Origin of the sequence: Streptomyces sp. NPDC001832, assembly GCF_040297265.1 — a bacterium.
GTDB lineage: Bacteria > Actinomycetota > Actinomycetes > Streptomycetales > Streptomycetaceae > Streptomyces.
The window spans coordinates 1-94,495 of sequence record NZ_JBEOYU010000026.1 but is presented as its reverse complement, the minus strand read 5'-3'; the positions used below and the strand labels follow the sequence as shown (position 1 = coordinate 94,495).

88 protein-coding genes and 9 pseudogenes are annotated in these 94,495 nt (G+C 68.5%); 55 read left to right on the top strand and 42 right to left on the bottom strand.

Annotated features, from left to right (window positions below; genetic code table 11):
• Positions 1–91: 91 nt before the first annotated feature.
• Entirely contained in the window at positions 92–718 is a 627-nt protein-coding gene (locus tag ABT115_RS20725; RefSeq protein ID WP_351791736.1) for an isochorismatase family protein, read from the bottom strand.
• A gap of 128 nt (positions 719–846) precedes the next feature.
• On the opposite strand from ABT115_RS20725, the gene ABT115_RS20720 reads away from it, so the two are divergent.
• The 4 genes from ABT115_RS20720 to ABT115_RS20705 all read left to right on the top strand — a co-directional run bounded on the left by ABT115_RS20720 (position 847) and on the right by ABT115_RS20705 (position 7,776).
• Positions 847–1,776, top strand: coding sequence for an NmrA family NAD(P)-binding protein (locus tag ABT115_RS20720; protein WP_351791734.1), 930 nt, complete (start codon positions 847–849; stop codon positions 1,774–1,776).
• A 372-nt stretch (positions 1,777–2,148) separates the two neighbouring features.
• A complete protein-coding gene (locus tag ABT115_RS20715) occupies positions 2,149–4,215 on the top strand; it encodes a galactose-binding domain-containing protein (RefSeq protein WP_351791731.1) in 2,067 nt (688 codons plus the stop codon).
• Positions 4,216–4,450: 235 nt separating this feature from the next.
• Positions 4,451–6,517, top strand: a complete 2,067-nt coding sequence (locus ABT115_RS20710) for an alpha-galactosidase (RefSeq protein WP_502969135.1) — start codon at positions 4,451–4,453, stop codon at positions 6,515–6,517.
• A complete protein-coding gene (locus ABT115_RS20705) occupies positions 6,514–7,776 on the top strand; it encodes an MFS transporter (protein WP_351791725.1) in 1,263 nt (420 codons plus the stop codon). The genes ABT115_RS20710 and ABT115_RS20705 overlap by 4 nt, the downstream gene beginning before the upstream one ends.
• A 107-nt stretch (positions 7,777–7,883) precedes the next feature.
• On the opposite strand, the gene ABT115_RS20700 is transcribed toward ABT115_RS20705, so the two are convergent.
• The gene (locus tag ABT115_RS20700) at positions 7,884–8,519 is read right to left on the bottom strand and encodes a TetR/AcrR family transcriptional regulator (protein WP_351791723.1); all 636 of its coding nucleotides are present in this window, start codon (positions 8,517–8,519) and stop codon (positions 7,884–7,886) included.
• A 61-nt stretch (positions 8,520–8,580) separates the two neighbouring features.
• On the opposite strand from ABT115_RS20700, the gene ABT115_RS20695 reads away from it, so the two are divergent.
• Positions 8,581–9,915, top strand: a complete 1,335-nt coding sequence (locus ABT115_RS20695) for a GH1 family beta-glucosidase (protein WP_351791720.1) — start codon at positions 8,581–8,583, stop codon at positions 9,913–9,915.
• Positions 9,916–10,017: 102 nt separating this feature from the next.
• On the opposite strand, the gene ABT115_RS20690 is transcribed toward ABT115_RS20695, so the two are convergent.
• From ABT115_RS20690 to ABT115_RS20675, 4 genes are read right to left on the bottom strand one after another with little or no spacing between them, the layout of a single operon-like run.
• The gene (locus tag ABT115_RS20690; protein ID WP_351791717.1) at positions 10,018–10,851 is read right to left on the bottom strand and encodes an energy-coupling factor ABC transporter ATP-binding protein; all 834 of its coding nucleotides are present in this window, start codon (positions 10,849–10,851) and stop codon (positions 10,018–10,020) included.
• On the bottom strand, positions 10,848–11,717 hold the full coding sequence (locus ABT115_RS20685) for an energy-coupling factor ABC transporter ATP-binding protein (RefSeq protein WP_351791714.1): 870 nt from the start codon (positions 11,715–11,717) through the stop codon (positions 10,848–10,850). The genes ABT115_RS20690 and ABT115_RS20685 overlap by 4 nt, the downstream gene beginning before the upstream one ends.
• Positions 11,714–12,499 carry an energy-coupling factor transporter transmembrane component T family protein gene (locus ABT115_RS20680; RefSeq protein ID WP_351791711.1) on the bottom strand — a complete coding sequence of 262 codons (786 nt, stop codon included), beginning with the start codon at positions 12,497–12,499 and terminating at the stop codon, positions 11,714–11,716. The genes ABT115_RS20685 and ABT115_RS20680 overlap by 4 nt, the downstream gene beginning before the upstream one ends.
• Complete coding sequence (locus tag ABT115_RS20675; protein ID WP_351791709.1) at positions 12,496–13,236, bottom strand: hypothetical protein; 741 nt, start codon at positions 13,234–13,236, stop codon at positions 12,496–12,498. Before ABT115_RS20675 ends, ABT115_RS20680 begins: the two co-directional genes overlap by 4 nt.
• Positions 13,237–13,596: 360 nt before the next feature.
• Here ABT115_RS20675 and ABT115_RS20670 point away from each other — a divergent pair, with 360 nt between their 5' ends.
• Genes ABT115_RS20670 through ABT115_RS20640 form a run of 7 tightly spaced genes read left to right on the top strand, consistent with a single transcriptional unit; the run spans position 13,597 to position 20,946 of the window.
• Complete coding sequence (locus ABT115_RS20670; protein ID WP_351791706.1) at positions 13,597–14,589, top strand: thymidylate synthase; 993 nt, start codon at positions 13,597–13,599, stop codon at positions 14,587–14,589.
• A 24-nt stretch (positions 14,590–14,613) separates the two neighbouring features.
• A complete protein-coding gene (locus ABT115_RS20665) occupies positions 14,614–16,476 on the top strand; it encodes a B12-binding domain-containing radical SAM protein (protein WP_351791703.1) in 1,863 nt (620 codons plus the stop codon).
• Positions 16,473–17,195 carry a class I SAM-dependent methyltransferase gene (locus ABT115_RS20660; RefSeq protein ID WP_351791700.1) on the top strand — a complete coding sequence of 241 codons (723 nt, stop codon included), beginning with the start codon at positions 16,473–16,475 and terminating at the stop codon, positions 17,193–17,195. The genes ABT115_RS20665 and ABT115_RS20660 overlap by 4 nt, the downstream gene beginning before the upstream one ends.
• A complete protein-coding gene (locus ABT115_RS20655) occupies positions 17,192–18,004 on the top strand; it encodes an HAD family hydrolase (RefSeq protein ID WP_351791697.1) in 813 nt (270 codons plus the stop codon). The genes ABT115_RS20660 and ABT115_RS20655 overlap by 4 nt, the downstream gene beginning before the upstream one ends.
• A complete protein-coding gene (locus ABT115_RS20650; RefSeq protein ID WP_351791694.1) occupies positions 18,001–18,552 on the top strand; it encodes a P-loop NTPase family protein in 552 nt (183 codons plus the stop codon). The genes ABT115_RS20655 and ABT115_RS20650 overlap by 4 nt, the downstream gene beginning before the upstream one ends.
• A gap of 50 nt (positions 18,553–18,602) precedes the next feature.
• Positions 18,603–19,778: a GNAT family N-acetyltransferase gene (locus ABT115_RS20645; RefSeq protein ID WP_351791692.1), complete on the top strand. Its 1,176-nt coding sequence runs from the start codon at positions 18,603–18,605 to the stop codon at positions 19,776–19,778.
• A gap of 49 nt (positions 19,779–19,827) precedes the next feature.
• Positions 19,828–20,946: a GNAT family N-acetyltransferase gene (locus ABT115_RS20640; protein ID WP_351791689.1), complete on the top strand. Its 1,119-nt coding sequence runs from the start codon at positions 19,828–19,830 to the stop codon at positions 20,944–20,946.
• A gap of 70 nt (positions 20,947–21,016) precedes the next feature.
• On the opposite strand, the gene ABT115_RS20635 is transcribed toward ABT115_RS20640, so the two are convergent.
• Positions 21,017–21,898, bottom strand: coding sequence for a phytanoyl-CoA dioxygenase family protein (locus ABT115_RS20635; protein WP_351791686.1), 882 nt, complete (start codon positions 21,896–21,898; stop codon positions 21,017–21,019).
• A gap of 130 nt (positions 21,899–22,028) precedes the next feature.
• On the opposite strand from ABT115_RS20635, the gene ABT115_RS20630 reads away from it, so the two are divergent.
• A complete protein-coding gene (locus ABT115_RS20630; RefSeq protein WP_351791682.1) occupies positions 22,029–23,345 on the top strand; it encodes an MFS transporter in 1,317 nt (438 codons plus the stop codon).
• Positions 23,346–23,411: 66 nt separating this feature from the next.
• Positions 23,412–24,632, top strand: a complete 1,221-nt coding sequence (locus tag ABT115_RS20625; RefSeq protein ID WP_351791680.1) for an ATP-grasp domain-containing protein — start codon at positions 23,412–23,414, stop codon at positions 24,630–24,632.
• 262 nt (positions 24,633–24,894) lie between these two features.
• Here the strand turns inward: ABT115_RS20625 and exaC are convergent, their stop codons facing one another.
• From exaC to ABT115_RS20610, 3 genes are all read right to left on the bottom strand, one after another.
• Positions 24,895–26,418 carry an acetaldehyde dehydrogenase ExaC gene (gene exaC, locus ABT115_RS20620; protein WP_351791677.1) on the bottom strand — a complete coding sequence of 508 codons (1,524 nt, stop codon included), beginning with the start codon at positions 26,416–26,418 and terminating at the stop codon, positions 24,895–24,897.
• A gap of 105 nt (positions 26,419–26,523) precedes the next feature.
• Positions 26,524–27,774 carry a GAF domain-containing protein gene (locus tag ABT115_RS20615; protein WP_351791674.1) on the bottom strand — a complete coding sequence of 417 codons (1,251 nt, stop codon included), beginning with the start codon at positions 27,772–27,774 and terminating at the stop codon, positions 26,524–26,526.
• A 106-nt stretch (positions 27,775–27,880) separates the two neighbouring features.
• Positions 27,881–28,474 (bottom strand): N-acetylmuramoyl-L-alanine amidase, encoded by a 594-nt coding sequence (locus ABT115_RS20610; RefSeq protein ID WP_351791672.1) that lies wholly within the window; start codon positions 28,472–28,474, stop codon positions 27,881–27,883.
• Positions 28,475–28,776: 302 nt separating this feature from the next.
• Between ABT115_RS20610 and ABT115_RS20605 the strand changes: the two genes are divergently transcribed.
• The gene (locus ABT115_RS20605) at positions 28,777–28,959 is read left to right on the top strand and encodes a tail-anchor membrane protein (RefSeq protein WP_351791669.1); all 183 of its coding nucleotides are present in this window, start codon (positions 28,777–28,779) and stop codon (positions 28,957–28,959) included.
• A 27-nt stretch (positions 28,960–28,986) separates the two neighbouring features.
• Positions 28,987–29,529 (top strand): MOSC domain-containing protein, encoded by a 543-nt coding sequence (locus ABT115_RS20600; RefSeq protein ID WP_351791667.1) that lies wholly within the window; start codon positions 28,987–28,989, stop codon positions 29,527–29,529.
• 114 nt (positions 29,530–29,643) lie between these two features.
• On the opposite strand, the gene ABT115_RS20595 is transcribed toward ABT115_RS20600, so the two are convergent.
• Entirely contained in the window at positions 29,644–30,606 is a 963-nt protein-coding gene (locus ABT115_RS20595; RefSeq protein WP_351791664.1) for a hypothetical protein, read from the bottom strand.
• Between the two features lie 231 nt (positions 30,607–30,837).
• Between ABT115_RS20595 and ABT115_RS20590 the strand changes: the two genes are divergently transcribed.
• Positions 30,838–31,743, top strand: coding sequence for an oxygenase MpaB family protein (locus ABT115_RS20590; protein WP_351791661.1), 906 nt, complete (start codon positions 30,838–30,840; stop codon positions 31,741–31,743).
• A 24-nt stretch (positions 31,744–31,767) separates the two neighbouring features.
• On the opposite strand, the gene ABT115_RS20585 is transcribed toward ABT115_RS20590, so the two are convergent.
• The gene (locus tag ABT115_RS20585; RefSeq protein WP_502969133.1) at positions 31,768–31,914 is read right to left on the bottom strand and encodes a hypothetical protein; all 147 of its coding nucleotides are present in this window, start codon (positions 31,912–31,914) and stop codon (positions 31,768–31,770) included.
• Positions 31,915–32,020: 106 nt separating this feature from the next.
• On the opposite strand from ABT115_RS20585, the gene ABT115_RS20580 reads away from it, so the two are divergent.
• The 5 genes from ABT115_RS20580 (at position 32,021) to ABT115_RS20560 (ending at position 38,048) form a co-directional block, all read left to right on the top strand.
• Positions 32,021–32,896, top strand: a complete 876-nt coding sequence (locus ABT115_RS20580; protein ID WP_351791659.1) for an MHYT domain-containing protein — start codon at positions 32,021–32,023, stop codon at positions 32,894–32,896.
• A 64-nt stretch (positions 32,897–32,960) separates the two neighbouring features.
• Positions 32,961–35,504, top strand: coding sequence for a sensor histidine kinase (locus ABT115_RS20575; RefSeq protein ID WP_351791656.1), 2,544 nt, complete (start codon positions 32,961–32,963; stop codon positions 35,502–35,504).
• Positions 35,501–35,938 (top strand): roadblock/LC7 domain-containing protein, encoded by a 438-nt coding sequence (locus ABT115_RS20570; RefSeq protein WP_351791653.1) that lies wholly within the window; start codon positions 35,501–35,503, stop codon positions 35,936–35,938. Before ABT115_RS20575 ends, ABT115_RS20570 begins: the two co-directional genes overlap by 4 nt.
• A 22-nt stretch (positions 35,939–35,960) precedes the next feature.
• Positions 35,961–36,395 carry a DUF742 domain-containing protein gene (locus tag ABT115_RS20565; protein ID WP_351791751.1) on the top strand — a complete coding sequence of 145 codons (435 nt, stop codon included), beginning with the start codon at positions 35,961–35,963 and terminating at the stop codon, positions 36,393–36,395.
• 162 nt (positions 36,396–36,557) lie between these two features.
• Positions 36,558–38,048 (top strand): LCP family protein, encoded by a 1,491-nt coding sequence (locus tag ABT115_RS20560; RefSeq protein ID WP_502969132.1) that lies wholly within the window; start codon positions 36,558–36,560, stop codon positions 38,046–38,048.
• Positions 38,049–38,074: 26 nt separating this feature from the next.
• Here ABT115_RS20560 and ABT115_RS20555 read toward each other — a convergent pair whose 3' ends face one another.
• A complete protein-coding gene (locus ABT115_RS20555) occupies positions 38,075–38,224 on the bottom strand; it encodes a hypothetical protein (RefSeq protein ID WP_351791648.1) in 150 nt (49 codons plus the stop codon).
• A 334-nt stretch (positions 38,225–38,558) separates the two neighbouring features.
• On the opposite strand from ABT115_RS20555, the gene ABT115_RS20550 reads away from it, so the two are divergent.
• The 4 genes from ABT115_RS20550 to ABT115_RS20535 all read left to right on the top strand — a co-directional run bounded on the left by ABT115_RS20550 (position 38,559) and on the right by ABT115_RS20535 (position 41,622).
• Positions 38,559–39,185, top strand: a complete 627-nt coding sequence (locus ABT115_RS20550) for a GTP-binding protein (protein ID WP_351791645.1) — start codon at positions 38,559–38,561, stop codon at positions 39,183–39,185.
• Between the two features lie 144 nt (positions 39,186–39,329).
• Positions 39,330–39,743, top strand: a complete 414-nt coding sequence (locus ABT115_RS20545) for a roadblock/LC7 domain-containing protein (RefSeq protein WP_351791748.1) — start codon at positions 39,330–39,332, stop codon at positions 39,741–39,743.
• 92 nt (positions 39,744–39,835) lie between these two features.
• The gene (locus ABT115_RS20540; protein WP_351791642.1) at positions 39,836–40,324 is read left to right on the top strand and encodes a GNAT family N-acetyltransferase; all 489 of its coding nucleotides are present in this window, start codon (positions 39,836–39,838) and stop codon (positions 40,322–40,324) included.
• Positions 40,325–40,551: 227 nt separating this feature from the next.
• Positions 40,552–41,622: an enoyl-CoA hydratase/isomerase family protein gene (locus tag ABT115_RS20535; protein ID WP_351791639.1), complete on the top strand. Its 1,071-nt coding sequence runs from the start codon at positions 40,552–40,554 to the stop codon at positions 41,620–41,622.
• A 178-nt stretch (positions 41,623–41,800) separates the two neighbouring features.
• Here the strand turns inward: ABT115_RS20535 and ABT115_RS20530 are convergent, their stop codons facing one another.
• On the bottom strand, positions 41,801–42,028 hold the full coding sequence (locus ABT115_RS20530; RefSeq protein WP_351791636.1) for a hypothetical protein: 228 nt from the start codon (positions 42,026–42,028) through the stop codon (positions 41,801–41,803).
• A gap of 105 nt (positions 42,029–42,133) precedes the next feature.
• Positions 42,134–42,625 (bottom strand): hypothetical protein, encoded by a 492-nt coding sequence (locus ABT115_RS20525; RefSeq protein ID WP_351791633.1) that lies wholly within the window; start codon positions 42,623–42,625, stop codon positions 42,134–42,136.
• Between the two features lie 396 nt (positions 42,626–43,021).
• Between ABT115_RS20525 and ABT115_RS20520 the strand changes: the two genes are divergently transcribed.
• Positions 43,022–43,867, top strand: a complete 846-nt coding sequence (locus ABT115_RS20520; RefSeq protein ID WP_351791630.1) for a pentapeptide repeat-containing protein — start codon at positions 43,022–43,024, stop codon at positions 43,865–43,867.
• Positions 43,868–44,024: 157 nt separating this feature from the next.
• On the top strand, positions 44,025–45,389 hold the full coding sequence (locus ABT115_RS20515) for a radical SAM protein (RefSeq protein ID WP_351791626.1): 1,365 nt from the start codon (positions 44,025–44,027) through the stop codon (positions 45,387–45,389).
• A gap of 394 nt (positions 45,390–45,783) precedes the next feature.
• Here the strand turns inward: ABT115_RS20515 and ABT115_RS20510 are convergent, their stop codons facing one another.
• The 3 genes from ABT115_RS20510 to ABT115_RS20500 form a co-directional block, all read right to left on the bottom strand.
• Entirely contained in the window at positions 45,784–46,293 is a 510-nt protein-coding gene (locus ABT115_RS20510; protein WP_351791623.1) for a hypothetical protein, read from the bottom strand.
• 708 nt (positions 46,294–47,001) lie between these two features.
• Positions 47,002–47,163 (bottom strand): hypothetical protein, encoded by a 162-nt coding sequence (locus ABT115_RS20505; protein ID WP_351791620.1) that lies wholly within the window; start codon positions 47,161–47,163, stop codon positions 47,002–47,004.
• A 409-nt stretch (positions 47,164–47,572) separates the two neighbouring features.
• On the bottom strand, positions 47,573–49,357 hold the full coding sequence (locus tag ABT115_RS20500; RefSeq protein WP_351791617.1) for a helix-turn-helix domain-containing protein: 1,785 nt from the start codon (positions 49,355–49,357) through the stop codon (positions 47,573–47,575).
• Between the two features lie 194 nt (positions 49,358–49,551).
• On the opposite strand from ABT115_RS20500, the gene ABT115_RS20495 reads away from it, so the two are divergent.
• Together ABT115_RS20495 and ABT115_RS20490 are read left to right on the top strand one after the other, a co-directional pair.
• A complete protein-coding gene (locus ABT115_RS20495) occupies positions 49,552–50,568 on the top strand; it encodes an extracellular catalytic domain type 2 short-chain-length polyhydroxyalkanoate depolymerase (RefSeq protein ID WP_351791614.1) in 1,017 nt (338 codons plus the stop codon).
• 32 nt (positions 50,569–50,600) lie between these two features.
• Positions 50,601–50,738 carry a hypothetical protein gene (locus ABT115_RS20490; protein WP_351791611.1) on the top strand — a complete coding sequence of 46 codons (138 nt, stop codon included), beginning with the start codon at positions 50,601–50,603 and terminating at the stop codon, positions 50,736–50,738.
• Between the two features lie 17 nt (positions 50,739–50,755).
• On the opposite strand, the gene ABT115_RS20485 is transcribed toward ABT115_RS20490, so the two are convergent.
• Complete coding sequence (locus ABT115_RS20485; RefSeq protein ID WP_351791745.1) at positions 50,756–51,289, bottom strand: helix-turn-helix domain-containing protein; 534 nt, start codon at positions 51,287–51,289, stop codon at positions 50,756–50,758.
• A gap of 187 nt (positions 51,290–51,476) precedes the next feature.
• On the opposite strand from ABT115_RS20485, the gene ABT115_RS20480 reads away from it, so the two are divergent.
• The 5 genes from ABT115_RS20480 (at position 51,477) to ABT115_RS20460 (ending at position 56,924) form a co-directional block, all read left to right on the top strand.
• Positions 51,477–52,940, top strand: a complete 1,464-nt coding sequence (locus ABT115_RS20480) for a Na+/H+ antiporter NhaC family protein (RefSeq protein WP_351791608.1) — start codon at positions 51,477–51,479, stop codon at positions 52,938–52,940.
• A 97-nt stretch (positions 52,941–53,037) separates the two neighbouring features.
• Positions 53,038–53,976 carry a dihydrodipicolinate synthase family protein gene (locus tag ABT115_RS20475; protein WP_351791606.1) on the top strand — a complete coding sequence of 313 codons (939 nt, stop codon included), beginning with the start codon at positions 53,038–53,040 and terminating at the stop codon, positions 53,974–53,976.
• On the top strand, positions 53,969–55,171 hold the full coding sequence (locus ABT115_RS20470; protein ID WP_351791603.1) for an NAD(P)/FAD-dependent oxidoreductase: 1,203 nt from the start codon (positions 53,969–53,971) through the stop codon (positions 55,169–55,171). The genes ABT115_RS20475 and ABT115_RS20470 overlap by 8 nt, the downstream gene beginning before the upstream one ends.
• Positions 55,168–55,458 (top strand): 2Fe-2S iron-sulfur cluster-binding protein, encoded by a 291-nt coding sequence (locus tag ABT115_RS20465; protein ID WP_351791600.1) that lies wholly within the window; start codon positions 55,168–55,170, stop codon positions 55,456–55,458. Before ABT115_RS20470 ends, ABT115_RS20465 begins: the two co-directional genes overlap by 4 nt.
• Positions 55,458–56,924, top strand: a complete 1,467-nt coding sequence (locus ABT115_RS20460) for an FAD-dependent oxidoreductase (protein ID WP_351791597.1) — start codon at positions 55,458–55,460, stop codon at positions 56,922–56,924. The genes ABT115_RS20465 and ABT115_RS20460 overlap by 1 nt, the downstream gene beginning before the upstream one ends.
• A gap of 159 nt (positions 56,925–57,083) precedes the next feature.
• Here the strand turns inward: ABT115_RS20460 and ABT115_RS20455 are convergent, their stop codons facing one another.
• Complete coding sequence (locus ABT115_RS20455; protein ID WP_351791594.1) at positions 57,084–57,644, bottom strand: NUDIX hydrolase; 561 nt, start codon at positions 57,642–57,644, stop codon at positions 57,084–57,086.
• Positions 57,645–57,671: 27 nt separating this feature from the next.
• On the opposite strand from ABT115_RS20455, the gene ABT115_RS20450 reads away from it, so the two are divergent.
• Positions 57,672–57,959 (top strand): hypothetical protein, encoded by a 288-nt coding sequence (locus ABT115_RS20450; RefSeq protein WP_351791591.1) that lies wholly within the window; start codon positions 57,672–57,674, stop codon positions 57,957–57,959.
• A gap of 201 nt (positions 57,960–58,160) precedes the next feature.
• On the top strand, positions 58,161–58,400 hold the full coding sequence (locus ABT115_RS20445; RefSeq protein ID WP_351791589.1) for a carboxyvinyltransferase: 240 nt from the start codon (positions 58,161–58,163) through the stop codon (positions 58,398–58,400).
• Here ABT115_RS20445 and ABT115_RS20440 read toward each other — a convergent pair.
• Positions 58,381–60,618 carry a beta-N-acetylglucosaminidase domain-containing protein gene (locus ABT115_RS20440; RefSeq protein WP_351791587.1) on the bottom strand — a complete coding sequence of 746 codons (2,238 nt, stop codon included), beginning with the start codon at positions 60,616–60,618 and terminating at the stop codon, positions 58,381–58,383. The two genes, ABT115_RS20445 and ABT115_RS20440, sit on opposite strands and share 20 nt — an antisense overlap.
• A 299-nt stretch (positions 60,619–60,917) precedes the next feature.
• Between ABT115_RS20440 and ABT115_RS20435 the strand changes: the two are divergent.
• Both ABT115_RS20435 and ABT115_RS20430 read left to right on the top strand, forming a co-directional pair.
• Positions 60,918–61,094 (top strand): annotated as a pseudogene (locus ABT115_RS20435) (transposase); the annotation flags it as partial.
• Positions 61,095–61,158: 64 nt separating this feature from the next.
• Positions 61,159–61,964 (top strand): annotated as a pseudogene (locus ABT115_RS20430) (IS5 family transposase).
• Between the two features lie 22 nt (positions 61,965–61,986).
• Here ABT115_RS20430 and ABT115_RS20425 read toward each other — a convergent pair.
• Together ABT115_RS20425 and ABT115_RS20420 are read right to left on the bottom strand one after the other, a co-directional pair.
• The gene (locus tag ABT115_RS20425; RefSeq protein ID WP_351791585.1) at positions 61,987–62,958 is read right to left on the bottom strand and encodes an MFS transporter; all 972 of its coding nucleotides are present in this window, start codon (positions 62,956–62,958) and stop codon (positions 61,987–61,989) included.
• Between the two features lie 16 nt (positions 62,959–62,974).
• Positions 62,975–63,211 carry a hypothetical protein gene (locus ABT115_RS20420; protein ID WP_351791582.1) on the bottom strand — a complete coding sequence of 79 codons (237 nt, stop codon included), beginning with the start codon at positions 63,209–63,211 and terminating at the stop codon, positions 62,975–62,977.
• A gap of 163 nt (positions 63,212–63,374) precedes the next feature.
• On the opposite strand from ABT115_RS20420, the gene ABT115_RS20415 reads away from it, so the two are divergent.
• The 6 genes from ABT115_RS20415 to ABT115_RS20390 all read left to right on the top strand — a co-directional run bounded on the left by ABT115_RS20415 (position 63,375) and on the right by ABT115_RS20390 (position 67,208).
• Positions 63,375–63,986, top strand: a complete 612-nt coding sequence (locus tag ABT115_RS20415; protein WP_351791580.1) for a hypothetical protein — start codon at positions 63,375–63,377, stop codon at positions 63,984–63,986.
• A gap of 317 nt (positions 63,987–64,303) precedes the next feature.
• The gene (locus ABT115_RS20410) at positions 64,304–64,663 is read left to right on the top strand and encodes a cupredoxin domain-containing protein (RefSeq protein WP_351791577.1); all 360 of its coding nucleotides are present in this window, start codon (positions 64,304–64,306) and stop codon (positions 64,661–64,663) included.
• Positions 64,660–65,610, top strand: coding sequence for a metallophosphoesterase family protein (locus ABT115_RS20405; protein WP_351791574.1), 951 nt, complete (start codon positions 64,660–64,662; stop codon positions 65,608–65,610). Before ABT115_RS20410 ends, ABT115_RS20405 begins: the two co-directional genes overlap by 4 nt.
• Before the next feature lie 259 nt (positions 65,611–65,869).
• A complete protein-coding gene (locus ABT115_RS20400) occupies positions 65,870–66,064 on the top strand; it encodes a hypothetical protein (RefSeq protein ID WP_351791571.1) in 195 nt (64 codons plus the stop codon).
• A gap of 309 nt (positions 66,065–66,373) precedes the next feature.
• Complete coding sequence (locus ABT115_RS20395; protein WP_351791569.1) at positions 66,374–66,637, top strand: hypothetical protein; 264 nt, start codon at positions 66,374–66,376, stop codon at positions 66,635–66,637.
• 58 nt (positions 66,638–66,695) lie between these two features.
• Positions 66,696–67,208 carry a DUF6529 family protein gene (locus ABT115_RS20390; RefSeq protein WP_351791742.1) on the top strand — a complete coding sequence of 171 codons (513 nt, stop codon included), beginning with the start codon at positions 66,696–66,698 and terminating at the stop codon, positions 67,206–67,208.
• Positions 67,209–67,387: 179 nt separating this feature from the next.
• On the opposite strand, the gene ABT115_RS20385 is transcribed toward ABT115_RS20390, so the two are convergent.
• The gene (locus ABT115_RS20385; RefSeq protein WP_351791566.1) at positions 67,388–67,894 is read right to left on the bottom strand and encodes a hypothetical protein; all 507 of its coding nucleotides are present in this window, start codon (positions 67,892–67,894) and stop codon (positions 67,388–67,390) included.
• A gap of 170 nt (positions 67,895–68,064) precedes the next feature.
• Here ABT115_RS20385 and ABT115_RS20380 point away from each other — a divergent pair.
• Positions 68,065–68,268 (top strand): annotated as a pseudogene (locus ABT115_RS20380) (ISAzo13 family transposase); the annotation flags it as partial.
• A 188-nt stretch (positions 68,269–68,456) separates the two neighbouring features.
• Complete coding sequence (locus ABT115_RS20375; protein WP_351791564.1) at positions 68,457–68,831, top strand: hypothetical protein; 375 nt, start codon at positions 68,457–68,459, stop codon at positions 68,829–68,831.
• Positions 68,832–68,865: 34 nt separating this feature from the next.
• Here the strand turns inward: ABT115_RS20375 and ABT115_RS20370 are convergent.
• The 7 genes and pseudogenes from ABT115_RS20370 to ABT115_RS20340 form a co-directional block, all read right to left on the bottom strand.
• Positions 68,866–69,303 (bottom strand): annotated as a pseudogene (locus tag ABT115_RS20370) (ATP-binding protein); the annotation flags it as partial.
• 77 nt (positions 69,304–69,380) lie between these two features.
• The gene (locus ABT115_RS20365) at positions 69,381–69,830 is read right to left on the bottom strand and encodes a DUF6262 family protein (RefSeq protein ID WP_351791561.1); all 450 of its coding nucleotides are present in this window, start codon (positions 69,828–69,830) and stop codon (positions 69,381–69,383) included.
• The gene (locus ABT115_RS20360; protein ID WP_351791558.1) at positions 69,827–71,983 is read right to left on the bottom strand and encodes a tyrosine-type recombinase/integrase; all 2,157 of its coding nucleotides are present in this window, start codon (positions 71,981–71,983) and stop codon (positions 69,827–69,829) included. Before ABT115_RS20360 ends, ABT115_RS20365 begins: the two co-directional genes overlap by 4 nt.
• Positions 71,973–73,109 carry a tyrosine-type recombinase/integrase gene (locus tag ABT115_RS20355; protein WP_351791555.1) on the bottom strand — a complete coding sequence of 379 codons (1,137 nt, stop codon included), beginning with the start codon at positions 73,107–73,109 and terminating at the stop codon, positions 71,973–71,975. The genes ABT115_RS20360 and ABT115_RS20355 overlap by 11 nt, the downstream gene beginning before the upstream one ends.
• 170 nt (positions 73,110–73,279) lie before the next feature.
• A pseudogene (locus ABT115_RS20350) lies at positions 73,280–73,612 on the bottom strand (ATP-binding protein); the annotation flags it as partial.
• The gene (gene istA / locus ABT115_RS20345) at positions 73,609–75,027 is read right to left on the bottom strand and encodes an IS21 family transposase (RefSeq protein WP_351791552.1); all 1,419 of its coding nucleotides are present in this window, start codon (positions 75,025–75,027) and stop codon (positions 73,609–73,611) included. The gene istA and the pseudogene ABT115_RS20350, both read right to left, overlap by 4 nt.
• A 253-nt stretch (positions 75,028–75,280) precedes the next feature.
• Positions 75,281–75,658, bottom strand: a complete 378-nt coding sequence (locus tag ABT115_RS20340) for a VOC family protein (protein ID WP_351791549.1) — start codon at positions 75,656–75,658, stop codon at positions 75,281–75,283.
• Positions 75,659–76,316: 658 nt separating this feature from the next.
• On the opposite strand from ABT115_RS20340, the pseudogene ltrA reads away from it, so the two are divergent.
• From ltrA to ABT115_RS20325, 3 genes and pseudogenes are all read left to right on the top strand, one after another.
• Positions 76,317–77,180 (top strand): annotated as a pseudogene (gene ltrA / locus ABT115_RS20335) (group II intron reverse transcriptase/maturase); the annotation flags it as partial.
• A 45-nt stretch (positions 77,181–77,225) separates the two neighbouring features.
• A complete protein-coding gene (locus ABT115_RS20330) occupies positions 77,226–77,588 on the top strand; it encodes a group II intron maturase-specific domain-containing protein (RefSeq protein ID WP_351791739.1) in 363 nt (120 codons plus the stop codon).
• Positions 77,589–77,841: 253 nt separating this feature from the next.
• A complete protein-coding gene (locus ABT115_RS20325) occupies positions 77,842–78,120 on the top strand; it encodes a hypothetical protein (protein WP_351791546.1) in 279 nt (92 codons plus the stop codon).
• Between the two features lie 273 nt (positions 78,121–78,393).
• Here the strand turns inward: ABT115_RS20325 and ABT115_RS20320 are convergent, their stop codons facing one another.
• Genes ABT115_RS20320 through ABT115_RS20310 form a run of 3 tightly spaced genes read right to left on the bottom strand, consistent with a single transcriptional unit; the run spans position 78,394 to position 80,440 of the window.
• Positions 78,394–78,774, bottom strand: coding sequence for a hypothetical protein (locus ABT115_RS20320; RefSeq protein ID WP_351791543.1), 381 nt, complete (start codon positions 78,772–78,774; stop codon positions 78,394–78,396).
• Positions 78,771–78,983, bottom strand: a complete 213-nt coding sequence (locus ABT115_RS30925) for a DnaB-like helicase C-terminal domain-containing protein (RefSeq protein ID WP_502969134.1) — start codon at positions 78,981–78,983, stop codon at positions 78,771–78,773. The genes ABT115_RS20320 and ABT115_RS30925 overlap by 4 nt, the downstream gene beginning before the upstream one ends.
• A 47-nt stretch (positions 78,984–79,030) precedes the next feature.
• Complete coding sequence (locus ABT115_RS20310) at positions 79,031–80,440, bottom strand: hypothetical protein (RefSeq protein ID WP_351791540.1); 1,410 nt, start codon at positions 80,438–80,440, stop codon at positions 79,031–79,033.
• Positions 80,441–81,100: 660 nt separating this feature from the next.
• Here ABT115_RS20310 and ABT115_RS20305 point away from each other — a divergent pair.
• Positions 81,101–81,235 (top strand): hypothetical protein, encoded by a 135-nt coding sequence (locus ABT115_RS20305; RefSeq protein ID WP_351791538.1) that lies wholly within the window; start codon positions 81,101–81,103, stop codon positions 81,233–81,235.
• A 3-nt stretch (positions 81,236–81,238) separates the two neighbouring features.
• Positions 81,239–81,785 (top strand): annotated as a pseudogene (locus tag ABT115_RS20300) (IS6 family transposase); the annotation flags it as partial.
• 272 nt (positions 81,786–82,057) lie between these two features.
• Here ABT115_RS20300 and ABT115_RS20295 read toward each other — a convergent pair.
• Genes ABT115_RS20295 through ABT115_RS20285 form a run of 3 tightly spaced genes read right to left on the bottom strand, consistent with a single transcriptional unit; the run spans position 82,058 to position 85,966 of the window.
• Positions 82,058–84,124 (bottom strand): iron ABC transporter permease, encoded by a 2,067-nt coding sequence (locus ABT115_RS20295; RefSeq protein ID WP_351791535.1) that lies wholly within the window; start codon positions 84,122–84,124, stop codon positions 82,058–82,060.
• 4 nt (positions 84,125–84,128) lie between these two features.
• Entirely contained in the window at positions 84,129–85,109 is a 981-nt protein-coding gene (locus tag ABT115_RS20290; RefSeq protein ID WP_351791533.1) for an ABC transporter substrate-binding protein, read from the bottom strand.
• Entirely contained in the window at positions 85,106–85,966 is an 861-nt protein-coding gene (locus ABT115_RS20285) for an ABC transporter ATP-binding protein (RefSeq protein WP_351791531.1), read from the bottom strand. The genes ABT115_RS20290 and ABT115_RS20285 overlap by 4 nt, the downstream gene beginning before the upstream one ends.
• A gap of 177 nt (positions 85,967–86,143) precedes the next feature.
• On the opposite strand from ABT115_RS20285, the gene ABT115_RS20280 reads away from it, so the two are divergent.
• On the top strand, positions 86,144–86,296 hold the full coding sequence (locus ABT115_RS20280; RefSeq protein ID WP_351791528.1) for a hypothetical protein: 153 nt from the start codon (positions 86,144–86,146) through the stop codon (positions 86,294–86,296).
• A gap of 492 nt (positions 86,297–86,788) precedes the next feature.
• Positions 86,789–87,237: pseudogene (locus ABT115_RS30920) on the top strand (ISAzo13 family transposase); the annotation flags it as partial.
• 133 nt (positions 87,238–87,370) lie between these two features.
• Here ABT115_RS30920 and ABT115_RS20270 read toward each other — a convergent pair.
• The 5 genes and pseudogenes from ABT115_RS20270 to ABT115_RS20250 form a co-directional block, all read right to left on the bottom strand.
• Positions 87,371–88,681: an alpha-glucosidase/alpha-galactosidase gene (locus tag ABT115_RS20270; RefSeq protein WP_351791523.1), complete on the bottom strand. Its 1,311-nt coding sequence runs from the start codon at positions 88,679–88,681 to the stop codon at positions 87,371–87,373.
• A complete protein-coding gene (locus tag ABT115_RS20265; protein ID WP_351791520.1) occupies positions 88,678–89,634 on the bottom strand; it encodes a carbohydrate kinase family protein in 957 nt (318 codons plus the stop codon). Before ABT115_RS20265 ends, ABT115_RS20270 begins: the two co-directional genes overlap by 4 nt.
• Positions 89,635–89,679: 45 nt before the next feature.
• Complete coding sequence (locus ABT115_RS20260) at positions 89,680–90,723, bottom strand: carbohydrate ABC transporter permease (protein WP_351791518.1); 1,044 nt, start codon at positions 90,721–90,723, stop codon at positions 89,680–89,682.
• A 12-nt stretch (positions 90,724–90,735) separates the two neighbouring features.
• A pseudogene (locus ABT115_RS20255) lies at positions 90,736–92,066 on the bottom strand (ABC transporter substrate-binding protein).
• 897 nt (positions 92,067–92,963) lie between these two features.
• Positions 92,964–93,782, bottom strand: coding sequence for an endo alpha-1,4 polygalactosaminidase (locus ABT115_RS20250; protein WP_502969131.1), 819 nt, complete (start codon positions 93,780–93,782; stop codon positions 92,964–92,966).
• Here ABT115_RS20250 and ABT115_RS20245 point away from each other — a divergent pair.
• Positions 93,774–94,310 carry a group II intron maturase-specific domain-containing protein gene (locus ABT115_RS20245; protein WP_502969130.1) on the top strand — a complete coding sequence of 179 codons (537 nt, stop codon included), beginning with the start codon at positions 93,774–93,776 and terminating at the stop codon, positions 94,308–94,310. The genes ABT115_RS20250 and ABT115_RS20245 overlap by 9 nt on opposite strands.
• The last annotated feature ends 185 nt before the right edge of the window (positions 94,311–94,495 follow it).

The window sequence follows — 94,495 nt, the reverse complement described above, 5'->3', positions numbered from 1 at the left end:
TCCTCGTACTGGGCGTACGAGGACGATCCCGACAACGCGGCGAGCGTGCGTGCCAGGCGTCGCGGGGCAGGCGGGACTTTCGAAACACGCCCTAGACACGGTAGGCCGCAGAAATCTGGCCGACCAGGACGGCAAACGGCATGTCGAGGGCGGCGTAGAGGGCACCGGAGTCGGGGGCGGCGTTGTCGGCCAGGGCCTCGACCATGAGGGTGGCGTAGTCGCTGACGATGACGCCCGCCTGCTGCATGCGCAGCAGGCCCGTCTCGCGCTTGGCCTGGCTGAAGGTGCCGGAGGCGTCCACGGCGACGTACGCGTCGTGGCCGGCGGCTGTCGCGGAGATCGCGGGCAGCGCAGCGCACACTTCAAGCGACACCCCGGCGAAGATCAGCTTCTGTCGGCCGGTGGCCTCGATGGCTCCGCGGACCCGGTCGTCGTGCCAGGCGTTGACAGTGCTGCGGTCGATGATCTTCTGTCCGGCCGGCAGTGCCTGGACCAGTTCAGCGGCGGTCGGCCCCCACGTGCTGTCGGCCGCGGTCGTGGTCACGACCAGCGGGATGCCCAATACGGTTGCCGCGCGTGCCAGCGCCGCCACGTTGTGCTTCAGCTCGCCGAGCGAGATGTCCCGGACGCCGGACAGCAGGCCCACCTGGTGGTCTACCAGCACGACGGCAACGTTTTCGCGGGTGATCGGCTCCAGAAACTTGCTGCGCTCGCTCATATCCACTCCTTCAGTGGGTGAGCCACACTGACCACCGGCCGTCACTGGTAATCGCTTCCCAGGCTGTCAGCGCCGAGGTTCGTCGGGCTCCAGTTGCGCCGTAGTCGTGCGCGTCGCAGGCTGCGGCTATGAACCGCACCCGAGAAGTCGGCGCGCTGCCCATTCTCGTGACGGGCGCGGCGGGCAGTGTCGGCGCGGTCGGACGATCCGTGGTCGAAGGCCTTCGGCGACGGGGGCTGCCCGTCCGGGCCATGGTGCGTCGCGACGACGAGCGGGCGCAAGCGCTGCGCGCGACCGGCGCCGAGGTCGTCGTCGGAGACCTGACGCACGCGGGTGACATCGCCGATGCCCTGGACGGCTGTGCACGCATGTACTTCGGCATGGGTGTGTCGGCACAGTATCTGCAGGCTGCCGTGACGGTGGCAGCCGTCGCGCGTGCGTACGGGGGCCTGGAAGCATTCGTGAACATGTCACAGTTGACCGTCTCGGAGATGGACCTGACCAGCACCTCCGAGTCCGTGCAGCAGCGGCAGCAGTGGCTGGTGGAGCAGGTCCTCGACTGGTCGGGCCTGCCCGTTGTCCAGCTCAGGCCCACCGTATTCATGGAAAACCCTCTGTTCCGTGCCGGCTTTTCCTCGATCGCGAAGGACGGAACCATCAGACTGCCCTTCGGCCGTGCGAAGACCTCCCCGGTGGCGGCCGGTGACGTCGCCGCGGTCGTGGAGGAGATCCTGGCCGACCCGGCCCCGCACATCGGCAGGATCTATGAGCTGACCGGCCCGCGCTCGGAGGACGTCGCCGCCATGGCCGCGGAGATCTCCACAGCCCTGGGCCGACCAGTTCGGTACGCCGACATTCCCCTGCAGGAATGGATCGACGACGATCTCAGGCCGCTGGGCCTGCCCGACCACACGTTCCAGCACATCACCACCATGGCTCGCCTCCACGCCGAGAATCGATACGACCGCAAGGCAGAAGGGGTCGAGCAGGTCACCGGGCAACCTCCTTCAGAGGTGGCCGAATACGTCCGTAAGAATCCCAGCCTGTTCAGCCCCTGAAGCCGAGTCCTCGGCGTGCGTTGTGTCGAGAGTCGAAGCCGGTGCTCATCCTGATCGACAGGCGATCTCGACGGCGTGAACGGCGGCGACGGTCTGCCCGATGCGGTTAGTGCTGCAGCGGGCTTTGCGGAAGATCCTCCATTGTTTGAGGCGGGCGAAGACCCGTTCGCCCGGCGCCGTAGACGCGCGTGGTCCCGGTTGAACTGCGCTCCACCGGAATCGGCGCTCCCGGGTGCGCAAACATCCCGTCTTCGGTGGCGTGCTCTTCCCCGTTTCCCGGCGATAGCCCTCGTCGAGGGGTTGGCCTTGCGGGCTCGGGTGCCTAACGTATGAGCGGAACATGAGCCCAACTCACATTTAAGGATTCATGTGATGATCACGGTTCAACCTCCGCGCCACAGACTCAGATCCCACACGGTGGTGTTACTGCTCCTCACCGTGATGGCCCTGGCACTCGGTCCGATTCCCAGCTCCGCGGCGGAGCCCGGCTGGTGGAATCCGGCCGCGCGGCCCGCGCCCGACTCGCAGATCAACGTCACGGGCGAGCCCTTCAAGGGCACCGACGCCCAGGGGCGTGTCAGGGGCTTCGCCGACGTCCACGACCACATCATGTCCAACGAGGGCTTCGGCGGCCGGCTGATCTGCGGCAAGCCGTTTTCGGAGCAGGGTGTCGCCGACGCGCTCAAGGACTGCCCCGAGCACTACCCGGACGGCACGTTCGCCGTCTTCGACTTCATCACCAAGGGTGGCGACGGCAAGCACGATCCCAACGGGTGGCCCACATTCAAGGACTGGCCCGCTCACGACTCGCTGACCCACCAGCAGAACTACTACGCCTGGATCGAGCGCGCGTGGCGTGGTGGCCAGCGGGTGCTGGTCAACGACCTGGTCACCAACGGCGTGATCTGCTCGGTCTACTTCTTCAAGGACCGCGGCTGCGACGAGATGACCGCCATCCGTCTTGAGGCGCAGAAGTCGTACGACATGCAGGCCTTCATCGACAGGATGTACGGCGGCCCGGGCAAGGGCTGGTTCCGGATCGTCACCGACAGCGCGCAGGCTCGCGAGGTCATCGAGCAGGGCAAGCTGGCCGTTGTCCTGGGGGTCGAGACCTCCGAGCCGTTCGGCTGCAAGCAGATCCTGGACGTCGCGCAGTGCGGCAAGGAGGACATCGACCGCGGCCTGGACGAGCTGTACAAGTTGGGCGTGCGCAGCATGTTCCTGTGCCACAAGTTCGACAACGCCCTGTGCGGGGTGCGCTACGACTCCGGCGCACTCGGTACGGCCATCAACGCGGGCCAGTTCCTGTCGACCGGCACCTTCTGGAAGACGGAGACCTGCCGCGGCCCGCAGCACGACAACCCCATCGGTAACGCGGAGGCGCCTGAGGCGGAGAAGCGGCTTCCGGCGGGGGTGTCCGTCCCCACGTACGCCTCGGATGCGCAGTGCAACACCCGTGGGCTGACCGACCTGGGTGAGTACGCAGTGCGCGGCATGATGAAACGCAACATGATGCTGGAGATCGACCACATGAGCGTCAAGGCCGCGGGCCGGGCCTTGGACATCCTGGAATCCGAGTCGTACCCGGGCGTCATCTCCTCGCACAGCTGGATGGACCTGGGCTGGACCGAGCGGCTCTACAAGCTCGGCGGATTCGCCGGTCAGTACATGAGCGGCTCCGAGGCGTTCAGCGCAGGCGCCAGGCGCACGGACGCGCTGCGCGAGAAGTACGGGGTCGGCTACGGCTACGGCACCGACATGAACGGTGTCGGCGGCTGGCCGGCCCCGCGGGGCGGGGACACCCCGAACCCGGTGAAATACCCCTTCCGCAGCACGGACGGCGGCTCGCTGATCGGCAAGCAGACCACCGGCGAGCGCACGTGGGACTTCAACACCACTGGCGCCGCGCACTACGGCATGGTCCCGGACTGGATCGAGGACATCCGGATCGTCGGCGGCCAGGAGGTTGTGGACGACCTCTTCGCGGGCGCCGAGTCCTACCTCCGCACCTGGGGGAACTCCGAGAAGCACAAGTCCGCGGGGAACCTGGCCTCGGGCGCGGCAGCCTCGGCGTCCTCGTCGGAGTGGTGGAACCCGTTCGTCAGCTTCGCGCCCGGCCGGGCCGTGGACGGCGACACGGGCACCCGCTGGGCCAGCGAGTGGAGCAACGACCAGTGGCTGCGGATCGACCTCGGATCCACGAACCCGGTCAAGCGCGTCACCCTCGACTGGGAGGCGGCGTACGCGAAGTCGTACCGTGTCGAGCTGTCGGAAGACGGCACGAACTGGAAGACGGTGTGGTCCACGGCCGCCGGTGACGGTGGCCTGGACACAGCGCGGTTCGCCGGAACTCGCGCGCGCTATGTACGGATCCAAGGGCTGGAGCGCGGCACCCAGTGGGGCAACTCGCTCCGAGAGGTCGGCGTCTACAGCGACTGACGACACCAGTGCGGCGATGTCCAGGGCCGGGCCGACCGGATCAGCTCTCCTGATCCGGCCGGCTCCCTGGCGCGTTCACCGCCCGCGCCGCGCAGAGCGCAGGGAATCACGTGCCGCGAACTCTGTGCGAGGGCCCCGCTGGAGCGATCTGCGATAGCCCCCGTCAGAGGGTTGGCGTTGCGGGCTCGCTTGCCTAACGTATGAGCAGAACATGAGTCAAGCTCACATTTAAGGAATTTGTGTGATCACTCACCACTCCGAAGCCCGCCTCTGGCTCCTGAGTACTCCCGGCACCTCCTACGCCTTCCAGCTGGACGCCGACGACGTCCCCCGGCACGTGCACTGGGGCCGGCCGCTGACCCTGGAGCAGGCCGTTGTGATCGCGGCCGACCTGCCCGCCGAGGACCCCGGTAGCGACGATCCCGGCGGTGAGGAGTACGCGGTCGAGGGCGGCCTGCGCTTCGGGGCGCCGTCGCTGACTGTCCGGTTCGACGACGCCGTCCGCGGCTTCGAGTGGCGGTTCGTCTCGCACACGGTCGAGGACAACCGGCTCACACTCTCCTTCACCGACCGTGTCCGCTCCCTTGGTCTCGAACTGCACTACCGGATCCGGGACGGCCATGACCAGATCGAGCGCTGGGCCGTCCTCACCGCGGAAGAGCCGGTGGACGTCCTGCGGTTCGACTCCGCCGCCTGGACGCTACCCACCCGCGACGACTACCGGGTCAGCCATGTGGTGGGGGAATGGGGCCGGGAGTTCCAGCTCCAGCGCGACCGGGTGCCCGTCGGGGAGACCGTGTTCACCAGCCGACTCGGCATCACGGGACAGCACGCCGGACCCTGGCTGATGCTCGACGCGTATGACGCCGCCGAGGAGCACGGCGAGGTCTGGAGCGCGGCCCTGGCCTGGAGCGGCAGCCGCCGGATCACACTGCGCCGCGACCCTTACGGCCGCGCCTCCTGGACAGGCGGGTTCGGCCACGAGGGTCTGGTCTGGAAGCTGCTCCCCGGCGAGCGTCTGGAGACCCCCGTCTTCACCGGGCTGTATGCCCCCGACGGCTTCGGCGGCACCAGCCGCCGCTGGCACACCTACGTCGAAGACCAGGTGCTGCCCGCCCGGCCGGCCGAACGCCCACTGATCTTCAACTCGTGGGAGGCGACCGAGTTCGACATCACCGAGCAGCAGCAGACCGAGTTGGCCGAGCTGGCCGCGGGTCTCGGCGTCGAGGTCTTCGTCGTGGACGACGCCTGGTTCGGCGCCCGCACCAGCGACATGGCCGGGCTGGGCGACTGGTGGCCCAACCCCGACCGCTTCCCGGACGGCCTGGGCCCGCTCGCCGACCATGTCCGCGCGCTGGGCATGGGCTTCGGCCTGTGGGTCGAGCCCGAGGCGGTCAACCCCGACAGCGACCTCTTCCGTGCGCACCCTGACTGGATCCTCTGCCAGGACGGCCGTACCCGCACGCAGCGTCGCAACCAGCACGTGCTCAACTTCGCCCGCCGCGACGTCCGCGAATGGGCGGTCGAATGGCTGGTCAGGACCGTCACCGAGCTGGACGTCGTCTTCCTCAAATGGGACATGAACCGGCCCTTCAGTGAGGCAGGGCAGCCTGGGGCCGCCGATCCCGACCGGGTCTGGATCGGGCACACGCGAGGTGTCTACGAGGTGATGGACCAGGTGCGCGCCGCGCGTCCCGGCCTGTACCTGGAGTCGTGCGCGGGCGGCGGCGGCCGGGCCGACCTGGGCGTGCTGGCCTACGCGGACCAGGTCTGGACGTCCGACAACACCGACGCCGCCGACCGGGTCGCGATCCAGCACGGACACTGCCAGCTGCTGCCCGCCCGGACCATGGGTGCCTGGGTCACCGACGGCCCTAACAGCTTCACCGCCCGCCCGACCTCGGTCCGGTACCGCTTCCACGTCGCGATGGCCGGGGCGATGGGTATCGGCGGCGACCTGCGGAACTGGAGCGAGGAGGATCTGGCGTGGTCCCGGATGCTGGTCGAGCAGTACAAGCGGATCCGGCCCGTGGTGCACGGCGGCGTCCAGTACCGCTTGGAGCACCACGCGGTGCAGTACCTCACCGAGGTCGAGGTCGTCGTCTTCCAGTTCCAGCCGTCCGCGCTGACCCGCACGGCCGCCCGTACCCGCCTGAAGGGCCTTGACCCCGACGCCCGTTACCAGGACGTGGTGACCGGCGCCGTGCACGAGGGCGCCGTCCTGCTCAGCCACGGTCTCCCGCCGCTGCTGTCCTTCGACTGGACGAGCGAGCTCATCCACCTCAAGAGAGTGCCCCGATGACCCTCGCCCCCGAACGGCCCGAGGCCCTCGCCGAGCCGACCCGCAAGGTCGGCTCCGGCTGGATCGCCCTGTACGTCCTGGCCAACATCGGGATGTTCGTCCCGATGCAGGCGCCGACTACGTTCCTGATGCCCGCGCAGATCGCCCAGATCGACCCGGCGGGGAAGGTCGGCAGTTACGCCTGGGTCAGCATGATGGGCGCGATCTCGGGAATCGTCATCGCGCCGCTGGCCGGCGCGCTCAGCGACCGCACCACCAGCCGGTTCGGCCGCCGCCGACCGTGGCTGATCGCGGGCTCGCTGCTCTGCATGGTGGCGCTGGCCTGCATCGGCGTCCAGACGACGGTCGCCGGAGTCGCGCTCGGCTCTCTCGTGCTGTCCGCCTCCTTCATGGTCATCGGTGCCGGGCTCTCCCCGGTGGTGCCCGACCGGGTCCCGGTCGCACAGCGCGGTGTGGTGCTGGGCTGGGCCATGGCCCCGCAGGCCGGCAGCATGATCGCGGGCGGGCTACTGCTCGGGCTGGTTACGGGCTTCCCCGCGCAGTACCTGCTGATGGCCTCGTTGCCGCTACTGATACTGCTGTTCGCGACCGTCATGAAGGACCCGCCGCTTCCCCGCCGGCACCGCGAGCCGTTCTCGCTGCGTACCTTCCTGGACGGCTACCGGATCAGCCCGCGCGAGCACCCCGGCTTCGTCTGGGCGATGAGTTCCCGGTTCATCATGGGGCTGGGCTACGGCCTGGGCACGCTCTACATGCCGTACTTCCTGGACGACGTCCTGCACTACGAGCAGTTGTTCCCCGGCCAGTCCACCGAGGACGGCCTGCTCATCGTGATCGGCGTCAACTGCCTGGCCACGATCTCGACGGTCGTCCTCAGCGGCTGGCTGTCCGACAAGCTGGGCAAGCGCCGCATGCTGGTCTTCCTGGGCGGCGTCACGATGGCCGTCGCCGCGATCCCACTCGCGCTGTCGCCCACGTGGACCATGACGCTGGTCGCAGCCGTCATCCTGGGCTTGGGCTACGGCGTGTACCTGGCCGTTGACACCGCCCTGGTCACCGAGGTGCTCCCTGCCTCGGCGGACCGCGGCAAGGACATGGCCCTGGCCAACCTGATGACTTCCCTGCCATACGTTCTGGCTCCCCCGATAGCCTCGATCGTGCTCGGCAGTCTGGGGGGCTACCGCTCGCTCTTCCTCTGCTCCGCGGCCATGTCCGTGCTGGGTGCGGTATTGGTCTGGAAGGTCAAGAGCGTCCGTTAGCGCTCAGGAGGGCGGCGGCGTCCTGCGGCAGCACGTCGGTGATTCGCTCGACGTGACCACGACAGCGCCCGAGCGGCCCACTTGAACGTTGCCTGATGCGGCACTAGCTAGTTGCCAGGGGGCCGGATTCGATCGTGCAGATAGCTGTTAAGGACTCGTTTGCACTCGGCGATCAGCTGGGAGTCGCCCTGCGGATCGGTACGGAAGGCCAGTTTCAGCACGCTGTCCGCGCACTCCAGGGCCACCCGCACAGCGATCTCAAGTTCGGCGTTGCCCTGGACCCCGGTCAGGGTGGCGGTCAGTGCGCGCAGCCGTTCGGCGACCGCGGTGTTGTTGTCCAGGGCCGGCTCCAAGATGTGGTCCTGTCCCGCCGCGCCGAAGTCGACCACGCCGAAGCCGGTGATCGTCCGGCGCATGGTGACGAACTCGTCGACGGTCACATCCACGATGCCCGAGATGTCTTCTGGCTTCTCGTGCTCCAGCCGGGCCGCGACCCGATCCAAGAAGGTCTCCAGATTGCGGGCGGCGAGCGCGCCGATCAGCCCCTCCCTGTCGGAGAAGAACTGGTAAAGGGTGCCGATGGGCACCTCGGCTCTGCGGGCCACCTCCTTGGTGGTCAGCGCGGCATAGCCGACCTCGTCCAGGAGTTCGGCGCAGGCGTCCAGCAGCCGTTCGAAGCGTTCGGCGCTGCGCTTTTGGACTGGCAGCCGGCGCAGCGTCCCTGCGGTGCGATCTTGATTCACGCTTCCATCATCCCATCGGACGGACTAACATGAGCTCTACTCATGTTTCAGGAGGTTGGGCGTGACACTGGACCATCTGTCCGCGGACTTCATCTGGGGCGCCTCGACGGCGTCGTATCAGATCGAGGGCGCCACCAAGGAGGACGGCCGAGGAGCATCGGTATGGGACACCTTCACCGCCCGCCCCGGTACAGTCCGCGACGGGCACACCGGTGACGTGGCCTGCGACCACTACCACCGGTACGAGGAGGACCTCGCGCTGATGGCCGAGGCGGGCCTCACCGGCTACCGCTTCTCCATCGCCTGGCCCCGGATCCAGCCGACCGGTAACGGTGAGGTCAACCCCCAGGGCCTGGACTTCTATGACCGGCTGGTCGATGGCCTGCTCGCACGCGGCATCGAACCTGTCCCGACCCTGTTCCACTGGGACCTCCCACAGGGCCTCGAGGACGGCGGCGGCTGGCTGAACCGCGACACCACGCACCGCTTCGCCGAGTACGCCGCCATCATGGCCGACAAGCTGGGCGACCGCGTCCAGAAGTGGATCACACTCAACGAGCCGTTCATCCACATGGTCTGGGGCTACGGCCTCGGCACCCACGCGCCGGGTCGCACCCTGTTCCTGGACTGCCTGCCGGTCGCCCACCATCAGTTGCTCGGCCACGGCCTAGCGCTGAGAGAGCTGCGGGCACGCGGCCTCCAGGTGATGATCGCCAACAACTGCACCCCAGTCTGGCCCGCCTCGGACGCTCCCGCCGACCGCGCCGCAGCGCAGGCCTATGACAATCTGCACAACCGCCTGTTCAACGACCCGATCCTCACGGGCACCTACCCCGACCTGTCGGCCTTCGGCGCGGACACCACTCTCGGCGGCTCCGTCCGGGACGGCGATCTCGAACTGATCTCGGCCCCCCTGGACGCGCTCGGCATCAACTACTACAACCCGACCCGGATCCAGGCGCCGGCGTCCGAGGGGCTGCCGTTCGAAGAGGCCCCCATCGAGGGCTACCGCCGCACCGCCTTCGACTGGCCCGTCGTCCCCGACGGCCTACGGGAACTGCTCGTCGGCCTCAAGGAGCGCTACCCGGCACTCCCGCCGGTTTACATCACCGAGAACGGCTGCTCTGCCGAGGACGTCATCACCGCGGACGGCACCGTTCCCGACCTCGACCGCATCGACTACTTGGACACCCACCTCCAGGCCGTCGACGCCGCCGTGGCCCAAGGCGTGGACGTGCGCGGCTACTTCACCTGGACCCTGATGGACAACTTCGAATGGGCCGAGGGTTTCCACCAGCGCTTCGGTCTCGTCTACGTCGACCACGACACCCAGGTCCGCACTCCGAAGGCGTCCTTCGCGTGGTACCGCGACCTCATCCGCGCTCAGCGCGGTTGAGCCGCCCACCGAACTCGCACTGATTCCGTACGAGTACAGGACGGCGGTGACGCCGCCCCGGGCCAGGGAAGGGTGCGCGGCCCCTGGCCCGGGGAGCCGGGGTCAGGGAGCGACGGACGGTACCGGCGCGGGGTCGGCCTCAAGTGCAAGACGCTCCAGGAAGCCCGCCACGGTTGCCACCGAACCCTGCCATCCCAGCCGACGGCCGAGCCGCGTCATCTGGGGCAGTTCGAGGGGCTGGCCGACCGTGTCGACGACATCCGCCAGCCAGCGGGTGACCGGGCAGTCCCAGGAGATCACGCCGTTCTCCAGGACGATCACGCGGTCGAAGTGCTCCACGCAGAAGTCCATGTCATGGGTGATGGCGAGGACGGTCCGGCCGTCGGCGGCAAGGTCGTCGACCAGGTTCCCCAGCAGGACGACCGAGGCGTGGTCCTGGCCGGTCGTCGGCTCGTCGAGGACGACGACCGGGGTGTCCATGGCCAGGACCGAGGCGAGGGCGACCCGTTTGCGTTCGCCGAGCGACAGGTGGTGGGGGTGGGCGTCGCGCGACTCCGTCAGGCCCGTCCTCCGCAGGGCGGACTCGACCAGCGCCTTGCGGCGGGCGGGCGGGAAGCGGAGGTTGCGCGGCCCGAACCCCACCTCCTTGGCGACGCTCGCAGCGTGGAGTTGGTCGTCCGGGTTCTGGAAGACGAATCCCACGGTGCGGGCGAGTTCGGCGATGCTGAGCCCGTCGGTCCGCCGCCCGTTGATCTCGATGGTTCCGGAGGCCGGACGTTCGATGCCGACGAGGTGACGGGCGAGGGTGCTCTTGCCCGCACCGTTGGCACCGAGGATCGCCACCCGTTCACCGGGCTCGACGGAGAAGGACACCCCGTCCAGGGCCATGGTGCCGTTGGGGTAGCGGAACGTCAGGGAATCGATCCGTAAGATCATCGCCGGTCTCCTCGGTCGGGGTGGTCCACCGTCTCGCCGAATCCCGCGGCTGCGGCGTCGAGCGTCACCGGCAGCGGCTTTCGGGCCGGCCAGAGCCCCCGGGGCGCGGCACGGCGCGCGGCCACCGTGTAGCGCAGCGGTGCGACCCCCCACTCCTCCAGCCGTTCGTCCGCCAGTACCTCCCCGGGCGTGCCCTTCGCCACGATCGCCCCCCGGTCGAGTACGAGGACGCGGTCGGCCGCGCGGGCCAGGCGTTCCATTCGGTGTTCGATCAGCAGGACCGTCACGCCCTGCTCCTTGAGGGTGTCGAGCGCCTCGAAGACCAGCGCGTTCCCGGCCGCGTCCAGCTGCGAGGTCGGTTCGTCGAGCACCATGACGGCGGGCCGCATGACCAGAACCGATCCGATGGCCAGCAATTGCTGCTGCCCGCCCGACAGCTCGTAAGGCGACCGGTCACGCACCTTGGTGAGCCCGAGGTCGTGCAGGACGGTGTCGACCCGGGCCGCCATCTCGTCCCGTGGGACGCCGAGATTCTCCAGGCCGAAGGCGATCTCCTCACGTACGGAGAAGCGGGCGCCGGTAATCTGGTTGAACGGATTCTGCATGACCAGCCCGACCTCCCCCACCAGCCCTGACAGCGGGGTGTCGGCCAGGTTCCTGCCGTTGACCTGGACCAGCCCTTCCGCCGCGCCTCCGGTGAGATGGGGAACGGTGCCGCTCACCACGCCGGCCAAGGTGCTCTTGCCCGCGCCGCTGCTGCCCACCACCGCGCACAGTTCGCGGTGCCCGACCTCGAAATCGATGTCGGAGAGGGCCGGTCGGGAGCCGGTGGGATAGGTGAAGGAGAAATCCTTGACTTCGATCAACGCACTACTCCCCACACGTTCACGGTGATCGCGGCCACGGCGCAGAGCATCATGGCGGCGCGGAGGCATCGCTGCGCCCCGCTGTCCGGGACCGCGGTGAGACTCGTGGGGTAGCGGGTGGCGCCGAAGCCCCGGGTCTCCATGGCGGCGGCGCGTTCGCCCACATCGGTGAAGGCGCCGAGGATCAGTGGGCCCATCAGCGGCACCAGTGCCCGCACCCGGCCGCGCAGGCCGTGGATCACCTGGCCGCGTGCCTGCTGGGCGTGGAGGATGCGCGTGGCGCGGCGGTTGAGCGCCGGCACGATCTGCAGCGCCGCCGACACGATGTAGATGAGGCTCGGTGACACCTTGCGTTCGCTCAGGGCGCTCATGAAGACCCCCGCGTGGGTGGTGAGGAGCAGGAGAAAGAACCCGCTCATCAGCACCAGGATGTGCAGCGCCGTCAGAAGGGCGAAGGAGACCCCCTCGCTCTTCAGTTTCAGTGGGCCGAATTGGGCAATCACGTCATGGGCTTCGGGAAGGAAGAATCCTTGGACCACGAACAGGACCACGGCCACCGGAACCCAGAATGTGGTGAGCATGAGGAGGAGACGGCGTAAAACTCCCGCGCCGATCGCGGCCGGAAGGAGGAGGGCGCCGAAGAGCAGCAGGGGCCACCGGTAGTCCACCACGGCGAAAGCACAGACGGTCACGGTGACGGCGAAGGCCAGTTTCGTCAGGGGGTTCAGCCGATGAATCCCGGAAGCGCCGGTCGCGTGGGCGGTGTCCTGCACGGCGTTCACCCCGCCCTCACCAGGTCGGACCGCGACGCCAGGATGTGTTGGTCCCGGACGAACGGGAAGCGATGGAGGAATCCTGGTGGCAGGCCCTTGAGAATGGCCATCGCGAGCACCACCGTCAGCGCCTTGTCGAGAGGGTCCGCCACCAGCCCTTGCAGTGTGGCGGCCTTGAGCATGCCGTTTCCGAACGCCTGGAAGGTCGCAATCAGTGCGGACTGGCCCACCGATCCGCTGGCGTTGCCGAAGACGAAGGCGGTGATGGGGGCGGAGATGACGCCCGCCACCACGCCGATCAAGCCACCGGCGAGCACCGCGGTGGGGAGCCGTCGGAACAGCCCCGCGCGCGCCAGCATGCCCGCGGTGAAGCCGATCATGGCCGCCGTCACCGCGTAGGGCAGGGCGCCGGGTGTGATCGTCATGCCCACGATGACGCTGGCGAGCGCCCCGGTGGCGGCCCCGGCGGCCGGCCCCGCGACCACTCCCACCAGCACGGTCCCGATGGAGTCGAGCTGCAGGGGGAGGCCGCTGAAGTAGACGATCTTGCCCATCACGATGTTCACCGTGATGGCCACCGGCAGCAGAGCCACGGTGGTGGGAGGCAGCCGGGCCACGGCGCCGGAGACGATCAGCAGGGCTCCGAGCGTGTACCCCACCAGCGCCAGCAGCGCGATCGGGCCACCCACGCCGTGCTCCGAGGTAGGGCGGACGGCGATGAGCCCCGCGTAGGTCACGAGTACCACACCAGTGCCCCACCCGATACGCCATCGCTCATTCAGCCATGGCGGAGTGGAGCGACTGAAACCAGCCATTATTTGACCTCATTCCCCCGGCAGTGAGGTAACTACTTGAAATTTCAGCGCGCATGCTAGCAGTGTGTCTGCATTGCGTGTCAATGGCATTGACGGATTTTTTATTCCGGGCTCTCTGGGGTGGTGGCGGCGGCTGCAACTCGCCTATTTCAGGGGATGGTTGACAACGTTTGCGGGGCTGGTGTGGGATCACTCGGGCAGTGGCCAACAGGTCACTAATTTGTCCGAGTTGACGCGAAGTGAACTTTCGCCTATCCCTCGGGCGTTGTTCATGATTAAGGGGAACGCGGCATGGATGTTTTCCGTTGTTTTGCCAATTCATATACGTCCGGTCTCCAGGCGGTCCTCGACGAGGGGAGTGAAATCCCCTCCGTCCGCGACCCGCTCTCGAAGGCGTCCGATTTCGGCCGCAACGACCGCCCCTACCGCGAGCTCATCGCCCACCGCAGCACGATCGAGAACCCCACATCCTGCCTCGCGGTCACCCCGCACCTGCCGGTGAACCTCTCGTACTGCTTCGGGCTCCTCGCCTGGTCGCTCGATGGGCGCAACGACGTGGAGACCCCCGCGTACTACCGCCGGGGCGCCCACGAGTACTCGGACGACCAGCACACCCTCAGCGGCGCCTTCGGCCACCGGCTGATCACGGCCAACGGCAACCAGCTGGAGGAGGTCGTCGGCCGCATCGAGCGCGACCCCGCCCACCGCCGGGCCTTCGCCCTGGTCCTGGAGCCGCAGGACAACTTCCGGCAGTCGCGGGAGTACCCCTGCGCCGTGGGCGTGCACCTCTTCCTGCGAGACGGGGCCCTCGTCTGGCTCACCGTGATGCGCGCCCAGCAGGCGCTGACCGTCCTGCCCTACGACGCCTTCCTCTTCATGGGCCTGCAGCAGTACGCCGCCGGTCTGCTCGGCGTACCCGCCGGCCGGTACATACACCAGTCCGGCACGTTCCACTTCTACGACAACGAGACCGCGCTCGCCCGGAAGATCCTGGACGACCCGGCGGTCCCGGCCTCCCTGCCGGCCTTCCCCACCACTCCGGAAGGCGCCCGCGAAGCGGCGCGGGAACTCGTCGACCTCGAATCCCGGCTCCGCCTGGCCGCCCAGGCGCAGGACACCGTCACGGTGGACAAGATCGCCGCGACTCCGGCCGCCACCGACTTCGCGGACGTGGCCCGCGCCTGTCTGGCCACCCACGCCTACCGCAAGCTCGGCGACACCACATCCTTGGTGACCAGCCGGGCGGCCGAGCCCGCCGTGGCCGATCTGATCTCTGCGATCTGATCACCGTAAGCGCAGGGACCTCACGTGATACTGACGGTTCGTCCACCCCTGGAACCACGATGTCCCGACTCGGCCGCCCGGCAGGAGTTGGCCGACCGCCTCTCCCATCGACGCGAACTCTTCGAGCGGGCCGGTGACATCGCCCCCCACCCGGACCAGGACCCCTACCTCTTTCCGATCATGGCCGCCCTGGTCCCCGTCGCCACCAGCCGCGGCGGGGAGGTCGCCTACCCCGGCGACCCCATGTGCCTCTACTCGGCGCTCTCACTCACCATCGAACGGTCCGTCGCCCGCCTGGCGCGAGGGCTCGCGGTGCAGCCGTCGCTGGACGACGTCGCCCCCGACTGGGGCCGCTACCCGGATGCCGCCTATCGCCGCGCCGAGGGCGGACCTCGCTCCGGGCTCATCGCGGACAGCCGCACCACCGACGGCCACGTCTTCGACCCGCGGATCTGGGATGACGTGGCCTGCGAGGCATTCATCACCGAACTCCGGGCGCTGCGCCCCAAGGTGCTGCTGCTCAGCTCGGTGTCGGCCGGCCACCGCTACGCGCTGGAGATGGCCGAGCTGGCCAAGGAGCACGTGCCGGGCTGCCTGGTGGTCCTCGGGGGCAGGCACGCCGACGAAACAGTCCGCTACCAGCACGCCACCCGCACGGCCGACCTGTCCTGGAGCAGCACGGTAGAAGTCATCCGCGACGGCCGCGCCCGGCCCGTGGTCGACTTCGTGGTGGCGGGGGACGGCTCTCCCCTCCTCGACCTGCTGTTACGTGCGGTCGGGCTGGTCGCCACCCCCGGGTTTGGCCCCACCCCCGTCGAGGAGGTCCTCGACGCGCTGCCGCTCGTCGCCGCCCACGACGGAGTGACCAAGGGGGTCGGCTGCATCGTCGGCCTCACGGCGGACGAAGCCGTGCTCGTACCCGTGCTGGGGGAGCGTACCAACGCGGCGCAACTCCCCTCACCGTACGAAGCGTTCTCCGTACGGGCCCGGTTCGGGATCTTCACCCGTGCGGGCAGCTCTCCCCTGGGCAGTCGGACCGCCCACATGATGACGCTCGACGCCTGCCCCTTCAAGTGCACCTTTTGCTCCGAGAGCATCCAGGTGTCGCAGCGGCCCACGCGCTTCGCGCTGTCCGAGACCGAGCACGTGGCCCAGCGCATAGTGCAACTGGTCGACTGGGGAACGGAGGCGGCCTTCTTCGACGACCCGGTCTTCTGGGGCGGCAACTGGAAGGCGATCAATGACTTCTGCCACGATCTGGCGCGCCTCCGGGCCAGCCGGCCGGGTCTCCGGTCCTTCGAGTGGGGTGCGCAGCTCACCGTGGACGTCGTCCTCAACCGCGCCAAGGCGGAGGAGGTCCACGCGGCCCTCGACCTCATGAGCGAAACCGGCTGCACCTACGTCTACATCGGCATCGAGAGCATGGCCCAGCAGGTCATGCGGAACGTCGGCAAGAACCTGCTGCGCCGCAACCCCGAAGCCTGGGTGAGCAAGGTGCGGGAAGCCCTGACCACCATCAGGGACCACAAAATCCGCGTCGGCAGTTCCGTCCTCTTCGGACTCGACGGTGAGAACCGGGAGACCATCGAGGAGACGATCGAGGAGATAGGCCGCCTCATCGACGACGGACTGCTCGTCATGGCCAGCCCGAACATCCTCACCTATCACCCCGGCACCGCCATCACCGCGGCACACGGGCAGGACCGGCTCGACTACCACTCGCGCAAGAAGAACCGGCCGCCTTACACGTACTTCGAGGAGGCATACCCCGAGGTGGTCTCCCAGCTCCTGGACGAGGACGACATCTGGTTCATCCACGAGGCATCGGCCAAGCGATGGGGCAGCACCCGCAACAGCGCCGAGTCGGCGGCCTCCATAGGCGCATGACGCACACCAACGAAGGGATTCTCTTGAACGGCCATGTGCTGGACGTCGACGAGAAGAGCTACTGGGGGCCGTACTACTCGTACTTCCCCGCGCTCGCCCGCTACATCCCGCTGGGCGAGTACGCCCGCCGGGTTCGCCCGAGGGCCTGCGTGCTCGGTGCCTCGGACGGCAAGTTCGCCCTTCCCCTGCTCCGCGCCGGCTGGGAGGTCGTCGGTGTGGAGACCGACGTACTCTTCCTGAACGGGGGCGAGTTCGACCTCGTGGACGGTCACCATGAGGTCGTCGGCCTCCGGCAGAGGCTGGCTTCCGAGGGCCTCACCGAGGACTGCACCATCGTCGAGCAGGACTACATGACTCTCCCGGCCTCGGGCGACTTCCAGCTGGTGATGGGCAGCGGCCTGTGGTCGATGCCTCCCAACCGGGCCCACTCGCTGGAAGCGCTCATCCGTCACGCGATGGACATGGTCGCCCCGGGCGGCATCTTCTTCGGCGAGTACCTGATCGGACTCAACGACGAGGAGCGCCGGTGCGGCTACTACCCGCCCCGGGAGGAAATGAATCGCATCGTCGACCGCCCCGGCTGGCAGCTCTTCGAGAACGCCGACCTCGGCATCCGCGGCGAGAGCCACCTCGGCTACGAGGAGTGGCACTACCACCGGTACGCCGCCGCCATCGTGCACCGCATGCCGCTACCCGCCACCCCCGCACCAACCCCGTGAATTCCACGGACACCGCATGGACCGGCGGGCGCCCCCACCTCCCTGGAGGCGCCCGCCCGGCGGTCGTCGTCTCGGACTTGGACGGCACGCTGTTGAACGCGGACCGGAAGGTCGGTGAACGCACACGCAGGGCCCTCACCGCCGCCGTGGAGGGCGGCGTGCACCTGGTTCTCGCGACCGCCCGGCCCGCCTGGTCCGCTCGGCAGGTGCTGCTGCCGCTGCGCGGCCTTGGCGCGTCCCTCGTCTCCTCGAACGGCGCCGTCACCAGCGATCTGGACGACCCCCGGCCGCGGCGGGTCCGTGCCATGGCACCGGCCCGGGTGAGTGAGGCGCTCACCCTCCTCGGTCCAGTGCCCTGGGCGGTGGACCGCCCCTCCGGGCGGGCGCTCGGCCCCAACTGGCCGGACGTCCTCAGCAGCGGGGGTGCCGATGCACCGCGGGTCGAGGAGGTGCCGGACGACGAGGAGGTCCTCTGCCTGATGGCCCTCCGCACCTCCCCGCCCTCGCCCTCCTTCCTCGCCCCCGCCGGTCTCTGCTGGACCTCGTCGGACGCCGGGCTCGTCGAGGTCTCGGCGCCCGGGGCCGACAAGCGGTCCGCCGTTTCCTGGCTCCTCGACAGCCGGAATCTCGACTGGAGCGCCGTCGTCGCCTTCGGCGACGCGCCCAACGACATGAGCCTCCTCCGCTCGGCCGCCAGGGGAGTGGCAATGGCCAACGCCGTTTCTGACGTACGGTTTTCGGCGACGGAACTGACGGCCAGCCACGACGAGGACGGGGTGGCCATGTGGGTGGAGAGGAACCTGCTGTGAGTGAAGTGAACCCCCCCGGCGGCCCGCCGGCGGGGAAAGTATGGATAGTCGGCGGGCCGGGCTGCGGGAAGTCGACCCTCGCGGGACTGCTGAAGGAGCCCGACGCGCCCCCGGTCTGCCTGGACGCCCTGTTCTGGGGGCGGGGGTGGACGCCAGTGCCGGAAGACACGTTCCTCGCGGAGGTCGGAAAGGCACTGGAGGCCGAGCGCTGGGTGGTTGACGGCCAGTTCCCCGCCGCCGTCGCAGCCTACGCGCACACCGCCGACTGCGTGGTCTGGGTCGACCCGCCGCTGCGCGTCTCCTGGCCCCGGCTGCTGCGCCGCACCCTGCGCCGCTGGATACGCCGGGAGAAGCTGTGGGGCGGCACCCGGGAGACCCTGTGCACCGTCGTCGGCCCCCGGTCGATCCTCTGGTACGCCCTGAAGGTGCGGGCGGAACAGCAACAGGCCAACCTCGACCTGTTCGCACGCCTGGCGGAGACCGGCGTGCGCCTCATCCGGTTCCGCGGCGGCGACGTACGGAACCTTGTCGGCCGGATCGCGCGGTGATCCTCTCCAGGCCGATGGAACAACCCTCTTGTCAACGTCGGGAGTTACCCATGGATGTCCGCACCTATGACACAGTCGGTGCGCTGCCCACCGCCGACTGGGAGTCCCTCACGTCAGGGTCCACCATCTACTCGACCGCAGGCTTCCAGGGCGTACGGGAGGAAGAGCTTCCGCCGGGGGCACGGGCCCGTCGCATCACGGCCCACGATGCCGAGGGCACCGTGGCGGCCGGTCTGGAGGCGTACACGTTCACCCGCCCCCCTCACGCGCTCTACACGCCCGCCGATCTGCTCGCCGGACTCGTCGACGAGGAGCGCCACGCCTCCGTCGCCTCGCGCCCGCTGGCGATCGGGGCGGGCTGGTCCGAGTTCCGGGGCCAGGTCGTCCACCACCCGGACGCCAAGCCCGGGCAGCGGGCGGTGGCCGTCGAGGCCATGACCTCCGAGGCCCTGAACTTCGCCAAGCGGGCGGAGGCATCCGTTCTCGCCTACTACTACCTTCCCCGCGAGGACGCGCTCGACATTGCCCGCGCCCATGATCACGCGGGTGCCGTCGTCCTCTTCCACGACGTGGAGACGGTGCTCCCGGTCGGCCTCTGGGACGACCTGGACGACTACTACGCCTGGCTCCCCGCGAAGCGGCGTCCCCGTGCCCGGCGGGAGGTCCGGACCTTCCGCGAGAGCCGGCGAACCGTGCGCGAGGTGGCGCTGCCCGAGGTCGTCGATTGCATCGCCCCGCTCAACAGCGCGCTGATGCGCAAGCACGGCCACGACTACGGGGTCGCTCGGGCGGCGGAGGTCTACGGCCGGCAGGGACGGCACCTGGGCGATCGCAGCACCCTGCTGCTGGCCGAGGAGGGCGACAGCCCCGTCGGCTTCGCCCTGCGCTACCGCCACCAGGAAATGCTGTACGCCCGCGTGGCCGGATTCGACTACGACTTCGCCAACAAGGCGGACTACTTCAACCTGGTCTTCTACCACCCGATCGCCGAGGGGACGGGGCGGTCCACCCGCGCCATCCACCTCGGCCTGGGAACCTTCGAGGCCAAGCTGACCCGGGGTGCTCAGCCGGTCCCTCTGTACACGGTGCTCGTGGGCGTGGACCAGCCCCTCGCGGCCGACCCCGGCGCCGTGCGGGAACGCAACCGAAAGGAGACCGAGGCGTTCGGGGCCGCGTACGCGCGGCACGTGGTCGGCGGACTCGACACGAAGGACTGGCAGCTGTGAACACGCGCACCGCCCCGAGAACCAAATGGTGCGAGAGGAGGCCCCGGTCGTGACCGAGACCAAGCACCTGGCGTCGATCGGCGACATCGAACGCGGCACCTGGGACTCCCTGGTGCCGGCTCCCTGCTTCTACCAGAGCCACGGTTGGCTCGGCGGGCAGGAGCGCCCCGACTTCGCCACGGCCACCTACACCGTGGTGTCGTCGGGCAGCAGGCTGCTTGCCGCCACCCCGTCCTACGACTTCCCCGCAGAGAACGCCCCACCCCTTCCGGCGGTCGCCGCCGACCACGAGGCCCTGCGCGTCGGCACGCGCACGGGATACCACAACGAATTCCTGCTCGCCGGAACGGAGGAGGAACAGCGGGATGCCTTGGCCGAGTTGGTCGAGGGCCTGGCGGACCACGCCGCCCGCCTCGGCCGCGACGCCCTGCTCTTCGACTTCCTCACCACCGAGAGCCTGCGGCGGCTCGCCGGTCTGTTCCCGGTCCGGGCCCAGCTGCGCAGCGCCGAGGCCGTGGTCCACAACGAGGGGGGCACCTTCGAGTCGTACCGGCGGCTGCTCGGACGGAACGTCCGCAAGCGCGACTACGAGGTGCGCAAGTTTGAACAGGCTGGGCTGCGGCTTGAGACGGCGCCGCTGTCGGAGTGCGTGGACGAACTGGCGCCGCTGATCGGCCAGACCATGGACCGGTACGATGCCTCTCTGGACCTGGCGGAGATCCGGACGTTCCTCAAGGTCCAGGCCGAGCACCTCGACGACCTCAGCACGGTCTTCCGCATCGTCGACGAGGAAGGCGGCCTGGTCGGCGGGCACGTCGCCTTCGCCTGGCGGGAGATGCTCTACGCCAGGGTGGCCGGGTTCGACTACACCCGGACCCGGGACGCGTACGAGTACTTCAACGCCGTCTACTACGGCCCGCTGCGCCACATGGAGCAGCATGGGCTCGGCACCCTTCACCTGGGCCTGTCGGCGGTGCAGGCCAAGGTCAGGCGCGGGGCGCGGCTCCACCCGGTCTGGGCGGCGGTGCTGCCGCTGCCGCTGTTCCGGGGCGCCGGCCTGACCCGCGACGCCGCCGCCGACCAGGCCCTGGCCGACTTGGTGCGGGCCGAGGCGGGCGGCGGGATGGACGAGGGGGAGTGGGAGCTGAGCCGGATCACCCCGCTCTGACCCTGACGGCGGTCTCCGCGGGGTGCCGACCGACCGGCGGCACCCCGCGCAAGCCCCGGAGCGGGAGCCCTCACCCCTGGGCGGGCCAGAGGGCGGGGCAGAACTCCGGGTCGGCGTAGTCCGGCTCCCCGGACGGGGTCCGCCGCACCAAGGCGTCGTGCTTGTAGGGCTGCTGACGGCCCTCGGAGTTCCGGTAGTGCCGGTAGGTGTTGGAACCGTCCTGGAGGTGGAACGAGATCGCGCGACGGGGGTGAGGACTGCGGTTGGGGCCGCTGCCGTGGTACAGGAGGCAGTGGTGGAAGGTCATGTGACCCCGCGGGATGTGCACGGGGACCCGTTCGACGGTGGCGCCGTTGAGTTCGGCGTCCCTCTCCAGCAGGTACTCGCGGGCCACGTCCGCAGGATCGCCGACCGGTCGTTCGGCGCCGTGGCGCCGCTTCCACCGGTGGCTTCCCGGCACCATTGTGATGGTGCCCGCCTCCTCCGTGCAGTCATGGAAAGGGATGAAGGCGGTCAGCATGTTGTCGGACGAGCAGGTGGGCCAGAAGTATTTGTCGAAATGCCATGAAACGATGTTCGACTTTTCTTCCGGGGCTGCCGGCTTGTAAATGAGGGTAGCCTGGAAGGTGCGTATTTCCGGTGTTCTCGCCAATCGCGCCGCCACTGCGGCGACGACGGGTTTACGGAGAATTCCGGCAATCGCTTCATCCCGGTAATGAATGTAGTCGCTGTTGCGCTGGATCTCGCCATCGGCGGGGGACCAGTCGGCCAGCCGATCCGGTCGACTTGGCAGCTTGCGCCCTTGATGACCTGCGTAGAAGCGTTCGCTGGCCTGGGTCAGGGTCTCGGTCTCAGCGTCGCTGAGCAGCTTCTGCGAAAGGTACCAGCCGGTTTCCTCGTAGCGCAGGACATCCTCCTCCGACGGCAGCATCCGCAATTCTTCTTCTGTCAATACCGAATATTCCGACACCTTATCCTCATTTCTCTGAACGTCGGTCGAACCGTCGGGTTGGGACGCACCCTAGCGAACGGATGAGCCGTGTGCTAGGTTCATTTTCCAACTGGTCTGATCTGGGGGTGGGATGGCGATCCTAGACGAGGAAATCCGGGTTCTTCTCAAGAAGAACAAGGATTTTCGCAATGTATGGATAGGGGAGTCTGCCGCCCATTTCGGGACCCAGCTGACCAACTTCCTGTTGCCGCTGGTCGCGGTGACCGCCCTGCAGGCCAGCGGCACCGAGGTGGGCCTCATCTCCGCCGTGCAGTTCGTCCCGGTCGTCCTGCTGTCGCTGGTCGCCGGGATGGTGGTCGACCGCCACCCGCCCCGCCGCACACTGGTGATCACCAGCGTGGTCCGGGGTGCCGCGCTCGGGCTCCTCGGCCTCGCGCAGGCCACCGAGGGGCTGACGATCACTCATGTTCTGGCGGCTGCCGTGGTCATCGGCACGGCCACCGTCTTCTACGAGGTCGCCTACCAGTCCACCATCCCCAAGATCGTTTCTGTGGACTCCATCCCCTCGGCCAACGGACTGCACCAGGCCACCTACTCCGTCAGCCAGCTCGCCGGTCCCTCGGCGGCGGGCTTCCTCGTGGGCAAGATGGGGCTCTCGCCCACCTTCGCCGTCACCGCCGCCTTCTTCGTGGGTGCGGCTCTCAGCGGAGCGCTGCTCCGCGACGTCAAGGCACCCGGCGTGCCGCAGCAGTCGGCGCTGCGCACGATCGGATCGGGGCTGCGGTACACCTGGTCCCTACGAACCCTGCGCGACCTCTGCACGCAGGCGGGCCTGTCCAACCTGCACGAGCAGTGCTTCCTCACCATCTTCCTGGTCTTCGCCGTCCGCGAGCTGGGCCTCAGCGGCACAGCCGTCGGCGTGGTCATCGGCATCGGCAGCGTCGGCGCGCTGGTCGGCTCGCTGGTGGCCGCGCGCATCGGCGCCCGGATCACCGTGGGGAGGACGCTCACCGGGGGCGTGGTCCTGGCCGCCGCGGGTCTGCTCCTCGTCCCTCTCGTGGTCGTCTTCGACCTCGGCACCGTCGTCCTGGTGGCCCTCCTTGCCCTCGCCTTCGTCGTGAACGGCTTCGGAGTGGCGCTCTTCAACGTCTTCGCGGTGAGTCTCCGGCAGGCCATCCCGCCGGAGAACCAGTTGGGCGCGGTCACGGCGAGCTACCGGCTGGTGGCCCTCGGGACGCTGCCCCTCGGTGCCTTCGCCGGCGGGGCCCTCGCGGACGCCCTGGGGCCCGGTCGGGCCATCTGGATCGTCGGGGTCACGTACCTGTGCGTCTCCTTCTGGCTGATGTTCTCGCCGCTGCGCTCCGCCACCACCCTTGAACAGGCCCGTGCGCTGGGTTCACGGCCCAGGTCCCAAGACGCCGTCGGCGAGCAGACCTCTGCCCCCTGACCGGCCGCGCGCCCGGCCCGTACCACTGCCTGCCCCACTGCCCGGACACAGAAAGCGAGAAACGACGTGGCTGAAGAGCGAGACGTCCTGATCTACTCCAAGCGCTTCGAGGGCGGGGTGCGCCTCGTCTCGCGCATGCTCTCGGACATGGGGCGCCGCCCGGTCCTGGTCTCCGACGAGCCGGAGGACGTCAACCGCGACCACTGCGCGGCCCATGTCGTCGTCGACTGGGAGAAGGCGAGCCTGGAGGAGTTGGTGGCGGCGGTCGAGGCGGCGGGTGTGGTGCCGACCGCCGTCGTCAACTTCGTCGAGTCGCTGATCTCCTGGCAGGTGCGCACGGCGCGGCACTACGGGCTGGTGGGCGGGGAAGACGGTCGAGAGGTTCTGCTGAGCAAGGCCCGGGTGCGGGCGGCCATGGCGGGCCGGGGCCTGTCGTCGCTGCCGTTCGTCGCCGGAACCGCCGCCTCCCTCGACGTCGACGCGGTCACCTCGTACCCCATCATCGTCAAGCCCGACCAGGACTCGGGTGGTTCACGGCTCGTCCGTCGCGCCAAGGACGCCGCGGAGCTTCGCTCCTGCCTCAAGGAGCTGGCTGACTCTGTTAGCCCGGACACGGACGTCATCGTGGAGCAGTACATCGACGGCGTCGAGTTCTCGGTCGACGGTCCCGTGCTGGACGGCCGGTTCCACCCGCTCTTCGAGGTCGAGAAGACGGAGCATGACAATCTTCGGCACCACGACGCGGGACTCCTCATCTCGCCCCCGCCCTCCGCACACGTGCAACGGGCCGTGCGTGAGCTGTCGGAGAGGGTCGGAGCTCTGTACGCTTCCCTCGGCCTGGGGAACAGCTGGCTCCACGTCGAAGGGCGGGTGCGCGCGGACGGCACCTGCGAGCTGGTCGAGATCAACCCGCGTCCCGGCGGCCGCATGTACCGGGCGGCCACCCAGCGGGCCTGCGGTGTCGACCCCATCGACATGTCGGTACGCATGGCGCTCGGCGAGCGCCTGGACGGCGCCCTGGCCGAGGCGACCCGCGGTGGCACCGAACTGCTGGCCATGCTCCCCTTCGAGGCCGACCGCGTCGGCACCCTGGCGAGCGCCACCTCCGTCGAGGAGCTCAAGCGGATTCCCGGGGTGATAGACGGCTACCTGTTCGAAAACTTCCGCGTGGTGACGATGGAGCGGGAGAACTTCTTCGCCGAGGCCATGTTCACCGCCGACAGTGTCGCCGACCTCCACGGCATCGCCGAACAGGTTCGCTCGGTCTTCACCTTCACCTTCCAGTGATCCCGCGCGGACGGCGGCCGCCCGGCACTGCCTCTTCCGTGCGGTGCGGGGCGACCGAGCCCGCATCGCACGGAAGGGAGCCGGCTCGTCTCGTGCGTCCAAGGGCTGTCCCGTAATCCGTGGTGGATCAGTGCGCGGCGTCAGATGCGGTGCATCGCAAGGCGGAGGGACGTCCGCATACTGGATGTATGCGGGCGTTCCGACAACGCGGCGAGGTGCCGTAGCTGTCGTCGCGCGCCCGCCAGGGGTTACGGGACAGCCCTTAGAAGAAACCCAGCTTCTTCGGCGAGTACGACACCAGAAGATTCTTCGTCTGTTGATAGTGCTCCAGCATCATCTTGTGGTTCTCGCGGCCGATCCCCGACTGCTTGTATCCGCCGAAGGCGGCATGGGCCGGGTAAGCGTGGTAGCAGTTCGTCCAGACCCTGCCCGCCTGGATGGCACGGCCCGCCCGGTACGCGGTGTTGATGTCGCGGGTCCATACGCCCGCCCCGAGGCCGTACAGCGTGTCGTTCGCCGTTGCGATCGCGTCGTCGAAGTCCGAGAAGGACGCGACCGCCACTACCGGGCCGAAGATCTCCTCCTGGAAGACCCGCATCCGGTTGTCGCCCTCGAAGATGGTCGGCTGGACGTAGTAGCCACCCGCCAGTTCCCCGTCGTACTCGATCCTCTGGCCACCCGTGAGGACCTTCGCGCCTTCCTGCTGGCCGATGTCCAGGTACGAAAGAATCTTCTGCAGCTGGTCGTTGGAGGCTTGGGCACCGATCATCGTGTCGGTGTCCAGCGGGTGTCCCGGTACGATCTTTTCGGTGCGGGCGATGCCCGCCTCCAGGAATTCGCTGTAGTGCCCGCGCTGGATCAGTGCGCGCGACGGACAGGTGCAGACCTCGCCCTGGTTGAGGGCGAACATGGTGAAGCCTTCGAGGGCCTTGTCGCGGAAGTCGTCGTCCGCGTTCCACACGTCGTCGAAGAAGATGTTCGGCGACTTGCCGCCCAGTTCGAGCGTCACCGGCTTGATGTTCTCGGAGGCGTACTGCATGATCAGCCGTCCCGTGGTGGTCTCACCGGTGAAGGCGACCTTCGCGACGCGCGGGCTGGAAGCGAGGGGTTTGCCGGCCTCCGCGCCGAAGCCGTTGACGATGTTGACGACGCCGGGCGGAAGGAGGTCGGCCACCAGCTTCAGCCATACGTGGATGGAGGCCGGGGTCTGCTCGGCGGGTTTGAGGACCACCGCGTTGCCCGCCGCGAGCGCTGGGGCCAGCTTCCAGGTCGCCATCAGGACGGGGAAGTTCCACGGGATGATCTGCGCGACGACGCCCAGCGGCTCGTGGAAGTGGTATGCGACCGTGTCGTCGTCGATCTCGCTGAGCGAGCCCTCCTGGGCGCGCAGCGCACCGGCGAAATAGCGGAAGTGGTCAATGGCCAGGGGGATGTCGGCGGTCAGGGTCTCGCGTACCGGCTTGCCGTTGTCCCAGCTCTCGGCGACCGCCAGTTCCTTCAGGTGCGCCTCCATCCGGTCGGCGATCCTGTTGAGAATCGAGGCGCGGTCGCCCGCCGCGGTAGCTCCCCATGCGGGGGCCGCGGCGTGTGCCGCGTCCAAAGCCCGTTCGACGTCCTCGGCACTTCCGCGGGCGATCTCGGTGAAGGGGCGGCCGTTGACGGGGCTGGGGTTCTCGAAGTACTGGCCACGGGCGGGCGGGACGTACGCGCCGCCGATCCAGTGGTCGTAGCGGGACTTGTACGAGACGATGGCGCCCTCGGTGCCCGGCGCAGCGTAACGGGTCATCTCTGTGGCCTCCCGGATCCGGTGCCGCCCGCCGTTGGACGGTCCTCGGCGTGAGGGTAGGCAGCGCGACGTTGCAACCCCGTTGCGTGGGCTGCGAGGGAGCGGCTACCGCTGCTCGGTGTCCAGCGCCCGGGCCCTGGCGAGGAGTGCGGGGCGCTGCCCCGCGGGTACGGCCGCTGCGAGTGCCTGCCAGACCGGGAGATCGTCCTCGCCCCATGGGCTGTACGCCCAGTCGGCCAGCAGCCCCGGGTCACCGCGTGCGATGAGCGCTGCCCGTAGCTGCTTGTCGAGCCGGTGCCGCAGGCGGACGACGGATGGTGCCTGCGAGCCCGGCAGCAGCGGACCCGCGTAGGCGCTGAGTGCCGCTGTCACCGCGCCGGATGCCAGTCTGCGCGCCACCGTGTCGAAATCGGCGTCGACCGGCGCGGAGAGACGGTAGGGGCGGGAGAGCAGGAGTTCGGGGCCGAGCAGCCGCCGCAGTCGGGAGAGTTCGGCCCGCAGCGTTACCGGTGTCACCGACTCGTCCTCGTACAGCTCGACAAGGAGTTCGTCGCCGCCGAGGCCCTCGGGATGGCGGGCCAGCGTCACCAGGATCTCGCTGTGCCGCCGACTGAGCGGCATCTTGCGGCCTCCCGCGATGAGCAGCGCCTCGTTCCGGCCCAGCGCACTGAGCTGTACGGTGTCCCCGGCCGGCGAGGGCGTGAGGAGTGCGAGCTGCGACTCGGCGGCGCGTGCCACCGCCTGCACGAACGCCAGGCTGTGCGGGTGCGCGAGCCGGTTCCCACCGGTGATGTCCACGGCGCCCAGGACCCGTCCCGTGTGCGGGTCGTGGAGCGGTGCCGCCGCGCAGGTCCACTGCTGGACCGGCCGCAGGAAGTGCTCGGCGGCGAAGACCTGCACCGGCCGGTTCACGGCGATGGCCGTACCCGGCGCGTTCGTCCCGGCCACGGACTCGGCCCAGCGGGCGCCCTCCACGAAGTTCATCCGGCCCGCGGCCCGTCGGGTCATTGCGTGTCCTTCGACCCACAGCAGTCTGCCGTGCGCGTCGCACACCGCGAGAAGATGTTCGCCGTCCGTCGCGTACGCGCTCATCAGCTCACGGATCAGCGGCATGGCGGCGGCCAGGGGATGCCCGTCCCGGTACGGCCCCAGTTCGTCCGTGCCCAGCTCGACCAGGGCCGCACCGTCCGGACTGACCCGGGCCCGGGCCGAGCGCCGCCACGACTCGCCGACCACCGGACGCACCGGCCTCTCCAGCCGACCGGCGGTGGTGAACACCTCGTGTGCGTGCAGCAGTTGGCCGAGCCGTTCACCAGGGTCTGTATCGGCTTCCAGGGCCACCCAGGGATCCGTCAACTCACCCTCCCGTCCAGGGGCGTCGTGCACATCCCATCGTGGCCGCCGTCGACGTCTGCGACAACCACGGTGCGGAGAGTGATCGGACCTGGTGGAGAAAGGTGTGTCAGCCGGCCGAGTAGAGATTGACGAGACGGATGTAGCGCACCCAGTCCCAGTTCGGGCCGGGATCGGTGTGGTCGGTGCCCGGGACCTGGGCATGACTGAGGATGTGCGCACGGTCCTTGGGGATGCCGTACCGGTCGCAGACCGAGGCGGTCAGCAGCGCCGACTGCTCGTACATGGCATTCGTGAAGTACGAGGGCTTGTCCACCCAGCCCTCGTGCTCGATGCCGATGCTGCGTGTGTTGTAGTCCCAGTTGCCCGCATGCCAGGCGATGTTCTGCTCCCGGACGCACTGGACGGCATAGCCGTCCGCCGATCGCACCACGTAGTGGGCGGAGACCTGCTTCGCGGGATTCTGGAAGATCCCGATCGTGTCCGGAAACGTCTCCTGGGCGACATGGATGATCACGTACTGGATCGGATAGGCCGAAGGTCGGGTCGACGCCGTGTAGTTGGACGTGGACGCGGGCGTCCAGTGGGCGAGCGGATAGTCCGTGTCGCCTGCCGCCGTGGCAGCCGCCGCGCGGGCGGAAGCAGGGAGCAGCACGGTGGCCGCCGTTGCGGCGGCGCCTTGAAGAATCCTTCTGCGGTGCATGAGAACTCCTGTGAGGGGGGAGGGGCAGGGGCTGGACAAAAGCGTTGGGGTATCCCGCAGATGGCGGTGAAGCCCGCGATGAGGATCACCTGCGGGCAGCCATTCCTTGCGGACCTTTGCCGCACAGGTGTAGTTGGTGTCGCAGAGATTGGCGAACGCCCTGTGGCTCCCTTTGTCCGATGACCGGAAGGTGTTCCCCGATGTACGGCCGAGCGTCTCGCGCGCCCTACCGTACGGGCGTTGCGCGAGTGGCGGAAGACGGACAGCAGGAGCGGCCTCGCGCCGCGAAGGAGGCCTGGACGATGTCGAACAGCGCAAAGATCGCCATCGGGGGAGTCGTTGCCGCAGTTATCCTGATGCCGATCACCGGATTCTGGCTGTCGCTCCTGGTCCTGATCGGAGTTCCGGCGGTCGCGCATCTGCTGCTGGATCCCAGTCAGCGACGCAGGCTCCGCAGGATCACCCGCAAGGAAATAGGCCGATGACCACATGCTGACAGACAGGGGGCCGCAGTGAGCGGGGCAGTGACCGCGGTGAGCAGGAACGAGGAGTATTCGTTCACCAAGCCGAACCGGAAGAGTGTCACCCTGCTGGCGGGGCTCGGCGTGGACGGAGATGTGCACGCGGGAGCCACGGTCAAGCACCGGTCCCGCGTCGCAAAAGATCCCACCCAGCCGAATCTGCGCCAGATTCACCTCATCCACGAGGAACTGTTCGGCGAATTGCGGGCAGCCGGTTTCGAGGTCGCCCCGGGCGATCTCGGGGAGAACATCACCACCAGCGGTGTCGATCTCCTCGCCCTGCCCGTCGGCACTCTGCTGCACCTCGGCGACGAGGCAGTCGTCGAGGTCGCTGGTCTGCGCAACCCGTGCCTGCAGATCGACAATTTCCAGGACGGGCTCCTCAAACAGGTCGTCGGCCGGGACGAGGCCGGCCGGACCGTGCGCAAGGCCGGGATCATGGGCATTGTCGCGGTCGGCGGAGTCGTCCGGCCGGGCGACTCGATCGAGGTCGAGCTGCCCGTCGGACCGCACCGGGCGCTGGGGCCCGTGTAGTCCGGAGCGCGTCTGAGACGTGGTTGGACCGTCTCCTCGGCCGGTGGCCGATGCTGGCCTTCTGACTCGGCCGGTGGCCGATGCCGGCCTTCTGCCGAGTACCGAAAGCGGCGCTCAGGTCGGCCGTACTGCGAGCGCGTCCAGTGCCTTCAACAGGCCGGGCAGTTGCGCGCCACGCATGACCGGCAGTACCTCGCCCGGTTCCTCGTCCAGCAGGATGAAGGCGATGTCATCGGTCCTGGCGATCAGTGACCAGCCGGGGCCGTCGGCGCGCAGCATTCGGGCGTCGCCTGTGGCGAAGGAGGACCGGACGCGGCCGGGCGGCGGCGGGGCGTCCACATAGGCACGGGCCTCCGCGAGCGCCCGCCGTACACCGGGGTGCACTCCGGCAGGTGGGTTCTTCGCGAGGTTCTCGGGGGTGGCGTCGGTAGCCTTGAGCCCGTCGGCGTCCTGGTCCTGGTCCTCGTCCTCAGGGCCGGTATCGGTGTCGGCTCCGTTCGTCTCAACGTCGGCGACGGAGCCGTCGCCGACGCGCCCGGCACTCTCTGCCCCGCCCGGAGTTATGAAGGCCGTCGCGTCGTCGATCTGCTCGCGCCAAGCCGACCACTGGTGCGCTACCTCGTCCGCTCCCATGCGTCGCTGAGCCGGCCCCCACGACTCCGTATCGGGCGGGGCCAGCGGCGCCGGGTCGGTGCCCTCGGCCTCCGGGTCCGGCAGCGGATCGTGCGGGGCGGCCACTCCCGGAGCGGCGACCCCCACCGCGAGGGGCCAGCCGGGCAGTGCGCAGACCACCGAGCGGTCGTCGGGGGAGAGGTCGTACTCCAATCCGCAGTCCCAGGCCGCGATCGCGACGGCGACCAGCGACACGTCCTCGACGACGACGGTCCAGCGCGCACCACTGCCGTCCTGGCCGAGGACCAGCCCGTATCCCTCGGCGTACGGTTCGAGGGCGAGCGCCGCGCAGGCGGCGGGGTAGTCGTCACCGAGCACGCTTGGGAACTGCGCAGGTGTCAGCAGTACCGCGGTGAGCACATACAGTGCGTCGTCGTCGGCGACTGTGTCGCTCGTTCCGGCCACGCCACCCTCCTCGTCCGTCACGGTTGTCCGTCGGCGCACCTTAACGAGTCGGTAACCCACTCGTCGAGGCCCTGACAAGGGAAGATGTGGTCCCGGACAAGGGGGAAGACGTGGGGCCCGCGGTCCGCCGGACGGCACTCCCCAGTCGGCGGGCAGGCCGAGCATCGTACGGTCCACCGTACTTTTCTCATCAACATAGAGTTGAACATTCGACCGAAGTAAGGGGGCAGCATGGTGAAGCGGTACGACCGGCTGAAGGAGATTCAGCGTCTCGATCCGGAACGGGACTTCCTCCGGATCTACCGGATCACAGCAACCTATGAGTTTCCCTGGGACATCGCCCGCGCTCTCGAACTGGCCCTGTATCGCACCTATGCCGTCCCCAGCATCGGCCGACTCCTCGCAGAGACTGCAGAACTGACGGACCGTTCGCAGAAGCGCTACGACGACACCGCACTCCTCCTCGACACCGTCGTGGAGCACGGCTTCGAGAGCGACCCGGGGCGCACAGCCATCCGCCGGATCAATCAGATGCACCGAAGCTACGACATCAGCAACGACGACATGCGCTATGTGCTGTGCACCTTCGTCGTCACCCCGAAGCGGTGGCTGGACAGTTACGGCTGGCGTCGGCTGTCCGACCACGAACTCCGGGCATGCGCAGCCTATTACCGGACCCTGGGCGCCCACATGGGCATCAAGGACCTGCCGGAGATGTACGAGGACTTCGAACGCACCCTCGACACCTACGAGGCCGAGCACTTCGGCTGGGACGAAGGGGGACGCCGCGTCTCCGACGCCACGCTGGACCTGATGGGCTCCTGGTATCCGAGCCCCTTCGCCGCCGTCGCGCGGAAGGCCGCCCTTGCCCTCCTCGACGACTCGCTGCTGCGTGCATTCCGATACGAACGCCCGGGCTCCGCGGTCCGAAACCTCACCCGCGGCGCTCTGCGCCTGAGAGCGCGGGCCGTACGACTGCTGCCGCCGCGTACCACACCGCACTACGCCCGGCAGAACCCGGAGATCAAGGGCTACCCGGACGGCTACGAGGTTTCCGGCCTCGGTACGTTCCCCACGCCGGGTATCCGTGGCTGTCCGGTTCCGCACAAGCGGCGCCCCGGCGCCCCGGCCGACTGAGCGGGAAGCGAGAGGGCTCGCGGGTCAGAGCGCCCGCACAGCAAGGGTGAGAAGGCGGTCGTCCTCGACCGTGTACGCGTCGAGCCGCTGGCCTGAATGCTTCAGGAGTGGGCGGAGGTTGTGCTCGGCGCGCAGGTAGTCGTCCGTGATGTACCGGGAAATGGTGTGCATGTTCGAACACTGCCTGATCGTTCAGGAACATCTCTCTGTCATATTTCAGCAGCTTTCGAAATACGCCCGGGGCATGTGCCCACATCGAGGCTAGCGTCCTCGATCCATGGGACACCTGGACCACGCCACCTTCGGCTGGCTGACACCTGCGCTCTCGTACGCGATGGCATGCATCGGCGCGGCACTCGGACTGAGCTGCACCGTGCGGGCACTCGAAACGACCGGCCGTTCGCGCCGCAACTGGCTGATCACGGCAGCATCTGCCATCGGCTCGGGCATCTGGACGATGCACTTCATCGCCATGCTCGGCTTCGGCGTGACAGGCACCGAAATCCGCTACGACGTGCCGCTGACCCTGCTCAGCCTGCTCGGCGCCATGGTGGTGGTCGGCGGCGGCGTCTTCGCCGTCGGCTACAGCCGCGACCGGACCAGGGCGCTGCTGCTCGGCGGGTTCGCCACCGGACTCGGCGTCGCCAGCATGCACTACCTCGGCATGGCGGCACTCCGTCTGCACGGCACGATCCACTACGACCCGCTGCGGGTCGCACTCTCCGTCGCCATCGCTGTCGCAGCCGCTACGGCGGCGCTGTGGGCAGCGCTCAACATCAAGTCGTCCCGAGCCGTCGCACTGGCCTCCCTCGTCATGGGCGCGGCGGTCAGCAGCATGCACTACACCGGAATGCTGGCGGTCTCCGTGCAGGTAGCGCCCTCCGGAAGAGAACTCCCGGGCGCCACGACCATGGAGTTCATCTTTCCCCTGGCTGTCGGCCTCGGCTCGTACCTCTTCCTGACCTCGGCGTTCGTGGCGCTTTCCCCGACGGCCAGGGAACGCGCCGCCTACGTCTTCGCCGAACGCACCGCAGCACCCACCGAAACGGGCTCATCCGCAGCCGCACACGAATTCACCGAGCGCGGGCCCGTCTTCCGGGCACGACGTGGCGACGTCCGTGAACACGACGCGCCACCCGCCACCACGCCCTGACGCCCCTGCACCCGGCCGGCCGACAGTGCGACACACCCAGCTCCACACCCGGAACGAGGAGGCCATGCGCCCATCCCGCACGACCCCGGAAGCCGGTGCGACGACCACCGCCCGGCCCCCCGCCCCACCGAAGCGCGGACGCCGCGCGCACGCGGGCCCGCTGGCCGACGAGAGCGCCGAGCACGAGGCAACGCTGCTGACGCACAACACATCCGCGCCGCGCGGACGGTGGACGCTTCGTCCGAGGACCGTACGCGCGAAGGTCATCTCCCTGCTGATGGTGCCGGTCGTCTCGCTGCTCGCCCTGTGGGGTTTCGCCACGGTCACCACCGCCCAGGACGTGGCACGGCTACGCCAGTTGCAGCAGGTCGACGAAGAGGTCCGGATCCCGATATCCACCGTCGTCTCGGCGCTCCAGAGCGAGCGCCGGGCGGCCATGCTCCAGTCCGTGGCCCCCAGCAGCGCCCAGGCCGCCGCACTGGAGCGCCGGACCAGGCACACCGACACCGTGCTCGCCGCCCTGCGCCTCGACAGCGGCCACACCATCGCCGACACCGGTAACCTCCCGCCCACCGTCGCCGACCGGCTCGACCGGTTCCTCGGCCTGACCCACCGACTGCGCGCCGACAGGAGCGATGCAGGCGACGAGAACGCCGTGTACGACCGGTACACCGCAGCCGTCTCCGCGGCCTTCGGCGTCTGTGGCGCTCTCACCGGAATTCAGGACGACGCACTCGGCTCCGACGCCCGAGTCCTGTTCGAACTTTCCCGCGCCGACGAGATGCTCGCCCGCGAGGATGCCCTGCTGGCCGCGGCCGTTCATGCCGGAACGCTCCAGGGCGACCAACTGCGCCTGTTCACCGGCACGGTGGATTCCCGAAGGAACCTCACGGAGACCGCGGGCGCAGACCTGCCCGCCACCGAGCGGGCCACCTGGCAGACGCTCACCGCCGGGGACGCCTACCGGCAGATCCAGACCGCCGAGGACGAGGTGCTCGCCGCGCCAGCCGGACGCGAGGCCGCGAAGGCAGTGCCCGCCGCCGACTGGGAACGAGCAGTGGACCGCGTACGGAGCGAGCTGCGCACCATCGACACCACGCCCGGCCAACGCGCCGCGAACCCGCTCGCCCGAGGACTCTTCAGCCCGTCCGGAGCCGCAGTCCTCTTCGGATTTGTCGCCGTCGCCGCCTCACTGGTGATCTCCGTGCGCATCGGCCGCGGGCTCGTCGTCGAACTCGTCGATCTCCGCAACAGCGCTCTGGAGATCGCACGCCGCAAACTGCCGCACGCCATGCAACGGCTACGGGCGGGCGAGGAACTCGACATCGGGGCCGAGGCCCCGCAGGGCCCCGCCACCCACGACGAGATCAGCCAGGTCGGCGAGGCACTCGGCACAGTGCACCGGGCAGCCCTCAGCGCCGCCGTCGAACGGGCCGAACTCGCCGACGGCATCTCCGGAGTCTTCGTCAACCTCGCCCGCCGCAGCCAGCTGCTGGTCCACCGCCAGCTCAAACTTCTCGACAGCATGGAACGCCGTGCCGACAACCCTGACGAGCTGAGCGATCTCTTCCGGCTGGACCACCTCACCACCCGGATGCGCCGGCACGCCGAGAGCCTGATCATCCTGTCCGGTGCGGCGCCGGGACGGGCCTGGCGGGTGCCCGTACCGCTGACCAACGTCGTACGCGCCGCCGTCTCCGAGATCGAGGACTACGCCCGCGTGGAGGTACGGCAGCTGCCCGACGCCGCAGTGAAGGGCGCGGCCGTCGCCGACCTCACGCACCTGCTGGCCGAACTCATCGAGAACGCCGCACAGTTCTCACCGCCACACACCAAGGTACGCATCAGCGGCGAGCCCGTGGGCAACGGCTACGCCCTGGAGATCGAGGACCGCGGCCTGGGCATGGGCAACGAACTCCTCGGTGAGACAAACCGACGCATCGAACAGGCGGAGCCCCTCGACCTTTTCGACAGCGACCGGCTCGGCCTCTTCGTCGTCAGCCGGCTCGCCGTACGCCACCACATCAAGGTTCAGCTGCGCACCTCCGCGTACGGCGGGACGACCGCAGTTGTTCTGCTGCCAACGGCGCTGCTGCACAGTGCATTGCAGGCGGCCGATGCGCCGGCTGCGCCGGGGGACACCTCGGCCGAGCGCCGGGACGACCGGGACCGTCCGCCCTTCGGACCCGGGCCCTGTTCGGTACGGCCGCAAACCACCGCCTTCCCCGCGCCGGTACCCGTACCCGCGCTCGGGTCCCGTACGGAGCCCGCTGCCGCGGTCACCGCGCTGCGCGCGCGACCGGGCGGCACGGACGAGCACAAGGCCAAGGCTCACTCGGAAGAGCAGCCCGACGACGCGAGCCTGCCGCGCCGTGTGCGGCAGGCCAACCTCGTTCCGCAACTGCGCGAGGAGTCCCGCCCCGACGAACCACCACGCGGCGACCCGAATGACACGGACCGCCCCCCGGAGCGCACCCCTGAGCAGGCCCGGGACCGCATGACCGCGTACCGCAACGGCTGGGTGCGCGGCGGTGCCACCCCCCGCACACCCTTGCCCCGCCCGGGCAGCACCGACCGCCGTCCACACAGCGAAGGAGACCATGCGTGATCGCGAACGAGAGGGACGGGGCACACCAGACCTCGGGTGAACTCGACTGGCTGCTGGACGATCTGACGGCACGGGTCGACGAGGTCCGCCACGCCGTCGTGCTCTCCGGCGACGGCCTCGCGGTGGGTGCCTCCAGCGCCCTGAGCCGCGAGGACGCCGAGCATCTGGCCGCCGTGGCCTCAGCATTCCACAGCCTGGCCAAGGGCACGGGGCGCCATTTCCGGGCCGGGAACGTACGCCAGACCATGGTGGAGATGGACGAGGGCTTTCTGTTCGTCGCGGCAGCGGGCGACGGATCGTGCCTCGCCGTACTCAGCACGGCCTTCGCCGACATCGGACTGGTGGCCTACGAGATGGCTCGGCTCGTCAAACGGGTCGGTGAGCATCTTCGTACCCCGCCGCGGTTCGCCGCACCCCCGTCGGCTGTCGGCTGAGAGGGTGGAGACGGCCGTGTCCATGACCGACGAGGGCCCGGGAGGCATCGCGCGGACCCCGAGCCCGCACGCACGTCCGGGCAGCCAGTGGTACGACGCCGAAGCCGGCCCGCTGGTCCGCCCGTACGCCGTGACAGGCGGCAGGACCGAACCGGGCCCCACCGGCGTGCAGTTCGATGTGATCGCACTCGTCACCGTCGACGACAACGCACCGGACGGCACCGAGGTATCCCTGCTCGGTCCCGAGCACCGAGCACTGCTCACCCTCTGCCGGTCCAAGACCCAGTCCGTCGCGGAGCTCTCCGCCGATGCCGACCTTCCGGTTGGGGTCGTACGCGTACTTCTCGGCGATCTGCTCGAAGCCGGCTACGTACGCGTCAGCCGCCCCGTACCGCCTGCACAGTTGCCGGACGAACACATCCTCCGCGAGGTGATCAACGGTCTGCGGGCTCTGTAGGGGCAGTTCGGTGACGAGGCCGGGCAGTAACGGCCTCACCCACGATTGGCAGCGGCGTCGCAGCGCCTGGGGCGTCCGCCTCCCGCGTAATTGCGCAACCGTACAACCGTGGGGCGGCGGAGCGCGTCTTCCACCACGGAATCCGGACGGACGGGGTGGCCGATGACAGGAAGTCATAAGTCAGCAGCGGGCAGGCGAAGGGGCAGCCGACTGCGACGAACAGCCATGTTCGGTCTGTCGTTCCTCGTGCTGCTCGTCGCGGGCGTCGGGTGGGTCTATCTCAAACTGAACGGCAGCATCGACACCTTCAGCGCGGACGGGCTCTCGGGCGACCGGCCGCCCGGCTCGTCGAACGGGCAGAACGTCCTGGTCATCGGATCGGACTCGCGCTCGGGCGACAACGGTGAGCTGGGCGGTGGCACGGGTGCGGTGGGACGCTCCGACACCGCGTTCCTTCTCCACGTGTACGCCGACCACGAACACGCTGTCGCGGTGTCCATTCCCCGCGACTCCCTGGTTGATATTCCGGCCTGCAAGATGCCGGGCGGCGAGTGGACCGCGCCGCAGCACGACGTGATGTTCAACGGAGCGTTCTCTGTCGGGGAGACGGCCGAGGGAAACCCGGCCTGCACACAGAACACCGTCGAGCAGCTCACCGGCCTGCGTGTCGACCACACCGTCGTCATCGACTTCGCCGGATTCTCCGCACTGACCTCGGCCGTCGGGGGCGTCCGGGTGTGTCTGCCCCAGGACATCTACCAGCGCGACCTCAGCCCGAAGCGGCCCACACGGGGCGCCCGGATCTTCGCGAAGGGCCCGCAGACCGTATCCGGGCAGCGGGCACTCGACTACGTCCGGCTCCGGCACGGCATCGGTGACGGCTCGGACATAGGGCGGATCAAGCGCCAGCAGGCATTTGTGGCCTCCCTCATCAAGAAGGTCAAGTCCCGGGGGCTGAACCCCACCACGCTGCTGCCTCTCGCCGACGCGGCCACCGCCGCGATGACCGTCGACCCCGGGCTCGGGTCGGCCGACCGGCTTCTGTCTTTCGCCATGTCGATGAAGAACGTCGACCTGCACAACACCAAGTTCGTCACTGTCCCCTGGCGTTTCGAGGGCTCACGCGTCGCGATAGTCGAACCGGACGCCAACGCGCTCTGGGCAGCGCTGAAGGCCGACCGCACGGTCGACGGCCAGGACGCCAGTGGCGGGGGATCGGCCGAGGGCAAGGGGGCGGCGAGCGACGGGGCATCGCCCGCAGCTGCTGCCCCGGTCTCCGGCACGGGCATCAGCATCGCTGTCTACAACGGCACCACGGTCAGGGGGCTCGCGGCCCAGGCCACCGAACTCCTGCGTGCCCGCGGCTTCACCGTCACCAGCACGGCCACAGCGAACAGCCAGGACTACGCTTCGACCGTCATTGAGTACGGACCGGGCCTGCGGAACGAGGCAGAGACCACCGCACGGCTCTTCGCCGGAGCTCGGACGACCGCGTCCGACACCGCCGGAATCCAGGTGATCCTCGGCAGTTCCTACGCCCAGAACCCATCGTTCGCACCCGAGGCTACGGGCCCCTCCGCCGTGCCGTCCGCCGTCGCCGACGGAGCGCGGTCGGCCGACGACGATCCGTGCGCGGACCTCTCGTACGGCTGACCATTCCGCAGCAGTGGGCAGGGCGCTCAGAGCGGTGTCCGCACCGTCCGAAGCTGCAGCGCCGGGTGACGGGGAATCGTGAAACCGTACGACCCGTACAGAGCGGCGCCGTCGTCCGTGGCGTTCAGTACCTCCGCGGGCGGATCCTCGAAACCGCCGGCGGCAGCTGTCGGCACTCTTGCTCTCCCTGTCCGCGTGGGCCATGCCTCGCACCCGAAGCACCCAGTGCAGGCGTCGGACAGCCCTTAGGCCATGCGTTTGTGAGCGGCCCCAGCGCTCGCGACCGGGATGGCGCACTCAGCCAGACGTATCGGATTGCGGACTCATCCGGGCAGTCAGTGAGCGGGAACGTTCACATCGCTAAAAAAGCGATCCTGTCCCACGGGGCAGGTTCTCGTTTGCCATGCTGTCGCCGTACTCATGCTGACGGTGCACGGAATCCGAGCCCTTCAAGACAGCTCTGACCTGCGTATTCAGCGTCTTGGGACTCATTGGTGAGAGAAGTGATCGATGCCTTTTGAGCACGCTGACAACACCCACGGGGAGACGGCCGGGGAGGCCGCGGAGACCGATGCCCTCGCACTGAAGATATTGGTAGCCGGAGGCTTCGGAGTCGGGAAGACGACGCTGGTCGGCGCGGTCAGCGAGATCCGGCCGCTGCGGACGGAGGAACTCCTCAGCGAGGCAGGGCAGTCGGTCGACGACACCGACGGGGTCGATCAGAAGACCACGACGACAGTGGCCATGGATTTCGGACGTATTACCATCCGTTCCGGTCTCTCGCTCTATCTGTTCGGCACACCGGGACAGGACCGCTTCTGGTTCCTGTGGGACGAGCTCTCCCAAGGGGCGCTCGGGGCCGTCGTCCTGGCCGACACCCGGCGCCTGGAGGACTGCTTCCCGGCTGTCGACTACTTCGAGCACCGCGGCATCCCCTTCGTCGTAGCGGTCAACTGCTTCGCGGGCGCCCGCGAATACGGCGAACGCGAAGTGTCCCGTGCCCTCGATCTCGACCTCGGTACGCCGGTCGTGCTGTGTGATGCGCGCGACCGCCACTCCGGCAAGGAAGTCCTGATCCGCATAGTCGAATACGCTGGCCGGATGCACACCGCCCGGCTCCTCGACTCGGTGAGCTGACCCTCCCGGCGCACACCGGTTGCGCGCCAAGAGGCCAGGACCCAGCCACATGACCGAGGAGTGCTTGCCCGTACGTGACCAGTGCGCGAGGCTTACGCGAAACGTGTGGGGCACGGGGAACGTATGAGCGGGGAGGAACGGGAAATGGCGCTGGACAAGGAACTCGACTGGCTCCTTGACGATCTCACGAGCAGGGTCGAGTACATACGGCACGCGTTGGTGCTGTCGAACGACGGACTGGTGAGCGGCGCGAGCACAGGCCTGGCGCGTGAGGACGCGGAGCATCTCGCCGCGGTCTCGTCCGGGCTGCACAGCCTCGCCCGCGGGTCGGGACGCCACTTCCGGGCAGGGAAGGTCCGGCAGACCATGGTGGAATTCGACGAGGCACTGCTCTTTGTGACGGCCGCAGGGGACGGCAGCTGTCTGTGTGTGCTGAGCGCGGCCGAGGCCGACGTCGGCCAGGTCGCGTACGAAATGACGCTGCTCGTGAACAGAGTCGGAGAGCATCTCGGTGTCGCCGCGCGGCAGTCGGGAAACGAAGGGAACAAGCGGATCTGACCCGGCCGCGGGGCTCGGACTGCGTAGCCGCGCATCCCGGCGTCCCGATAAACAACTCGCACAGGGAGAACGGCACCGGCATCCTGACCCACATGCTGATCAGGGAAGCCACTGCCGAGGACTGGCCCGCCATCTGGCCGTTCTTCCGCGAAATCGTTGCCGCGGGAGAGACCTTCACCTACCCGCTCGATCTCGGTGAGAGCGACGGCCGCTCCTGGTGGCTCCTCAAGTCACCGAACCGCACGGTCGTCGCAGTCGACGACGACGGGACCATCCTCGGCACGGCAAAGATGAACAACAACCACATGGGCAACGGCGCGCACATCGCCAGCGCCAGCTACATGGTCGACCCCAAGCGTTCCGGGCAGGGTGTGGGCCGGGCATTGTGCGCGTACACGCTGGAATGGGCTCGCTCATCGGGGTTCCGGGCCATGCAGTTCAACGCCGTGGTGGAGACGAACACCCCCGCTGTCGGGCTCTACCGCGCGCTCGGCTTCGAAATTCTGGGAACCCTGCCCGAGGGATTCAACCATCCGAAACAGGGATTCGTCGGACTGCACAACATGTACCGTCCCCTGTGACAGCCGTTCTCCGTCATGACCCAACCAGTGGCGATGCGAGGTCAGTTGTGGCGAACTCCGGCGGGCCGCCACAGCGGACACCCGGCAGAATCCGGGCTGAGGGCCGGTCCGGGTGGCCTCTGCACCCCCTGCTGCCCGAGCCCGGGACCCGCCCCCGCAGAATGGCAGCGGAAGATCGTCCGCGATCGGGCGGGCGATACGGCACAGGGGCTGACCGGAGCGCATTCATGAACCACGACGATTCCGTCCTGCTGCACACCGAGGGACGCATCCGGCACATTACGCTCAACCGCCCGCGCGCCCTGAACGCGCTGAACCATGCCATGGTGCTGCGCATCGACGAAGCACTTGCCGAAGCCGAGCTCGACGACACCGTCACCGCGGTCCTCATCACCGGTGCGGGGGAGCGCGGCCTCTGTGCAGGCGGCGACATTCGCTCGATTCATGAGGACGCCCGCGCGGGCGGCAGTACATCGATGGACTTCTGGCGTGACGAGTACCGGCTCAACGCCCGTATCGCCCGATTCCCCAAGCCGTATGTCGCGATCATGGACGGCATCGTGATGGGCGGCGGCGTCGGTGTCTCGGCCCACGGCGACATCCGTATCGTCACCGAACGCTCGCGCATCGCCATGCCCGAGACCGGCATCGGCTTCGTCCCGGATGTGGGCGGGACGCACCTGCTCGGTGCCGCGCCCGGTGAGCTCGGCACTCATCTGGCGCTCACCGCGGATGCGGTCGGCGCGGGTGACGCGCTGCTGTGCGGGCTGGCCGACCACTTCGTACCGTCGCAGCTCCTTGCCGAGCTCACCACGGCCCTCGCCGCCTGCGGTGCGGCTGCCGAGATCGAGGAGACGGTGCGGCGGTACGCCTCACCCACGCCGAGCGGTGAACTGGAGGCGCACCGCGAGTGGATCGATTCGTGCTACCAGGCCGATTCCGTCGAAGAGATCCTCGACTGCCTCGACAACAGAGGTGTCCCCGCCGCCAAGCAGGCCGCCGAGACGATCCTGGCCAAGTCGCCCACCGCGCTCAAGGTGACACTCTCCGCCCTGCGCAGGGCCCGCAGACTCGACAGTCTCGAGGCGGTGCTCGACCAGGAGTACCGGACCTCGTGCACCGCCTTCACCAGGCCCGACCTGGTGGAAGGCGTGCGCGCCCAGATCATCGACAAGGACCGCAATCCGCGGTGGAGCCCAGCGGATCTGGCCGAGGTTTCCGAGGCCGATGTGGCGCTCTTCTTCGCCCCGCTGGGCGACCGGGAACTCGGCCTGGATTGTGGCACTGGTCGAGCATGAAGTTGACGTTCGTCTCGGGTTTGCCGACTCGTTCAGAGCATGGTGGCGCATCAGAGCGACGAGGTGAAGAGTGACGGTGCGACGGCGGCTACGCCTGCCGACCGCCGGACGCCGGGCGGGGCCGGCCCACCCGGTCCGGTCCGCCCGGCGATGGAGACCAGCGTGATCGCGGTGCCGTTCAGCGACCGCTACCGGACATGCTTGGCTGAAGCGCGCGCACGAGATCGAAGAAACGGGACTCGTTGCCGCAGAGCCCAGCGCGCTCCAGAGCGCCATCGGCCTCCGCGATCGGGGAGGCGAGCAATGGCACATACAACGGGCCCTCGTCAGGTTCCGCGAGCGCGGCCCGGGTGGCCTCCAGCAGTCGGACATACGCCTGGGCTGCGGCGAGTTCGTCATTGCGCATCTCAGCATCTCCCGGTCAGAGGTGTCGGAACCACCAGCATCCCCCATAGGTCTGACAACGCACTTCCGCAGCGGGGTGGGGCCGCAACGGATTACGGGACAGCCCTCAGCCGCCGTTCGGCCGTCGGACACCGGCCGGTGGTTCGACCTCCAGAAATCTTCTGCGCCGCGGCCCTCGGTACAGCAGCACCGTCCAGCCCAACTCCCGTAGCGCAGCCGCACACAGGGCCAGCTCGCCCTCCTCCGCATGGGCGGCGCCGCTGCCGGCCGGGCCGACCCATTCGACCCTTACGCTGCCCGGCACCTCACCCTGCTCCAGACGGTACCCGGCCGCCGTGCGCAGGCCGGAGTCGTCAACGGCCGAGGCGGCCAGGCCAGACGCTTCCAAGGCCAGTGCGATGGCCCGTATCGGCTGGTGGGTCTCCCAAGGCGCAGGCACGCGCTCCGGGCTGGCGTGCCCAGTGTTCGTCAGCCGCCGGATCTGCAGCATCCCCTCGAACGCCGCCCGTACCGAGGCGTCCCGCCTCACGTCCGGTGCCGGGTTCCTCGAGCCGTTTCCGGTGGCCGGTTCGAACCCGGTCTCGTGCTCAGTGCCCATCAGTGTCCCCTTCGCCCGTGCCGTACCGCTGTCAGTGTGCGTCCCCACACTGACAAGGAGGCATCGACCGTCGCCGACCCAGAGGAAGAAATTGTCCGTGATGGTGTTGTCCGTCCCGTCGTAGGCCGGATCGTACGGACCGGTGTGTGGCGGGTCAGGTGCGCCTGCCACTGCGGATCCGGCGGACTGTCAACGGTGATGGTGCGGGTGCCGTCCGGCCGCTGTACGTGCCGGAGAGCCTGAACGGCTTCCGGGGGCATACCCGGGCGGGTGATGTCCTTGGCCTCGTTGCGCGCCGGGGCATCTGGGAGCGATCAGGAAATTGGCGCGTACGGGTGACGGATCCCGATAGGGTTGACCGTCCGACGGCTCCGTAGTCCAGAGGATCCACGCACCGTGCCCGACAAAGTCCAAGGCCCCGGCACCCACCGCCATGACCGTGCCCCATTGCGCGCCGACTGCGCGAACTGTTTCGGGCTGTGCTGCGTCGCACTGACCCTGACCCGGTCCGCGGATTTCGCGATCAACAAGGATGCAGGCAAGCCCTGCCGCAATCTGCAGCAGGACTTCCGCTGCGGAATTCACACCGAACTACGGACCCAGGGCTTCCCTGGCTGCACCGTGTACGACTGCTTCGGAGCCGGCCAGAAGGTCTCCCACGAGACCTTCCACGGGCAGGACTGGCGCCGGTCCTCGCAGACCGCCCAGCAGATGTTCCAGGTGTTCCCGGTCATGCGACAGCTCCATGAACTCCTCTGGTACCTCACGGAAGCACTGTCCCTGGAACCGGCGCGCTCCCTCCACGCCGAGATCCGTCGCAGCCGCGACGAAACGGAACGCCTCACTCACCTTCCGGCGGACGCGTTCACGGGTCTGGATGTGGCCGCGCACCGAGAAGACGTCGCTGCCCTCCTGCTCCGTACCAGCGAACTTGCACGAGCCGCGGCACCCCGCAGAAAGAAGCGCGATCACCGTGGCGCCGACCTCATCGGAGCAAGGCTCAAGGGCGTCGATTTGCGGGGTGCCGATCTGCGGGGTGCGTACCTCATCGCAGCGGACCTCAAGGGCGCCGATCTGCGTCTGGCCGATGTGATCGGGGCCGACCTCCGGGACGCCGACCTGTCCGGCGCCGACCTCACCGGAAGTCTCTTTCTCACCCAGGCTCAGCTCAATTCGGCCAGGGGCGACGCGGCGACGAGACTCCCGCCCTCGCTCAGCCGCCCCACGCACTGGGACCAGTGATTCCCGGCCCGGACCGCGATTCTGACGGCCCGGACAACACCCGCGACACGCCCGAACGAATCGGCCGGTGCGGCGGGGCACCGCCGACACCCCTGGTTCGTTGCACAGTGTGGCGTACCCGGAACGCCTTCGACGACCGGACCGAGGAGTCCCGCACATGCCCAGCAGTACCGACCGCAGCGGCACCGAGCAGAGCAGCACCGACGGGAGCCGTACCCGCCTGATCGAACGGCTCATGGAGCAGTTCCCGCACGTGCCCCGGGAAGCCGTCATCAAGGAAGATCTCCTGCGCGGCGGTGTGGCGTTCGACGAGTCCGCCCTCAGCGAGAACGAGGGCGGCGATGTCAAGCCGAAGTCGTACTTCATCTTCTCGTTCGACCACGGCACCCTGCCCGAGATCGGCGCGGCCGCACTCCGCCGTCCGCCGGAAGAGATCGTGCTCACCGGAGGCCTGTACGAACTGCGCAGGACCGTGGTGTCGGTGCGGGTGAATCCGGCGTCCCCGTACCGCGTCGCGGCCGACGACGACGGCGTGCTCGGTCTGTACCTCGACGGCAGGCGGATCTCCGATGTCGGCCTGCCGCCGATGCCGGACTACTACCGGCACACCCTTGAGAACGGCAAGTCCGTGATGGAGGTCGCGCCCACCATCCAGTGGGGCTACCTCGTTTATCTGACAGTCTTCCGAGTCTGCCAGTACTTCGGAGCGAAGGAGGAGTGCCAGTACTGCGACATCAACCACAACTGGCGCCAGCACAAGGCGGCGAAACGCCCGTACACCGGTGTGAAGCCTGTCGAGGAGGTCCTGGAGGCACTTGCAATCATCGACAAGTACGACACCGCGAAGGCGTCCACGGCCTACACCCTCACCGGCGGTGCCATCACCTCCCACATCGGTGGCCGCGACGAGGCCGATTTCTACGGTCAGTACGCGAAAGCCATCGAGGAGCGCTTCCCCGGTCGCTGGATCGGCAAGGTCGTCGCCCAGGCCTTGCCCAAGGCCGATGTGCAGCGATTCCACGACTACGGCGTCCAGATCTACCACCCCAACTACGAGGTGTGGGATCGCCGGCTGTTCGAGCTCTACTGCCCCGGCAAGGAGCGCTACGTGGGCCGCGACGAGTGGCACCGCCGCATCCTGGACTCTGCCGAGGTCTTCGGCCCCCGCAATGTCATCCCAAACTTCGTGGCGGGCGTGGAGATGGCTGAGCCTTTCGGCTTCACCACGGTGAACGAGGCCATCGAATCGACCACCGAGGGCCTGCGGTTCTTCATGTCGCACGGCATCACCCCGCGATTCACCACCTGGTGCCCGGAGCCCACCACCCCGCTCGGAAAGACCAACCCGGACGGAGCGCCGCTGGAGTACCACATCCGCCTGTTGGACGCCTACCGCGCGACCATGGAGGAGTACGGGCTCAGCTCGCCCCCCGGCTACGGCCCGCCCGGCCCGGGGCGCGCCGTCTTCTCCGTCAGCTCGTTCATGGACAGTCTTCCGGCCCGTCCGGGCGACGTTCAGTAGCACCGAGCCGGTCGTCGGGCACCACCGGGGCGGCTGTAGCCAGTTCACGTATGGCCCGTAGCCAGACGCAGGGGCCGTGAGGCCGGTGACCGGGCACCGGGGATCCCGTCACGCAGCACGTGGCGCCGAAAACAGCACCGCAAGAACGAAGGCCGTTTCCGGATGCGGCGGGGAAACCTCGGCCCGATTCCGGCGGGCCGGGGTCTCGTGTCATACGGGTGTTTCGGTCACTAAGGGCTGTCCCGTAATCCGTGGTGGATCAGTGCGCGGCGTCAGATGCGGTGCATCGCAAGGCGGAGGGACGTCCGCATACTGGGTGTATGCGGACGTTCCGACAACGCGGCGAGGTGCCGTAGCTGTCGTCGCGTGCCCGCCAGGGATTACGGGACAGCCCTTAGCCTTCGTAGTGGCGCTCAAGTACCCGGAAGCTGGCCACGACGCCGTCGTGGACGAAGATGCCGCCCCGGACGTGGCCGGGGACTACGCCGTCAGTGGAGCTGTGGGGTCCGACGGTGGCAACGGGGGCGCCGTTACCGCAGGTGGCCCCTCGGAAGACCTCGATGGTCCTGCGGCTGTCGTTGCGGATGTTGAGGCTCTTGGAGCCGAGTCCGCTGACCACAGTGATACAGTCACCGGGGTTGTCGGTGTAGGTGCGTTCGTTGATCTGGATCCGACCCTCGTAGTGCTCCCGGTTGCCGTAGTCCCATTCGTCGTAGCCCCGATCGTCGTTGCTCTTGTCGGCGTCGCCGCCGTTGAAGACCGAAACGGGGGTGGTGGCCTGCTGAGCGACAGGGGATGCTTGGGCCGACTCGGTGGTGGCGGCCGAGGCGTAGGTGATGCCGCTGGAGGCCAGTGCCGTGGCGGTCGCGATGGCGGCGGTAACGACGGTGGAACGGGTAGCCATGTCACGTCTCCTGTCTCAGAGAGGTCGGCCGAGCAGCCGGCCTGTGATTGAACGTACTGACGGCCCCCATAGCTGTCATATTGGACACGTTGCCGGTTAATGCCGGGGCGCCGATCGGGGTACGCAAGCCACCCAAATGCTATTTTCAGATAATCAGACGGAGATGCCAAACTCCTTCTCAATAACACAATTGATGCATCATTAATCTTTCCAAGCAGACTTTCTGATGCCCACTCACCCCAGGGGCGAACGTGTCTGGGGTGACACGTTTCCTTGGCGGGAGGCAATGAAACAGCTGTTCTGAATGCCCGTCATTCACGTTCCGTCAGTTTGACTTGCAGTGACGGTCCGTAGGGCTATTGCCGGAGCATTCGGCGACGGTGTCTGGATCTGGCACCGATGCGGCGGGCGTCGTTGGTGAGGATGGTGCTGCTCTGCCAGCGGCGGTGCCGATAGCCGAGGCAGTAGGTGACTGCATCGACGGTATACCCGTCCAGGGAACGGTCAACTTCGCCGTTTCGTCGTGACGGGGTCGCGGTTTGCATCAACTCACAGCGGAGTCCGCGAGGCCCGGGGGAGGGCTGTTCGGTGAGTGGTCATGGGGCAGCAGTATGCCGCGGCCAGTGACACTCCCGAACCAGTCGCACCGCCGGCGAAGCGCATGCGGCCCATCGTGGCTCGGCTTGGACGAGGGACTCGCGCGCCGATCTAGCGGAATGCCCCAGGCGAGCGCAAGCCGCTGAAGTCGATCGCGCGGTCCGCCTCGCGCAAGGTCTGCTCGGCCACCCGGCGCGTCTCGGCCGGAACGTCCCCGTGCTCCTCCACAAGCCTGGCGTAGATCGGTGCCTCGGCTCTGTCTGCGGAACTCATGTTGAACTTTCTGTCGAGGGTACGGGTGTCTTCCGCCGGTGAGGGGAAGCGCAGACCGAGTATACGTGCTGCAGGTAGGACGTCGCCGAGTTGACCGGAGTTGGGCAGCGACAGCGCAGTTCCGCCCGCAAGGCCCCATGTCTGCGTTGAGCAACTGGCTTGACGGAACTGGATCGTCAGTACTCGACGGTGCGACAGCTGACCAGTTGGGGCAACCCGTCCGCGAAAGACGGTCGATGTCCGGCCCGAAGCGGGAGTCTGAAGCGGCGCCGGGGGCGGATGAAGCCCCCCACCCATCGGCTTCGTTCCAGCGCCCCACAGCCTACCAGCGCCGCTTCACCGACCGCGCGTCCCGCGAGCTGCGCACGCACCCCGCTCACCGCCAACGATGCACGAGCTTGTCAGGGCCTTATCCCGCCGTTCGTCTCATGGTGAGGGCCAGGTGGACTTGCAGCGCGTGGTCGCCGTGGCGCCACTGCGGGCCGAGCAGCGCCGAGATCCGGTCGATGCGCTGGTAGAGCGTGTTGACGTGGACGTACAGGGCGGTGGCGGTACGGCTCAGGCTGCCGTCGCAGGCGAAGTAGGTGAGTGCGGTGCGTACCAGGTCGCTGCCGCGCGTTTTGTCGTGCTCCACCAGCGGGCCGATCGTGCGGCGGACGAAGCGGTCCAGTTCGTCACGGCCCGCCGGGCCCAGCAGTATGCCGTGGATACCGAGGTCGTCGCGGCAGGCACCCTCGCCGGCGCGGTCCAGCGAGACCAGTACGTCCAGGCAGCGGGCGGCGTCCCGGTATGCCTCGACGACGGCCGCGGCGCCGGGTGTTGCGTGCTCCGCACCGACCGTGACGGGGTGTCCGATCCCGGCGGTAAGAAGTTCGGCGAGGGTACGGGCGGCGCCGCCCGGGTCTTCGGCGGCGGGCAGTACGACGACGGTGCTGCCGCCGTACTCGCCCGCGATGCCGCCGAGCCGAGTGGCATGGCCGCCCGCCAGTTCCGTGATGCGGCGTCGCCTGCCGTGGCCCCCACCCCGGGCCACCAGCACCACATGGTCACGCTCCAGATCGAGGCCGACCAGCGCGGCTCGGCGGCGCAGCCCTTCGGGGTCACGGTGCGGGGCGCCCAGCAGGTCTTCGAGGATCTCACCGCGCAACCGGTGCTCAGCCTCCGCGACCGTTCGTTCACCGAGCAGCATGAGGGCGGCTGCCTGGGCGGCCCGTTCCAGGGCATGGATGTCGGAGGCGTCGAGCCCGCCGCGCACGAGCAACAGCGTGCCGAGATGTTCGTCGGCGGCCACGACCGGGGTGACACAGACGGTTCCGCGTGACGCGGAGATTCGGTGGTCTCGGGCCTGCGCCATCTCCCGTACGAGATCTGCTGGTTCGGGCGGTGCGTCGCCGGCCGAGGCGAGCGGCCGGTCCTGGGCGTCGAGGAAGAGGACGCTGCCTCGCAGCACCTCGGCGAGCGCCATGGCCAGCCCCGTCGGCCCGCCGCCGTCGAGTGCGACGGCCGTGAGCCGCTCGTGGACGGCGGCGGTCTTGTGGACCTCCTCGAAGAGAGTGGCGTTCTCGATTGCGAGGGCGGCATGGTTGGCGAGCGAGATGAGGAGGTCGACCTCGTCGGGCGAGAAGGGCCGTACCCGGCGGTTGGCGGCGAACAACACCCCGTACACCTGGTCGCCGAACTTCAGCGGCACGCCCTGGATGGCCACCAGCCCCTCGTCGCCGATGACGCCGTCCACGTACGGGGTGTGCTCGAAGCGGGCGTCGTTGGGGTAGTCAGCGGTGTGGTACGGCAGGGCGGTCGCGGCGACCAGTCCTCCGAGGCCGGTACCGGCGGCGAGTCGGCCGGTCTTGAACCCTTCCGTCGTGATGCCGTCGGTGACGCGTACATACGTGCCGCCCTCATCCGGTTCAGAGAGCAGTAGATACGCGACATCGGTGCCTACCAGGGTGCGGGCGCGGCTGACTATGGCCTGCAGGACATCTTCGAGGTCGCGCAGCGAGGCGAGGTCGCCGGCGGTCTCGTAGAGCGCGGCGAGCGCGGCCTCCCGGCGGCGGTGGGCCGCGAGCCGGGAACGTATCTCCAGTGCTTCGTCTACGAGCAGCGGTTCGGCAGCCACGGCACGGAACGCCGCCTCGTCCGCCTCCTCGCGCAGTAGGCGGAGCAGAGTACCGGTGGTCGCTGGCGTCGTCGTCACCCGGTCAGTGATACAACACCGTCGCCTCCGTGCACCCCGGGCGACGGAGAAAATCTCCACTCATCGGCCGTTGACGACGTGGCACACCTCCATTTCCCGCAGGGCGGTGCACGACCAACCATGGCCCCGTTCGTCCTCCGTACCCCCGAATTCCAACTCCCGTTCCCTGAACGGGTACCAGTGAAGGAGAGCGCATGATGAAGTTCCGCTCCCTGCGGGCCGCCGCTGTCACCCTGGCCGCCGCCCTGGCAGCGACCCTGGGGGTCACCGCCCCCGCCCATGCGGGCGAACCGGGCCTTCCCCGGCTCAACATCACCGACACCTACGTCACCGGAATCTCTTCCGGCGGCTTCATGGCCTCGCAGCTCCAGGTCGCCTACTCCGGCACCTTCAAGGGCGCGGGAATCGTCGCCGCAGGCCCGTACTACTGCGGCAAAGGAGGCGTCGTCGTCGGCCTGATCGCCTGCGGTACAGGGCTGATCTCCACCGACCCCGAGGGCATCGAGCAGATCACCCGCCGCTGGTCGGCCGACGGACGGATCGACCCCGTGTCGAACCTGAAGGGCAAGCCCGTCTACACGTATCACGGCACCCAGGACCCCGTCGTCCGGACATCGGTCAGTGACGAAGGGGTCCAGTTCTACCGGGACTTCGAGGCCAGAACCGTGTACCACGACACCGATCCGGCAGGGCACGGCTGGCCCACTCCGAACGCCCCGCTGAGCTGTGGCACCACGTTCTACCCATTCCTGATCAACTGCGGAAACGACCCGCAGGGCGAGATGCTCAGCCACTGGCTGGGGCGGGTCAACGCACCGGCCGCCTCGCAGTCGGGCACCGTCAGCCGGCACGACCAGGACCGGTATGTGCCGGGCGGTCTGGCCCAGTGGTACAGCATGGGCGGCAGCAGCTTTCTCTACACGCCGGATTCCTGCGCGGCAGGGGCCGCGTGCAAGCTGGTCGTCGCACTGCACGGCTGCATGAGCGACAACAAGTTCGTGGGTGACCGGTTTGCCCGTGAGTCTCATCTCAACGAGTACGCCGACACCAACAACCTGGTGATCCTCTACCCGCAGACCGACATCAGCCTGCTGCGCGGCAACCCGCAGGGCTGCTGGGACTGGTGGGGGTACACGGGCAGCGACTACGCCCAGAAGTCGGGACCGCAGATGCGTGCCATCCTGAGCGAGGTGCATGCGCTCGGCGGCTGACCGGATCAAGCGGGACACGTACGAAGCGGGTGGTGACTGAATGGCAGCCGCCACCCCCTTCGCCCTCTCGGCACGGTCCGCCGGAGCGCGACAGCGACGGCACGACGCTGTTCAACCGGCTGAAGAAATCCGCACAGGGGCCGAGTTGGTCGCACTTCAAGAACCTGTGATCAATACGGGACAGCCCTTAGGGCGTGGGTGGTGTCACCGACGCCAGGTAGGTTGCTGGCTCGTTCGTGTTGTTGGTGTAGCGGTGGGGTCGTGTGGCGTCGAAGGTCAGTGCCTCACCCGCCTGTACGTCGTAACGCTGATCGGCGACGTGCACGGTGACCGTGCCGGTGATGACGTAGGCGCACTCGACCGCGGCATGGCTCCATTCCTCGTCGCTGGAGGCCTGGCCCGGGGCGAGGGTGCCGAGAAGGACTTCAAGCTGGCCGTTGCTCGGGGTCAGGCGTTCGTACTGCACGAGGCCCTTCGGCATGAGCAGGCGGGGGCGTTCGTGAGGGCGGCTGTGGTGGGCCGTGAGCGGGGCTTGGCCGTGGAACAGTGAGGCGGTCGACGGGCCGAAGGCTGTGCTCAGGGCACGGAGGGTTTTGAGGCTCGGCTCGCGGATGCCCCGCTCGACCTGGCTGAGCAAGGTCGCGGACAGGCCGGTCTGCGCTGCGAGGTCGCGCAGGCTGAGTCCCGCTTCCGTCCGAAGGGTGCGTAGCTGGTCTCCCATCACGGTGGTCAGCCTAGCGGAGCCGTGCACACTTGTGTACACGAGTCTCGGGATGCCTTGGATGTATCAGCACGTTTTTGCTGGAGAGTCAACGGTTGACAGGCGAAGCGCTGTGCATTTTTGTATACCAGTGTAAATAAGTACACGCCTGGGTTGTCCTCGGCGTTGTGGAGAGAGGTTCACCGCCATGAGCGCCGACCAGCATCTGGTCTTCCGTGGAGGAAGGGCACTGGCGTTCTTGCCGGTCGTCGTGTTCCTCGCCTTCTGTGTCGTCTTCTTCGTCGTGTTCAAGACGTTCGACATGACCGCGCTTGCCGCAGGGGGTGTGGTCGCGCTGCTCGTCGGCGCGTTGTTCGCCAAGCCGTATGCGGCGTACTGGTCCGCCGTGACGAGGGGGATCGGATCGCCCACCGCGGTGACGATCGTGATGATGCTGTTCTGTGTGGGCCTGATGTCCGCCCTGATCAAGGAGACCAACGTCTCCGGCGGGTTCGTGTGGCTCGCCGAACTCCTCGGCGTCAGCGGTGGCACCTTCACCCTGTTCGCGTTCGTCGCGGTGTGCATCATCTCGATGTCGACGGCGTCGTCCATCGGGACGATGTTCACGGCGTTTCCGATCTTCTACCCGGCCGGCGTGCTCCTCGGCGCCGAACCGGCGTTCCTCGCCGGCGCGATCATCTCCGGCGCGATCTTCGGAGACAACGTCGCCCCGATCTCCGACACGACCGTCATCTCGTCGTCGACGCAGACGTTCCGCCGGAAGTCCGGCACCGCGGATATAGCCGGAGTCGTACGGAGCCGAGCCCGCTTCGCCTTCACGGCGGCAGGCGTCGCGGCCGTCGGGTTCTTCGTGCTGGGGTCGTCGGGCAGCTCGAGCGACTCGGCGCACTCGCAGGAGCTGCTGGAGCAGGCCGCCGACCCGCTCGCGCTGGTGATGCTCATCCCCGTCGCACTCATGCTCACCGTGGCGCTGCTGACCCGCGACATCTTCAAGGCGGTCACGGTCGGGCTGGTGGCCGGGATCATCACCGGCCTCGCCTCGGGCCTGCTCACCCTTGACGGCATCATCGGCGTCACCGACGGGGCACCCACCGGATTCCTGGTCTCGGGTGTCAGCGACATGCTCAGCGTGATCGCTCTGGTGGTGACCGTGTTCGGCATCATGGGCGTACTCACCGCCGCGGGCATCCTCGAATGGCTGGTGAGCGCCCTCACCCGCAGCCGCCTGTCCCGCACCCCGCGCGGTGCGGAGCTCGCGATCGGCATCGGCATCTCGGGCACCACGCTGTTGTTCGGCGGCGTGAACTCGGCCGCGATGCTCACGTTCGGCCCGGTTGCCGATGAGATCGGCGCCCGCGTCGGCCTGCACCCCTACCGCCGGGCGGTCGTCATGGACTGCTTCGCGATGGGGATCGCCTCCATCGTCCCCGTCCTGAGCGCCTATCTGTTCATCGGCGCGCAGCTCACGTCCGGGATCAAGGGCGTTCCTGCCCTGGCCACGACGGAGATCTTCGTCGCGATGCTCTACCCGCTCACTCTCACCGTCGTCATGGTCGTGGCGGCCGCAACCGGCTGGGGCCGCCGCTTCGAGGGCGCGGACGGCGCCGAACTGAAGCGGCCCGAGCACACACCGGCCCAGGTCAAGGTCTGAGGGACTGTCGGGTGGCCGCCCGATCAGAGGCCACCCGACAGGCTCTGAGTAGCACACCCCAGCAAACATCGCCGGGCGACCGGCCATTGGAGTACCCATGGATCGCAACACAGTCAACTGGCGCGGCTACATCCCCGCCATCACCACACCGTTCACCCGCGACGGCGCGCTCGACACCGACGCGTTGCATGTGCAGGTGGCCTGGCTCGCCGACGAGGGCATCCAGGGCGCGATCCTGGCCGGCACCAGCGGCGAGTGGTTCTCCCTGTCCGTGAAGGAACGCGCGGAACTGTTCGCGGCGGGCGCCGAGCATCGCAGCGGCACCTTCCCCGTCCTCGGCGCCTGCAACGCGTTCACCCCGCACGAGGCGATCACCCACGCCCGCGCCGCCCAGGCGGCGGGCCTGGACGGCATCCTGCTCACCCCTCCGCCCTACATCGTGCCCAATCGGAAGGAGATCGTTGCGTTCTACCGGGCGGTGAGCGACGCCACCGACATCCCGATGACCGTGTACAACTGGCCGCGTGGCTGCGTCGTGGACATGGACGTGGACCTGCTGGCCGAGCTTGCGCAGATCGAGAACGTCGTCGCGATCAAGAACTCGACGGGCGACTTCGCGAGCTTCCTCGCCGGGATGTACGCGCTGGAGGGCGAGGTGCGCTACTTCGGCCTGCCCACCAACGCGCTCGGCGCCGACCTTGCGATGCTCGGCCACGGCGACGGCCTGATGGGAACGGGCGGCATCCTCGGCCGCGACCAGGCCGACTTCTGGAACGCCGTCGACGCCGGGGACCGGGAGCGCGCGGTCCACCTGGGCCACAAGGACCGCGTCTACATGGACGCGTGGTTCCGTCCCGACTACGGCGTGCAGTTCGGCAACCAGCAGGCGATCATCAAGACCGCGCTGCGGCTGCGTGGCATCCCCGCGGGATTCGTGCGGGCACCGCTGCTCGAACTCACGCCGGACGAGGTCGCCCGCGTCGAGGCGACCCTGCACGAGCTCGGCATCGAGACAGTCCCCCTCGCCAATGACTGAGCGCTACGACGTCGTCGTCGTCGGCGGCGGCCTGCTCGGCTGCCTCACGGCGTGGATGGCCGCCCGCGACGGTGCGCAGGTGCTCCTGGTCGACAAGGACCAGGTGAACCAGCACGCCTCGGGACAGAACGCCGGGAGCCTGCACTTCCAGCTCGAATACCGGATGGTCGAGGCGGGCGAGGAGGCCGCGCGCGTCGCGGCTGAGGCGATGCCGCTGCACCTGGACGCCGCCGCGATGTGGGCGCGCCTGGAGGACGAGATCAAAGAGCCGCTCGGCGTGCGCCAGACGGGCGGGCTCATGGTCGCTGAGAACGCCGACCAGGTAGGGATGCTCGAGTTCAAGGCGGAGCTGGAACGCTCCTGGGGCCTGGACGTGCGCACGCTCGACCGCACCGCACTCGACGACGTCGCACCGTACCTGTCACGGGACATCGTCGCGGCCAACTACAGCCCGCTGGAAGGAAAGGCGGACGCCCGCATCGCCGCTCCCGCGGTCGGCCGCGCGGCCATCGCGGCCGGGGCGACGGTGCGCGCACGCTCCCGCCTGGCCGGCGCGCACCGCGTCCCGGACGGGTGGGACCTCACCCTCCAGGAGACCGGCCGCGCGGGAGACGAACGGGCCCGCACCGTGCGGACCGCCGCAGTCGTGCTCGCCGCCGGCGTGTGGACGACGGAGCTCGGCAGGGCCTTCGACGCCGACCTGCCCACCGTCCCCCTCGCCCTCACGATGACCGTCACCTCGAAGATCCCCCCGCTCATTCCCCACCTCGTCCAGCACGCCGGTGCACGCCTGTCGCTCAAGCAGTCACTCGACCACACGGTCCTCATCGGCGGCGGATGGCCGGCCCGGCTGATGAGGGACGCGCACGGCGCCCCGGCGTTCGACCGCAAGCACCAGCTCATCCCGCAGTCGATCGCCGGCAATGCGCGCGCGGCCGTGAACACCGTTCCCGCACTGGAACGGGTCCCCGCCGTACGCAGCTGGGTCGGCGCGACCACGGTGGCACCCGACCAGCTCCCGCTCGTCGGCGCGGTCAAGGGCGTGCCGGGCGTGTTCGTCGCCACCGGCGGATCGGCGTTCACCCTCGGGCCGAGCTTCGCCCGGGTGCTGACCGGTCTCATCGCCGGGCGCTCACCCGACATCGACCTCGCACCCTACGACCCGGCCCGCTTCACGGAAGGGAGCACCTCATGACTACGGGCGATGCCTGGCGCCGCACCGCGCACGAGCGCGGCGACACTGTGACGATCACTGTCGACGGCGAGCCGGTCCGTGCTTGTACGGGCGAGACGGTAGCCGCGGCCATGCTCACCGCAGGGGCCGCGTTCGAGCGGGACCGCAACCGGGCACCCCGGGCGCCGCTGTGCAACATGGGCACGTGCTTCGAGTGTGCCGCCACCGTCGACGGCCGGCCGTTGACCCGTACCTGCCTCGTCCAGGCGAGCGCGGGCATGATCATCGAAACGTCAGGGAGGCTGTGATGTTCGATCTCGCGATCATCGGCGCGGGGCCGGCGGGCATGTCGGCGGCGCTCACCGCAGCCGACCACGGTGTGACGGTCGTCGTCATCGACGAGCAGCAGCGAGCGGGCGGGCAGATCTTCCGTCAGCCGCCCCATGCCTTCACGGGAAGTGTCCTGCACCCCACCGCCGGCTACGGCTGGGCCACCGACCTCATCCGGCGCTTCGAGACGGACCCGCGCCTGACGACGGAGTTCGGCTGGTCGGCGATCGGTGTCCTGCACGACGACGCAACCCCGGGCGCACTGCGCGTGGCGATCAACCACCCGGAACACGGCACTCGCGTGATCGGCGCGCGCCGGTTGCTGATCGCCACCGGCGCCTACGACCTTCCCATCGCCTTCCCCGGCTGGACGCTGCCCGGCGTCATGACCGCCGGCGCCGCCCAGACCCTCGTCAAGGCACAGAAGATCGCACCCGTCGGCGACGTCGTGCTGGCCGGCGCGCACCCGCTGCTGCTGCTCGTGGCCGACCTGCTCGTCCGCGACGGCGTCCCGGTGCGCGAAGTCGCGTTCGCGCAGAGCATCCCGACACCGGCGGACCTGCTCCACGCCCTGGGCGCCGTACCCGGTCATCTGCGGATGCTTGCAGAGACGGGCGCGATCCTGGCGCGACTGGTACGCAACGGCGTCCGGGTTTCGCCCCGGACCATCGTGACGGCCGCCCACGGCACGGAGCACGTTTCCCGGATCGAACTCGCCCGGGTCGACCGGCGGTGGAAGGCGACGGGCGCACCCCGCGAGGTCGCAGCATCGCATCTCGTGCTCGGGTACGGCTTCTCCGCGTCGACGGAACTCGCCCGCCAGATCGGATGCGACCTCGTCTTCGACTCGCCACGGGGCGGCTGGGTGGTCGCACACGACGAACGACTGCAGACGTCCGTCCCCGGGGTGTTCGTCGCCGGCGAGCCCACCGGCGTCGCCGGTGCCGACCAGTCCCGCGCCGAGGGCGCGCTCGCGGGCCTCGGGATCGCCGCCGGCCTCGGACGCGCCGTGCCCCCCGCGGCGTTCGCCGAAGCGGAACGTGGCATCCGCATCGCGACACGATTCTCCACCGTGGTGCAACGCATGTTCGAACCGGTCCGCGAGGCACTCGGCGACCTCGCGACACGGGAAACCACTGTCTGCCGGTGCGAGATGGTCACACGCGGCACCCTCGACGACTTCCTCGCTTCGTCACCGTTCGTCAGCGACATCAACGCCGTCAAGCTCTCCTGCCGCACGGGCATGGGCCCCTGCCAGGGACGCTACTGCGAAGGCAGCATCGGCACGATCCTTGCCTCGGCACGCGAGCAGCCGATCGGCCTCGGCGGACGCTTCTCCGCCCACCTGCCGGTCAAACCCGTGCCCGTCGGAGACCTTCGAGCCCTCGACGCCGCCCCCGAGCAGCCGGCAGCGGACGGACTGGGCAACCCTCGCCGTCCGTGACGCTGTCCCGCAATCCCCGGCGGGCGCGCGACGACAGCTACGGCACCTCGCCGCGTTGTCGGAACATCCGCATACATCCGGTATGCGGACGTCCATCCGCCTTGCGATGCACCGCATCTGACGCCGCGCGCTGATCCACCACGGATTACGGGACAGCCCTTAGAAGGACGGTTCCTCTCCAGCGGGTCGTCCTTCTTGCAGGCAGACGACGCTTCCGGTCGTGGCGGCGTCGTGCAGTGCGACCAGGGTGTGCATGTGTGCGGTGAGCGGAGTGTTCTTGAGGTCGTCCAACTCGAGGAAGGCGTGCAGGTCGTGTTCTGGGCTCAGGCGGATCGGGCCTGTGACGATGCCTCCGTACCAGTAGAAGTCGACCACTGGGCCGGTGCCGCCGACATCGCCCCGGTGGTCGTAGCCGATCAGCGTTGGGGCGGAACGCAGCTCGATGCCGGTTTCCTCGGCAGTTTCCCGCCGTGCCGCGGTCAGCGGGTCTTCGCCGTGGTCCAGCATCCCGCCCGGCAGCCACCAGTTCCCACCGCTCGGCTCGGTGGAGGCGTAGCGCAGCATGAGCATCCGGCGCTGCTGGTCGTGGAGTAAGACGCACGAGGCAATGAGTGCCTGAGGTTGGGTCTTGACCCATTCCGGACGGGGCAGCCAGGGCCTGGCCGGCTCGCTGGGGGCGCCGGGAGTTGCTGTGGTACGGGTGGAGTTCTGGTGTGTCACGGGGCGGTTGCTTCTTCCTAAATCGACGTGGGTATCGATGACGGGCGTTGCGAGTTGCGGTGTCATGGTTCCAGGCAATTGGCTGGCGGTGACGTGGCGACCGACGCTACCGACGGATCCGGGTTGCGTCGGCGATTGCGGTCGCGACCCGCGCGCGGCTATCCGCTCGGCGATGAGGCCCGGGTCCGCGGTCAGGATGACCGCGAGGTCCGCCATCAGGACGTGCGCGTTCCGGCCGAGGAAGAACGGGAGCGCCACGCCGTCGAGCTGCTGGATGACGTTCCAGACGGCGCAGTCCTCGGCGGGCTCGGCTGACCACCGGGCTGCCCCGCTCGCCGACCGGGGCGACTGTCCGCAGCACCGGTACCCTGCGCGGCCTCACCGCCAAAATGCGCGATACCCCCGACCCCATGCCCTACCCTTGCGGCGATCGCCCCGTACGCCGACGGCCGGCCCGCATCGTCGCCAACACCCGCGTCAGGACCGCCTCGACGCCTGTGCGGCATCCTGCACCGGATGGGCGTCGACGTCGCCACCGACCTCGGACTGGATCGAGATCCGGCCCGGCACGCCGCACCCGCGCCCGTGGAGATCGAGACCCACGGCGAACACCGTATCGTGATGTCCTTCGCCGACTCCTTCCTTCACGCACCCGGGACCACCTGCGACGACCCCGGGTGCGTGCGGAAGACGTTCCCCGGATTCCCCGAGGGGTTCGCGGAGTTCCGGGGGCGGCTCAGCGCTCGTAGATGCTGACCTCCCACAGCGCGATGCCGCGGCCCGTGTTCGACCGGCCCTCGCCGCTCAGGCGCACATAGCGCCCTTCGGCGGCGAGGCCGCGCAGCTCGTCCGCGCCCCCGTCCACGGTCGCCGCGGCGTGCACGGTCGTCCAGGACGTACCGTCGTCCGACACCTCGACCCGGTACGACTTCGGGTACGAGGCGTCCCAGTTCAGGCGCACGCCGCCGATGGTGCGGCGCTCACCCAGATCGATGCGCAGCCACTGGGAGTTGGAAGCCTGGCTCTCCCAGCGGGTGGACGCGTCGCCGTCCACCGCCTGCGCGGCCGCTCGGTCCGCCGAGATCTGCCCGGAGGCGGCCACCGGACGGTTCAGTGCCAGGTCGGGCAGCCCGACGTTCAGCACCCGCGACAGGAAGCTGTCCGCCGTACCGCCGGTGAGCTGCTGCGGGATCGCCGCCAGCGCGGCCCGCTGCTCGCGCAGCACGTCCGCGAGACGCGCGACCGTTGCCGTGTCGCCCGCAGCGTCCGCCCGCAACAGCTCCACCGCGGTCCGGCCGGCCTCCCCGTACGCGCCGAGCTTCTTCAGCCACGGTCCCGCCTGCGCGGCGAACGCCGGGTCGCCCATGTCGCGCTCGATCCGGCCGGGAGCGTCCACCAACTCGCCGAAATACTTGTCCAGTTCGGCCAGTGCTTCCGCATCGGCGGGCTTCTCCCACACAGCCGCCACCAGAGCCTTCAGCCGCCCCGCGTCCGCAGTCGACGTCAGCGGCCCGCTCCGCGAGTTCTCCGCGAACACCTTCAGCGCCGCGTATGCCTTCCCGCCCAGCTCGCGCAGCGCCCGGTCCCAGGACGCCTCCGGGTCGTACTCGGCCGTGTTCCAGGTGAAGTCCGCTGCCGTGAACAGGGCGATCAGGGACGGCGCGTGCTGGTTCATCTGGTTCGTGGTGATGCCCTCGACCGTGCCGGTCAGCGCCGGGTCGCGGTCGGTCAGCGGGCCCAGGTGGAGTCGGTTGGGCGCGTAGTCGTTCACGGGGTAGTTGTCGAAGATCAGCATGTTGCGGTTGCCGTACGCCGCCTTCGCCGCGGTCGCCTGCGCGTTGGTGATCTGCGGGGAGACCACCTCCGGGCCGGTCCAGTAGATCGAGGTGTCCTTCTCCACCAGCTCGTTGTAGCGCTTCTTGTACGAGGACGGCGTCGCGTTCCAGTATTCGGTGGGGATGGTGATCAGCCGACTGCCCGGGTGGGACCTGATGAAGTTTGTGTACACGTGGTTCGTGACGTATGCCTGGGCCGCCGCCTTCGGGTTCGCGTCGCTGCCGAACTTCGCGCGGTCCGCCGCACAACTGATCGGGTTGGAGACGTCGTCCCAGCCGAGCGAGAGATCGCGGACGCCGATGTCGTACAGCTGCTGGAAGCGGGCGAGGACGAGCTTCAGCTCCTCGGGATCCGCGTGGCAGATGCCGTATCCGGGGGCGGTCGGTGCCTCCGGGCCGAGCCGGTAGATGAACCTGATGTGCCGCTTCTTCGCCTCTGCGACGATCGTCCGCAGCTCCTCCAGCCGCGCACCGCTGTAGGGCTCGCGCCACTTCTGCGCCGCGTTGTGAGGATCGCCGATGCGCGGGTGGTAGAGGAACGTGTTCTGCTTGTGCGCACCGAGAAAGCGGATCTCGCGCAGTTCGTCCTCGTACGACCACTTCGCGCCGTAGAAGGACTCCTGGCCCCCGCGGGTCGCGAAGTCCGGCCAGTCGCGGACGGTGGCGGAGACGACCTTGCGGCCCGTGAACAGCTGCAGGAAGGTTTCGGCGGCGTAGTACGTGCCGGTGTCGTCCACGCCGTCCAGGACGGTGCGGTGCCGGGAGACGGAGACGGCATACCCACCCGGCTTCAGGCCCTCGACGGTGGGCGACGCGGGACGCGTGTCGACGTACACCGGGTACGCACCCGGGCGGACCGCCGATGCCTGGGTGACCTCGCGCACGCCGGCCGCCCGCAGCGCTCCGGCCACGGTCGCCACGGCCTGCGGATCGCTCTCCCCGTCGCGCACCACCACGGCGCGTCGCGGTACCGGGAACTCCTTGCCGTACGAAATCTCATGCGGGACGGGTGAGACGGCCGGTGTTCGGTCACCGCCCCTGCCTGCTGCTTGCGCCGCCTCGGCCGCACCGGCCGACGGCGCCGCAAGCAGCCCCGCGACCAGCCCGGCCACCGCCGCGCCCAGCGCCGCCGCACGCACCGGACGTCTCCTCGTAACACTGTCGCACCCGTACAAGATGCCCCTCCTCATGAACCGTGGAAGATCGCTCCCGACATGCTCAACTCCCGTACGGACCATGGCAATGGACTCGGCTCCTCCTTCACATGGACGCAATGACGCCGCAGCGCGATGGCACAAGCAGCTCACCGATGACAGGGACTCCTGACACAGCCTGAGTGGGCGTTAAGTCCGATCTTCCTCGGTTCGTGATCGCTCGATCGTGGTACTGATCGCCATCCTGGCCGTCTGGTGGGCATGTCCATGTCGACATGCGGGGCGTGAAGAGAGAGCCGTACCTCAGCGACTCATCGGACGAGCAGTGGGCGTTGATCGAGCCGGTGATCACGGCCTGGAAACAGGACAGGGTGGCGCGGTCGGCGACCGGAGATCCCGGGTCCTGCGACCTCCGGGAGGTCGTGAACGCGATCTTCTATCAGAACCGGACGGGCTGTCAGAACTCCTAACGAAATGATCTCGAGGTGGTTGGATCACTCCGGAACCGTTGATCCGGGGGTGCGGGTGGCTCGGCCGAAGCTGTGGGAAGTAGACGACGAGCTGTGGGCGGTGATCGCGCCGCTGTTGCCCAAGATTCAGCGTCGAGTCCTGCATCCGGGACGCAAGCGGCATCCAGACCGGCTGGTGTTCCAGGGCATCCTGTTCGTACTGCACGCCGGGATCGCCTGGGAACATCTGCCGCAGGAACTCGGCTTCGGCTCGGGCATGACCTGCTGGCGCCGCCTGGCCGAGTGGACAGGGGCCGGGGTGTGACCTCGGCTGCACGAGGTTCTCCTTGCCAAGCTCCGCAGCGCGAACGCCCTGGACTTCTCTCGGACGGCGGTCGACGGCTCCCACGTTCGTGCGCTAAAAGGGGGCCCAAGACCGGACGAAGCCCCGTTGACCGGGGCAGGACGGGCAGCAAGCATCATCTGATCACCGACGCCACCGGCATCCCGCTTGCCGCCACCTTGACCGGTGGCAACCGCAACGACGTGACCCAGCTGATCCCGCTGTTGCAAGCGGTTCCTTCGGTGCGGGGCAAGCGCGGCAGGCCCCGTCGCCGCCCGGACGCGGTGCTCGGCGACCGCGGCTACGACCACGACAAATACCGCAGCCTGGTCTGGGATCTCGGCGTGGAGCCAATAATCGCCCGCCGGGGCACCGCGCACAGCTCCGGTCTGGGAGCTCAACGGTGGGTTGTCGAGCGCGCGTTCGCCCACCTGCATTGGTTTCGCCGGCTTCGGATTCGCTGCGATGACATCCACGAGGCTTTCCTCATCCTCGGCTGCACTCTGATCTGTTGGCGGCGGCTGAAATCGCTGCGGTAGCAGTTGCCAGTGACGGTTGGGATCAGCGGCGCTCCAGTCCCGTGCGGTCGTTTCGGAGCGGGCTGGAGGCCAGACCTGCAAGCCCCACACCGACGAGCATGACGGCGCAGACGACAAGGATGACAGTGGCGCCCTCAAGGTCGACAAGCGCGCCGAGCACGTTGTTCATGAGCAACAGGGCCAAGCTCTGCACGAGTACGAGCACCGCTTGGATGCGCGACAAGTGGGTGTCGGGCGATGACGCGAGAACCAGCGGCGCGATGTGCGCGGAGAAGGTCCCGTTACCGACGCCGATGATCAAGCCGGCGGCTATGGCTCCTGTCGTGCTGGGGGAGAGCCCGAGCGCGAGGACGCCCACGCCCGCCAGGACCAGCGCGCTCGCCGCCATCAGACCGGGCCGCCCCAGCGGCCCGCGTTTCACGACCACCAGGGTGACCGCCACCATGTCCACACCCTGCGCTCCGAACACCAGCCCGGCGGCTCCCGCGCTCCACTCCTCCTCTCGTGCGAGCAAGGGGAGCAGCAGGGACAGCACGGGCAGCAGGAATCCAGCCGCTGCTCCAGTGAGCCACAGACCTGGGCGCAGCACCGGATGGGAGAAGGCCACCTTCACCCCGCTCATGGCCTCCTTGAGGAGACCGGCCGTCCTTGGGGCCGGAGGCACTTCGTGCTGTGGGCGGATGACGGTCAGGACAACGAGGGTGAAGGCGAAGGTGACCGCGTTGACGACAGCCGCGCCCGCGAACCCGGCCAGGCCGACCAGCACGCCGGCCAGCGGACCGCCTCCCATGTTGATCACCTGGCCGCCGACCTGCCGCAGGGACAACGCACGAGGCAGCTGCGCTTTGGCCACCAGTCGACGGGGCATGGACCCGGAGGCCGGCAGATAGAACGCGTCGACGACGCCGACCGCAACGCCTGTTGCTATGAGCAACAAGGGCGGGGCTCCGAGGGAGTAGGCGGCGGCCGCAAGAATGAGCGAGAAGATCAGCATTGCCGCATCGCGGTGATCAGCACACGGCGGCGCTGATGCGGTCGCTGACCGCTCCCCCGACGAGGAGAAGCAGAACGCGGGGCAGGTTGATCGCGCTCAGTGTCAGCCCAGCGATGCTCCCGCCGTACTCGCTGGCTGCCCAGCCGAGAGCGAAGTAGAAGATCGCGTTGCCGACGAGTGACACCAGGATGCCGACGAGCCACAGCACGTAGGTCCGAGGCAGCCGATCCTGGCCCTGCCTCTCGTCACACATCTCCGGAACTGGGATGCCACCGGCTTCCACAGCCCCCTCGGCAGCCTCATCGCTGGCCGACACTGGGCACCCCCCGATTGATCCGGCTGATGACGGTGATCACGGGGCGACAGTGCCACACGGCACTGACATTGGGCCCGCTCGTCGTGGTGCCCGCTTCGGGGTGAACTGCCGCAGGCCGCTGGAGCTTTACTCGCTCTGGTCAAGAATCAGGTCTATTTTTTTAGGAGTTCTCAGCGCGACTGATGCGGACAGGGCGGCGGTGCGGGTGTTCCAGGACGGGAAGCTCGTCAAGGAGACGGACTACCCCTCGTTGAGCGGGTTGCCGGTCGGTGCCGGCCCTGCGGCGTACCGGATCACCATGGACACGTCGCGCCCGGCGTGGTTCCCGCTGTCCACCAAGACCAGCACCGTGTGGACGTTCAAGTCTGCCCGGCCGTCGAGCGGTATGGAGAACCTGGCGCTGCTGTGGCCGAAGTATGGTCTGGACCTGGGTGCGGAGAACACCACCCAGGGTGGCAGCGCCTATGACTTCGACTCGGCGTTCGCTTTGCAGGCCGGCGTTACCGCGGACATCGCCGACGTTGAGGTGGAGGTGTCCACTGACGACGGTGCCACCTGGAGCCCCGCGATGGTGAAGACCAAGAGCGACGGCCACTACACAGTCTTTGTCCGCCTTCGCCGACACCGCAGAAACTCTCCTGGCTCCAGGCACACTGCAACCCGCCACCGCAGTGAAACAACGAAGACTTCGTTGTGGGATTCGTTTCGCTGAATGGAATCCGCTGTTTGCCCACTTAAAGTAACCCACCGGGTTACGCCCTTCAATTGCCCCCGGTTGGCGTAACCCGGTCGCCTATCTGCCTGAAACAGGCCGATCGCGGATCGGTCTTGGATCACACGCGCCCGTGCGGTGGGGAATGCGTAGAAGGAACGATGGCCATGAATGCGAACTTCTCTGTGCTGGTCCGGCGGTCGCGCACGTGCCTGGCCGCTGTCGCCGTTGCCGGAGCTCTGGGACTGCTCAGCGCGTGCGGCGGATCGTCACACCCTAAACCGGGGGGCTCACTGAGTCCCGGCACTGGCCAGACCTTGCCTGGAACGCCCGGTACCTCCGGAACGGGCGGTACGGTCAGCCCACCACCCATCACGCCCTCGACCTCACCGACCGGCCAATCGTCCGCTCCGGCGGCCGCCAACGCGGTGACGATCAAGAACTTTGCGTTCTCCCCGGCCAAACTGAAGGTCAAGGCGGGCACGAAGGTGACCTGGACCAACACCGACCCCGACACTCACACCGTCACCAGCAAACAAGGATCGGGCGGGCCGCTGAAGTCGCCAGGCCTGGCCACCAACGACACCTACAGCTACACCTTCACCAAACCCGGCACCTACGCCTATTACTGCACCATCCACCCGTTCATGACCGCCACGGTGGAGGTGACCCCATGACCGAACCCACACGAGAATCCGACGGCGACGGCGAGCACGGTATGAGCCGCCGTCAGCTCATGCGGCACTCCGCCTGGTTCGGTGGCGCCGTCATCCTGACAGTCACCGGGGGTGAGGTGATCAGTCATGTCGCCGGTTCGTCGGACCCCACCCCAGCGGGCAGCGCAGACCTGCGGTTCGTGCAGGTCTCCGACAGCCACATCGGCTTCCATGGCCCACCCAACATAGATGTCGCCGGAACGTTCAGCGCAGCGCTCACCCAGGTCAACTTCCTCGGGTTCCGGCCAAATTTCGTCATGCACAGCGGCGATCTGACGCACCTTTCCACCCCTGCACAGTTCGACCAGGTCAAGCAGATGCTGTCGCAGCTGCGCACGGATCGGATCTTCACCGTGCCAGGTGAGCACGACTCGATCGGAGACAACGGACGCGCTTACCGACAGGCCTTCGCCAAAAACACCCTCGGAGACGGCTGGTACAGCTTCGACACCCATGGTGTGCACTTCATCGCGCTGATCAACACTCTGCACCTTGAGCAACTCGGCCACCTGGGCAGCGATCAGATCGACTTCGTCCGCAAGGACATCGCCGGCGTGTCGTCGGACACCCCTATCGTCGTCTTCAGTCACATCCCGTTGTTCGCGATGTATCCGAAGTGGGGCTGGGGCACCAACGATGCCATGCAGGTGCTGTCGATGCTGCGCCGTTTCTCCTCAGTCACCTGCCTCAACGGGCACGTCCACCAGCTGTTCACCAAGACCGAGGGCAACATCACCTTCCACTCGGCCGCCCCCACCTGCTACCCGTTTCCCAAACCCGGCCACGGCCCAGGCCCCATTCCGCAGGTGCTGCCCGCCGGACGCCTCAAGGATGCACTCGGCATCCGCACCGTCAACTACCAGCAGGGCAGCCACGCACTGGCGGTCAAGGACGAGAAACTCACATGACCCCCCGGAGCCTGCCCGCCCTCGCACTGCGCTTGGTGCTCGCCGCCACGCTCGCGGCAAGCGGATACATCCACGCCCAGCTCTACATCGACGGATACCGCTTCATCCACGTCATCGGCCCGTTGTTCCTGCTGCAGGCCAGCGCAGCCTTCGCAGTTGCCGCACTTCTCCTGTTGGCGGCACCCCTGCTCCTCCGAATCGCCGCCGCCGCTATCGCGTTGGCGCGCTCGCCGGGTTCGCCACATCCCGCACCATCGGGTTGTTCGGGTTCACCGAACGCGGCCTGCAGCCCGCCCCGCAGGCGCTGCTCAGCCTCATCGCCGAGACGCTCACCCTGCTGACTGTCGTGGCCTGGCAGGCGTTCGAGGTCCGGCGACACCGGCGCACCCGGCCGCACCATGACGAGACCAGCCGAGTGCGGCCCGACCTCCGCACCACGAAACCGGACAGATGAACCAGACACTGACGTGCCTCCGCCCGCACAACCCGCTCCGATGACCGTCGTGCATCTGCGAAGGGCCGTACTTCGGCGATGTCCGCCCGCCCTCGTCGTCCCGGCCGGTGCTGTAGGCGGTCCGACGACTCGGACACCTATGGCTCTACGGACCCGGCCTCTCCTTCACCTGGGTCGGCATGTCGCTCTCATCGGCCGTCCGGTCCAACCACTCTCTTTGATCCGCGTACCTGCTGGCGCGCCGGCTGGACCCGGACGGGACGCATCGGAGGTAGTGGCGAGATCGGCCCGCAACGCCTGGAGAACCCCTTGAGAAACCCTCGCTTCGCGACCGCCTCGGTCGCCGCTGATGCCGTGCGTGCCATGGTGCACATCGGTTGCTCCGGCGGCAGAAGGACCACGATCGGCGTGAGCCCGCAGCCCGCACCGGCGGCGGTCGCCTCCGCCCGCACCGATCCTCGCCTTGTCTCCGGGCCGTCGGTCCGCACCACCGGCACTCCCAGCGCCGCGCTCGGTACCACGTGGAGTGCCGTCCATCTCCAGGGCGGCAGGATCGAGAGAGGGGGCGGCTGATCACGTGGATGGTCTCGCTCACCCTGCCAACCACCGACGGCGCTACGGCGTCCTGTGGATGCTCCTGCCCGTGGCAGTCACGGTCGGCCTCTACTGGTACGGCCGGGTACACACCCCCGCCTACGAGACCAGCCTCTTCGGGCAGCACGGCGACGACGCCAGACTGCTCAAAGCCCAACTCGGCTCCGCACTGCTGGGCCTGGCGCTGATTCAGCTACTTCTCGCCCTTTGGATGTACGGCCGTCTGCCCGCACTGCGAACCGCACCGCACCGGGTCAACACGACGCACCGCCTCATCGGTCTGACCGCCTTCCTCCTCTCCCTCCCCATCGCTCGGCACTGCATCACCGCCTACGGCGTCCAGCTGACCGACACCCGCGTGGCGCTGCACTCGCTCACCGGCTGCTTCCTCTACGGAGCCTTCGTCGCCAAGGTCATCGTGGTCCGCCACCGCCACTGGCCCAGCTGGGCACTCCCTCTGGCCGGAGGCACCCTCGTCACCGCGATCGCCCTGATCTGGTACGCCGCCGCCCTCTGGTACCTGAACGACTTCCAGGCACCCGGTCTGTGAGCAGAGCACGAGACGTCGCTCCCGGCAGCCAACGGCGGCCCCGGCCGGACTGACAACACTGCGGTGAGCGACACACTGGCCAGCGACCCCCTGTACTTGAGCGGTGCCTCCCGGTGCACTGGAAGCCGATGCGGGCGAGAGGTATCAGCGGCGGGACAACGCCTACGGTCGGGCTGGTGTTACTGCGGCGAGGCTGGCGAGGGAGATTCCGGTGAGGTGGCCAGTGGGCTGGCGGCAGGGTCTTGTCCATGCGCTGATGAGCTGCGGTCGTTCCTGACCAGGGCATACACCAGTGCTCCTGTCGCCTGCATGAGGGCGATGCCGGGCAGGTACCAGTGTGCGGTGCCGACGGTGGCAACCCCGGCGAGAGCGGAACCGGCAGCGGCTGCGGAAATTTTCAACCCGGCCCCGATGGTGAACACCTGCGTGCGCCATTGCGGCGGGGAGTGGTCGGCGCGGATGCGGAGGGTCGCGGTCAGCACGAGGCCGTCACACGCTCCGGCCACGGCGAAAAGGGCTGCCGCAACCGGGACCGCAGGAACCAGCGACGCGGCCGCGAGCCCGATGGCGGTACCGAGCAGACCGATGACGGCCAGCTGCTGCGGCTGCACTTTGGGGTGCAGCCGGGTGATCCCGAGCGTCCCCGCCAAGGCGCCCGCAGCCAGGCATCGATCACATGCGCCCATGGCTTGATCACCTGGTTGCCCAGATCCGACCGCGGCGCCGGAGCCGGAGGCTTGGGCGGCCCGTCGCTCTCCAGGTACTTCTTGACCGTGCGCCAGTTCAGGCCGGTCTCCCGGGCGATCTGCGAGATGCTCGCGCCCACCTCATGCAGAGACCGGAAGCGCCGCAACTCCAGACGACTGTCCGCAAGGGCGTGTTCGAACTCGAGGCCGGAGTCGATCCGCTGCCCGAAGGGCGTATCCGGCGCCCTGACGGCGGGCGGATGCGGGTCGAGGCGATCGACCCTGAGCTGGTTCCGGCGCTGATGGCGCTGGTCGAACCGGACGAGCGCGGTGATCCGATGTCGCCGCTGTGCTGGACGACGAAGTCGCTTCGGAGCACTAGGTCCGGGTGGTCGAACTCGGGCCAGGCACGGTGACCGTGCGGTGACGCCCGCCTTGTCGGCGTACGGACTTTTCTCCCCAGTTGCGTACGGAGGAACGTCCCCAGCTCTGGCCACGGGCAGCGGCAGCACGGCAGAGGATCTCGGTTGAGATTGATGCCCCAACCAGGGACACTCGCGCGATGAGTCACAGCACATCGTCTGAACCGATCGAGCGAGGGTGGGACGAGCCCTGGTATCGGGTCCGCATGGAGGACTTCGAGGCGTCGTTCTTGCCCAGCGACGGCGAGGACTTGGACGAGGTCTGCAACGTCGATGTCTTCGTGACTCTGAAGGATGGATCTCGTTGGACCGCGACCGCGTTCACCGTCGCGGAAGTCGAGCGCCTGATGAAACTCTGGGCAGGAACCGACGAGGCCCTCGGGGGCCGGTACTTCTGGGTCTCGGACGGCCTGATCGTCAGGGATCCCGGCATCGACAACATGACCGACGTGATCGCCGGACTGATCGAGAACGGCGAGTTCTCCGAGATCTTTCAGCGGGTGATCAACAACTGATCAAGCGCTTGGTCACCGGAAGCAACGTGGGTCGTCAGGCTACGTCGTTGTCCCGCTCGATCGCCTTGAGGCGGTTCTTGAGCCGGTAGCTGGGGCCGTTGATGGAGATCACTTCGCAGTGGTGGAGGAGGCGGTCGAGGATGGCGGTGGCGAGGACCTCGTCGCCGAAGACCTGGCCCCACTCGCTGAAGGTCTTGTTCGAGGTCAGGATGATCGAGCCCTTCTCGTAACGCTTGGAGATGACCTGGAAGACCAGGTTCGCCTCCGCGCGTTCGAGCGGCTGGTAGCCGACTTCGTCGACCACGAGGACGCTGGGACGCAGGTAGGTGCCGAGCTTGTTCGTCAGTCGGCCAGCGGCCTCGGCTGCCTTGAGGTTGCGGACCATGTCGTCGAGGCTGGTGAAGTAGACCGAGTAGCCGGCCCGGCAGGCCGCAACCGCGAGAGCGACGGCGATGTGCGTCTTGCCGACCCCGCCCGTTATCGCCGGTTCGTTCGTGATCTGAGCACGTTTTTGCAGCTCAGAATGGTTCTTCGATCGATGTGACGTGGTCAGCAGGGGCCGATGGTTCGAGCCCGTGGGACGGGAGTGTTTCCGCCGCGGCGGGCGAGTTCGCGTCGCAGGTCGAGGTTCTCGCCGTGGGCTTGCTCGAGCGCGTCCCGCAGGGCCTGCACTTCTTCTCGGTGTTGCTTCTTCAGGCGGGTGATCTGGCCGGTCAGCGCGAGGACGAGGGTGCTCTGCTCGTCCGCCGGAGGTGCCGGTGCGGGAACCGGTCGGGCCTGGGCCCGGAGTCGTTCGATGCGTCCTCGCAGGTCGGGGTGGTTATAGAGGAAGGCGTGAGAGACGCCGGCCTCGCGCTGGACGGCCTGGAAGGTGATCGGCTCACCGCGTTTGACCAGGGCGCGGATCGCCTTCTCTGCCGCGGCGGTCTTGGCCTGGGACTTGGCCTTCGCAGCAGTGGCGAGGGTCTGGGTGCGCTTGGCGCGAGCGTCGTCGGTCATGGCCGGGTCCTTCGGTGACGATCGAGGTCGAGGGCGAGCGGAACGGGGCCGGTGGGGGCGGCGCCGCAGCCGGCGCCCTGGACGGCGCGTCCGGGCTTGGAGCGGAGGGTGTCCAGGAGCTTGGTGAGGGCTGCGTGTTCGGCCCGCCGCTGCAGCAGCCAGACGTTGTCCTCGGGCATCGGGCGGCCGTGCCGCTCCTGGAACGCGGTGATGCTGCGGCTGATCAGCGCCTCGGTCTCGGTCAACTGCCGTTCCAGGGCACTTTGATGAGAGGCGTCGGTGACGAAGACCGAGCAGGTCAGGCAGGCGTTTCCCTTGTCGCAGGTCTGCAGAGGCGGCAGCAGGCACCAGCCGTGGGGCAGGAACCGGTCGGCCCGGTTGAACAGGTGGAGGCTGTCATGGTCGTCACGGGAGAAGGCGACGTGGGTGCCGTCCGCGCGGAGTTTCGCGGTGGCCAGGAACGCCTGCTCGGCATGTTCCTGGCGAGCGGCGACGTAGTGCATCGTCATCGACGGAGTGGCATGCCCGGCATAGCGCATCAACACGTGGACGGGCAGGCCGAGTTCGGCAAGCCGGGTCAGCTTGGTGTGTCGGAAGCGGTGGGTGTGGCTCAGGCTGACGGACGTGCCCCTGCTGTCGGTGATCTTCACGATCTTGCTGAACTCGCGGAGCATCCAGTTGTAGCTGCCCGAGGGATAGGGTTTGCCGCCCTGACGGTTGCCTCTTCGTTGCATGAACAGGTGGCGCGGGGTGACATCGGGGAAGTGATCACGGATCCACTGCTTCTGTTCCTCGATAACCGCGACGACCTCGGCGTCGATGAGGATGTTGTCCGGCGCGATATCGATCTTGCTCTGTGCGTAGTGGAAGCGGGCGATCTGTTCACCCTCGGCAGCGTCGACTGCCCGGTCGGGGACGGGGGAGAGGCATTCGAACCGGCAGGTGCGGATCTCACTGGACCGCCGTCCGGTGAGGATCTGCAACAGGATCATGCGCATGGCCTGCGGGTCGTCGAAGCCGCGGGCAGTCACCTGCTGTCCGTCGCCGCGGGTGACGAGCATCTGCTGGTCGCGGCTGAGTCCGAGCAGGGGCAGGGCGGCGGGGATCTGGGCGAGTGCGTGGCCGTCAACATAGTGCTCGTCGTTGAGTTCACGCCGGCCAGGGATGCGGGAGACCTGCCGGAACCAGCCGGCGGCATGCGCGTCGGTGACTCGCGACCACGGATGCGGCCCGAGGACCTGACGAACCTCGGCAGGATTGGCGGCGACGAACGCGAAGAGTTCAGCGACGGCCCGCAGGTCGTCGTTGACCTGGCGGACAGCCACGGGACGGTGGGCGAACCGCTGCTCGGACTGTCGCAGGAGCCGGTTGGCGGGGTCGGACGCCCAGCGTCGGAAGGCGGCGGCCACCTGAACCGCGTGGGCGGGGTCGCCCAGGACATCGAGCGGGTCGGTGAAGGTCTCGAGCCACCGGTCGAAGCGGACGAAACACCGCATCCTCTCCTGGCTCACCGTCGACCAGCGCAGGGTGCCAGCCTCCAACTGCGTGCCCAGGCACCACTTCACGGCCTCACGCAGCCACGGCTGAGTGATCTTCGAGGGTGAACAGCCGTAGTGGGCCTGGGGTTCGTGCTCCGCCAGCGGGATCCGCGGATCGCAGCGGGGATGCCATTCGTCCAAGGACCACCAGCGGCCCTCCGAGCAGCGGACGAGGAGGGCCAGGCGGGAGAAACGGAAGATCACCCGTAGTCGGGCGACGCTGCCGTGCGGCGGGAGCCGCCCCCAGCGGGTGGCATAGAACCACCGTTGCAGGGCCGCGGCCTTCTCCCAGTCCATGGCCCGCATCGACGTCGGGAAGGGATGATTGTCGCGGATCGCGCGGCGCAGGATGTTCGCGAACTGATTGGTGCCCAGCACCGATGAGCGGGTCCCATCCATCGCCTGCCAGTGCGACATCCAGGCCAGTTCGGCGGCGATCACGTCGGGCAGACCGGTCAGGTCGATGCTCCGGTCGCCGTTCTCGGTGATCTTCTCCCAGTCGGCGATGCCGTCCCTGATCACCGGCCCCTTCCAGGGGCCGGGCAGCTCCCGCCAGAGCCGCCAGATCGGATCCTCGCCGCTGAGAGCGTGCAGGTGGCGCTGTTCACCGGCCATCGTCGACCTGCCAGGCGGAGATGTACGACTTCCAGTTCGCCGCGGCCCGCAGGGCCTCGTCCTCGCGGACCCAGCCATAAAGATCGAGCGTGGTCTGCACGTGTGCGTGACCGAGCCGGCGGGCGACCACCCACTCCGGTGTCCCGGCCAGCAGCAGCGCGGTCGCGTGGCTGTGGCGGAACCAGTGCGGCGTCCAGGAGGCCGGACCGATGCCCTTCTTGCGCAAGGCGGACACCTTGTCCCGCACCGTGCCCTCGCGCAGGGCGGCCAGCAGCGGCGGCCGCTCCAGGTTTACCAGCAACGGCGATCCGGTATCGATCTCGACGCCGACCTCGGCGGCTCGACAAGCGAGTTGGGTGAGGTAGTCGGCGAACAGTCGCTCCAGGTCGCAGCCGACATAGACCCGCCGCGGGCGCATCATCTTCACCCTCGCCCCGTTCGTGTTGTCCTCGCGCGGCACGATCTCGATATAGGGAGTGGCGCCGCGGCCCATCACGAAGTCACAGATCCGCAGGCCAAGGGCCTCGCCCAGGCGCATCCCGGTCTCCGCGAGCAGGGCGAACAGCAGCCGGTCGCGCAGGTTCCCGTTCCAGTCGCCGACCGTGGCGTCCGGCATCGCGCAGCCGTCCAGGATCGCCTGGATCTCGGTCGGCAGCAGCAGCGGCGGGCGCCCGCGATGCCGCTGGCGCCGGACCCTGACCAGCGAGGACGGAGCGGGCACGGTGCGGGCGTCCAGGTGCGCGAGCAGCCCCCGGGCCGGGGCCCGGCGCGGTGTCCCGCGCATGAGCCGGCCCGCGACCGGCACCGAGAAGACCGCCTCCTGCCAGCGGTAGAAGGAGATCAACGCGGCCAGTCTCGCCTCCAACGTCCCGGCCTCCGGGGCCTGTTCGGGCTCGATCAGGGCGTGCTCGACGGTGCGGCCGTTGCGCAGCCAGGACAGGAACCCGGCGACCGCCGGGACCCCGACGTCGCTCCACCTTCCGGTCTCGTCGCGCTGTTCGAGGAACGTCCACCACTGGGCCAGCGAGGTCGCATAGCCGCGGACCGTGTTCGGTGACCACAGCTGCCGATGGGCCTCCAGCCAGTCCTCGACCGGTGCGACGGTCCGGTACCTCTCGTCGATCACGGTCCACGTCCGCTGCCCGTTCGCGGGCCGGACCGCCAAACTGTGTGCCACTGATGTCGTTCCGTCTCGTTGAAGAACTCCCGTTGATAGCAATGCATCAACGACACAGAACGCTCACAGTGACGCTCGTCGCAGACAGAGAAGAGAGGGGCTCACGCCCCGCTGATAACGGGCGGCCCGAGCAGAGCGGCGTTTGCCTTGTCCTCGACGAACGAGAGGGTGGCCAGGTCCTTGACCTTGCGCGGTTCGAGCTCGGGCTGGAAGGAGAAGTCGTACTCATCGAGCGTCTTATGGTGCGGCAGCCGGGAAAGCCGCAGGCCCTGGCGGAAGCGGCGGTCGTCACGGACGGCCAGTTCCTCGGAAAGCACCAGGTCGAGGAAGTCGAGATAGCCCATCTTGCCCTCGTCGGCCCGCCGGGTGTACTCGTTGATCGTTTCGGCCAGGTGGGGCAGGCCGAGCTTGCCGGCCGTATTGCGGATGCGGGTGGAGACCAGCTCGCTCAAGACGTTTCCCTCGTGCTCGGACGGGTGGTGAAGGGACGGGTGCCGGTCAGCTCGTCATAGACCGACAGCGGACGGCGGCCGACCTCGATGCTGGTGGCCGCGGCCCGGTTCAGCAGGGCCTGCAGAGGTCCGGCCTCCTCGCCCAGGGGACGCTCACGACGGGGACGGGGCACAACATCGCCGGTGGTGGTGCGGCGTCCCTTGCCTGTGGGCAGACCGTCCCAGTGGGCCTCTTCGACGACGCGGGCCCCGCGGCCGATCGCCCGCGGGTGGGTGGCCAGCAGCGTCTTGCCGCTGGCGTTCGCGATGGTGGAATGCAGCATGACCTGCGATTTCGTGGCCCGGATCTCCACCAGCTGACGCGGTCGGACCTTGCGGGCGGGCACGGAATAGAGGTTGCCGCCGAAGGCGACCAGGCAGTCCTTGCCGACTGGCCGCAGGTGCCGTTCGGCCACCAGATACGGAGTCTCCGGCAGCGGTTTGAGGGCCATGTGATCGCGGACCGCCCGCTCTCCGATGATCTGCTGGTGAGTCCTGTGGGCCTGAGCCCGTCGCTGCGGCACCCAGGAAGTGAAGGCGGCGTCCATCTCCTCGACGGAGGAGAACGACCGTCCGGACAGGACGTGGTCGCGGACGATGAGGACCTGCCGTTCGACGCGGCCCTTGCCGGTGGGCCGGTAAGCGGCCAGGACATCGATGTCGAAGTCGTAGTGGCCGGCGAACCCGACCGCTTCCGGATGCAGCGGGACCGCCTCGCCCGGAGCGACGTGGCGTCGAACGACGGTCTTCGTGCGGTCGTAGACGATCGTCATCGGGACGCCGCCGAAGTGGGCGAAGGCCCGGCGGTGGCAGTCGAAGAACGTCTGGAGGTCCTGGCTGGTGGTGAAGCAGCAGAACGGGTCGCGTGAGTACGACAACGTCATGTGGAAGGAGTAGACCTTTCCGATACCCATGTGGGCGAGGATCTTTCCCTCGTCGCCCCAGTCCACTTGAGCCTGGGCGCCGGGAATGACCTCGAACCGGCGGTGCATGCCGGCGAGTTCCTTCGGCGTGATGCCGAGTTCCTCGGCGATCCGGGGCCGGGCTTCCTGAACGTAGAGCTTGACGCGCTGGTAGTTGCCGGTGAACCCGTACTCCGCGGCCAGCCGCCCGTGGATCACCGCGGCCTTCATCAGGATCTCCGCCCGCAGCATCGAGTCGACCAGCGGCGCGAACTCGTCGATCACCCTCGCCTTCGACCGCCCGTTCGGCGACCGCCGCGGCGGGGTCGCCGGACCCGGTGCCGACAGATACTTGCGGACCGTCTTCCGGTCCAGCCCGGTCTCCCGGGCCACCTCCGACAGGCTGATCGCCCCGGACTCCAACAGACTCCGGAAGCGCCGCAATTCCAACCATCGATGCGGATCCAGGACCACCGCCGACCGCCTTCCGCCGCCTCTCACCGACCAAGCAGCAGAGTGCCGAGCAGCAGGTCTCAACGCATCAACAACTGTCCCTTTTCATCCGTACGCGGGTGGGGACGTTCACTTGTACGCCGACACCCATGGCCACCTCGAACGCCTCCCGCCACCGCGCGGGATCTATGCTGTGGCCCGCGGCCACCGTCTCTTCGTCAGTCCACACAACTCACGATGATCAACGGTGGCCGCACCCCTGCGGTGCTGCCTGTCAGTCCCGGACGAGACAGAACGGGTGTCCTGCCGGATCCGCGAAGATGCGCCAGCTCCGCCCGCCGTCCCCCTCATCAAGCGGCGTGGCGCCCAGCTTGAGGACGTCTTCCTGAGCTTGGCCCAGGTCCTTGACTCCCAGGTCGAGGTGGAACTGCTGGGGCCGAGCGGAGTCCGGCCACCGTGGTGGCTGATGGTCTTCCACCCGCTGGAAGGCCAGCACGAACCCACCGTCGGTGTGGAGCGTCGCCCAGCCGTCGCCGAGCGACCACCGCGGATCCGGCTGGTTCACCACACCGCCGAGAAGCGACTGGTAGAACCGGGACAGCTCATCGACATCGGCACAGTCCAACACCACACACTGCAGCTTGGCGATCATGAAGGGCAGCGTAGAGCAGCACCGCGCACCAGCCTCAAACGAGCCTGATCACGATCTACAGCTGGAGGTGTGCCACGAACACTGAGAGTGAGGTTGATGTAGGCAGAGACCCTGCTTGATGTGGTGCTGTGCGGAAGATGAAGGTCTTGTGGCCCTTCGGTGTCGCCCTGCGGTGGGAGGCGTCAAACCGCCCCGAGCTGCGTTGGCTGAAGACCGTCGTGGTGAGCGTCCGGGGAAAAGGCGCCGGTCAGGCGTCAGGTGGGGACCGGGAAGGCGAACGCGAGTGAACCGCTGATGATGTGTCGTAAGTAGTAGGTGACATCGAAACCGGGGTGACTTCAGGATCCCGGGACAAGCCTGGCGGGTGACCGCTTATTGGCCAGGCGGTGTCCGGCATGAAGGCGGCGCGAGCCCGGTCTGCGGCTTCCGCATGGAACGTGGGAAGGCGTGTCGCGATACTGCCCTGGCTCAGCGGCCGGGGCGACAGGGAGAGCCCGGTGCGGAAGCCCTCCGGCCGGGTGCTGAGTACCGTCGCGCGGCGCGCCGGCGGACCGGCTCGTAGTAGTGGGGAAGCCCCGGTAATCGGGGTGGAGCGAAGGGGCCGGGTCGTTCGTGACTGGTTTGTTTGGTCAACCGGAAGTTCTCCGGGAGGAGCGGGATGGACGAGTTGAAAGCATCGGCCAAGCCGTTCGGCATCTCCAAGCAGGAGGTGTGGGACGCCTGGGTGAAGGTGAGAGGGAACGAGGGCTCGTCCGGAGTGGACGGGGTGTCGATCGAGACGTTCGAGAAGGACCTGAAGAACAACTTGTACAAGGTCTGGAACCGGATGTCCTCTGGCACGTACTTCCCGCCGGACGTCAAAGCGGTGCCGATTCCCAAGAGCGGGGGGGGCACCAGGGTGTTGGCGGTGCCCACCGTCGCTGACAGGGTCGCGCAGACGGTGGTGGCCGGTCACCTGTCGGAGCGGGTGGAGCAGATCTTCCACCCGGACTCCTTCGGGTATCGGCCGGGCAAGTCGGCTCTGGACGCCGTCGCGTCCTGCCGGGAGCGGTGCTGGCGGTTCGACTGGGTGGTCGAGTTCGACATCCGGAAGTTCTTCGACACCGTCCCGTGGGACAAGGTGGTGGCCGCGGTCGAGGCGCACACCGACGCCCGTTGGGTGGTGCTGTACGTCAAGCGGTAGCTGGCCGCGGGGCTGCGCCTGCCCGACGGGTCCACGACGGAAAGGGTGGAGGGCACGCCGCAGGGTTCTGCGGTGTCGCCCGTCTTGGCGAACCTGTTTCTGCACTACGCGTTCGATGCGTGGATGGTCCGGGAGTACCCGGGCTGCCCGTTCGAGCGTTACGCCGACGATGCGGTGGTGCACTGCCGTACCTTGGCGGAAGCGGAACGGGTCCTGGCCGCGCTGCGGTCCAGGATGGCCGAGGTCGGTCTGGAACTGCATCCGGACAAGACCCGGATCGTGTACTGCAAGGACGACAACCGTCGGGGCCGGTTTCCGGTCACCGAGTTCACGTTCCTGGGGTTCACGTTCCGGCCGCGAGGTGCCAAGGACAGACACGGGGTGATGTTCACCGCGTTCCTGCCCGCCATCAGTCACCAAGCCCTGAAGAGGCTGAGCAGGACGGTGCGGTCCTGGAGACTGCACCGGCGCACCGCGCAGGAGTCATCTGACCTGGCACGGATGGTCAATCCGGTGGTCAGGGGATGGATGAACTACTACGGGCGTTTCTACCGCTCAGCGCTGTATCCGCTGCTCGACCGCATCAACACCTACTTGCTGCGGTGGATCCAGAAGAAGTACCGGGTCGGGATGAAACAGGCCCTGCGGCGGCTGGCCCGTGGCCACACGCGGCGCCCGAAGTACTTCGCTCACTGGACCTGGGCGGCCCCGGCAGGGGCGAGGCCCAGAACGACAAGAGCCGTATGACGGGAGACTGTCACGTACGGTTCCGTGGGAGCCCGGGGGTGAGATTCCCCCGGGCGACCCGACTACTAGGCACCGCGCGAGGACGGGGCGGAACGGTCCGCCACGCCTGGAAGTGGTGGCGTGGCCGTCGCCGCTAATGTGACGCCCAGCCACCTGCGGTAACCGTGCATACCATAGCAAAGCGAGTCGCGGGTGGGCAGAGGAGCCCTCTGCCCACCCGCGAACTCCGCCCACAAACCAGGGAGAGCATCACATGTCCACATGGCAGATAACAGCCTTCCTCCTTGCTCACTCCTCAGGGGTCCAAAGCCTCAACCATATCGAGGAGTTCTCTGGCACAGCAGAGGAGGCGCAAGAGCGTCTGCTCCAGCAGACGACGACCTATACCAATGACGTTTCCAAAGAAGTACGCAGGCGGGTCTTTGCCCATCAGCACAAGACGGCATACCGCGTTGAGGTCGAAGGAAAATGGTCCACGGAGGAGTACATCTTGGAGCTCTCCGAGCTCGTATTCGACTCTCAACTGCAATGACGCCCAAACTGCGGTTCTGGCTCAAGTTGTGTGATCCGTGCACTGTGAGTGACGACTGAACTCCCTGCGGCGCCTCGGGAAGTTGCCTCAAAACGAGCAGTGGCAGGGCACATGAGCCTGGAAAACGGCGTTGACCGGTGAGAACTACGGAGACATGGTTCTGCAGGTCAGCCCACTCTTCGCCGGGACTTTCCAGGTCAGCGCCCCGCCTCTTTCAATCGAGGTCCGGCCAGCAGTGCGGATTGAGCTACCCGTCGTCGCGAGGGGCACCGCTCAGAGTCGCGGGCACCTCGTACCCTCCAAAGCCTTACGGGCGGCGAGATAGCCTGCGATTTTGAACGCTAGTTCGTGAGAGCCGAACGTATCGGCGCGGGCACGCCGCAGCACCACCCGAGCGGCAATCACGACTCCGTGCTCGGGCGAGCTCAGCTGCTCCTCGATCCCCACGGCGACAGCCGCGAAGAAGCGTGGCAAGTCCTCGGGGGGTTCGTACTCCACCGTCAGCTCTCGGGCTACCTCGAAGGCGAAGCCTCCGACTGCGGGCTCGAAATCCACCTCTATCTGCGCGAAATGTGGCGCGCAGTTCTGCCTCTGATGCAGCACGCGCACGCCACGAATCGGATACGGCGGAAACCGGGGCAGCGCTGACGTCATGTCAGAATGCTACCGCCTGGCCGGTACCCCGCCTCCGCCGTCGACCTTGGTGACAGGAAACCTGCCTCGGTGACAACTGTTGCGATCAGGTCGGTCTCCCCGGACCGCTCGGATTCGGGATCGTAGTAGTCCTCGCGGTGCAGCAGGATGATCGAATCGGCGTCCTGCTCCAGGGCGCCAAAGTCCCGCCCATCAGCCGCAGCACACAGCGGGCCCGCCCTTCCGGGCGGGCCCGCTGTGCCAGAACAGCTGACGATCAGTTCTTGCCCACCGGGTTCAGCACGATCTCCCCGGAGTCGTTCGCCGGGTTACCCTCGTTCGGCATCGTGTACGCGAAGAACGCCCGGCCGGTGGCGTTCTTGATCACCTCGTCGACGCGGAGGCCGAAGGTGAAGGTGCGGGAGGCATCTTCCAGGATCGGCGTGTCGAGGAAGCAGAGGTAATCGCCCTCGGCGCCCTCCCAGCCCGGGCGGCAGTCCTCAGGGACCGCGGTGACCGTGGTACCCGGGGGGAGGTCGACCCAGAAGGGGATCGGTTCGCCGCCGGAGCGGAGCACGGCCACCCAGGCGGGGCCGTGGTTGGCGAAGCCGATGTCCACCGGCACCGTGCTGCCCTTGCGGGCCCGTAGCCGCTCACCGGTCAGATCGAGGTCGAAGGTGTTCGCGGTCGGGAAGTCCATCTCCGCGTAGCGGGTGTAATCGGCCGGGTCCGCGTCCGGCACGCGGGCCAGCTCCAGCGCCGGCCCGTCGCCCGCCTGGTAGTCACCTTCGGTCAGCAGCTCCCGCGCCTGCTCGGCGGGCATCGCGCTGAAGCTGTAGGACATCGTGTCGTAGAGCGCGAAACCGGCCGTCTCGATCGGGAAGGGCGCGCTCAGCCCGTATGCCGCCCCACCGGTGAACTCGCTGTCGAAGATGCAGAGCGCCGTGGAGCGTCCGAGCACCTCGTCGGGGTCACGCGGGTCATACCAGCAGTTGCTGAAGGTGCTGGGGAAGGACAGGCCCCGGCTGCCGGAGATCCGCAGCACGACGCCGTCGCCGCCCAGCCCGCCGACGTTGCGGAAGCCCAGCGGCGCCTGGAAGGTGTCACCGGCCTGGAAGCCCTCGGGCTCGGTCAGCTGCTTCATCAGCAGCTCCGGGCCGCCCACCAGCACGTCCACCGTGTGTCCTGTGAAGGCCAGGCCCTCGCCCGCGGCCGTGATCTGGATGGTGCCGAAGTCGCCCGCGGCGCTCTCGTCGGTCACATCAAGGCGGATGCCGCCGAGGTCGTTGTAGTCCTGGCCCGCGTAGATCTCGTAGTTGCTGCAGGTGGCGACGAGCCCGTCGACGGAGCACCCCTGCCACCCGCCGAGCTGGGAGAAGTCCACTGCAGCAACGCCGGCCAGGGAGCTCGCGTCCACGGTGACCGTGTACTCGCCGGTGTGGATCGGCCAGATGACGCCGTCCTCGTCCGGTACCGGCTCGCCGGGCGCCCGGAGTCCCAGCTCGATCTGCGGCTCACCCGGCTCACCGGCCTCCGGGTGCAGCGAGAGGTTCACGCTGTCGGGGCCAGTGATCGAGACCGGCAGCGGTTCCTCCTGGGCATGGGCAGGACTGGCCAGCGCCGTGCCGACCATTGCGGCCAGCACAAAAGCGGAGATGGTACGCCGCACGACGGCGAGAGAAGTCATGAGACCTTCCGTAATTCGGACATCATGCACACCGGATCGGTGACGCGTACTCATGACTCACGAACTTCCCGGAAGGTTGCCCTGAAATGCGACGGGTCCACCCCGGCATGGGGTGGACCCGCCCATCGCAATCGGCGGCGTTGTCACGCGGTTGAGGGCGTGAGTGCCTGACGGCGTATCGGGCGTGGTGGGGCCGGGTTCCGGCTTTCGTGCTCAGGCCGTGGTGGGCCGGCCGGCGGCGCCGGTGATCTGGTCCCAGATGGCGAAGCGGATGGCCGGGCGAGTTCGATGTCGCTGAGCTGCGGGGTCTGGGTCATCAGGCCACCTCCCCGGCAAGCTCCTGGGTCCGGTGGCGGAGGCAGACGCGGCGGGTCGGCAGAGCCTCACGGGTGCACGGCATGACTCCGTCCCGGCCCGAGCAGATCGGCTGCTCGGCCGCTGTCGCCGCTGTCGGGCGCGTGGGGGCGTCGGCTTGCCCCAGGAGAGCGCTGCGCAAACGTTTTGCCCGGCGTGCGCCGCGGGGCCACCTCTCGGAGGGATTCGACTGAGGATGCCGACAAATCGGATGGTCCCGGACGTCGGGATGCCAGTCGAGCACGGCTACCAAGCGCCCTTGACCAGGGCCACGGAAGCAGCCAGACCCCGCCCGGTACCAACGAGGTGCGCCTGCCCACGTACCGCAACACCGAGGACGACGACGTCCAGGCCACGGAGTACCAGGTGTGGGCCCGGGCCCTGCACGGCCTCGGGAGGCACGCCTCGATCGCGCCGCCGTCGTACAAGGGGCACCGGTAGCCGGTGGGGGTCATCTCCCACTGCCGGCTGTACTTCCGCTTCCCGCTCAGCTTCCGCGAGGTCGAGGAGCTGATGCTCGAGCGCGGCGTGATCGTCTCCCACGAGACCGTCCGACGCTGGTGCGCGAAGTTCGGGCAGGCCTACGCCAACGGCCCGCGCCGGAAGCGGCCCCGGCACGGGGACAAATGACACCTGGACGAGGTCTTCATCAAGATCAACGGCGAGCTGAAGTGCCTGTGGCGGGCCGTCGACGCCGACGGCAACGTGCTCGACATCCTTCTCCAGAATCGGCGGGACAAGGCCGCGGCCGGCGCTTCTTCCGCCGCCTGCTGAAGACGACCTGCCCGGTGCCGCGGGTGGTGGTCACCGACAAGCTCCGTTCCTACGGGGCGGCCCACCGCGAGGTCATGCCCTCCGTGGAACACCGCTCCCACAAGGGCCTCAACAGCCCACCCGGCAGCGAGAACGCGCCATGAAAGGCTTCCGCTCCGTCGGCGCAGCCCAGCAGTTCCTGGCCGCGTTCAGCGGCATCTCACCCCACTTCCGACCACGCGCCACCGGATGACCGCCGCCAACTACCGCACCGAGATGACCACCCGCTTCGCCATCTGGGACCAGGTCACCGGCGTCGCCGGCCGGCCTGCCTGCCGCGGCCTGAGCACCGAGCCCAAACCCGGCCCCACCACACCCGACACACCGTCAGGCATTCACACCCTCAACGACGTGACAGGGCCCTCTCGACTCGTACAAGTCGTAGTACGAGTCTTGATGGATTCCACTGATTGCCGTGAGTCGTGCGGGCGGCGGGGAGCCGTCCCCGTTCTATCGGCGACTGCGTACGAGCAGATGGAGGAAGTACGGCGTGCCGATCACGGCGGTCATGAGGCCGGTGCCGAGCTGGGCCGGTGCGATCACGGTGCGGCCCACGAGGTCTGCGGTGCAGACGAGGGCAGCGCCGAGGAGCAACGCGACCGGTATCACACGGGCGTGCTGCCGCCCCACAAGGGCGCGGGCCGCGTGAGGGGCGACGAGTCCCACGAAACCGATGGTGCCGGCGGCGGCCACGGCGGTGGCGCTGAGTAGGACGCTCAGCACGAGGAAGCCGAGGCGCCCGCGTCCGAGGTCGAGCCCGAGGAGTCTGGGGGTGTCCTCGTCGAGCGACACGAGGTCGAGCTCGGTATGCCGCGCGATCGCGACGGCCACGCCCACGGCCAGAGCGACCGCGAGGGGCACTACATCGGGCAGGGTCCGGCCGTAGGTGGAGCCCGAGAGCCAGGTGAGCGCCTTCGTCGCATTGAAGGGGTCGGTGAGGATGATGAGCAGGCTGATCAGGGCGCCCGCCCCGGTCGCGACACCGAACCCGACGAGGACGAGCCGGTTCTGCCGGAATCCGCCCCGCGCGGCGAGTCCGAAGACGAGGACGGCGCTGACCGCGGCGCCCGCGAACGCCGCACCGGCCACGCTCCACGACCCGGCCTGGGGCACCGTCGTCACGAGCAGCACGGCGCCCAGCGCGGCGCCGTGGGAGACGCCCAGGATGCCGGGTTCTGCGAGGGGGTTACGGGTCACGGCCTGGACGAGTGTCCCGGCCAGGGCGAGTGCGGCGCCCGCGAGGAGGGCGGCGAGGACGCGGGGCACTCGGGTGTCGAGGACGAAGGTGATGGTCTGCCCGGCGCGGCCCTGTGCCCAGTTGGCCACGTCGCCCAGGAGCAGCTTGGCGTCGCCCAGCAGGACGGCGGCGATGGTGACGCCGACGACCAGGACCGCCAGGACGGCTGTGGTGGTGAGGAAGACGGTCCGGCTCCTGATACGCAGCCGGTCGGCCGCGGGGGCTTCGGCGGTGTCCCGGACCCGCGTGGCCATGACGATCAGAAAGACGGCGCCGACGAGGCTGGTGACGACGCCGGTCGGCACGGTGACGGCGGTGTCCGCCGGGACCAGGGTGCGCAGCAGCACGTCCGAGCCGAGCACCAGGGCGGCGCCGACGAGGCCCGCGAGGGGAATGGCCGCACGGGTTCGGGAGAGCCCACGGAACCGGCGGGCGAGGGGGCGGACGAGGGCGGGGGCGCACAGGCCGACGAAGCCGATCGGGCCGGCCAGGGTGACGGCGGCCGAGGAGAGGAGGGCCGCGAGCGCGACCGCGGTGACGCGGGTGGCGCCCACCGGGACGCCGAGGCCGCGGGCGGCGTCGTCGCCGAGAGCCAGGGCGTCGACCTGGCGGGCGAGGAGCAGCAGCCCGACGAGGCCGACAACGCCGATGGGTGCCATCTGCAGCACGCCGTCGGACCCGTTCTGGGAGATGCTGCCCTGGTTCCACTCGTAGAGGCCCTCGGTCTGCTCCGGGAACAGCAGGAGCAGTCCCTCGGTGACGGCGGTGAGGCCGAGGGCGAGAGCGCTTCCGGCGAGCACGAGCCGGACGGTGCCGGCGCCCAGGCCGGACAGCCCGAGCACGACGGCCGCCGCCGTGAGACCGCCGACGAAGGCGACGCCGGAGGAGGCGAGCAGCGGGAGAGAGACGCCGGTGGCGGCGACCAGCCCGAGGGCCAGGTAGGAGCCGGCGTTGACGGCGAGGGTGTCGGGCGATGCGAGGACGTTGCGGCTGACCGCTTGCAGGGCGGCGCCCGCCATTCCGAGCACGATGCCGACGAGCAGCCCTGCGGCCATTCTCGGCAGTCGCGAGGCGATGACGACGGACGCGTCGGCGGGGTCTGCCCTTCCGGTGAGTGCCTTCCAGACCTCGGGTGCACCGACGGAGGCCGTGCCCTGGGTGATGTCGACGAGCGCGAGGCCCGCGACGAGGAGGAGCAGTGCGGCCGTCACCGCGGCCGCGCCCGTCCGGGACGGGGCCGCCGACGGACGGGTGGCGGGATTTTTCGTGGTGACGGCCATGGTGTTACTTCGTCAGCGCGGCGACGACGGAGTCGATGTACTTCATCATCGACTCGGGACCGCCGAACATCCAGATGCCGTCGGGCAGTCGGTGGACGTTGCCCTTCTCCACGAACGGCAGCGAGGTCCACACCTTGTCCTTGGCGAGCGCGCCGGTGAAGGGGCTGCTGTTCTTGTCGCCGTCGTTGCCGATGTAGGCGAAATGCACGTCGTCGCCGAGCTTGGTGAGACCCTCGACGTCGGTGGTGCCGAGGCCGTACTCCTCGTCGCCCTTGACCGACCAGGCGTTCTTCAGGCCCAGCTTCTCGTTGACCCCGCCGATGAGCGAGCCGCTGGTGAAGGGCCGGATCGAGACCTGGTTGGAGACGACGTAGCCGTCGGCGAAGGCGATTTGCGCACCGGCGAGTCCGGCATCGGCGAGGTCCTTCTTGCCTTCGGCGATCTTCGCGCCGAACTGCTTGTTGAGCTTCTCGGCCTGCTCCGTGGTGCCGGTGGCCTGGGCGATGAGGTCGAGGTTCTTCGTCATCTGGCCGACCGGGTCGGAGGCGTCGGCCGCCTTCACCTCCAAGACCGGCGCGATATTGCGCAGCTGCTTGGTGGCGGCCGGCGGGAGGCCGGTGGTGGCGACGATGAGGTCCGGCTTCAGGGCGGCGATGGTGTCCATGCTCGGCTCGCTGCGGGTGCCGATGTCCTTGGGGTTGTTTTTCAGCGGGGCGGCGGTGTCCCAGGTCTTGTAACCCTTGGCATCGGCGACCCCGACGGGGTCGACGCCCAGCGAGACCAGGCTCTCGACGACGTTCCACTCGGTTGCGACGACCTTCTTGGCGGGCCCGTCGAGTTCGACCTTCGTGCCGGTGGCATCGGTGAGGGTGATGGGCTCGGCGGTCTTCTTCGCCTTGTCGTCAGCGGCGGGCTCGGTCGCCCCGCAGGCGGTCAGAGTGAGGGCCGCGACGGTGGCGGTGACCGCGGTGAGGAGGCGCTTCATGAGGGGGTGCTGAGCCTTTCGCTTCGCTTGTGGTGTCGGCCGATGGCACGGGTGCGCAGTCGGCATGTGAGCAGGTCGGTCTCGACCTCGATACGGATGCCGTACGTATCGGTCAGCCGCTGTGCCGTCAGGACGTCTTCGGGGAGGCCGGCAGCGACGACCCGTCCCGCGTGGAGCAGGACGATCCGATCTGCGACGGCCGCGGCCTGGTCGAGGTCGTGCAGGACCGCGCCGACGGCGATCCCGTGGGCGTCCGCCAGGTCGCGCACGAGGTCGAGAAGTTCGACCTGGTAACGCAGGTCGAGGTAGGTCGTCGGCTCGTCGAGGAGCAGTACGCCGGTCTCCTGGGCAAGGCAGGCGGCGAGCCAGACGCGTTGGAGTTGACCTCCGGAGAGCTGCTCGGCACCTCGGTCGGCGAGTTCCGCGACGCCCGTCATGGCGAGCGCGCGGTCTACGGCGGCCTGGCTGCCCAGGTCGCTCTTGCCCCAGCGGCCCCGGTACGGGTAGCGGCCGAACTCGACGACGTCTCGCACGGTCAGCCCGCTGGGCGTGGGCCGTCCCTGCGTCAGCAGGGCCACGTGGCGTGAGAACTCACGGGGGGTCAGAGCGAGGCCGTCGGTGTCGGCATCGATGACGAGCGTCGCGGTCCTGGGCCGTTGGAGGCGCGCGATCGTGCGCAGCAGCGTCGATTTCCCGCTCCCGTTCGGTCCCACCAGGACGGTCACCTCGCCGGGCTGCAGTGTCAACGATGCGTCATGTACGACATCGACACCGTCGTACGCCACGGTGACGCCCGTGGCCGACAGTTCATGACCACGGGAGTGTGTGGCCGCGGAAGTTCCTTCACCAACATGCACGCAACATAGGTTAGCCTAACCTAACAACTTCCTCGTCCAGGGCCACTGATTGGGTATGAGACGAAATCCCGCCGAGTTCAGGAGGCCGGCCCGAGGAGCTGACCTTCTCGGTGCCTGTCCCACAGAGTCGGGAGTGCAACAACAGGCCCGCGGCGGCGTCGCCCCGAGCCGCCCGCAGTGCCGGATGATGCGTCGGCCCCGATCGAGGCGCTCCGTGCGCAGCGGCGCCGCCAGGCCGCCATCACCGAGGCCGCCGCGCTGCGCCGGGCCCGAGCCGAGCGCACCGGTACCGCCAGGGTCGTCCCGTGGAACGGGTTGTGTGACTCGTGAAGCAGCAAGGTCAGGATGTCGGCGCTCGGGCGGGCGCGTCGTCCGAGGATCGACTCCCCTTGCGCGCTGAACCGGGCCTCTGCGGGGTCGTCATCTGCCGCCTCGTACGGCGCCTTCTACTCCTTCGTTTGTCCGTTGATGTTCGCCGGCTTCGTCGTTGGTGCTTTTGCGCCTGATGTGGGTTCCGCCTCCTTCACGACGGCGGGGTTTGTCCCCGATGCTGATCGAGGACGCGGCCGCGACCAGAATTCCGACCTGCTCAGCGAAGTCGGGCCCGGGCAGAGGCAGATCGATGTCTGGCTCATCGTGGACGTAGCCGACCGCGACGGCTGTGGGGAGGTACTGCATCAGGGCGTCCACTACGTCGGAGCGGCGGCGGTCACTGCGGTGGGTGAGCTGGCGGAAGACCCGCAGCAGGGTAGGCGTGCTGGTGTCCATGTTCCATGCCGTCTCCGGTACGGTCCAGGATTCCACGAAGTTAGGACCTGCGGAGAAACAAGTGACGCTCCGGACCCCTTCGACCAGCCCAGCCCCGACCTCGCCTGGCTCTGCCACCCCGGCCTGACCGGAATGCCGGCCCAGGAGCGGGACGCGCTGATCACCACACTCACCGCTCTCCATGAAGACCAGCGGGAAGGGCAGCTGAACAAGCGGCGCGGGAACCGGCCCCGGCTGACGGCTCCCGGCACCGGCCGCCGCCCCATGCTCACCCTCGCCGACCGGCTCCTGGCCAGACTCCTCCACCACCGGCTCGGGCTCCCGCAGGTCGCCATCGCCCGCCTCTTCAACGTCACACCATCACCATCAACCGGCGTATCCGCGACATCCGCCAGCTCCTCGACGCAGCCGGACACACCGTTCACGTCGCCGACCAGCATCTCGCCACCCTCGACGACCTCCATGCCCTTGCCACCGCAGCAGGGATCACCATCCCTGCATAGATCAAGACGGCGAGTTAATGATCCGCAGGCCCTAACTACCCGGCCTTGGGTCAAGGCCCGGGCAGGTCAACTCCGGGCGCGGCGACGGCGTCGGCACGGCAGCGGCCAGGACCGCTGCCGTCCCGGTGGCCGGTCACGGCTCCAGGCGGCCGCGCAGGCCCGGCTGGAGGCGGTCGCCGTGGGCGGCGACCATGTCGTCGCACAGGCGCCAGATCTCCTCGACTGTCAGGGTTGCGGCCGTGGCCGGGTCGGTCATCGCGGCGTGTCTGATGTGCCGGGGCTCGTTCTTGATCGCCGCCTGCACTACCAGGTCGTTGGCGCTGAGGTAGGTGCGGTTGAGCGCCGCCAGCTGGGGCGGCAGGGAGCCGACGCGGGTGGGCTGGACGCCCAGCGAGTCCACCAGGCACGGCACTTCGACCACGCCGTGCGCAGGCAGGTTGTCGATCAGGCCCCGGTTGGGGACGTTGCCATAGACCACGCGCGGGGTGCCGGTGACCATGCTGTGGATGATCTGGGGCGCGTACTCCATCGTGCCCTCGACGGTGATCGGGGCCCCGGCGGCCAGTGCGTCGCGGGACTTCTCGTAGGCGGCCACGTTCTCGTCGACGATCTTGAGGTACTCCCCGATCGGCAGCCGGAGGCGTTCGACCTCGCTGGTGTGGTGCAGGTACCAGGGGACGTACTCGGAGGAGTGCTCACTGGTCTCGGTCGGGTAGTAGCCGAGCCTGCGGTACATGTCGACGCGGACCCTGCGCCGCAGCTGCTCGTCGGCGGCGATCAGCTCGTCCAGCTTCGGGTAGAGGCTCTTCCCCTGGTGCTCGAAGCGCAGCACCCACGCCTGGTGGTTGACGCCGGCCGCGTGGTAGCTGATTTCCTCGTAGGGGACCTTGACCAGGTCGGCGAGGTCGCGCATCGTCCAGTAGACCGAGTGGCAAAGTCCCACCACCCGGGTCAGGGTGGTGGCCTGCGTCAGATACTGGACGTTCATGGCCATGGGGTTGGTGTAGTTGAGCAGCCAGGCCTGCGGGCAGACCTCGGCGATGTCGCGGCCCAGCTCCTTGAGGAACGGGAAGGTGCGCAGGGCGCGGAAGATGCCGCCGATGCCGAGGGTGTCGCCGATGGTCTGGCGCACGCCGTAGCGGGCTGGTATCTCGAAGTCGGTGCGGGTGGCCTCGCCCATGCCGATCTGCACGATGTTGATGACGAAGTCTGCGTCCGCCAGGGCTTCGCGACGGTCGGCGTGTGCGGTGACGGCGGGGCGTGCGCCGAGGGTGTCGGCGATGCGGACGGCGGCGGCGTGTGCGGTGGCCAGGCGCTCGGCGTCGATGTCGTGCAGGGCGATGCGCGCGGACTTCAGCTCGTCGAACGCGAGGAGGTCGGCGAGCAGTCCTTGGGTGAAGACGACGCTGCCGGCGCCGATGAAGACGATCTTGGGGGTGGTCATGCCGGGGTTTCCTCGGTCTCGGGAAGGTGGGTGAGGACTTCGTCCCACGTGGGCTGTGCGGTGGTGCCGCCGTGGGCGCGGGTGGACAGGGCGCCACAGACCGCGGCGAAACGCAGCGCTTGCGGTAGGGGCATCTCGTGGAGGAGGCCAGCGATGAATCCGGCGTCGAAGCTGTCGCCGGCGCCCACCGCGTCGATCGGCTCGACCGGGATGCCCCGGGTGGTGAAGAGGTGTTTGCCGTCGTGGCACAGCGCGCCATCGGCGCCGTTCTTGACGACGGTGACCGGGCCCCGGACGGCGAGCCGTGCGGCGGCCTCGGCCGGGTCGGCGGTGTCGAGGCGGGCCAGCTGCCGGGCCTCCGCGGCGTTGGGCAGCAGGAAGTCGGTGTGGGCCAGGACAGCGTCCAGGCCGGTGGGGTCCCACCGCCCTGCCGGGTCGTCGTTGGTGTCCAGGGAGGTGGTGGCGCCGTGGTGGCGTGCGGTGCACAGAAGTTCCGGGAGCGCGGTCGCGAGCCGGGGCATCAGGAAGTAGGAGGAGGAGTGGATGTGCCGTGCGGCGCCCAGCAGCGCCGGCGGCACGTCGTCGGCCGCGGTCGCGGCCAGGGTGCCGGGGGCGGTGAGGACGGCCCGGTCGTTGCCGCGGGTGAGCGCGACGGTCAGGGGAGTGGCCCGGCCCGGGTCGAGCGTCAGCGCCTCGGTGTCGACGCCGTGGGCGGCGAGCCAGTCGCGCATGTAGCGGCCGGCGTCGTCGTCGCCCACCCGTCCGGCGAAGGCGACCCCGAGGCCGAGGCGCGCGGCCCCGCAGGCGACGATCGCGCCGGATCCCCCGATGGTGAGGGCACCGGTGGGCACCAGTTGTTCGCGCTGGCCGAAGGCGAGTGGCGTGTCGAGCGGGCCAATGATGACGTCAGGGTTGGCGTCACCGATGACGAGCAAGTCGAAGGTATGCGGCATCGAGGAGTTTCCTGCCTGGTTGGGGTGTCGGGGCGGCGAACGGGGTCAGCCCTTGAGGCCGGTGGAGGTGATGGACTGGATAAACGCCTTCTGCGCGCCGAGGAAGGCGAGCAGGACCGGCAGCACGGTGATGACGTTCCCGGCCATCACGGCGGCCCACTGGGTGTGGTGCTGTCCCTGGAAGGTCGTCAGGCCGAGCTGAAGCGTGTACTGGGTGTCGTGGTTGATGGCGATCAAGGGCCAGGTCAGGTCGTTCCAGGTGCTCAGGAACGTAAGGACGGCGACCGTGCTGAGGGCGGGCCGGGACAGCGGGAGCACGATCCGCCACAGCACGCGCAGCCGTGAGCAGCCGTCGATCCAGGCGGCCTCCTCCAACTCGCGGGGCAGGGAGAGGAAGAACTGGCGCAGGAGGAACACCGAGAAGGGTGTGACCAGGGAGGGCACGATCAGCGCGCCGAGGGTGTCGATGAGGCCGAACTGCTTCATGACCAGGAACGTGGGGATCATCGTCAGCTGGAACGGGATCGCCATCGTGGCCAGCATCAGGCCCAGCAGTAGCCGGGAGCCGGCGAACCGCATCCGGGCGAAGGCGTAGCCGCCGAGGGTGCCGAGCACGAGGTTCGCTGTGACGGTGACCAGGCTGACGATGAAGGAGTTGGCCAACCAGCGGGGGAACATCGCGTTGCCCAGCACATAGCGGTAGCCGCCCAGGTCGATGTGGGAGGGCCACAGCGCCGGCGGGAAGCGGTTGATCTCCGCGTTGCTCATCACCGAGCTGAGGACCAGCCAGATCAGCGGCACCGCGAAGAGCAGGGCCATCGGCGCGAGCAGCAGGTGCCAGGGGCTGAACGGGGCGAGGGCGCGGTAGTTGTCCAGTCCCACCCAACGGCTCGGGGTGACGAGGTCGCTGGCCTGGAAGGAGAGCAGCAGCGACCAGATGATGGGCACCACGCTGAGGCCGAGGATGATCAGGACGGCGGGCGAGACGAACGTCCATGCCATGGCGCCTTCACGGGCGCGTCGGCGGCGCACGGCACGCCGGTTGTCCGGGGGCTCGGACACGGTGATCGGGATGGGCAGTCGTGACATGAAGGGCGCTCCTCAACGCGGGATGAGCAGTGCGGCGTTGGCGTGGGCGGCACAGGCGCGCAATGCCTGGGCGGGACTGCTCCGTCCCAGCAGTACGGCGACCATGGCCTGTCCGAGGGCCTGGGATATCTGCGGGTAGGCGGCGTGGACGGGGCGTACCCGGGCGAAGTCCAGGGCCTTGGTGAACACGTCCAGGCCCTCGGTGCCGCTCTCCTTGCGCTGCCAGTCGGGCAGGTCCTGGGTCTGCCGGCTGAGCGGCAGGCTGCCCGCATCGATGTCCCAGCGCACGTCCTGCCGGGGTTGCATGAGCCAGCTGACGAACGTCTTGGCGGCCTTGGTGCGGGCGTCGCCGTTGTCGAACACGGTCCAGGTGTCGGGGCCGCTGATGGTCATCGGCCGGCCGGAGAAGCTGGGCAGCGGCACGACGTGGTAGTCGATCTCCGCCTGCTGGATGTCGGGCAGTTGCCAGGGACCGGTGACGGCCATGGCCATCCGGCCGGACATGAAGACCTGGTACATCTGCTCGGCGCCGGGCTTCGGGTCGACGTAGACGCTCTTGTCGCGGGCCAGCGCGGCCAGTACCTCCAGGGCGCGGGTCCCGGTGTCGCCGAATCCGATGTGCTTGCCGTCGTCGCCGACGACGTCCCCGCCGAGGTCCCAGATCATGGGCCACAGCCGCCAGACGGTGTCCTCGTCGCCGACGCCGGGCCAGCCGGTGCCGAATCGGCCGCCGCCGGGGTCGGTGAGCGCCTTGGCGGTGGCGTGACGAAGTCGTCCCACCTCCAGCCCGCCTCGGGCAGCGGCAGACCGGCCTGCCGGAAGAGCTTCTTGTTGCAGACGACGGCGAGGGAGTCCACCACGGCCGGCGCGGCGCGCACGCTGCCGTTGACGGTTACGGCCTTGCGCGCCGGAACCCAGTAGCTCGACCAGGGGGTAGGGGCGCTTTTCACCGTGTCGGTGAGGTCCACGATCTGGGGGCTGCGGGCGACGCTCGCCAGGTCGGAGCCGAAGATGTAGGCGATGTCCGGGTAGGAGCCGGCGGCGAGGGCGGCGGTCACTTTCTGGAGCATCGCGTCGGCGAGGACTCCGCCGCCCACCTCGACCCGGATGCGGGGGTGGCTGCGCATGAACGAGGCGACCAGGGATTCCACGGCCTTCTTGCCGGTGTCGGTCTGGCCGTGCCACATCTCGATGGTGACCGTGCCGTCGGCGCCGACACCGTCGTCGCGGCCTGCCGCGCAGCCGGAGGCCGCTGTGCCCGCGGCCGCTGCCGTGGCCAGGCCTGCGCCGGCGCGCAGCACGACGCGGCGGCCGGGCCGCGTGCTGCGGGGGACCGCTTGCATGGTTACCTCCGGTTGGAACTGTGGGACAGGCTTGGTCTGTGCGAGGGCTGCGGCCGGTGTACGGCGTACCGGCCGCGGAATGGGTGGGCGGCCCCGGCGGGCGGTGCGGGTGCGCCGCCGTCCCGCGTCGACCGGGTGGTCGCGGTGGGGGCGCTCAGCCCTGGGCTCGGGGCGCGGGGGAGGGGCGTCGTACCGCCGTCGGCCCGCGGTGGACCGCACGGGTACGGATCACGAGCGGGCTCCAGAGCGTGGTGGGTACGTCCCCGCCTCGGACGCCTGAGGGGTCCTGGCGACTCAGTCCGGACTCCTGGCGCGTGGTCAGCCACCGGCTGGGCGTACCTCTGACACCGAGTGCTTCGACTGCGGTGTTGACCAGGAGTTAAACGACCGGTTCAGGCAACTGTCAAGAGTTGAGCATGCTTGAATCTGCGTGAAAAGCCTCCTGAAAACCGCGCATGATTGAGCATTAGGGCAGGTGCCGGAAGGGGTGGCCGCCCGGCAGACGCCGTTGCACCGCGAGTGGGTCGACCAGCTCGCGGCGGGGCCAGTGTGGGCCCCGCCGCGAGGGGAGCGGACCAAGGCCCGGCGCGCGGCCGGAACCGGACTGTGGCCGGGGCCGCAAGGCAGCCGCAACAAGGCCCGCGCGGGGGTGGATCCGGTGATGCAGGGGCCCACGGGCCCCGAGGGGGCCGGCTAGCTCCGTACTTCGCGGGTAGCTCGTTCAGGTCTCTGGCCAGCGGGGATGTGTGGGTTCCAGGCCGAGGAGGTCGAGGAGGTGGAGCTGGACTCCTCGGGGACCAGGAAGACTTCGTCACACCCCACCAACGCGGCCACGACTCCAACAGACACTCTCACAGACCCCGAACCAGCCGATTCAGCCACCCGCGAAGTACGGAGCTAGCAGGTCTTGCGTACGTACCCGTTGCTGCCGGCCGGAGAGACGTCCAGGTCGCGCTGGACGATGCTCAGCGTGCCTCCCCACGTCTTGCACGCCTTCGACCTGCCGGCGGCCGTGTACTCGATCACGATGACGTTGTTGCCGAAGGCGCTGGTGTAGTCGCCGCACTCGTCGTACTGGCCGCACTCCTCCGCCACGGCGAAGTCGAGCCCGTTGGCGGTGCGGTTGTCGGCGAGCGCCGAGGTGTTCTTCTGGGCGATGGCCAGGCCGTCCGCGTGGGCGCGGGCGGACAGCAGCTTGATGAAGGCCTGTGCGTGATTCGCGGTCAGGAGCTTTCCGGAGCGGGTGTAGCTGTCGTAGTTGTCGGGCTCGACGGCCTGGAAGCCCTTGTCCCGGCAGCTGTCGATCAGGGCTCCGATCTTGTCGGCGATTCGCTCGCGCTTGGCGTCGGTGCTGATGTCGAGGAGTGCCTCGCCCCAGCCCTTGTCGTAGACGATCTTGCCCGCGGAGTCGCGCAGCAGCAGGTCCGAGGCCCATTCGCCCTCGGCGCCCGGCTGGGCCTGGAAGGCGTTGACATAGCAGATGTTGTACAGGCCCGCCGCCGGGGAAGCGGTGTGGTCACGGGTGACCACCGTGACTCCGGTCGGCGGGGTGTAGGCGCCTCCGATCTGGTAGTCGAAGCCGGCGTGCGTGGGCGGCAGCGTCACGGCCGCGGCCTGCGTCGTGGTCGCCTGAACGAACAGCGTGCCGGCCAGGACGGCGGCGCCGACGGCCATGAAGACGATCTTCCGGGAAGCGGTACTCATCAGGTGGCTCATGTATCGAGCTCCAGGGGAGAGAGGGCACGTCCCCGCCTCGGACACGTGGGGTGTCCTGGCGACTCGGGTCGGACTCGCAGCACAGGGCCTGCATACCGGCTGGGCGTACCTCTGACGCGGAGCGGGACTCCGGCGTTGTCCGGGAGTAAACCGATCGCCTGTGATGATGTCAAAGCGATCGCCGACTGCACGGGGTGCGTCGGAGCATCACGTACGGAGGGACGGAATCGGGCGGACGGTCACCGAGCCGAGCAGGGCGCGGCGCGTCTCGGGGTCGCCGACCTGAACCCGGTCCTGCGGGGCTGGGCGGCGTACTTCCGTAACGGCAATTCCGCCGGGAAGTTCTCCACGATCGACAGCTACGTCCACGAGCGTCTCGCGATCTTCGACAATCGCAAGCGCGGCATGCCGGGCAGAAGTGGGGCAAGCGCCATGACGGCGCGTGGTTCGCCAGGCTCGGAGCCTTTCGCCTGTCTGGAAACGTGCGCAGGGTGGCGGTGCATGCCAGCCGGTGAACGATGTCGGTAAGCCGTGTGCGCGAGAAGCGCATGCACGGTTGACAGGCGGGGGCTGGAAACGGAGCCTCACAGGCCACCGCGCCAGTCCCCGACCCTACTTAGCCTCGATCCACCGAGTGACCCGCGTCCTGTGGATAAGGAATCAAGAAGAGGTGCCTGCTGACCTGCGATGATGGGAGTTCTGACGCTTCCAGC

Bases quoted from the DNA above. Each gene is read 5' to 3' on its own strand.
- ABT115_RS20535 (WP_351791639.1), top strand. From the start codon at position 40,552: ATGAACCACGACGATTCCGTCCTGCTGCACACCGAGGGACGCATCCGG.
- ABT115_RS20260 (WP_351791518.1), bottom strand. From the start codon at position 90,723: ATGTCACGACTGCCCATCCCGATCACCGTGTCCGAGCCCCCGGACAAC.
- ABT115_RS20575 (WP_351791656.1), top strand. From the start codon at position 32,961: ATGCGCCCATCCCGCACGACCCCGGAAGCCGGTGCGACGACCACCGCC.
- ABT115_RS20605 (WP_351791669.1), top strand. From the start codon at position 28,777: ATGTCGAACAGCGCAAAGATCGCCATCGGGGGAGTCGTTGCCGCAGTT.
- ABT115_RS20495 (WP_351791614.1), top strand. From the start codon at position 49,552: ATGATGAAGTTCCGCTCCCTGCGGGCCGCCGCTGTCACCCTGGCCGCC.
- ABT115_RS20295 (WP_351791535.1), bottom strand. From the start codon at position 84,124: ATGGCCGTCACCACGAAAAATCCCGCCACCCGTCCGTCGGCGGCCCCG.
- ABT115_RS20390 (WP_351791742.1), top strand. From the start codon at position 66,696: ATGCTCCTGCCCGTGGCAGTCACGGTCGGCCTCTACTGGTACGGCCGG.
- ABT115_RS20320 (WP_351791543.1), bottom strand. From the start codon at position 78,774: ATGACGTCAGCGCTGCCCCGGTTTCCGCCGTATCCGATTCGTGGCGTG.
- ABT115_RS20590 (WP_351791661.1), top strand. From the start codon at position 30,838: ATGGTGAAGCGGTACGACCGGCTGAAGGAGATTCAGCGTCTCGATCCG.
- ABT115_RS20560 (WP_502969132.1), top strand. From the start codon at position 36,558: ATGACAGGAAGTCATAAGTCAGCAGCGGGCAGGCGAAGGGGCAGCCGA.
- ABT115_RS20550 (WP_351791645.1), top strand. From the start codon at position 38,559: ATGCCTTTTGAGCACGCTGACAACACCCACGGGGAGACGGCCGGGGAG.
- ABT115_RS20360 (WP_351791558.1), bottom strand. From the start codon at position 71,983: ATGGCCGGTGAACAGCGCCACCTGCACGCTCTCAGCGGCGAGGATCCG.
- ABT115_RS20365 (WP_351791561.1), bottom strand. From the start codon at position 69,830: ATGACCGACGACGCTCGCGCCAAGCGCACCCAGACCCTCGCCACTGCT.
- ABT115_RS20270 (WP_351791523.1), bottom strand. From the start codon at position 88,681: ATGACCACCCCCAAGATCGTCTTCATCGGCGCCGGCAGCGTCGTCTTC.
- ABT115_RS20420 (WP_351791582.1), bottom strand. From the start codon at position 63,211: ATGTGTGACGAGAGGCAGGGCCAGGATCGGCTGCCTCGGACCTACGTG.
- ABT115_RS20310 (WP_351791540.1), bottom strand. From the start codon at position 80,440: ATGACTTCTCTCGCCGTCGTGCGGCGTACCATCTCCGCTTTTGTGCTG.
- ABT115_RS20475 (WP_351791606.1), top strand. From the start codon at position 53,038: ATGGATCGCAACACAGTCAACTGGCGCGGCTACATCCCCGCCATCACC.
- ABT115_RS20545 (WP_351791748.1), top strand. From the start codon at position 39,330: ATGGCGCTGGACAAGGAACTCGACTGGCTCCTTGACGATCTCACGAGC.
- ABT115_RS20670 (WP_351791706.1), top strand. From the start codon at position 13,597: ATGGATGTTTTCCGTTGTTTTGCCAATTCATATACGTCCGGTCTCCAG.
- exaC (WP_351791677.1), bottom strand. From the start codon at position 26,418: ATGACCCGTTACGCTGCGCCGGGCACCGAGGGCGCCATCGTCTCGTAC.
- ABT115_RS20715 (WP_351791731.1), top strand. From the start codon at position 2,149: ATGATCACGGTTCAACCTCCGCGCCACAGACTCAGATCCCACACGGTG.
- ABT115_RS20480 (WP_351791608.1), top strand. From the start codon at position 51,477: ATGAGCGCCGACCAGCATCTGGTCTTCCGTGGAGGAAGGGCACTGGCG.
- ABT115_RS20690 (WP_351791717.1), bottom strand. From the start codon at position 10,851: ATGATCTTACGGATCGATTCCCTGACGTTCCGCTACCCCAACGGCACC.
- ABT115_RS20465 (WP_351791600.1), top strand. From the start codon at position 55,168: ATGACTACGGGCGATGCCTGGCGCCGCACCGCGCACGAGCGCGGCGAC.
- ABT115_RS20505 (WP_351791620.1), bottom strand. From the start codon at position 47,163: ATGAGTTCCGCAGACAGAGCCGAGGCACCGATCTACGCCAGGCTTGTG.
- ABT115_RS20540 (WP_351791642.1), top strand. From the start codon at position 39,836: ATGCTGATCAGGGAAGCCACTGCCGAGGACTGGCCCGCCATCTGGCCG.
- ABT115_RS20510 (WP_351791623.1), bottom strand. From the start codon at position 46,293: ATGGCTACCCGTTCCACCGTCGTTACCGCCGCCATCGCGACCGCCACG.
- ABT115_RS20580 (WP_351791659.1), top strand. From the start codon at position 32,021: ATGGGACACCTGGACCACGCCACCTTCGGCTGGCTGACACCTGCGCTC.
- ABT115_RS20610 (WP_351791672.1), bottom strand. From the start codon at position 28,474: ATGCACCGCAGAAGGATTCTTCAAGGCGCCGCCGCAACGGCGGCCACC.
- ABT115_RS20630 (WP_351791682.1), top strand. From the start codon at position 22,029: ATGGCGATCCTAGACGAGGAAATCCGGGTTCTTCTCAAGAAGAACAAG.
- ABT115_RS20565 (WP_351791751.1), top strand. From the start codon at position 35,961: ATGACCGACGAGGGCCCGGGAGGCATCGCGCGGACCCCGAGCCCGCAC.
- ABT115_RS20445 (WP_351791589.1), top strand. From the start codon at position 58,161: ATGGGCGTCGACGTCGCCACCGACCTCGGACTGGATCGAGATCCGGCC.
- ABT115_RS20290 (WP_351791533.1), bottom strand. From the start codon at position 85,109: ATGAAGCGCCTCCTCACCGCGGTCACCGCCACCGTCGCGGCCCTCACT.
- ABT115_RS20645 (WP_351791692.1), top strand. From the start codon at position 18,603: ATGGATGTCCGCACCTATGACACAGTCGGTGCGCTGCCCACCGCCGAC.
- ABT115_RS20470 (WP_351791603.1), top strand. From the start codon at position 53,969: ATGACTGAGCGCTACGACGTCGTCGTCGTCGGCGGCGGCCTGCTCGGC.
- ABT115_RS20720 (WP_351791734.1), top strand. From the start codon at position 847: ATGAACCGCACCCGAGAAGTCGGCGCGCTGCCCATTCTCGTGACGGGC.
- ABT115_RS20405 (WP_351791574.1), top strand. From the start codon at position 64,660: ATGACCGAACCCACACGAGAATCCGACGGCGACGGCGAGCACGGTATG.
- ABT115_RS20325 (WP_351791546.1), top strand. From the start codon at position 77,842: ATGTCCACATGGCAGATAACAGCCTTCCTCCTTGCTCACTCCTCAGGG.
- ABT115_RS20660 (WP_351791700.1), top strand. From the start codon at position 16,473: ATGACGCACACCAACGAAGGGATTCTCTTGAACGGCCATGTGCTGGAC.
- ABT115_RS20705 (WP_351791725.1), top strand. From the start codon at position 6,514: ATGACCCTCGCCCCCGAACGGCCCGAGGCCCTCGCCGAGCCGACCCGC.
- ABT115_RS20725 (WP_351791736.1), bottom strand. From the start codon at position 718: ATGAGCGAGCGCAGCAAGTTTCTGGAGCCGATCACCCGCGAAAACGTT.
- ABT115_RS20585 (WP_502969133.1), bottom strand. From the start codon at position 31,914: ATGCACACCATTTCCCGGTACATCACGGACGACTACCTGCGCGCCGAG.
- ABT115_RS20485 (WP_351791745.1), bottom strand. From the start codon at position 51,289: ATGGGAGACCAGCTACGCACCCTTCGGACGGAAGCGGGACTCAGCCTG.
- ABT115_RS20375 (WP_351791564.1), top strand. From the start codon at position 68,457: ATGAGTCACAGCACATCGTCTGAACCGATCGAGCGAGGGTGGGACGAG.
- ABT115_RS20330 (WP_351791739.1), top strand. From the start codon at position 77,226: ATGTTCACCGCGTTCCTGCCCGCCATCAGTCACCAAGCCCTGAAGAGG.
- ABT115_RS20385 (WP_351791566.1), bottom strand. From the start codon at position 67,894: ATGGGCGCATGTGATCGATGCCTGGCTGCGGGCGCCTTGGCGGGGACG.
- ABT115_RS20460 (WP_351791597.1), top strand. From the start codon at position 55,458: ATGTTCGATCTCGCGATCATCGGCGCGGGGCCGGCGGGCATGTCGGCG.
- ABT115_RS20425 (WP_351791585.1), bottom strand. From the start codon at position 62,958: ATGCTGATCTTCTCGCTCATTCTTGCGGCCGCCGCCTACTCCCTCGGA.
- ABT115_RS20250 (WP_502969131.1), bottom strand. From the start codon at position 93,782: ATGAGCCACCTGATGAGTACCGCTTCCCGGAAGATCGTCTTCATGGCC.
- ABT115_RS20515 (WP_351791626.1), top strand. From the start codon at position 44,025: ATGCCCAGCAGTACCGACCGCAGCGGCACCGAGCAGAGCAGCACCGAC.
- ABT115_RS20525 (WP_351791633.1), bottom strand. From the start codon at position 42,625: ATGGGCACTGAGCACGAGACCGGGTTCGAACCGGCCACCGGAAACGGC.
- ABT115_RS20340 (WP_351791549.1), bottom strand. From the start codon at position 75,658: ATGATCGCCAAGCTGCAGTGTGTGGTGTTGGACTGTGCCGATGTCGAT.
- ABT115_RS20530 (WP_351791636.1), bottom strand. From the start codon at position 42,028: ATGCGCAATGACGAACTCGCCGCAGCCCAGGCGTATGTCCGACTGCTG.
- ABT115_RS20265 (WP_351791520.1), bottom strand. From the start codon at position 89,634: ATGCCGCATACCTTCGACTTGCTCGTCATCGGTGACGCCAACCCTGAC.